The organism is Streptomyces sp. NPDC090741 (assembly GCF_044769045.1).
Taxonomy (GTDB): Bacteria; Actinomycetota; Actinomycetes; order Streptomycetales; family Streptomycetaceae; genus Streptomyces.
Genome location: NZ_JBIVXF010000004.1, coordinates 1 through 110,775, shown reverse-complemented (window position 1 = coordinate 110,775; position 110,775 = coordinate 1). Strand labels below are relative to the sequence as shown.

At 72.1% G+C, this 110,775-nt stretch carries 91 protein-coding genes, 1 tRNA gene and 1 riboswitch; of the genes, 59 read left to right on the top strand and 33 right to left on the bottom strand.

Annotated features, from left to right (window positions below; translation table 11 throughout):
* Both ACIQU4_RS12600 and ACIQU4_RS12595 read left to right on the top strand, forming a co-directional pair.
* Positions 1 to 1,242: SUKH-4 family immunity protein (locus tag ACIQU4_RS12600; protein WP_403728687.1), on the top strand; the 1,242-nt coding region annotated here is incomplete at its 5' end.
* Positions 1,243 to 1,378: 136 nt separating this feature from the next.
* A complete protein-coding gene (locus ACIQU4_RS12595) occupies positions 1,379 to 2,260 on the top strand; it encodes a cellulose-binding protein (RefSeq protein WP_403728686.1) in 882 nt (293 codons plus the stop codon).
* 159 nt (positions 2,261 to 2,419) lie between these two features.
* Here ACIQU4_RS12595 and ACIQU4_RS12590 read toward each other — a convergent pair whose 3' ends face one another.
* Entirely contained in the window at positions 2,420 to 2,980 is a 561-nt protein-coding gene (locus ACIQU4_RS12590) for a CGNR zinc finger domain-containing protein (protein ID WP_403728684.1), read from the bottom strand.
* An 81-nt stretch (positions 2,981 to 3,061) separates the two neighbouring features.
* Here ACIQU4_RS12590 and ACIQU4_RS12585 point away from each other — a divergent pair, with 81 nt between their 5' ends.
* On the top strand, positions 3,062 to 3,919 hold the full coding sequence (locus ACIQU4_RS12585; protein ID WP_403728682.1) for an alpha/beta fold hydrolase: 858 nt from the start codon (positions 3,062 to 3,064) through the stop codon (positions 3,917 to 3,919).
* 1 nt (position 3,920) lies between these two features.
* On the opposite strand, the gene ACIQU4_RS12580 is transcribed toward ACIQU4_RS12585, so the two are convergent.
* Together ACIQU4_RS12580 and ACIQU4_RS12575 are read right to left on the bottom strand one after the other, a co-directional pair.
* Positions 3,921 to 4,772 (bottom strand): hypothetical protein, encoded by an 852-nt coding sequence (locus ACIQU4_RS12580; protein ID WP_403728680.1) that lies wholly within the window; start codon positions 4,770 to 4,772, stop codon positions 3,921 to 3,923.
* 90 nt (positions 4,773 to 4,862) lie between these two features.
* Positions 4,863 to 6,452 (bottom strand): MFS transporter, encoded by a 1,590-nt coding sequence (locus ACIQU4_RS12575; protein ID WP_403728678.1) that lies wholly within the window; start codon positions 6,450 to 6,452, stop codon positions 4,863 to 4,865.
* Between the two features lie 361 nt (positions 6,453 to 6,813).
* Here ACIQU4_RS12575 and ACIQU4_RS12570 point away from each other — a divergent pair, with 361 nt between their 5' ends.
* From ACIQU4_RS12570 to mfd, 3 genes are all read left to right on the top strand, one after another.
* A complete protein-coding gene (locus ACIQU4_RS12570; RefSeq protein ID WP_403728677.1) occupies positions 6,814 to 7,590 on the top strand; it encodes an ABC transporter ATP-binding protein in 777 nt (258 codons plus the stop codon).
* Positions 7,591 to 7,646: 56 nt separating this feature from the next.
* Positions 7,647 to 10,172: an FtsX-like permease family protein gene (locus tag ACIQU4_RS12565; protein WP_403729582.1), complete on the top strand. Its 2,526-nt coding sequence runs from the start codon at positions 7,647 to 7,649 to the stop codon at positions 10,170 to 10,172.
* Between the two features lie 208 nt (positions 10,173 to 10,380).
* Complete coding sequence (mfd, locus tag ACIQU4_RS12560) at positions 10,381 to 13,914, top strand: transcription-repair coupling factor (RefSeq protein ID WP_403728675.1); 3,534 nt, start codon at positions 10,381 to 10,383, stop codon at positions 13,912 to 13,914.
* Positions 13,915 to 13,966: 52 nt separating this feature from the next.
* Here mfd and ACIQU4_RS12555 read toward each other — a convergent pair whose 3' ends face one another.
* On the bottom strand, positions 13,967 to 14,833 hold the full coding sequence (locus ACIQU4_RS12555) for a hypothetical protein (RefSeq protein ID WP_403728674.1): 867 nt from the start codon (positions 14,831 to 14,833) through the stop codon (positions 13,967 to 13,969).
* Between the two features lie 213 nt (positions 14,834 to 15,046).
* Here ACIQU4_RS12555 and ACIQU4_RS12550 point away from each other — a divergent pair, with 213 nt between their 5' ends.
* Complete coding sequence (locus ACIQU4_RS12550; RefSeq protein ID WP_403728672.1) at positions 15,047 to 15,682, top strand: hypothetical protein; 636 nt, start codon at positions 15,047 to 15,049, stop codon at positions 15,680 to 15,682.
* Positions 15,679 to 17,205: a protein kinase gene (locus ACIQU4_RS12545; RefSeq protein WP_403728670.1), complete on the top strand. Its 1,527-nt coding sequence runs from the start codon at positions 15,679 to 15,681 to the stop codon at positions 17,203 to 17,205. Before ACIQU4_RS12550 ends, ACIQU4_RS12545 begins: the two co-directional genes overlap by 4 nt.
* 6 nt (positions 17,206 to 17,211) lie before the next feature.
* Here ACIQU4_RS12545 and ACIQU4_RS12540 read toward each other — a convergent pair whose 3' ends face one another.
* Positions 17,212 to 19,641, bottom strand: a complete 2,430-nt coding sequence (locus ACIQU4_RS12540) for a YfhO family protein (protein ID WP_403728669.1) — start codon at positions 19,639 to 19,641, stop codon at positions 17,212 to 17,214.
* Between the two features lie 192 nt (positions 19,642 to 19,833).
* On the opposite strand from ACIQU4_RS12540, the gene ACIQU4_RS12535 reads away from it, so the two are divergent.
* Both ACIQU4_RS12535 and ACIQU4_RS12530 read left to right on the top strand, forming a co-directional pair.
* Entirely contained in the window at positions 19,834 to 20,460 is a 627-nt protein-coding gene (locus ACIQU4_RS12535; RefSeq protein ID WP_385588021.1) for a SurA N-terminal domain-containing protein, read from the top strand.
* Positions 20,461 to 20,521: 61 nt separating this feature from the next.
* Positions 20,522 to 21,508, top strand: a complete 987-nt coding sequence (locus ACIQU4_RS12530; protein ID WP_403729580.1) for a nucleoside triphosphate pyrophosphohydrolase — start codon at positions 20,522 to 20,524, stop codon at positions 21,506 to 21,508.
* Positions 21,509 to 21,520: 12 nt separating this feature from the next.
* Here the strand turns inward: ACIQU4_RS12530 and ACIQU4_RS12525 are convergent, their stop codons facing one another.
* Complete coding sequence (locus ACIQU4_RS12525) at positions 21,521 to 22,726, bottom strand: globin domain-containing protein (RefSeq protein ID WP_403728666.1); 1,206 nt, start codon at positions 22,724 to 22,726, stop codon at positions 21,521 to 21,523.
* A 121-nt stretch (positions 22,727 to 22,847) separates the two neighbouring features.
* On the opposite strand from ACIQU4_RS12525, the gene ACIQU4_RS12520 reads away from it, so the two are divergent.
* The 7 genes from ACIQU4_RS12520 (at position 22,848) to ACIQU4_RS12490 (ending at position 30,182) form a co-directional block, all read left to right on the top strand.
* The gene (locus ACIQU4_RS12520; RefSeq protein WP_403728665.1) at positions 22,848 to 24,131 is read left to right on the top strand and encodes a cytochrome P450; all 1,284 of its coding nucleotides are present in this window, start codon (positions 22,848 to 22,850) and stop codon (positions 24,129 to 24,131) included.
* Between the two features lie 102 nt (positions 24,132 to 24,233).
* Positions 24,234 to 25,274, top strand: a complete 1,041-nt coding sequence (locus ACIQU4_RS12515) for a transglycosylase family protein (RefSeq protein ID WP_403728663.1) — start codon at positions 24,234 to 24,236, stop codon at positions 25,272 to 25,274.
* A gap of 282 nt (positions 25,275 to 25,556) precedes the next feature.
* Positions 25,557 to 25,727: riboswitch (cyclic di-AMP (ydaO/yuaA leader) on the top strand.
* Positions 25,728 to 25,729: 2 nt separating this feature from the next.
* Positions 25,730 to 26,425 (top strand): transglycosylase family protein, encoded by a 696-nt coding sequence (locus ACIQU4_RS12510; RefSeq protein WP_403728661.1) that lies wholly within the window; start codon positions 25,730 to 25,732, stop codon positions 26,423 to 26,425.
* A 321-nt stretch (positions 26,426 to 26,746) separates the two neighbouring features.
* A complete protein-coding gene (eno, locus tag ACIQU4_RS12505) occupies positions 26,747 to 28,033 on the top strand; it encodes a phosphopyruvate hydratase (RefSeq protein ID WP_403728659.1) in 1,287 nt (428 codons plus the stop codon).
* A gap of 91 nt (positions 28,034 to 28,124) precedes the next feature.
* A complete protein-coding gene (locus tag ACIQU4_RS12500; RefSeq protein WP_403728657.1) occupies positions 28,125 to 28,619 on the top strand; it encodes a septum formation initiator family protein in 495 nt (164 codons plus the stop codon).
* 73 nt (positions 28,620 to 28,692) lie between these two features.
* Positions 28,693 to 29,244 carry a DUF501 domain-containing protein gene (locus ACIQU4_RS12495; protein WP_403728655.1) on the top strand — a complete coding sequence of 184 codons (552 nt, stop codon included), beginning with the start codon at positions 28,693 to 28,695 and terminating at the stop codon, positions 29,242 to 29,244.
* Complete coding sequence (locus tag ACIQU4_RS12490) at positions 29,241 to 30,182, top strand: exopolyphosphatase (protein ID WP_403728653.1); 942 nt, start codon at positions 29,241 to 29,243, stop codon at positions 30,180 to 30,182. The genes ACIQU4_RS12495 and ACIQU4_RS12490 overlap by 4 nt, the downstream gene beginning before the upstream one ends.
* A 51-nt stretch (positions 30,183 to 30,233) precedes the next feature.
* On the opposite strand, the gene ACIQU4_RS12485 is transcribed toward ACIQU4_RS12490, so the two are convergent.
* Both ACIQU4_RS12485 and ACIQU4_RS12480 read right to left on the bottom strand, forming a co-directional pair.
* A complete protein-coding gene (locus ACIQU4_RS12485; protein WP_403728651.1) occupies positions 30,234 to 30,503 on the bottom strand; it encodes a type II toxin-antitoxin system RelE/ParE family toxin in 270 nt (89 codons plus the stop codon).
* Entirely contained in the window at positions 30,500 to 30,772 is a 273-nt protein-coding gene (locus ACIQU4_RS12480; RefSeq protein WP_403728649.1) for a type II toxin-antitoxin system Phd/YefM family antitoxin, read from the bottom strand. Before ACIQU4_RS12480 ends, ACIQU4_RS12485 begins: the two co-directional genes overlap by 4 nt.
* Positions 30,773 to 31,227: 455 nt before the next feature.
* On the opposite strand from ACIQU4_RS12480, the gene ACIQU4_RS12475 reads away from it, so the two are divergent.
* Together ACIQU4_RS12475 and ACIQU4_RS12470 are read left to right on the top strand one after the other, a co-directional pair.
* Positions 31,228 to 32,613 (top strand): NAD(P)/FAD-dependent oxidoreductase, encoded by a 1,386-nt coding sequence (locus ACIQU4_RS12475; protein ID WP_389018820.1) that lies wholly within the window; start codon positions 31,228 to 31,230, stop codon positions 32,611 to 32,613.
* A 172-nt stretch (positions 32,614 to 32,785) separates the two neighbouring features.
* Complete coding sequence (locus ACIQU4_RS12470; RefSeq protein WP_403728647.1) at positions 32,786 to 34,168, top strand: class I SAM-dependent methyltransferase; 1,383 nt, start codon at positions 32,786 to 32,788, stop codon at positions 34,166 to 34,168.
* Positions 34,169 to 34,261: 93 nt separating this feature from the next.
* Here ACIQU4_RS12470 and ACIQU4_RS12465 read toward each other — a convergent pair whose 3' ends face one another.
* Together ACIQU4_RS12465 and ACIQU4_RS12460 are read right to left on the bottom strand one after the other, a co-directional pair.
* Positions 34,262 to 36,814, bottom strand: a complete 2,553-nt coding sequence (locus ACIQU4_RS12465; protein WP_403728645.1) for an ABC transporter permease — start codon at positions 36,812 to 36,814, stop codon at positions 34,262 to 34,264.
* Positions 36,815 to 36,867: 53 nt separating this feature from the next.
* A complete protein-coding gene (locus tag ACIQU4_RS12460) occupies positions 36,868 to 37,632 on the bottom strand; it encodes an ABC transporter ATP-binding protein (protein ID WP_106977278.1) in 765 nt (254 codons plus the stop codon).
* A 464-nt stretch (positions 37,633 to 38,096) separates the two neighbouring features.
* Here ACIQU4_RS12460 and ACIQU4_RS12455 point away from each other — a divergent pair.
* A tRNA-Leu gene (locus ACIQU4_RS12455) sits at positions 38,097 to 38,176 on the top strand.
* Positions 38,177 to 38,261: 85 nt separating this feature from the next.
* On the opposite strand, the gene ACIQU4_RS12450 is transcribed toward ACIQU4_RS12455, so the two are convergent.
* Entirely contained in the window at positions 38,262 to 38,855 is a 594-nt protein-coding gene (locus tag ACIQU4_RS12450) for a hypothetical protein (RefSeq protein ID WP_403728643.1), read from the bottom strand.
* A gap of 311 nt (positions 38,856 to 39,166) precedes the next feature.
* Here ACIQU4_RS12450 and ACIQU4_RS12445 point away from each other — a divergent pair, with 311 nt between their 5' ends.
* Positions 39,167 to 40,015, top strand: a complete 849-nt coding sequence (locus ACIQU4_RS12445; RefSeq protein WP_403728641.1) for a Bax inhibitor-1/YccA family protein — start codon at positions 39,167 to 39,169, stop codon at positions 40,013 to 40,015.
* A gap of 122 nt (positions 40,016 to 40,137) precedes the next feature.
* Here the strand turns inward: ACIQU4_RS12445 and ACIQU4_RS12440 are convergent, their stop codons facing one another.
* Positions 40,138 to 40,377 (bottom strand): DUF4287 domain-containing protein, encoded by a 240-nt coding sequence (locus tag ACIQU4_RS12440; RefSeq protein ID WP_403728639.1) that lies wholly within the window; start codon positions 40,375 to 40,377, stop codon positions 40,138 to 40,140.
* Positions 40,378 to 40,483: 106 nt separating this feature from the next.
* Here ACIQU4_RS12440 and ACIQU4_RS12435 point away from each other — a divergent pair, with 106 nt between their 5' ends.
* Positions 40,484 to 40,870, top strand: coding sequence for a hypothetical protein (locus ACIQU4_RS12435; RefSeq protein WP_403728638.1), 387 nt, complete (start codon positions 40,484 to 40,486; stop codon positions 40,868 to 40,870).
* An 18-nt stretch (positions 40,871 to 40,888) separates the two neighbouring features.
* Here ACIQU4_RS12435 and ACIQU4_RS12430 read toward each other — a convergent pair whose 3' ends face one another.
* The 3 genes from ACIQU4_RS12430 to ACIQU4_RS12420 all read right to left on the bottom strand — a co-directional run bounded on the left by ACIQU4_RS12430 (position 40,889) and on the right by ACIQU4_RS12420 (position 44,665).
* Positions 40,889 to 41,734 (bottom strand): hypothetical protein, encoded by an 846-nt coding sequence (locus ACIQU4_RS12430; RefSeq protein WP_403729577.1) that lies wholly within the window; start codon positions 41,732 to 41,734, stop codon positions 40,889 to 40,891.
* A gap of 294 nt (positions 41,735 to 42,028) precedes the next feature.
* The gene (locus ACIQU4_RS12425) at positions 42,029 to 43,249 is read right to left on the bottom strand and encodes an acetyl-CoA C-acetyltransferase (RefSeq protein WP_403728636.1); all 1,221 of its coding nucleotides are present in this window, start codon (positions 43,247 to 43,249) and stop codon (positions 42,029 to 42,031) included.
* A gap of 351 nt (positions 43,250 to 43,600) precedes the next feature.
* Positions 43,601 to 44,665 carry an SGNH/GDSL hydrolase family protein gene (locus ACIQU4_RS12420; RefSeq protein WP_403728634.1) on the bottom strand — a complete coding sequence of 355 codons (1,065 nt, stop codon included), beginning with the start codon at positions 44,663 to 44,665 and terminating at the stop codon, positions 43,601 to 43,603.
* Between the two features lie 134 nt (positions 44,666 to 44,799).
* On the opposite strand from ACIQU4_RS12420, the gene ACIQU4_RS12415 reads away from it, so the two are divergent.
* Entirely contained in the window at positions 44,800 to 46,185 is a 1,386-nt protein-coding gene (locus tag ACIQU4_RS12415) for a cystathionine beta-synthase (RefSeq protein ID WP_403729575.1), read from the top strand.
* A gap of 336 nt (positions 46,186 to 46,521) precedes the next feature.
* Here the strand turns inward: ACIQU4_RS12415 and ACIQU4_RS12410 are convergent, their stop codons facing one another.
* Positions 46,522 to 46,893 (bottom strand): hypothetical protein, encoded by a 372-nt coding sequence (locus ACIQU4_RS12410; protein ID WP_403728632.1) that lies wholly within the window; start codon positions 46,891 to 46,893, stop codon positions 46,522 to 46,524.
* A 204-nt stretch (positions 46,894 to 47,097) separates the two neighbouring features.
* Here ACIQU4_RS12410 and ACIQU4_RS12405 point away from each other — a divergent pair, with 204 nt between their 5' ends.
* Positions 47,098 to 47,943, top strand: a complete 846-nt coding sequence (locus tag ACIQU4_RS12405) for a MurR/RpiR family transcriptional regulator (protein ID WP_403728630.1) — start codon at positions 47,098 to 47,100, stop codon at positions 47,941 to 47,943.
* 38 nt (positions 47,944 to 47,981) lie between these two features.
* On the opposite strand, the gene ACIQU4_RS12400 is transcribed toward ACIQU4_RS12405, so the two are convergent.
* The gene (locus tag ACIQU4_RS12400) at positions 47,982 to 49,334 is read right to left on the bottom strand and encodes a diaminopimelate decarboxylase (protein WP_403728628.1); all 1,353 of its coding nucleotides are present in this window, start codon (positions 49,332 to 49,334) and stop codon (positions 47,982 to 47,984) included.
* 104 nt (positions 49,335 to 49,438) lie between these two features.
* On the opposite strand from ACIQU4_RS12400, the gene hutU reads away from it, so the two are divergent.
* The 8 genes from hutU to ACIQU4_RS12360 all read left to right on the top strand — a co-directional run bounded on the left by hutU (position 49,439) and on the right by ACIQU4_RS12360 (position 59,147).
* A complete protein-coding gene (gene hutU / locus ACIQU4_RS12395) occupies positions 49,439 to 51,103 on the top strand; it encodes a urocanate hydratase (protein ID WP_403728627.1) in 1,665 nt (554 codons plus the stop codon).
* A 35-nt stretch (positions 51,104 to 51,138) separates the two neighbouring features.
* Complete coding sequence (locus tag ACIQU4_RS12390; RefSeq protein WP_403729573.1) at positions 51,139 to 52,344, top strand: allantoate amidohydrolase; 1,206 nt, start codon at positions 51,139 to 51,141, stop codon at positions 52,342 to 52,344.
* On the top strand, positions 52,335 to 53,675 hold the full coding sequence (locus tag ACIQU4_RS12385) for a formimidoylglutamate deiminase (protein WP_403729570.1): 1,341 nt from the start codon (positions 52,335 to 52,337) through the stop codon (positions 53,673 to 53,675). Before ACIQU4_RS12390 ends, ACIQU4_RS12385 begins: the two co-directional genes overlap by 10 nt.
* A gap of 31 nt (positions 53,676 to 53,706) precedes the next feature.
* Positions 53,707 to 54,885, top strand: coding sequence for an imidazolonepropionase (hutI, locus tag ACIQU4_RS12380; protein WP_403728625.1), 1,179 nt, complete (start codon positions 53,707 to 53,709; stop codon positions 54,883 to 54,885).
* Between the two features lie 113 nt (positions 54,886 to 54,998).
* Positions 54,999 to 55,667, top strand: a complete 669-nt coding sequence (locus tag ACIQU4_RS12375) for an LPXTG cell wall anchor domain-containing protein (protein ID WP_403728623.1) — start codon at positions 54,999 to 55,001, stop codon at positions 55,665 to 55,667.
* A gap of 17 nt (positions 55,668 to 55,684) precedes the next feature.
* Positions 55,685 to 56,758, top strand: a complete 1,074-nt coding sequence (locus ACIQU4_RS12370; RefSeq protein ID WP_403728622.1) for a hypothetical protein — start codon at positions 55,685 to 55,687, stop codon at positions 56,756 to 56,758.
* 23 nt (positions 56,759 to 56,781) lie between these two features.
* Entirely contained in the window at positions 56,782 to 57,843 is a 1,062-nt protein-coding gene (locus tag ACIQU4_RS12365) for a hypothetical protein (protein ID WP_403729568.1), read from the top strand.
* Positions 57,844 to 57,857: 14 nt separating this feature from the next.
* Positions 57,858 to 59,147, top strand: coding sequence for a hypothetical protein (locus ACIQU4_RS12360; protein WP_403728621.1), 1,290 nt, complete (start codon positions 57,858 to 57,860; stop codon positions 59,145 to 59,147).
* A 101-nt stretch (positions 59,148 to 59,248) separates the two neighbouring features.
* On the opposite strand, the gene ACIQU4_RS12355 is transcribed toward ACIQU4_RS12360, so the two are convergent.
* Positions 59,249 to 60,766 (bottom strand): peptide MFS transporter, encoded by a 1,518-nt coding sequence (locus ACIQU4_RS12355; RefSeq protein WP_403728620.1) that lies wholly within the window; start codon positions 60,764 to 60,766, stop codon positions 59,249 to 59,251.
* Between the two features lie 496 nt (positions 60,767 to 61,262).
* Here ACIQU4_RS12355 and ACIQU4_RS12350 point away from each other — a divergent pair, with 496 nt between their 5' ends.
* Together ACIQU4_RS12350 and ACIQU4_RS12345 are read left to right on the top strand one after the other, a co-directional pair.
* Positions 61,263 to 61,940 carry a response regulator transcription factor gene (locus tag ACIQU4_RS12350; RefSeq protein ID WP_099891841.1) on the top strand — a complete coding sequence of 226 codons (678 nt, stop codon included), beginning with the start codon at positions 61,263 to 61,265 and terminating at the stop codon, positions 61,938 to 61,940.
* A 15-nt stretch (positions 61,941 to 61,955) separates the two neighbouring features.
* Positions 61,956 to 63,221 carry an ATP-binding protein gene (locus ACIQU4_RS12345; protein WP_403728618.1) on the top strand — a complete coding sequence of 422 codons (1,266 nt, stop codon included), beginning with the start codon at positions 61,956 to 61,958 and terminating at the stop codon, positions 63,219 to 63,221.
* A gap of 33 nt (positions 63,222 to 63,254) precedes the next feature.
* Here the strand turns inward: ACIQU4_RS12345 and ACIQU4_RS12340 are convergent, their stop codons facing one another.
* A complete protein-coding gene (locus ACIQU4_RS12340) occupies positions 63,255 to 63,791 on the bottom strand; it encodes a GtrA family protein (protein ID WP_403728617.1) in 537 nt (178 codons plus the stop codon).
* A 234-nt stretch (positions 63,792 to 64,025) separates the two neighbouring features.
* On the opposite strand from ACIQU4_RS12340, the gene ACIQU4_RS12335 reads away from it, so the two are divergent.
* From ACIQU4_RS12335 to ACIQU4_RS12320, 4 genes are all read left to right on the top strand, one after another.
* Positions 64,026 to 65,165: a 5-(carboxyamino)imidazole ribonucleotide synthase gene (locus ACIQU4_RS12335; protein ID WP_403728615.1), complete on the top strand. Its 1,140-nt coding sequence runs from the start codon at positions 64,026 to 64,028 to the stop codon at positions 65,163 to 65,165.
* Positions 65,162 to 65,698 carry a 5-(carboxyamino)imidazole ribonucleotide mutase gene (purE, locus tag ACIQU4_RS12330; RefSeq protein ID WP_403728613.1) on the top strand — a complete coding sequence of 179 codons (537 nt, stop codon included), beginning with the start codon at positions 65,162 to 65,164 and terminating at the stop codon, positions 65,696 to 65,698. Before ACIQU4_RS12335 ends, purE begins: the two co-directional genes overlap by 4 nt.
* On the top strand, positions 65,695 to 66,873 hold the full coding sequence (locus ACIQU4_RS12325; protein ID WP_403728611.1) for a dipeptidase: 1,179 nt from the start codon (positions 65,695 to 65,697) through the stop codon (positions 66,871 to 66,873). Before purE ends, ACIQU4_RS12325 begins: the two co-directional genes overlap by 4 nt.
* A gap of 111 nt (positions 66,874 to 66,984) precedes the next feature.
* A complete protein-coding gene (locus ACIQU4_RS12320; protein WP_403728609.1) occupies positions 66,985 to 68,136 on the top strand; it encodes a dipeptidase in 1,152 nt (383 codons plus the stop codon).
* 69 nt (positions 68,137 to 68,205) lie between these two features.
* Here the strand turns inward: ACIQU4_RS12320 and ACIQU4_RS12315 are convergent, their stop codons facing one another.
* The gene (locus tag ACIQU4_RS12315) at positions 68,206 to 69,549 is read right to left on the bottom strand and encodes a UDP-glucose dehydrogenase family protein (protein WP_403728607.1); all 1,344 of its coding nucleotides are present in this window, start codon (positions 69,547 to 69,549) and stop codon (positions 68,206 to 68,208) included.
* Positions 69,550 to 69,743: 194 nt separating this feature from the next.
* On the opposite strand from ACIQU4_RS12315, the gene ACIQU4_RS12310 reads away from it, so the two are divergent.
* Positions 69,744 to 70,901 (top strand): acyl-CoA dehydrogenase family protein, encoded by a 1,158-nt coding sequence (locus ACIQU4_RS12310; RefSeq protein WP_030156437.1) that lies wholly within the window; start codon positions 69,744 to 69,746, stop codon positions 70,899 to 70,901.
* Between the two features lie 235 nt (positions 70,902 to 71,136).
* Here ACIQU4_RS12310 and ACIQU4_RS12305 read toward each other — a convergent pair whose 3' ends face one another.
* Both ACIQU4_RS12305 and ACIQU4_RS12300 read right to left on the bottom strand, forming a co-directional pair.
* Positions 71,137 to 71,850 (bottom strand): class I SAM-dependent methyltransferase, encoded by a 714-nt coding sequence (locus ACIQU4_RS12305; RefSeq protein WP_403728605.1) that lies wholly within the window; start codon positions 71,848 to 71,850, stop codon positions 71,137 to 71,139.
* 69 nt (positions 71,851 to 71,919) lie between these two features.
* Positions 71,920 to 72,381 (bottom strand): glycine-rich domain-containing protein, encoded by a 462-nt coding sequence (locus tag ACIQU4_RS12300; RefSeq protein ID WP_403728603.1) that lies wholly within the window; start codon positions 72,379 to 72,381, stop codon positions 71,920 to 71,922.
* A 260-nt stretch (positions 72,382 to 72,641) separates the two neighbouring features.
* On the opposite strand from ACIQU4_RS12300, the gene ACIQU4_RS12295 reads away from it, so the two are divergent.
* The 4 genes from ACIQU4_RS12295 (at position 72,642) to ACIQU4_RS12280 (ending at position 78,607) form a co-directional block, all read left to right on the top strand.
* Complete coding sequence (locus ACIQU4_RS12295) at positions 72,642 to 73,421, top strand: helix-turn-helix domain-containing protein (protein ID WP_403728601.1); 780 nt, start codon at positions 72,642 to 72,644, stop codon at positions 73,419 to 73,421.
* Positions 73,422 to 73,640: 219 nt separating this feature from the next.
* Positions 73,641 to 74,849: an LCP family protein gene (locus ACIQU4_RS12290; protein WP_403728599.1), complete on the top strand. Its 1,209-nt coding sequence runs from the start codon at positions 73,641 to 73,643 to the stop codon at positions 74,847 to 74,849.
* A 224-nt stretch (positions 74,850 to 75,073) separates the two neighbouring features.
* On the top strand, positions 75,074 to 76,831 hold the full coding sequence (locus ACIQU4_RS12285; protein WP_403728598.1) for an LCP family protein: 1,758 nt from the start codon (positions 75,074 to 75,076) through the stop codon (positions 76,829 to 76,831).
* Between the two features lie 123 nt (positions 76,832 to 76,954).
* A complete protein-coding gene (locus tag ACIQU4_RS12280; protein WP_403729565.1) occupies positions 76,955 to 78,607 on the top strand; it encodes an LCP family protein in 1,653 nt (550 codons plus the stop codon).
* Positions 78,608 to 78,699: 92 nt separating this feature from the next.
* Here ACIQU4_RS12280 and ACIQU4_RS12275 read toward each other — a convergent pair whose 3' ends face one another.
* Positions 78,700 to 79,728, bottom strand: coding sequence for a glycosyltransferase family 2 protein (locus ACIQU4_RS12275; RefSeq protein ID WP_403728596.1), 1,029 nt, complete (start codon positions 79,726 to 79,728; stop codon positions 78,700 to 78,702).
* A 204-nt stretch (positions 79,729 to 79,932) separates the two neighbouring features.
* Between ACIQU4_RS12275 and ACIQU4_RS12270 the strand changes: the two genes are divergently transcribed.
* Positions 79,933 to 81,435 (top strand): LCP family protein, encoded by a 1,503-nt coding sequence (locus ACIQU4_RS12270; protein ID WP_403728594.1) that lies wholly within the window; start codon positions 79,933 to 79,935, stop codon positions 81,433 to 81,435.
* 34 nt (positions 81,436 to 81,469) lie between these two features.
* Here ACIQU4_RS12270 and ACIQU4_RS12265 read toward each other — a convergent pair whose 3' ends face one another.
* Positions 81,470 to 82,021, bottom strand: coding sequence for an acyl-CoA thioesterase (locus ACIQU4_RS12265; protein WP_053693655.1), 552 nt, complete (start codon positions 82,019 to 82,021; stop codon positions 81,470 to 81,472).
* A gap of 118 nt (positions 82,022 to 82,139) precedes the next feature.
* On the opposite strand from ACIQU4_RS12265, the gene ACIQU4_RS12260 reads away from it, so the two are divergent.
* Positions 82,140 to 83,495 (top strand): LCP family protein, encoded by a 1,356-nt coding sequence (locus tag ACIQU4_RS12260; RefSeq protein WP_403728592.1) that lies wholly within the window; start codon positions 82,140 to 82,142, stop codon positions 83,493 to 83,495.
* Positions 83,496 to 83,554: 59 nt separating this feature from the next.
* Here ACIQU4_RS12260 and ACIQU4_RS12255 read toward each other — a convergent pair whose 3' ends face one another.
* Positions 83,555 to 84,637 carry a sugar phosphate nucleotidyltransferase gene (locus ACIQU4_RS12255; RefSeq protein ID WP_403729562.1) on the bottom strand — a complete coding sequence of 361 codons (1,083 nt, stop codon included), beginning with the start codon at positions 84,635 to 84,637 and terminating at the stop codon, positions 83,555 to 83,557.
* A 120-nt stretch (positions 84,638 to 84,757) separates the two neighbouring features.
* Positions 84,758 to 85,510, bottom strand: coding sequence for a TIGR03089 family protein (locus ACIQU4_RS12250; RefSeq protein ID WP_403728591.1), 753 nt, complete (start codon positions 85,508 to 85,510; stop codon positions 84,758 to 84,760).
* A 139-nt stretch (positions 85,511 to 85,649) separates the two neighbouring features.
* On the opposite strand from ACIQU4_RS12250, the gene ACIQU4_RS12245 reads away from it, so the two are divergent.
* Complete coding sequence (locus tag ACIQU4_RS12245; RefSeq protein WP_403728590.1) at positions 85,650 to 87,092, top strand: peptidoglycan recognition protein; 1,443 nt, start codon at positions 85,650 to 85,652, stop codon at positions 87,090 to 87,092.
* A 29-nt stretch (positions 87,093 to 87,121) separates the two neighbouring features.
* The gene (locus ACIQU4_RS12240) at positions 87,122 to 88,138 is read left to right on the top strand and encodes a DNA-3-methyladenine glycosylase family protein (protein ID WP_403728589.1); all 1,017 of its coding nucleotides are present in this window, start codon (positions 87,122 to 87,124) and stop codon (positions 88,136 to 88,138) included.
* Between the two features lie 21 nt (positions 88,139 to 88,159).
* Here the strand turns inward: ACIQU4_RS12240 and ACIQU4_RS12235 are convergent, their stop codons facing one another.
* From ACIQU4_RS12235 to ACIQU4_RS12225, 3 genes are read right to left on the bottom strand one after another with little or no spacing between them, the layout of a single operon-like run.
* A complete protein-coding gene (locus ACIQU4_RS12235) occupies positions 88,160 to 89,473 on the bottom strand; it encodes a coenzyme F420-0:L-glutamate ligase (protein WP_403728587.1) in 1,314 nt (437 codons plus the stop codon).
* Positions 89,470 to 90,429 (bottom strand): 2-phospho-L-lactate transferase, encoded by a 960-nt coding sequence (cofD, locus tag ACIQU4_RS12230; RefSeq protein WP_403728586.1) that lies wholly within the window; start codon positions 90,427 to 90,429, stop codon positions 89,470 to 89,472. Before cofD ends, ACIQU4_RS12235 begins: the two co-directional genes overlap by 4 nt.
* Before the next feature lie 30 nt (positions 90,430 to 90,459).
* Entirely contained in the window at positions 90,460 to 91,044 is a 585-nt protein-coding gene (locus ACIQU4_RS12225) for a cysteine dioxygenase (RefSeq protein WP_403728584.1), read from the bottom strand.
* Between the two features lie 651 nt (positions 91,045 to 91,695).
* Between ACIQU4_RS12225 and ACIQU4_RS12220 the strand changes: the two genes are divergently transcribed.
* From ACIQU4_RS12220 to ACIQU4_RS12210, 3 genes are all read left to right on the top strand, one after another.
* A complete protein-coding gene (locus ACIQU4_RS12220; protein WP_003983763.1) occupies positions 91,696 to 91,959 on the top strand; it encodes a WhiB family transcriptional regulator in 264 nt (87 codons plus the stop codon).
* Positions 91,960 to 92,248: 289 nt separating this feature from the next.
* Positions 92,249 to 95,911: a glycosyltransferase family 2 protein gene (locus ACIQU4_RS12215; RefSeq protein WP_403728582.1), complete on the top strand. Its 3,663-nt coding sequence runs from the start codon at positions 92,249 to 92,251 to the stop codon at positions 95,909 to 95,911.
* The gene (locus ACIQU4_RS12210) at positions 95,908 to 97,389 is read left to right on the top strand and encodes a DUF5719 family protein (protein ID WP_403728580.1); all 1,482 of its coding nucleotides are present in this window, start codon (positions 95,908 to 95,910) and stop codon (positions 97,387 to 97,389) included. Before ACIQU4_RS12215 ends, ACIQU4_RS12210 begins: the two co-directional genes overlap by 4 nt.
* A gap of 33 nt (positions 97,390 to 97,422) precedes the next feature.
* Here ACIQU4_RS12210 and ACIQU4_RS12205 read toward each other — a convergent pair whose 3' ends face one another.
* Complete coding sequence (locus ACIQU4_RS12205) at positions 97,423 to 97,902, bottom strand: metallopeptidase family protein (protein WP_403728578.1); 480 nt, start codon at positions 97,900 to 97,902, stop codon at positions 97,423 to 97,425.
* Between the two features lie 138 nt (positions 97,903 to 98,040).
* Here ACIQU4_RS12205 and ACIQU4_RS12200 point away from each other — a divergent pair, with 138 nt between their 5' ends.
* The 6 genes from ACIQU4_RS12200 (at position 98,041) to ACIQU4_RS12175 (ending at position 103,611) form a co-directional block, all read left to right on the top strand.
* A complete protein-coding gene (locus tag ACIQU4_RS12200) occupies positions 98,041 to 98,418 on the top strand; it encodes a DUF3499 domain-containing protein (RefSeq protein ID WP_403728576.1) in 378 nt (125 codons plus the stop codon).
* Between the two features lie 75 nt (positions 98,419 to 98,493).
* Entirely contained in the window at positions 98,494 to 99,864 is a 1,371-nt protein-coding gene (locus tag ACIQU4_RS12195) for a phosphomannomutase/phosphoglucomutase (RefSeq protein ID WP_403728575.1), read from the top strand.
* An 86-nt stretch (positions 99,865 to 99,950) separates the two neighbouring features.
* Positions 99,951 to 100,136, top strand: a complete 186-nt coding sequence (locus ACIQU4_RS12190; RefSeq protein WP_030156407.1) for a Trm112 family protein — start codon at positions 99,951 to 99,953, stop codon at positions 100,134 to 100,136.
* A gap of 117 nt (positions 100,137 to 100,253) precedes the next feature.
* A complete protein-coding gene (locus ACIQU4_RS12185) occupies positions 100,254 to 101,387 on the top strand; it encodes an SIS domain-containing protein (protein WP_403728573.1) in 1,134 nt (377 codons plus the stop codon).
* Between the two features lie 43 nt (positions 101,388 to 101,430).
* Complete coding sequence (gene manA, locus ACIQU4_RS12180) at positions 101,431 to 102,588, top strand: mannose-6-phosphate isomerase, class I (protein ID WP_403728572.1); 1,158 nt, start codon at positions 101,431 to 101,433, stop codon at positions 102,586 to 102,588.
* Between the two features lie 93 nt (positions 102,589 to 102,681).
* The gene (locus tag ACIQU4_RS12175; protein WP_403728571.1) at positions 102,682 to 103,611 is read left to right on the top strand and encodes a cation diffusion facilitator family transporter; all 930 of its coding nucleotides are present in this window, start codon (positions 102,682 to 102,684) and stop codon (positions 103,609 to 103,611) included.
* Positions 103,612 to 103,694: 83 nt separating this feature from the next.
* On the opposite strand, the gene ACIQU4_RS12170 is transcribed toward ACIQU4_RS12175, so the two are convergent.
* Complete coding sequence (locus tag ACIQU4_RS12170; RefSeq protein WP_403728569.1) at positions 103,695 to 105,749, bottom strand: fructose-specific PTS transporter subunit EIIC; 2,055 nt, start codon at positions 105,747 to 105,749, stop codon at positions 103,695 to 103,697.
* Positions 105,750 to 106,077: 328 nt separating this feature from the next.
* On the opposite strand from ACIQU4_RS12170, the gene ahcY reads away from it, so the two are divergent.
* Positions 106,078 to 107,514, top strand: a complete 1,437-nt coding sequence (gene ahcY / locus ACIQU4_RS12165; RefSeq protein ID WP_403728567.1) for an adenosylhomocysteinase — start codon at positions 106,078 to 106,080, stop codon at positions 107,512 to 107,514.
* A gap of 119 nt (positions 107,515 to 107,633) precedes the next feature.
* Entirely contained in the window at positions 107,634 to 108,260 is a 627-nt protein-coding gene (locus tag ACIQU4_RS12160; RefSeq protein WP_403728565.1) for a hypothetical protein, read from the top strand.
* Here ACIQU4_RS12160 and ACIQU4_RS12155 read toward each other — a convergent pair.
* On the bottom strand, positions 108,257 to 109,195 hold the full coding sequence (locus tag ACIQU4_RS12155) for an RDD family protein (RefSeq protein WP_403728564.1): 939 nt from the start codon (positions 109,193 to 109,195) through the stop codon (positions 108,257 to 108,259). The genes ACIQU4_RS12160 and ACIQU4_RS12155 overlap by 4 nt on opposite strands.
* A gap of 122 nt (positions 109,196 to 109,317) precedes the next feature.
* On the opposite strand from ACIQU4_RS12155, the gene ACIQU4_RS12150 reads away from it, so the two are divergent.
* Complete coding sequence (locus ACIQU4_RS12150; RefSeq protein WP_403728562.1) at positions 109,318 to 110,325, top strand: stage II sporulation protein M; 1,008 nt, start codon at positions 109,318 to 109,320, stop codon at positions 110,323 to 110,325.
* A gap of 179 nt (positions 110,326 to 110,504) precedes the next feature.
* Here ACIQU4_RS12150 and ACIQU4_RS12145 read toward each other — a convergent pair.
* Positions 110,505 to 110,775: hypothetical protein (locus ACIQU4_RS12145; RefSeq protein ID WP_403728560.1), on the bottom strand; the 271-nt coding region annotated here is incomplete at its 5' end.

Below are 110,775 nucleotides of genomic sequence, written 5' to 3'. Positions count from 1 at the left end.
CCTGGTCCGCCGGGTGCTCCGGGTTCGCTGGGGCGTGGGTTGGATCATGCTGCGACGATGTTGGCGGGTCCGGCCGTGACGGGTCAGCCGCCCGCGCCCCCCGGTCCGCCGGGGGCTCCCGGTGCTCCCGGGGGCGGGCTCGACCATGCCGCGACGATGCTGGCCGGTCCGGCCGTCACGGGTCAGCCGCCCGCGCCTCCCGGCCCGCCCGGGCAGCCGCAGGCCGGTCCCGGTCCCGCGGCGCAGCCTCCGGCGCCCACCGGTGCGCCCACCGTCGGCCCGGGCTACCAGGCCGTACTGCGCTACCGCGCGCCCGACGGCTCCGAGCAGCAGCTCATCCGCCGTTCCGCGCCCGGCACCCCGCACCCCGAGTGGCAGATCCTGTACGAGCTGCGCGCGATGAACGTGCCGCCGCAGCAGGTGCTGGAGCTGCACACCGAGCTGGAGTCCTGTGAGCTGCCGGGCGGTTACTGCGCGCGGATGATCCGGGAGACCTGGCCGCAGGTGCGGATCACGAGCGTGGCCCCGTACGGCAAGGACCACGCGGGCCGTCAGCAGGGCATGCGGCATCTGCTGACCCATCAGGGTGAGCTGCACCAGGTGGCGGACGGTCCCGCGCGCCCCGCGCCGGTACGGGTTCCGGTGCAGCAGGTGCCGCTCCAGCCGGCCATTCCGCTGGATGCCATCGGTGCGGAGCTGGCCGGGGCGTTCGGCCCGCAGGGCGTGTTCCGCTTCGATCAGCGTGCGGTGTCGCGCCAGGGTGTGCCGGAGATCGTGGCGCAGACCCTGATGTGGGCGGGTCTGCCGACGGACTTCGGACCGTTCTTCTGGGCGCAGGCGGTACCGGGCCAGCCGGTGCCGACGCTGGCGGAACTGGCGGCGCAGCGACAGGTGCAGCCGGCGTCCGACGCGGGCTCGTACCTGGTGGTGGGCAGTGACTTCGGCAAGGCGCTGTGCGTGCAGTACGGGACGGCGCACATAGTGGCGGTCCCGGTGGAGGCCGGTCCGGGCGGTGCGCCGGTGCCGCCGCAGTTCGTGAATTCGAGCCTGCCGCAGTTCGCGAGGTCGCTGGCGATGCTGGGTCACATGTGGCGGCTGCGGCAGCATCTGACGCCGGAGCAGGCGGGGCGCTGGACCGTCGATTTCCAGACGAATCTGGCGGGGCTCGACAGTGCGGCGCTGGCGTCGCCGGAGAGCTGGTGGTCGGTGCTGCTGGAGCAGATGTGGGACGGGCTGCTCTGATCGGACGATCGGGCGGAATGGCCGGGCCGGGACCCTCGTAAGGGGTCCCGGCCCGGCCATTCCGGCTTCTGGCCGCAAATGGCGCATCCTTGACAGGAATCCCCCCGAGAGAGGCGCTTCCAGGATGACTGCACCCATGTCACCTCACGGACCGGGCTTCGCGACCGTACGAGGTCGCGGCTACCGCGTGGAAGAGGTCGACCGGTATCTGGCCCGGCTCTCCGGCAGCCGGGACGAGGCGTGGGAGCGGGTGGCGCGGCTGACGGTCCTCGCGAAGCGGATGGAGGCGGAGGCGGAGCGGCTGCGCGAGGCGGTGGCCGCGCTGGCTCCGCAGACGTACGACGAGCTGAGCGAGCGGGCACGGCGGATCCTGCTGCTGGTGGAGGAGGAGGCGGACACCGTACGGCGGGACGCGCGGGCGGACGCGGTGGACGCGATGGGTGCGGCCGAGGCGTACGCGGACCGGGTGGCGGAGCTGGCGCGGCAGGACGCGGAGGCGGTGCGCGGGCAGACGGAGGTCCGGGCGCGGCAGGGGCTGCTGCGGGCGGGCCGGGAGGCCGACGCGGTCCGGGCGGAGGCCAGGGACGACGCGGCGGAGTGGCGGTCGCAGGCGCAGGCGGCGCTGACGGAGATGCGGCGCCGGTCGGACGCGCTGCTCGCGGACCTCGAGCAGGAGCACGTGGAGCGGTGGGACGCGGCGGAGCGGGAGCTGGCCGCCCGGGAGGCCGATCTGGAGGCCCGGCACGCGGAGCTGGAGCGGTACGCGGAGGTCCGGTTGGCGGAGGCGCGGCGCGGGTACGCGGAGGCGGAGGAGGCGGCGCGGCACGGGCAGGAGGACGCGGAGGCGCGGGCCGCGGAGCAGCTGGCGCAGGCGCGGGTGCAGGAGGAGCGGACCGGCCGGGAGACGGAGCGGATCCTGCGGGAGCACGCGGAGGCGCAGGACGAGATGCGGGCGCACATGAACCACGTCCGCTCCAGCCTGGCCGCCCTGACGGGCCGGGCCCCGGCCGAGGGCTGACCCGGCGGCAGACCGCCGCGAGCCACGGCCGGATCCGGGTCCGGCCGTGGCGGCGACGGCCGGTCCGGCGACAAGCGGCCCGTCGGCAACCTGCGGCCGGCCTCGGCTGAGCCGGCCCGAGACCCGCAGCCGAGACCCGCAGCCGAGACCCGAGGCCGGTCAGGGTTTGTGACGGGCGTAGTAGCGGGCCACGCGGGCGCGGTTGCCGCAGGCCGCGGCCACGCACCAGCGGCGCCTGGGGTGCGCCGGGAGGAACAGCAGGACGCAGTCCGCCCCCTCGCACTCCCGTACGTCCCGCACCCGGGGGTCCGTCAGGAGCTCGGCCGCGGCGTCCGCCAGCTCCGCCGCGAGCCGCCGCGCCGGGGTGCCCGTACGGTGCGGGGCCGCCGCCAGGCCGGTTTCCGCGGTCCAGACGAGCTCACGGTGGGCCGGGGCGCCGGCCGAGGCCTCGTTCAGCACGCGCAGGGCGCCGGCCGCGGGCCGTTCGCCGCGCCGCGCGGCCGCGAGCGCCGCGCCGGCCGCCTCCCGTACGGCGTGCACGGCCGCCACCTCCGCCGGGCCCACCTTCCCGACCGGCCCGAGCCGGCCCTCTTGGACGGTCAGCCAGGCCGCGAGCCCCGCCGGACCGGCGATCAGATCGCCCGTGTCGGCGGGCCGGGTGTTCAGCAGGTCCAGGGCGAGGGGCTCGCCCGTGAGCGGGAACGGCGGCGTCGACGTCATGCCACTAATGCTACGGGAAGCACTTGACCCGTTAGAAGTCCGGGGTGAGACTAATGGGAACTAGGCCATTGGAGGCATGTGATGCTGCTCGTTCACCACCGCACCGCCGACGTGCACGGGGTCCGCGTCGCCTACCGCGAGAGCGGCCCGGCCGACGGACCGGTCCTGCTGCTCCTGCACGGATTCCCCACCTCCTCCCACCAGTTCGCCCGGCTGATGGACGCCCTCGGTGACACCCGGTACCGGCTGATCGCCCCCGACCACCCCGGCTTCGGCCGCACCGAGGCCCCGGCCGGGTTCACGTACACCTTCGACCGGCTCGCGGACGTCGTGGAGGGCTTCACCGACGCCCTCGGGCTGGACCGCTACGCGATGTACGTCTTCGACTACGGCGCCCCCGTCGGGCTGCGGCTCGCCGTGCGCCGGCCCGACCGGGTGACCGGCCTGATCGTGCAGAACGGCAACGCGTACGAGGAGGGGCTCTCCGACGCGGCCCGCGAGTTCGCCGGACACCGGCGGGAGGTGCCGGGCGACGAGGAGAAGGTGCGCGGGCTGTTCAGCCCGGAGGGCATCCGCTTCCAGTACGAGGCCGGAGTCGCCGACCCCGGCCTGGTCTCCCCGGACGGGCGGACGCTCGACGTGCACTACGTCGGGCTGCCGGGGCGCGCCGAGGCCCAGGCCGACCTGGCCTTCGACTACTCCTCGAACTTCGCCGAGTACCCGGCCTGGCAGGCCTGGCTGCGGGCCTCCGGGGTGCCCGTCCTGGTCGTCTGGGGCGCCGGGGACCCGTTCTTCATCCCGGCGGGGGCGAAGGCGTACCTGCGGGACGCGCCGGAGGCCGAGGTGCACCTCCTTCAGGGGGCGGGGCACTTCGCGCTGGAGACGCACCTCGGGGAGATCGTCCCGCTGATCGAGGAGTTCCTCGCGAAGCTGCCGTGACCTACTGGCCCGCAGCCGGTGCCGGTGCCGGTGCGGCGGCCGTCGGCGCGTGGCGGTACGGGTCGCTGCGCAGGCCGCGGGCGGTGACCACCACCGTGAAGGCGGCGGGTGCGGCGGCCGGCAGCGAAGCGGTCAGGGTCCCCGTCGCCGGGTCGTACTCGGTCGCCAGGGCGGTGGAGTCGCGCTCCACCCGGGCCTCCGGGCCGAAGCCGCCGCCCTCGACGAGCAGCGCGGCGCCCGTCACCGTCACGCCCGTGATCACCGGGTTCGCGCGCGTGGCCATCTTGTTCACCAGGTACGCCCCGGCCGGGGCACCCGTCAGTGCCCAGATCTCGGCGGGGAGGCGGGGGAGTCCGCCGCCCACGTCGGAGAGGAAGAACAGCACCACGTACAGCATGGTGACCGCGCTGAGCGCCACGTACTGGAGGTCGACGAGGTCGGTGCGTCCGCTGTCGTTCGCGATCAGCTCGCGCAGCGGCCGCTGCCCGGAGCCGGTCGGTTTCGGGGCGGGCTTGGCCATGCTGCCGTTCTCGACGCGGATCCCGACGACCGTCTTCGCCGCGATCAGGGCCACGTACGGGCCCCCGAGCAGCGGCAGGTACACCGTGGTCAGGGAGGACAGCGGGCCGTGCTCCCCGGTGAACCAGCCGATGCCGCCGCCCGCCGTGAGCCCGTACGCGAGGATCGTGAGCAGGAGCCAGACCAGGATCACCGTCCAGGCCAGGGCCAGGGTGGTGGAGGTGGAGAGGCGGCCGTCGCGGCCGGTGACGAAGCCCGGACGGCGGCGCAGCCGCAGGCCGATGGGCCCGGCGAGGGCGGCCAGTAAGACCAGTGCGAAGAGTGCGGAAGCCATGTCGTCCCCCCGGAACGGATCTCGGATGCAGGACTCCGAGGTCTACTCCGTTGACCGGGGTCATGACAAGCGGGACCCGGGCGCGGCCCGCTAATTCTCGCCCCGCTCCTTCTCCTGGTGCTCCTCCAGGATCGGGAACCGCCGCGGCGCCACCAGCAGCAGGACGAGCAGCGCCGCCACGGCCGCGGCGGTCGCGCCGACGAAGACGTGGTCCACGGCGGCGGCCACCGCCTGGCGCAGGTAGTCGGCGGCGGCCCGCGGGAGCAGGTCCGGCCGGTCGAGGGCCTTGGACACGTCGTCGAGGTGGTCCGGCAGCCCGGACATCGGGGCGTGCGCCAGCCGGGAGGCGATGGTGGCGTTGGCGACGGCCCCGAGCAGCGCGGCCCCGAGACTCTGGCCGACCTGGCGGCAGAACAGCACCGAGGCCGTCGTCGTACCCCGCTCCGACCAGCCCACGGTGGACTGGACCCCGACGATCAGCGGCAGTTGGAAGAGGCCGAGGGCCGCGCCCAGCAGCAGCATGATCAGCGTGGGCTGCCAGGGCCGGGCGGGATAGGGGAGCAGCGTGAACGAGAACAGGATCACGGCGGCGAGCGAGCTCCCGACGGCCGCGGAGTTGCGGAAGCCTATGCGCCGGTAGACGTGCTGGCTGAAGGCGGCGGACACCGGCCAGGTGAGGGTCATGGCGGACATGACGAGTCCGGCGCTGACGGCCCCGAGGCCGAGCACGGACTGGGCGTACGTGGGGACGAAGACCATCGGGGCGATCATGAGCACGCCGAGTGCGCCGAGGGCGAGGTTCACGGCGGCGATGGTGCGCCGGCGCCAGACCCATCCCGGAATGATCGGCTCCGCCGCGCGGCGTTCGATCCGGACGACGACGGCCGCCAGCAGCGCGCTCGCGCCCAGCAGTCCGAGGGAGGGCGCGGACAGCCAGGGCCAGGCGACCCCGCCCTGCACGAGGGCGAAGAGCAGCAGTCCGCCGCAGGCGAAGACGCCGAGGGCGCCCGCCCAGTCGATCGGCCCGCGGCGCCCGGGGGACCGTACGGGCTCGACGAGGTGGCGGGCGAGCATCCACAGGGCCAGACCGCCGAGCGGCAGGTTGATCAGGAAGATCCAGCGCCAGTCGGCGTACGAGGCGATGAGCCCGCCGAGCGCCGGGCCGGCCACGGCGGAGGCGGCCCAGACGGAGGACATCCGCGCCTGTATCCGCGGGCGGTCCTTGAGCGGGTAGAGGTCGGCGGCCAGGGTCTGCACGGTGCCCTGGAGGGCGCCGCCGCCCAGCCCCTGGACGAGACGGAAGGCGATGAGGGCGGCCATGTTCCAGGCGAGCGCGCACAGCAGCGAGCCGACGATGAACAGGGCTATGCCGAAGAGCAGTACGGGCTTGCGGCCGAGGGTGTCGGAGAGCTTCCCGTAGACGGGGAGCGTGACGGTGACGGCGAGCAGGTAGCCCGCGAAGAGCCAGGAGAAGACGGAGAAGCCGCCGAGGTCGCCGACGATCTGGGGGACGGCGGTGGAGACGATCGAGCTGTCGAGGGCGACGAGGGCCATCGCCAGCATGAGGGCGCTGACCAGGGCGGTACGAGGCCTCCCCCCGCCGGGAGCCGCCGCTTCTGCGGCTGCTCCGGCCGCCGGTCCGGCCCCGGTGCGCTCGCCCGTGCTCTCCTCTGCGCCCACCAAGATCCTTTCACCGTGCACGTATCCGCGGGGAACACCTTCTCATCACGGGGTATCCGGCGGTATCCCCCCGGTATCCCCCAGAGCTGATCCGCCAAAGGATGCAGAACCCCTAGGGGTTGCTCCTCACAAGGGCCCAGGGGTCATTCGTCCCGGCGGAGGAGGAGGACGGCCCGGCGAGGTCCTTAACTGGTTCCTACGGGCAGGGGTGGGGTTAACCCCCCGGTGGATACGGCGATGGGCACCAGCGCGCCGGCCGCCTCCGCCCCGCAAACTTCACGACGGCAAGACAGCCGAATCCGGCCACATGCGCGGCAGCGCGAGCAACGCATCAACGAGGGGAAGCACCGTGACAACGGCTATGACCGAAACCAGGCACGGGGGTACTGGAGGGCATGAAGCCGTCGCCGCCCGGGCGCGCAAGGTCGTCAAGGCCTACGGCGCCGGGGAGACGCGCGTGGTCGCCCTCGACGAGGTGGACGTGGACATCGAGCGCGGCCAGTTCACGGCGATCATGGGCCCCTCCGGCTCCGGCAAGTCCACGCTGATGCACTGCCTCGCCGGTCTCGACACCGTGACCAGCGGGCAGATCCACCTGGACGACACCGAGATCACCGGGCTGAAGGACAAGAAGCTCACCCAGCTGCGCCGCGACCGGATCGGCTTCATCTTCCAGGCGTTCAACCTGCTGCCCACGCTCAACGCCCTGGAGAACATCACGCTCCCCATGGACATAGCGGGCCGCAAGCCCGACGCGGAATGGCTGAATCGCGTCGTCGAGACCGTCGGCCTCGCGGGGCGCCTCAAGCACCGCCCGACCGAACTCTCCGGCGGCCAGCAGCAGCGCGTGGCCGTCGCCCGAGCCCTCGCGGCCCGTCCGCAGATCATCTTCGGCGACGAGCCCACCGGAAACCTGGACTCCCGGGCCGGCGCCGAGGTCCTCGGCTTCCTGCGCCGCTCGGTGGACGAGCTCGGCCAGACCATCGTGATGGTCACGCACGACCCGGTGGCCGCCTCGTACGCGGACCGGGTGATCTTCCTGGCCGACGGCCGGATCGTGGACGAGATGTACGCGCCCACCGCCGACCAGGTGCTGGACCGCATGAAGGACTTCGACGCGCGCGGGCGGACCTCGTGAGCGCGGGCACCGTACTGAAGACCTCGCGGCGCAACTTCGTCGCGCACAAGGGGCGGATGGCGCTCTCCGCCGTCGCCGTCCTGCTCTCCGTCGCCTTCGTCTGCGGAACCCTGGTGTTCACGGACACCATGAACACCACCTTCGACAAGCTGTTCGGCGTCACCAGCGCCAACGTCACGGTCACCCCGAAGGCGGCCGAGGGCGGCGAGGACAACCCGAACCGCGGCAGGCCCGAGGTGCTGTCCGCCTCCGCCGTCGAGCAGGTGGGGAAGGCCGAGGGCGTCAAGAGCGCCGAGGGCGCCGTCGTCTCGATGTCCGTCACGGTCGTCAACGCCAAGAACGAGAACATGGGCTCGACCACCGGCGCCCCGACCATCGCGGGCAACTGGAACGACAACGAGCTCAAGTCCATGAAGATCACCTCCGGCCAGGCCCCGCGCGGCCCGACCGAGATGATGGTCGACGCGGACACCGCGAAGAAGCACCACCTGCGGCTCGGCGACGAACTGCGCACCATCGCCATCACCGGCGACATCCGCGCCAAGATCAGCGGTATCGCCACCTTCACCGTGACCAACCCGGGTGCGGCGATCGTCTACTTCGACACCGCCACCGCGCAGGAGAAGCTGCTCGGCGGCCCCGGCCTCTTCACGCACGTCAACGTCACCGCGAAGGACGGGGTCAGCGACACCCGGCTGAAGACGAACGTCGCCGAGGCCGTCGGCGCGGACACGTACAAGCTCCAGACCGCCAAGGAGTCCGCGGACGCCAACCGCAAGGACGTCGGCTCCTTCCTCGATGTCATGAAGTACGTGATGCTCGGCTTCGCCGGGATCGCCTTCCTCGTCGGCATCTTCCTCATCTTCAACACCTTCTCGATGCTGGTCGCCCAGCGCACCCGCGAGATCGGCCTGATGCGCGCCATCGGCGCCGACAGCGGCCAGGTGCTCAAGTCAGTGATCGTCGAGGCCTTCCTGCTCGGCCTGGTCGGCTCGATCCTCGGGGTCGGCGCCGGTGTGGGCCTGGCCGTCGGCCTGATGCAGCTCATGGGCCAGATGGGCATGCACCTGTCCACCGACGACCTGACCATCGCCTGGACCACCCCGGTCGTCGGCCTGGTGCTCGGCATCGTCGTCACCGTCGTCTCGGCCTTCATCCCGGCCCGCCGGGCCGGCAAGGTCTCCCCGATGGCCGCCCTGCGCGAGGCCGGCACCCCCGGCGACAAGAAGGCCGGCCGCATCCGTGCCGCCGTGGGCCTGGTCCTCACCGGCATCGGCGGCGCGGGCCTGTTCCTCGCCGCGGCAGCCGACAAGGCCGCCGCCGGCTCGCTCTGGCTGTCCCTGGGCGTGCTGTTCACCCTCATCGGCTTCATCGTGATCGGCCCGCTGCTCGCCGGCCTCGTGGTCCGGCTGCTCTCCGGCATCGTCCTGCGGCCCTTCGGGTCCGTCGGCCGCCTCGCCGAGCGCAACGCGCTGCGCAACCCGCGGCGTACCGGCGCCACCGCCGCCGCGCTGATGATCGGACTGGCGCTGGTCGCCTGCCTGTCGGTGGTCGGCTCCTCGATGGTGGCCTCCGCCACCGACGAGCTCGACAAGTCGGTCGGCGCGGACTACATCGTCCAGTCCCAGACCGGCCAGCCGATCATGCCGCAGGCCGAGCAGGCGCTGCGCGCCACCAAGGGCCTCGACCACGTCACCGCGTACCGGGAGGTGGAGGCGAAGGTCACCGCCCCCGACGGCTTCGTCAAGGAAGGCGGCGTGAGCGTCAACGACCCCACGTACGCCCAGGACGTCCGGCGCAAGATGATCGCCGGCGAGCACGCGGCGGCGTACGGCAAGGGCGCGATGTCGGTCGGCTCGCTCTTCGCGGACGAGCACCACGTCAAGGTCGGAGACGAGCTGACGGTCGCCTTCACCGGGGGCCAGAGCACCAGGCTGAAGGTCGCCGCGATCACCTCCGACGAGGGCAACCTCGACAAGGGCGTGATGTACATCAGCACCGCGACCGCCGAGCAGTTCCTGCCGGCCGACCGGATGCCGCGGCCGTTCATGCTGCTGGCCAAGGCCGCCGACGGGAAGGCGGACGCCGCGTACACCGCCGTCAAGGGCGCGCTCGCCGAGTACCCCCAGTACCAGGTGCAGAACCAGACCGACTACAAGAAGTCCCTCAAGGACCAGGTCGGCCAGCTGCTGAACATGGTCTACGGGCTCCTCGGCCTCGCGATCATCGTCGCGGTCCTGGGTGTCGTGAACACCCTGGCCCTCTCGGTGGTCGAGCGGACCCGCGAGATCGGCCTGATGCGCGCCATCGGCCTCTCCCGCCGCCAGCTGCGCCGCATGATCCGCCTGGAGTCGGTGGTCATCGCCCTCTTCGGCGCCCTGCTGGGCCTCGGCCTGGGCATGGGCTGGGGAGCCACCGCACAGCAGCTGCTCGCCCTGGAGGGCCTGAAGGTGCTGGAGATCCCCTGGCCGACGATCATCGGCGTGTTCGCCGGGTCGGCCTTCGTGGGCCTGTTCGCCGCACTGGTGCCGGCCTTCCGGGCAGGGCGGATGAACGTACTGAACGCGATCGCGAGCGAGTAGCCGGCTCAGCGTTCGTTCGGGGGACCGCCGGTCCCGGTCAGCACTTCGGGGCCGGCCGGGACCGACGGCGTTCCCGGGCCGGCGCTCCTCGCGGTGGCCGCAATCCCTCGCGCGGGGGACCGGGGGGCGTCGTAGGGTGGGAAGCCCCGGCCCGTGAGACGTGTCGGGTCCTTCGCGTTGCCCCTCCACCGGACGGAAGCCTCCTTTCATGAGCCTGCACGGACTGCTCGACGCCGTCACCCGGGACCCGGCCCTCGCCGAGGCGGTCACCGCGGCCGGGGACGGCAACCGCATGCACGTGGACCTCGTCGGACCCCCGGCCGCACGGCCCTTCGTCATCGCCGCGCTGGCCGCCCGGACCGAGCGGACCGTGCTCGCGGTCACCGCGACCGGGCGGGAGGCCGAGGACCTGGCCGCCGCGCTGCGCTCCTTCCTGCCGCCCGACGAGGTCGCCGAGTACCCGTCCTGGGAGACCCTTCCGCACGAGCGGCTCTCCCCGCGCAGCGACACCGTGGGCCGGCGGCTCGCCGTACTGCGCCGGCTCGTGCACCCGAGCAAGGACGACCCGGCCGCGGGGCCCGTCTCCGTGGTCGTCGCGCCGATCCGGTCCGTGCTCCAGCCACAGGTCAAGGGGCTCGGGAACCTGGTCCCGGTGAGCCTGCGGCACGGCGACAGCGCCGATCTGGGCGAGCTCACCGAGGCGCTCGCCGCAGCCGCGTACGCCCGCGTCGAGCTCGTCGAGAAGCGCGGCGAGTTCGCCGTGCGCGGCGGCATCCTCGACGTGTTCCCGCCCACCGAGGAGCACCCGCTGCGCGTGGAGTTCTGGGGCGACGAGGTCGAGGAGATCCGCTACTTCAAGGTCGCCGACCAGCGCTCTCTGGAGGTGGCCGAGCACGGACTGTGGGCCCCGCCCTGCCGGGAGCTGCTGCTGACCGACGAGGTACGGGAGCGCGCCGCGGCCCTCGCCGAGGCCCACCCCGAGCTCGGCGAACTGCTGAACAAGATCGCCGAAGGGATCGCGGTGGAGGGCATGGAATCCCTCGCGCCGGTCCTCGTCGACGACATGGAACTCCTGATCGACGTCCTGCCGGCCGGGTCCATGGCCGTCGTGTGCGACCCGGAGCGGGTCCGCACCCGGGCCGCCGACCTCGTCGCGACCTCGCAGGAGTTCCTCATGGCCTCCTGGGCCGCGACCGCCGGCGGCGGCGAGGCCCCCATCGACGTCGGCGCGGCCTCGCTGCGCGGGATCGCGGACGTACGGGAACACGCGCGCGAGCTCGGCATGATGTGGTGGTCGGTGTCCCCCTTCGCGGCGGACGACGCCGCCTCGGCCGCCGACACCCTGGGGCTCGGCATGCACGCCCCCGAGGCATACCGCGGCGACACCGCCCGGGCGCTCGCCGACACCAAGGGCTGGATCGCCGACGGCTGGCACACCGTCTACCTCACCGAGGGCCACGGCCCGGCCGTCCGCACCGTCGAGGTGCTCGGCGGCGAGGGCATCGCGGCCCGCCTGGAGTCGGACCTGCGCACCCTGGAACCGTCGATCGTCCACGTGGCGTGCGGCTCCCTCGACAACGGGTTCATCGACACCGCCCTCAAGCTCGCCGTCCTCACCGAGACCGACCTGACCGGCCAGCGCACCGCCACCAAGGACCTCGGCCGGATGCCGACCCGGCGCCGCAAGGTCATCGACCCCCTCACCCTGGAGATCGGCGACTACATCGTCCACGAGCAGCACGGCGTCGGCCGCTACATCGAGATGGTGCAGCGCACCGTCCAGGGCGCCACCCGCGAGTACCTCCTCGTCGAGTACGCCCCCGCCAAGCGCGGCCAGCCCGGCGACCGGCTCTACATCCCCACCGACCAGCTGGAGCAGGTCACCAAGTACGTCGGCGGCGAGGCCCCGACCCTGCACCGGCTCGGCGGCGCCGACTGGACCAAGACCAAGGCGCGCGCGAAGAAGGCGGTCAAGGAGATCGCCGCCGACCTCATCAAGCTCTACAGCGCCCGCATGGCGGCCCCCGGCCACACCTTCGGCCCCGACACCCCCTGGCAGCGCGAGCTGGAGGACGCCTTCCCGTACGCGGAGACGCCCGACCAGCTCACCACCATCGCCGAGGTCAAGGAGGACATGGAGAAGTCCGTCCCCATGGACCGCCTGATCTGCGGAGACGTCGGCTACGGCAAGACCGAGATCGCGGTCCGCGCGGCCTTCAAGGCGGTCCAGGACGGCAAGCAGGTCGCCGTCCTCGTCCCCACCACCCTGCTCGTGCAGCAGCACTTCGGGACCTTCTCCGAGCGCTACAGCCAGTTCCCGGTCAACGTGAAGGCGCTGTCCCGCTTCCAGAGCGACACCGAGTCCAAGGCCACCCTGGAGGGGCTGAGGGAGGGCGCGGTCGACATCGTCATCGGTACGCACCGGTTGTTCTCGCAGGAGACCAAGTTCAAGGACCTGGGCCTGGTCATCGTCGACGAGGAGCAGCGCTTCGGCGTCGAGCACAAGGAGCAGCTGAAGAAGCTGCGCGCCAACGTGGACGTGCTGACGATGTCCGCGACCCCGATCCCGCGCACCCTGGAGATGGCGGTGACCGGCATCCGCGAGATGTCGACGATCACCACTCCGCCGGAGGAGCGCCACCCGGTGCTCACCTTCGTCGGCCCGTACGAGGAGAAGCAGATCGGCGCGGCCATCCGGCGCGAACTGCTGCGCGAGGGCCAGTGCTTCTACATCCACAACCGGGTCGAGTCCATCGACCGGGCGGCCGCCAAGCTGCGCGAGATCGTGCCCGAGGCGCGGATCGCGACCGCGCACGGGCAGATGTCCGAACAGGCCCTGGAACAGGTCGTCGTGGACTTCTGGGAGAAGAAGTTCGACGTGCTCGTCTCGACGACGATCGTCGAGTCCGGCATCGACATCTCCAACGCCAACACCCTCATCGTGGAGCGCGGAGACAACTTCGGTCTCTCCCAGCTCCACCAGCTGCGCGGCCGTGTGGGCCGAGGGCGCGAGCGCGGGTACGCGTACTTCCTCTACCCGCCGGAGAAGCCGCTGACCGAGACCGCGCACGAGCGGCTCGCGACGATCGCCCAGCACACCGAGATGGGTGCCGGCATGTACGTGGCGATGAAGGACCTGGAGATCCGCGGCGCGGGCAACCTGCTCGGCGGCGAGCAGTCCGGCCACATCGCGGGCGTCGGCTTCGACCTGTACATCCGCATGGTCGGCGAGGCCGTCGCGGACTACCGGGCGGCCATCGAGGGCGGGGTGGAGGAGGAGCCGCCGCTGGAGGTCAAGATCGAGCTGCCGGTCGACGCGCACGTCCCGCACGACTACGCGCCGGGCGAGCGGCTGCGCCTGCAGGCGTACCGGTCCATCGCGTCGGCGAACTCCGAGGCGGACATCAAGGCCGTACGGGAGGAGCTCCACGACCGCTACGGCAAGCTGCCCGAGCCGGTGGAGAACCTGCTGCTGGTGGCGGGGCTGCGGATGCTGGCGCGGGCCTGCGGGGTCGGTGACATCACCCTCCAGGGCGTCAACATCCGCTTCGGCCCCGTGGAGTTGCGGGAATCGCAGGAGCTGCGGCTCAAGCGGCTCTACCCGGGCTCGGTGCTCAAGCCGGCCACCTCGCAGGTGCTGATCCCGCGGCCGAAGACGGCCCGGGTGGGCGGCAAGCCGCTGGTCGGGCGGGAACTGCTCGCCTGGACCGGGGAGTTCCTCACCACGATCCTCGGGTCGTGACGCGTGCGGCCGGGGACCTCACGGTCCCCGGCCGCACGGGTGGGCCGTCGGCTCAGACCGACTCGGCGGGGACCTCGCCGCCCAGCTTCGAGAGGTCCAGGACGTCCGCGCCCTCCGGCAGGGCCGTGTCGACCGGGGTCCCGAAGTCCGAGAAGAGGACCTCTCCGGTCTCGTCCCCCGAGACGGTGGACTTGAGCACGTACGACGTGCCCTGGGTGGCGACGTAGTCGGTCTCCGTGCCGTTCTTGGCGGCCGTGATGACCGCCAGCGCCTGCTTGCCGTCGATGGTGACCGTCTCGCCCTTGCGGGCCAGCGGGTTGGGCCGGCCGCCGCCGTCCGTCAGCTTGTCCAGATCGCAGAGGTGCTTCATCGCGGAAGCCTTGGCGTCGGAGACCGGCATCTTCAGCCAGCGGTCGGCGAGCATCGTGACCATCGCCTCCGCCTGCTTCTTGGGGGCGTGCTCCTTCGTGGCCGTACTCCGCCAGTAGTCGGCGTCGCCCTTGAAGTGGATCAGGTCCGTGGACTTGATCAGGTCCACCTTGCCCATCCCGTCGTACCGGACCGCCCCCTTGCAGCTGCCCTTCCTGTCGAGGGTGAGGTCGAACTCGACCGGGCTGCCCTCCTCGTGCATCTTCGCGACGACACGGGCCGATTCGACCTTGCGCATGGCCTCGTGCGCCTGGCTCAGGATCTGGGCGCCCGACAGGTCCGCGAGCATGCCGGTGCCCTTGCCCGCCCCCTTGCCCTTCGCGGCCGGCGGGGGCGTGGCCCCGGCCGAGGCCGGCGCGGCGGCCCGGGCCGCCCGGGCCGCCCGGCCGATGTCGGCGGCCTTGCTCCCGCCGACCGGCGCACAGGCCGTCGTCAGTCCGAACAAGGCCGTCGTGGTCAGCACCGACACGCCGATGGTCCGGCTTCGCATGTGGATTCCCCCCTGGAACAACAACTCGACTGTCGAGGGTAGTCGCCGCCGGTCAGGGGGCGTCCACGATTTCCGCGCGCCCCCCGCGGCCCGCGCCCGCCGGGAGCTGTGCGGCGACCCTGCAACGGTTGCGCGCATCCCCTCACTGGCGGCCGGAAACGCTGTATACGCTCAGACCCGAAACTTCGTCGACACGGTCCGTCAGGAGCAGCGATGCACGGCCCCGGCCTCCCGCCGCAGCAAGGCCCCCAGCCCAGCACCGGGGGAGTCGTGGCACTGCGCGTGCTGTTCGCCCTCCTGCCCGTCCTGAGCTGCGGCTTCCTGGGCTGGGGCACGATGCTGCGGCTCGCGGTCGTCACCCGCAGGCCCCGGGACTGGTGGCTGCTGGCCGTCAACTGCGTGCTCACCGTCGGCTGGGTCGCGCTGATCGGCGCCGACCCGACGCCCGAGACCAACGGCTGGCAGGGCAATACGGGCGCCTTCGGCGTCATCATCACCGGGTTCCTGACCTGCGTGTACTTCCTCGTCGCCGACATCCAGCACTACTCGGCGGCGCGGGCGGCGGCCATCACCGCCCCCTGGTACCCGGCGCAGCCCGCGCCGTACGTACCGCAGCAGCAGCCGCAGCGCCCGGCGTACGGATATCCGCCGGTGCAGCAGCAGACGCCCACGCCCACGCCGGCCCCGGCCCCCGCCCCCGGCCCGGCCACCCCGCCGCGGATCGGGCAGGTCCGCGCCGAGCTCGACGAGCTGAGCGAACTGCTGCGCAAGCAGACACCGCACCCGCACCCGAACCCCAACCCCCACCCGCACAGCCCCGGCAACGACGGTGAGGGCCCGGCCCGGTGACCGAGGGAGACCGGATCATCGGCGAGCGCTACCGGCTCGCCTCCGTCCTGGGACAGGGCGGCATGGGCCAGGTCTGGACGGCGTACGACCAGCGGCTGGACCGCCGCGTCGCCGTCAAGCTGCTGCGCCCCGACAAGGTGGCCGGCCCCGGCTCCGTCGCCGACGAGCTGCGCCGCCGCTTCGTGCGCGAATGCCGGGTCACGGCGCAGGTGGACCACCCGGGCCTGGTCACGGTCCACGACGCGGGCAACGACGGCGACGAGCTGTTCCTCGTCATGGGCTACGTCGAGGGCACCGACCTCGCCGACCACCTCGCGCAGCACGACCCCTACCCCTGGCCGTGGGCGGTCGCCGTGATCGCGCAGCTGTGCGGGGTGCTGTCGGCCGTGCACGCGGTGCCGATCGTGCACCGCGACCTGAAGCCGCGCAACGTGATGGTCCGCCCGGACGGCACCGTGCTGGTCCTGGACCTCGGCGTCGCCTCGGTGATGGACACCGACACCACCCGCCTCACCAGCACCGGCACCCCGATCGGCAGCCCGGCGTACATGGCACCCGAGCAGGCGATGGGCGGTGCCGTCGGCCCGTACACCGACCTCTACGCCCTCGGCGTGCTGCTGTACGAACTCCTCAGCGGCAACGTCCCGTTCGCCGGGTCCACCGCGCTCGGCGTCCTGCACCGCCACCTGTACGAGCCGCCCGTCCCGGTGCGCCGGCTGCGCCCGGAGGTCCCGCACCAGCTGGAGGCGGTCCTGCTGCACCTCCTGGCGAAGGACCCGCAGGACCGGCCGGCCTCCGCGCAAGCCGTGTACGAGTCCCTCACGTCGCTGCTGCCCAAGCAGGGCGCCCCGGCGGGCGCGCTCGACCCGACCCGCCCGTTCCTGCGCCCGCAGGCCCCCTGGCCGGACCGCGCCTCCACCATCCCGCCGCAGCCGACGTCACCGCCCACGCCGCAGACGCCGCAGGCGCCGCCCAAGCCGGACATCCCCGCCGCGGTGGACGAGGCCCGCAGCCTCCTGGAGCAGGGCCGCCTCACCCAGGCCGTGGACATCCTCGGCGGGATCCTGCCGGCCGCGGCGGCCGAGCACGGCGAGCACTCCACGGTGGTCCGCTCGCTGCGCAAGCAGTACGCCGCCACGCTGATGGACGACGGCCAGTACCGCCGCGCCCTGCCCGAACTGCGCCGCCTCGCCGACGAGTTCCCGGCGGGGGACCCGCAGTCCCTGCGCTTCCGCTACGACGCGGCGCAGTGCCTGGAACAGCTCGACGCGCCGGGGGCGGCCCTGACCGAATACCGCTCGCTGCTCCCGCTGTTCGAGAACCACTACGCCAACCCGGACCCCGGCCTCCCGCTGGAGGTCCGCCGCCGGATAGCCCAGCTGCTGCTCTCCCTGGGGGACCGGCCGGCGGCCCACGACGCCCTGGTCCGGCTGCTGTTCGACGCGGACCGCATCCACGGCCCGAACCACCCCTTCTCCACGGAGGTCCGCCGCACCCTCCACTGGCTCAGCCAGGTCCGCTGACCCGGCCTAGGCCCTGGCCTCGGCGAGCTCCGCGGGTGCGCCGGCCTCCGGACCGGCGGGACCGGCGATCCGGCCGGTCCGGGGCCTGCGGCGGCGCTCCGCCACCAGCAGTCCGGCCAGGACCAGCAGGGACGTGGCCGCGACCGCCGTGCCCGGGACGAGGCCCGGGGGGCGGAAGGAGCAGGAGACGGTGGTCGTGGCGGGGGTCAGCGGGACGGAGACCAGACCCAGGTAGGGCGTGGCGGGCCGGCCGTTGCAGGTCCAGCCCGCGATCGCCGGGGAGGAGAGGACCGCCGTTCCCGTGGTGCCCGCCGGGACGGTGGCGCCGACGGTCGAGGAGCCGACCCGCAGCGCCGTCGGCGCCGACGCCCGCAGGGCGGCCACCGCCGGGTCCAGGCGGGCGCGGTCCAGGCAGGACAGGGCCCAGCGCGGCGGCGCGGGAGCGTCGAAGACCAGCACCGAGGAGGCTCCCCGGGAGGCGCCCAGCGGCTGGAGGGCCGCCCGGTTGCGCGGGGCGTTGCCGTTCAGCCGGAAGGCGCGGCCGTCCGCGAGGCGGGCCGTCGCGTTGTACTCCGGGGCCCACAGGTAGGCCTCGGTGCCCGCGCGGCACACCCCGGGTGCGACGGGGTCCTCGTACACCTTGGCGCCCAGCAGCAGCTCCTGGTTGGCGAACGGGGGCCCGTCGGCCGCGCCGTACGAGGGCACGGGCCCGGGCTGGCGGAGCGTGACCAGCGGCGGGACGTCCTGCGCGCGGCCGATCGTGCCGTCGGGCTGCAGGCGGGCGCCGACCGCGAAGACCGCGTCCGTCACCGGGTTGTCGATGCTCTGCACGTTGCGCCCGCGCGAGGTCCAGCCCGCACCGAGGGCCACCATCGTCCGCGTGAACACGTCCGGGGTGTGGCTGCTGTAGTACGCGCCGCCCTCCCCGCCCAGCAGCAGCGGATCGTTGCCCGTCAGCGCCGGCCGGCTCGGGTCCGTGCGGTACGCGGGCCAGCCCTGGGCGCCGGCCAGCGCCTCGGAGCGGGCCGTGTGCGCCGTGCCCCACGAGGGGTAGTCGTCCAGCCCGCCCAGCTTGCCCTTGTGTCCGAACGCCGTCGTCGCGGCCGCCTGCCCGATCAGTACGAGCGCCAGCACCCCGGCCGCCGGGAGGACCAGCCGGCGGTGGCGCAGGGACCACCAGGCCCCCGCCGCCAGCGCCAGGCCGCCGCAGAACAGCCCGAAGCCCCACGCCGTCGCCAGCGTGCTGCCGCCGGCCGCCACGGCCGCCGCGGCCAGCACCGCCGCCCCCGCCGCCAGCGCCCGCGGCTTCGGCAGCCCGGCCGCCAGCCCGGTCCACGCGGCGATCACGGCCACCCCGGCCAGCACGAACGTCTGCCGGTACGGGCTCCCGTTCGGGGTCGCGAAGACGTGCCAGGCCAGATGCGTGGGCGTCCACTGGAAGGAGACCAGCACGGCCGCGGTCAGCCCCGCCCACCACAGGCGGGTGCGCAGCGGCACGGCCCCGTGGAACGGCAGGGCCGCCACCAGCAGCAGTGTCCCCGTGCCCACGAACAGCGCCGGCGAGGAGAAGGAGTACGTCGCGGGCAGGATCCGCGCGAACAGGTCCGGCCAGGACACCGGGTCGAACTGCCGCGTCCACCCCGGGTACGCCTGCTTCGAGCTCAGGAAGAGCGGCACCAGCACCGGCGCGGACACCGCGATGCCCAGCAGGGTCGTTCCGGCACCGCGTACGAGGACCGGCAGCCGCCCCCGTACGCCCTCGCGCGTCAGCACCACCCGTACCAGGAGCACCAGCGCCGCGCCCAGCGTCGCCATGTACGCCGTGTAGAAGTTCGCCGTCCAGCAGAGCGCCACCACGAGGACGGCGGCGGCGAGCCGGCGCCCCCGCAGCGCCCATTCACCCGTCAGACACAGGAGCGGGAACGCGATCAGCCCGTCCAGCCACATCGGGTTGTACGAGGCCTCGATCACCGACCAGCCGCACAGCGCGTACGAGGCCCCCAGCAGGCCCGCCGCCCACCAAGGCCCGCTGCGCTGCGTGCGCAGCAGCCAGGCCATCGCCGCCGCGGCCGCGGCCATCTTCAGCACGGTGACCACGTACACCGCGAGGTCGATGTCCTCGCGCGGGAAGAGGCCGACGAGCACCGCGAAGGGGCTGGAGAGGTACGTGCCGAAGTCGGGCAGGAAACTCGTGCCGAAGCCGGACTGCCAGTTGAACAGCAGCCCGCCCTCCGCCCGCCCGTGCAGGAGGTCCCACAGGTGTGCGTGGAAGGGGACGAACTGGTTGCCGAGGTCGTTGATGCTGCGGTGGCGGTGTCCGTACGGGAACACGCGGGCGACCGCGTCCCCGGCACAGACGGCCACCACCGTGATCAGGGCGGCGAGGGCCGAGCCGCGCAGGCTCAGGCGGCGCGGCGAGCGGTGCGGTGTCGACATGGTGGGCCGACCTTGGCACCGCCGGTCGACCACAGGGTGGACACGGAATGACGGTGACATCAACAGACGCGTACCCCAACACCCCGGGAATCGTTGGTCGAAGCAGTGGCTCGGATCGGCTCGACTGCATACCATCGATCACCGCACGGCCCTTGTGCACCGACGCACAATCTCCCGGCCCTGGAGGCTCCTTTGCACCGTCGCACTGCGCTCTCCGTCTCCGCCGCCCTGCTCGTGGCGGCCCCCCTGCTGACCGCCTGTTCGGGCCAGGCCCGGCCCGGCACCGCGGCCGTCGTCGGCGGCGAACGCATCACCACCTCCGCGCTCCAGGCCCAGGTGAACGATGTCCGCGCGGCGCAGAACGAAGCCGGGTCCACCGCCGCCCAGCTGATCCAGTCCTCGCCCGGCCTGGAGCGCGTCAAGCTCAACAAGATGATCCAGACCGTCGTGCTGGAGCGCGCCGCCGAGGACGCGGGCGTGAGCGTCGGCGAGAAGGAGGTCCAGGACTTCCGCAAGGCCCAGCTGGAGAAGGCGGGCGGAACGGAGAAGCTGGCCGCGGCGGCCCTGGAGCAGGCCCAGCTGGCGCCCGGGCAGCTCGACGCCGACGCCCGCTTCAAGCTGCTGCGCGACAAGCTCTTCGACCACTACGGCAGCCAGGACAAGGCCGTCGGGAAGCTCGCGTCCGCCGCGAAGACCCTGCACATCGAGGTGAACCCGCGCTACGGCGTCTGGGACGCGCAGCAGATCGTGCTCGGCGACCAGGACACCCCCTGGATCGTCCAGCGCACCCGGCCCGAGCAGGCCCCCGCCGGAGCCTGAGCCGCCCGTGCGGAGGTAGGTTCGGAGGGTGACCGACCACTCCGCCGAACCCGCCCCCGCCGTGCCCGCCCCGGCCGGACCCGCCGACGCCACGGCCGCCGGCCGGATCGTCCTGCTGACCGCGAGCCACCGGGTCGCCCCCGGCCTGCTGTCCTGGCCGGCCTGGCAGACCCTGCGCGCCGCGGACCGGGTGCTGTGCGCCGACCCGGGCCACCCGCAGCTGCCGTACCTGCGCGAGGCGGGCGTCGAGGTCGCGCACGAGGCCCCGGACGCGCACGCACTGGTCGAGGCCTGTGCCGGCGGCCGCACGGTCGTGGTGATCCCGTCCGGCGAAGGCGACCGGCGGCTCACCGACGGACTGGCCCGGCTGGCCGGCTCCGGCCGCGTCGACATGCCCGACCTCGAACTGCTGCCCGGCTCGTACGACCTGCCCGGCGCCCGCCTGCTCGACCTCGTGCAGGTGATGGACCGGGTCCGCCGCGAATGTCCCTGGACCTCGCGCCAGACCCACGAGGCGCTGGTCAAGTACGCCACGGAGGAGGCGTACGAACTCGTCGAGGCCATCGAGGACGGGGACCGGGAGGCGCTGCGCGAGGAGCTCGGCGACGTACTGCTGCAGGTGGTCTTCCACGCACGGATCGCCGAGGAGCATCCCGACGAGCCGTTCTCCATCGACGACGTGGCCGGCGGCCTCGTCGAGAAGCTGATCCACCGGCACCCGCACGTCTTCGGGGACGCGGACGCGCAGACCCCGGAGGACGTCAGCGCGCACTGGCAGCGCACCAAGGCGGTCGAGAAGCAGCGGGAGTCGGTCACCGACGGGATCCCGCTGGGCCAGCCCGGACTCGCGCTCGCGGCCAAGCTCGCCGGCCGGGTCCGCGCGGGCGGCCTGGCCGTGGAACTGCCCCGCGGCGAGGGCATCGGGTACGAGCTGCTGGAACTGGCCGCGCGCGCCGAGGCGGCGGGCATCGACCCCGAGACCGCGCTGCGCGCGGCGGCCCGCACCTACCGGGACGCGATCCGGGCCGCCGAGGGCGTCGGCGCGTAACCCGCGGCGGGACTACCGGGGGGCGCGGCCCGACGGGTTGTGCCAGTGCGGCTCGGGGCGGCCGAGGAACCACTCGCCGAAGCCCAGGGGCCGGCCGCCCGGACCGTGGCCGGTGCCGGCGGCGGGCACGGTGTCGTGGAAGATCCGGCCCGGCGGGGCGCCGAGCTCCTTCAGCACGTGCACGGTCTGCTCGACGAACGGCGCCGGCCCGCTGAGGTAGACGTCCTGCTCGGGCCACATGGCCCGGTGGCCGAGCGCGGTCGCCAGCCGCCCGGTGGCCTGGTTGCGGTGCTGCCCGGGGGCGGGCGTGATGTAGGTGACGCCGAGCCAGCCGAAGGCGGCGGCGTACTCGTCGATCAGCGGGCGGTCGTACAGGTACGCGGCGTCCCGGGCGACGACGAAGAGCCGTACGTCCTGATCGGGAGGCTGCCCGGCGAGCTCCTCCACCATGGCCCGGATCGGCGCCCAGCCGGTGCCCGCGGCGATCAGGCTGACCGGCCGGTCGGCGCGGCGCAGCGTCAGCTGCCCGCCGGCCGCGCCGAGCCGCAGCATCTCGCCGGGCCGGGCCTCGCGGACCAGGGCGCTGCTGAGCCGGCCGTCCTCGATACGGCTGACGTGCAGGTCGAGGGTGCCGTCCGGGCGCGGGGCGTTTCCGATGGAGTACGTGCGCCAGGTCCTCGGGATCCGTTCGCTGCTCACGCTCGCGTACTGGCCGGGGAGGTGGGGGAAGGGGGCGTGCGGGCGCAGGGTCAGTACCCCTATGTCCTGCCCGTACTGGAGGTGGCGCACGATCTCGGCCTCCCACCACGGCGGGTCCTCGCTCGCGGCGGCCCCGGCCATCATGGCGTCGGCGATCACCTGGTACGCCTCGGACCAGGCCTTCTCCACGGTCGGCGTCCAGGACTCGCCACAGGTCCGGGCGAGCGCGGCGAGCAGGCTGGCGCCGAGGGCCGCGTAGTGCTCGGGGCCGGCGAGGAACTTGCGGTGGTCGCGGCCGAGGTCGTGGAGATAGGGGAGCAGGCTGTCGTCGTCGAGGTGGGCGATCACGTGGGTCAGCGCGGCGAAGATCCGGTCGCGCTGGCGTTCCATGTCCTCGGCGGAGGCCGGGAAGAGCTCACGGATCCCGGGGTTGTGCCAGAAGAGGTGGGAGTAGAAGTACTTGACCGCGTGCTCGGCCCTTCTCTCCACCACCGCGAAGCTGCTCTTCAAGATCCTCACATCCACAAAACCGAAAGTAGGAACGCCGGGGAACGGGAGGTCAAGCGATGGCGGATCTACGGACAGCCGCGGCGAACCACCCATATGGGATGGCGGCGGGCCCGCGGGATACGGTCAGCGGGTGCATGAGCCGACCTCCGCAGCCTCCGCAGCCCCCGAAGACAGCACTCCTCCCCAGGGTCCGACCCTGTTCGACTGGGAGTTCGCGACCGATCCGTACCCGGCGTACGCCTGGCTGCGCGAGCACTCCCCGGTGCACCGCACCAAGCTCCCGAGCGGGGTCGAGGCCTGGCTGGTCACCCGGTACGCCGACGCCCGCCAGGCCCTCGCCGACCAGCGGCTCAGCAAGAACCCGGCACACCACGCGGAGCCGGCGCACGCCAAGGGCAAGACCGGGATCCCGGGGGAGCGCAAGGCGGAGCTGATGACGCACCTGCTCAACATCGACCCGCCGGACCACACACGGCTGCGGCGGCTGGTGTCGAAGGCGTTCACCCCGCGCAGGGTGGCCGAGTTCACCCCGCGGGTGCAGGAGCTGACCGACCACCTCATCGAGCAGTTCGCGAGCAGGGGGGAAGCGGACCTCATCCACGAGTTCGCCTTCCCGCTCCCCATCTACGCCATCTGCGAGATGCTCGGCGTACCGCGCGAGGACCAGGACGACTTCCGCGACTGGGCCGGGATGATGATCCGGCACGGCGGCGGCCCGCGCGGCGGGGTCGCCCGCTCCGTGAAGCAGATGCGGACCTATCTCGGTGAACTCATCCACCGTAAACGGGATGATCTGGGCAATGACCTGATTTCGGACCTGATCCGCGCGAGCGACCACGGTGATCACCTGGCCGAGGCCGAGGCCACGGCGATGGCCTTTATCTTGCTGTTCGCCGGATTTGAGACGACCGTCAACCTCATCGGCAACGGCGTCCACTCCCTCTTCATGAACCCCGGTCAGCGCGCCCGCCTCCAGGACTCCCTCGCCGCCGGCGAGAGCGGCCTGCTGGAGACCGGCATCGAGGAACTGCTGCGCTACGACGGGCCCGTGGAGCTGGCCACCTGGCGGTTCGCCACCGAGCCGCTGACCCTCGGCGGCCAGGACGTCGCCGCCGGCGATCCGGTGCTCGTCGTCCTCGCCGCGGCCGACCGGGACCCCGAGCGGTTCGCCGATCCGGACACCCTCGACCTCTCCCGCACAGACAACCAGCACCTCGGATACGGGCACGGCATCCACTACTGCCTGGGTGCTCCGCTCGCGCGACTTGAGGGACAGACGGCGCTTGCGACTTTGCTGACGCGTCTGCCGGATCTGGAACTCGCTGTTCCGCCCAACGACCTTCGCTGGCGCGGGGGTCTGATCATGCGTGGCCTGCGCACTCTTCCCGTCAAGTTCACACCCCGAAACCCCTGAACGCGCCCTGACCGTAAGTCAGCCCCCGTCAAGAGTTGTTACTCGCGTGCTAAGACGGCTAGGTTCTGCCGTTACCCAGCCGTTATGCGAAAGGTGCAGCTCATGCGTTCCGGGAACGGCCGCCACAGACGCCCCCGCCAGGTACCCGCGATAGTCGTCACCGCCGGGGTCACCGGTTCCGCGTTGGCCCTGCCGCTGTTCGCCGCCACCGGCGCGAGCGCAGCAGACACCTCCACGTGGGACAAGGTCGCCGAGTGCGAGAGTGGCGGCTCCTGGAGCGCCAACTCCGGCAGCGGGTCCTACGGCGGACTTTCGTTCACGCAGGAACAGTGGAGCGCCTCGGGCGGCCTCGAGTTCGCCGAGCGCCCCGACCTCGCGAGCCGCTCACAGCAGATCGCCGTCGCCGAGCGCGTGCTGGGCACCCAGGGCGCCAAGGCCTTCGGGCACTGCTCGGACTCGGCCGGACTGACCCAGCAGGGCCCCGCGGCGGCCGTGGACCCGGGCCTGCCCGGCACGCTCGGCCCGATCACCCCGAGCGCCTCGCGCCCCGACCACTCGGTCCCGGCCGGCGGCTCCGGTGCGAAGGCGCGGGACTTCGGGGCCCCGACCCCGGCTCCGGCCCCGGACTTCACGCTTCCGCCGGCGCCGCTCGCGCCGAACAGCGGACTGCCCGTCATGCCCGACCCGGACGCGCCGTCCACCTCGCCGAGCGCCCCGGTGCTCCCGGGCGACCCGACGGCGACCCCGGGCACCCCGACGGCGCCCGCCGACCCGACGGCCCCGGGGAGCCCCACCACGCCCGGGAGCCCGACGGACCCGACCGCTCCGGTCAACCCGGCCGACCCGACCGCCCCTGCCGCCCCCTCGGCCCCGGGCCTCCCGGGCGCCACCACCGACCCGGCCGGCATCCCGGACCCCTCCGGCACCGGCAAGCACCGCGGTACGCCCGCTCTTGAGGTGCCCGTCAAGTCTGACGCGGCGTCGGACCCCTCGTACACGGTCCAGGCGGGCGACAGTCTGGCCACCATCGCGTCTGCCAAGGGGGTCAAGGGCGGCTGGAACGCGCTCTACCAGGCCAACGAGCAGGTCATCGGCAAGGACGCCAACCTGATCAAGCCCGGTCAGAATCTGGATCTAAGCTAGAAATAGCGGCACTTCGGACACCCGGAAAAGGGTGAATGTCCGTTATCTGCAAGTGAGACATGTGTCTCTTCCGGTCAACTGGCGTGTCCCGCCTGGAGCCTTCCGCAAACCCCGTCCTCACCTGCGCAAACGCCCGTGAGGGGGGCGCAAGTAGGGGCCCTTTCTCCCCGGTGTTCCTCGTTGAACATCGGGGAGAGACCTGTCTACCTTCTGAGTCGCCCGCCACCGCGGGCTCCTTCGACCGCATCGCCGAATCCTGCCGGCGGACGGGGGGAACAGTCGTCGCGTCAAGCGCCGAAGGCAGGAGCGGGGGAACCAAGGTAGGCGCCGGGAGCGGCCGTTGAGAGACGGCCGGGGAACCGGCTAGGGGTTAAGTCGTGCGCCAGTCGCACGGCCGGGCACTCATCAGCCCGAACCCGACAGCTCACCTCGTAGGCGTCGGTGAGGAGAACTCCATGCTGATTTCCGGCAAGGGCAAGCACCGCCGCGCCTCCAAGGCCGCTCGCATCGTCACGCTCGCCGGTGTCGCCGGTGTCGCCGTCGCCGCCCCCCTGATGGCGGCCGGCTCGGCCTCCGCCGCCACCGCCGGCGAGTGGGACCGCGTCGCGCAGTGCGAGGCCGGCGGCAACTGGTCCATCAACACGGGCAACGGCTACTACGGCGGCCTGCAGTTCTCGTCCTCCACGTGGGCCGCGTACGGCGGCAAGGCGTACGCCGCGCAGGCCAACCAGGCCTCCAAGTCGCAGCAGATAGCCATCGCGGAGAAGGTCCTCAAGGGCCAGGGCAAGGGCGCGTGGCCGTCCTGCGGCGTCGGCCTCTCCAACTCCTCTTACACCGGTGGTGGTACGACCGACACCCCGAAGAAGACGGAGACGAAGACCGAGACCAAGAAGACCCAGCCGAAGAAGACCGAGCCGAAGAAGGAGACGAAGCGCGAGACCCCCGCCCCGGTCACCCGCTCCGAGCGCTCCGAGACCCCGGCGCCGAAGACCGGCAACGGCTCGTACGAGGTCAAGTCCGGCGACACCCTGGGCACCATCGCCGAGGCCAACGGCGTCAAGGGCGGCTGGGAGAAGCTCTTCGAGCTCAACAAGGACATCGTCTCGGACGCCGACCTGATCTTCCCGGGTCAGATGCTGAAGCTCAGCTGAATCCTGCAGTAACAACCGCGGCCGCCCGTGCGGCGCCGCGGCAGCCCGACCGCCCGGCGCGTCTTCCCCTCACGCGCCGGGCGGCGGCGTTTCCCGGGTCCCGGACCGGCCCAGGACCGGCTCATGACCGGCCCCGGCCTGCTCCGATGTGCCGGTGAGTGAGAGCCCTATGTCCCGGAAGGCGGGTATTCGGGCCCTTTTTCGTCCCAGGAGGCGGGCGGTCGGCCGGCCGAGTGCCCGGAGCCGGTTAGGCTCTAGTCGGCGGGGCCGTCCCACGGCCCGACATGCCACCGCACACCCAGCGTCACATCCCAGAAGGAGATGCTCGTGCCGTCCATCGACGTCGTCGTAGCCCGGGAAATCCTGGACTCCCGAGGCAACCCCACGGTCGAGGTCGAGGTGGGCCTCGACGATGGCAGCACCGGCCGTGCTGCAGTTCCGTCCGGCGCCTCCACCGGTGCCTTCGAGGCCATTGAGCTCCGCGACGGTGACCCCAACCGCTACATGGGCAAGGGTGTCGAGAAGGCCGTCCTCGCGGTCATCGAGCAGATCGGCCCGGAGCTCGTCGGCTACGACGCCACCGAGCAGCGCCTGATCGACCAGGCCATGTTCGACCTGGACGCCACCGACAACAAGGGCTCGCTCGGCGCCAACGCCATCCTCGGCGTGTCCCTCGCCGTCGCGCACGCCGCGGCCGAGGCCTCGGACCTCCCGCTCTTCCGCTACCTCGGCGGCCCGAACGCGCACCTGCTGCCCGTTCCGATGATGAACATCCTGAACGGCGGGTCGCACGCCGACTCCAACGTGGACATCCAGGAGTTCATGATCGCCCCGATCGGCGCGGAGTCCTTCTCCGAGGCGCTGCGCTGGGGTGCCGAGGTCTACCACACCCTCAAGAAGGTCCTGCACACCAAGGGCCTCTCCACCGGCCTGGGCGACGAGGGCGGCTTCGCCCCGAACCTGGAGTCCAACCGCGCCGCGCTCGACCTCATCGTCGAGGCCATCAAGCAGGCCGGCTACACCCCGGGCAAGGACATCGCGCTCGCGCTCGACGTCGCCGCGTCCGAGTTCTACAAGGACGGCAAGTACGAGTTCGAGGGCCAGTCCCGCTCGGCCGCCGAGATGACCGAGTACTACGAGGAGCTCGTCTCCGCGTACCCGCTCGTCTCCATCGAGGACCCGCTGTACGAGGACGACTGGGCCGGCTGGAAGGTCATCACCGACCGCCTCGGCGCCAAGGTCCAGATCGTCGGCGACGACCTCTTCGTCACCAACCCGGAGCGCCTGGCCCGCGGTATCGAGGAGGGCTCCGCGAACGCCCTGCTCGTGAAGGTGAACCAGATCGGTTCGCTGACCGAGACCCTCGACGCCGTCGAGATGGCCCAGCGCAACGGCTTCAAGTGCATGATGTCGCACCGCTCCGGTGAGACCGAGGACGTCACCATCGCCGACCTCGCCGTCGCCGTGAACTGCGGCCAGATCAAGACCGGCGCCCCGGCCCGCTCGGACCGCGTCGCCAAGTACAACCAGCTGCTGCGCATCGAGGAGATCCTCGACGACGCCGCCGTGTACGCGGGCCGCAGCGCGTTCCCGCGCTTCAAGGGCTAATCACGCTCTTGCTTCCGTACGTCCCCGCACTCGGTCCCGTACCGTGTGCGGGGACGTATTGCGTAGCGCGTACATAGGGGAGGCGGGATCAATGGCCGGGAACCGGGATCGGTTCTCCACCTTCTCCACCGCGACCAGGCTCAAGCAGCTCGGTGAGCGGACCGCCGCCCACGTCTACCGCTCGCAGACGCGCCGTCAGGTCCGCCGCAGCCGGCTCACCGGCCGCGCCGCGCTCCTGGTGCTCGTCCTCTGTACGCTGGTCGTCGCCCTCGCGTATCCGATGCGCCAGTACGTCTCCCAGCGCTCGGAGATCGCGGAGCAGCGGCGGGCCGCCGAGGCCGCGGGCCGGCGCCTCGAACGCCTCCGCGACGAGAAGGCCCGCTGGCAGGACAACGCGTACGCGGAGCAGCAGGCGCGCAAGCACCTGCACTTCGTCCGCCCGGGCGAGATCAGCTACATCATGACCGACCCCGGGGCCGGGTCCGGGGCCGCAGAGCGGCACCGCACCGGAACGGCCGGATCCGACCGGCCCTGGTACTCGAACGTCTGGGACGGCGTGGACAAGGCCGACCGACCCGGCGAGTGACGAGTACGCGTACGAGCACCGCTGAACCGCAGCACCGCACCCATCCACGAGAACGAAGAGACTTCCTCCAGGCATGCAGACGCCCCCGCCCCAGACCGACCGGACCGAGCCGACCGACGCGGACATCGACGCGTTCCAGCAGCAGCTCGGCCGCCCGCCGCGCGGGCTGCGCGCCATCGCCCACCGCTGCCCCTGCGGCCAGCCGGACGTGGTGGAGACCGCCCCGCGCCTCCCCGACGGCACCCCCTTCCCGACGCTGTACTACCTCACCTGCCCGCGCGCGGCCTCCGCGATCGGCACGCTGGAGGCCAACGGCGTCATGAAGGAGATGCAGGCCCGGCTCGCCGAGGACCCCGAGCTCGCCGCCGCCTACCAGGCCGCGCACGAGGACTACATCCGGCGCCGCGACGCCATCGAGGTGCTCCAGGGCTTCCCGAGCGCCGGCGGGATGCCGGACCGGGTGAAGTGCCTGCACGTGCTGGTCGGCCACTCGCTGGCCGCCGGGCCCGGGGTGAACCCGTTCGGCGACGAGGCGCTGGCGATGCTGCCCGAGTGGTGGGCCAAGGGCGCGTGCGTCACGCCGTGCGCGGAGAAGTGCGCGGAGAAGAAGGAGTCGGACGGGTGACCCGCGTCGCCGGAATCGACTGCGGTACGAACTCCATCCGCCTGCTCGTCGCGGACTGCGACCCGCAGACCGGCGAGCTGGTCGAGCTGGACCGGCGGATGACGATCGTCCGCCTGGGCCAGGGCGTGGACAAGACGGGCCGGCTGGCCCCGGAGGCGCTGGAGCGCACCTTCGCGGCCTGCCGCGAGTACGCGGCGGTGATCAAGGAGCTGGGCGCGGAGCGCCTGCGCTTCGTGGCGACCTCGGCCTCCCGCGACGCCGAGAACCGCGAGGAGTTCGTCCAGGGCGTCCTCGGCATCCTGGGCGTCGAGCCCGAGGTGATCTCCGGCGACCAGGAGGCGGAGTTCTCCTTCATCGGCGCCACGAAGGAACTGGTCGGCCACGAGCACCTGGAACGGCCGTTCCTGGTGGTGGACATCGGCGGCGGCTCGACCGAGTTCGTGGTCGGCGAGGAGCACGTACGGGCGGCCCGCTCGGTCGACGTGGGCTGCGTCCGGATGACCGAGCGCCACCTGGTGGTGGACGGGGCGGTCACCGACCCGCCGACCGCGGAGCAGATCGCGGCCATACGGGCCGACATCGAGGCGGCGCTGGACCTGGTCGAGCAGACGGTCCCGCTGACCGAGGCGCGCACGCTGGTGGGCCTGGCCGGCTCGGTGACCACGGTCGCCGGGATCGCCCTCGGGCTGCCGGAGTACATCTCCTCCGCGATCCACCACGCCCGGATCCCGTACGAGCAGGTCCGCGAGATCACCGATCGCATGCTGACCTCGGTGCACGCCGAGCGCGCGGCGATCCCGGTCCTCCACCCGGGCCGCGTGGACGTGATCGGCGCGGGCACCCTGGTCCTCCTCGCCGTCATGGAGCGCACCGGAGCCACCGAGGTCGTGGTCTCGGAGCACGACATCCTCGACGGCATCGCCTGGTCCATCGCCTGACCTGTGGTGCTCCGGTGAGCTCACCGGAGCACCACCGCCGCGTTCAGCCGCTCAGATGTCGCGGTACACGTCGCGGCGGTCGCCGACTTTGACGACGAGGATGACGAGCTCGCCGTCAAGGACTTGGTAAGCGATCCGGTAGCTACCGACCCGCAGTTGGTAGAGGCCCGACGGGCCGCTGAGTTTCTTGACGTCGGCGTCCTCACGGTACGGATCGTCACCGAGTGCGGTCAGCGCGGCCAAGATGCGCATCGCCGCAGGCCGGTCGATGGCTCGAAGCTGTCGCTGTGCCGCTGCGGTGAAGCGGAACGCGTACTTCACGCCGCCCCTTCGCCGCGCTCGGTGAACAGGTCGGCCAAGAGCTCGGCCATCGTCACGGTCGGGCCGCCCTCGGCCAGAACGGCTTCGGCTTCGCGCGAGAGCAGTTCGTCGGCCGCTTCCTCCAGCGCGTTGAAATCGGCGATGGGTACGAGAGCGGCCACCGGGGCACCGTTGCGGGTGATTATGGTCGAGGCGCCCTGCTCGGCACGGTTGATGTGGTCCGCGAGGTGGGCGCGGGCTTCGCGCACGGTCACAGCGTTCTCACTCATGTCAGCAGTGTACGCGTGGCCGTGTACACGTGCGTTGAGCCTCGCGCGAGGGGTCGTGGGGCTTCGGGGGACCTTCGGAGGGCTTTACGGAGGTCTTAGATCCCCTCGTCGCAGAAAGTTCGTGAAGTTCTTCACAAGGAAAAGAGGCCTGATGGGCCGCGGGAAGGGTCCTTCGGGGCGCTCCGGGGGCCATCAGGCCTCTTTCGTCCGAGCGTTCGTGCGAAATGAGGGCGCGGTCCGGCCTCGTCGGTAGGTATCCACCAACCCGGTGGTCTACTCCGCTTATGGGCCTGGAGGCCAGTTCAGGACGGGTGAACAACGAATCCTGTTACACCCTGGTTCCCGTTTCGCGCCATGACCTCCGTCACGTGGGCCGCGCAGTGTAACAGAGGGCCTCCATCACCTTGTGAAGGGGCTCACGAGCGTCACCCCTTGGGGTGCTGGATACTCGTTCCATGAGCACCACGGAGCGTCCCAGGATCCTCGTTGTAGGAGGTGGGTACGTAGGCCTGTACGCGGCCAAGCGGATCATGAAGAAGATGCGCTATGGCGAGGCGACCGTCACGGTCGTCGACCCGCGGTCGTACATGACCTACCAGCCCTTCCTCCCCGAAGTGGCCGCAGGCAGCATCTCGCCTCGGCACGTCGTCGTCCCGCTGCGACGCGTGCTGCCCAAGGCAGAGGTTCTCACCGGCCGGGTCACCAGCATCGACCAGGACCGCAAGGTCGCCGTCGTCACGCCGCTCGTCGGCGAGGCGTACGAGCTGCCTTTCGACTACCTGGTGATCGCGCTCGGCGCCGTCTCCCGCACCTTCCCGATCCCCGGCCTCGCCGAACAGGGCATCGGTATGAAGGGTGTCGAAGAGGGCATCGGCCTGCGCAACCACGTCCTTGAGCAGCTCGACAAGGCCGAGTCCACGACGGACGAGAACGTCCGCCGCAAGGCCCTCACCTTCGTCTTCGTCGGCGGCGGCTTCGCCGGTGCCGAGACGATCGGCGAGGTCGAGGACATGGCCCGCGACGCCGCGAAGTACTACACCACCATCAAGCGCGAGGACATGCGCTTCATCCTGGTGGACGCGGCCGACAAGATCCTCCCCGAGGTCGGGCCCAAGCTCGGCACCTGGGGCAAGGAGCACCTCGAGTCCCGCGGCATCGAGATCTACCTCAACACCTCCATGGACTCCTGCGTGGACGGCCACGTGGTGCTGAAGAACGGCCTTGAGGTCGACTCCGACACCCTCGTGTGGACCGCCGGCGTCAAGCCCAACCCGGTGCTGGCCCGCTACGGCCTGCCGCTGGGCCCGCGCGGCCACGTCGACACCGCCCCGACCCTCCAGGTCCAGGGCACCGACTACATCTGGGCCGCGGGCGACAACGCCCAGGTCCCGGACATCGCCGCCCGCAAGGCCGGCGTCGAGAACGCCTGGTGCCCGCCGAACGCCCAGCACGCGCTGCGCCAGGCCAAGGTCCTCGGCGACAACGTCATCTCGGGCATGCGGGGCTTCCCGCAGGCCGAGTACTCGCACTCCAACAAGGGTGCGGTGGCGGGCCTCGGCCTCCACAAGGGCGTCGCGATGATCGTCATGGGCAAGACGAAGATCAAGCTCAAGGGCCGGCTCGCCTGGTACATGCACCGTGGCTACCACGGCATGGCCATGCCGACCTGGAACCGCAAGATCCGCGTCTTCGCCGACTGGACCCTCGCCATGTTCCTCAAGCGCGAGGTCGTCTCCCTCGGTGCGCTGGAGACCCCGCGCGAGGAGTTCTACGAGGCCGCCAAGCCGGCGCCGGCTCCGGCCGCCGCCGCTGCCCCGGCCGCGAAGGCCAAGGCCTCCTGACCCGGGCCTGACCGGCAACTCCTCCAGCACGTCCCCGAAGGGGCCGTCCGCCATCCGTGGTGCGGGCGGCCCCTTCGGCGTGTCCCCGTAGGCCTGTTCGGAGTGTCGTCCGATTGAGGGCCGCCCGAAGTGGGTAGGCCGTTCGGTCGGATCATTACTGGAGGTGCCTACGATGACCGAAGCCGCGCCGCGGCTGGCCGCTCTCGCCGAAACCCTGCTGGGCGCCCCCCTGCCCGTCCGGATTCGTGCCTGGGACGGCAGCGAGGCCGGGCCGCCCGCCGGACCCACCCTGGTGCTGGCCAACCGGCGCGCCCTGCGCCGCGTGCTGTGGCGGCCGGGTGAACTGGGCCTGGCCCGGGCCTGGGTGGCCGGGGACCTGACCGTGGAGGGTGACCTCTTCGAACTCCTGGACCGGGTGGCCGGGCTGCTCTGGGAGCGCGGGCCCGCCGTCGTCCCCGAGACCCCGCCGGAAGTCCGCCGCTCCGGCCTCGGCAAGCTCTCCGCCCTGCGCCCCCAGCTGCTGGAGCGGGCCGCGGGCGCCGCCGGGACCGCCGCGCTGCTGCGCGATCCGGACGCCCGGGCCGCCCTGCGTGACCTCGTCACCCTGGCCCGGCCGTGGCCGGCGCCCGCGCCGCCGCCGGAGGAAGCCCCCCGCCGCGGCGGCCCGACGCACACCAGGGGCCGGGACCGGCAGGCGATCAGCCACCACTACGACGTCGGCAACGAGTTCTACGAGCACGTCCTGGGTCCCTCGATGGTGTACTCCTGCGCCTACTGGAGCCCCGGCTCCACCCTGGAGGAGGCCCAGCGGGACAAACTCGACCTGGTCTGCCGGAAGCTGGGCCTCCAGCCCGGCCTGCGGCTCCTCGACGTCGGCTGCGGCTGGGGCTCCATGGCCCTGCACGCCGCCCGCGAGTACGGGGTCCGGGTCACCGGCATCACCCTCTCGCGCGAGCAGGCCGTGTACGCCCGCAAGAGGGCCGCGGAGGAGGGTCTGGCCGACCTGCTCGACATCCGGATCCAGGACTACCGGGACGTCAAGGACGGCCCGTACGACGCCATTTCGTCCATCGGCATGGCCGAGCACGTCGGCGCGGAGCGCTACCGCGAGTACGCCCGCACCCTGCACGCCCTGCTGGCGCCCGGCGGCCGGCTGCTGAACCACCAGATCGCGCGCCCGCCGGAGCCGGACGAAGAGGCGTACCGGATCGACGAGTTCATCGACGCGTACGTCTTCCCCGACGGCGAACTCTCCCCGCTGGGCACGACGGTGGGCGAGCTGGAGCGGGCCGGGTTCGAGGTCCGCGACGTGGAGGCGCTGCGCGAGCACTACGCGCTGACCCTGCGGGCCTGGGTGGCGCGGCTGGAGGAGCACTGGGAGGAGGCCGTACGGCTGACCTCGCCGGGGCGGGCCCGGGTCTGGCGGCTGTACATGGCGGCCTCGGCGCTGGGCTTCGAGCACGGCCGGCTCGGCGTCAACCAGGTCCTCGCCGTGAAGCCCGCGGCGGCCGGGCGCTCGCGGCTGCCGCTGCGGCTGCGCACCTGGGGCGCGTGACCCGTACGACAGCGGGAAGGGCCCCGGGGCGTGCCCCGGGGCCCTTCCGTGTCCCTGCGGACCGCTCGTGCGCTACTCGCTTCTCGCCACTCGCTACTCGGTCTTGATGGCGGTCAGCATGTTCAGCCGGGCGGCGCTGCGGGCGGGCCACATGGCCGCCAGGACGCCGACCACGGCGGCCAGCAGGAGGAAGACGCCGATCCGGTCCCAGGGGAGGACCAGGGCGTAGTTCGGGACCCCCTTGGCGACGGTGGTGCCCACCGCCCAGGCGAGGAAGACGCCGATGGCGACACCGAGGACCGCGCCGAAGAGCGAGATGACCACGGCCTCCAGGCGGATCATGTTCTTGACCCGGCTGCGGTCGAGGCCGATCGCCCGCAGCATGCCGATCTCCTGGGTCCGCTCGAAGACGGACATCGCGAGGGTGTTGACCACACCGAGCACCGAGATGATCAGCGCCATGCCGAGCAGTCCGTACATGATGTTCAGCATCGTGTTGATGATGCCGCCCATCTCGTTGCGCACGTCCTGCTGGGTGGCGACCTTGATAGCCGGGTTCTTGCCGAGGGCGTCGACGACGGTCTGCTGCGCGGCCTTCGAGCCGCCGTCGGTGGTGTTGACGTACACCTCGCGGATGTACTGCTCCTCGCTGTGCGAGCTGAGGATCTTGTTGTCGAGCACGTACGGGGAGAGCAGGCCCTCCAGGTCCTTGTAGACGGCTCCGACCTTGAGCGTGCCCTTCTCGCCGTCGTCGTACTGGACCTGGAGCGCGGAGCCGACGGAGACGTTCTGCTTCTTCGCGGTGGTCTCGGCGACGGCCACCTCACCCCGGGTGAGGCTGTCCAGCGAGCCGCTGAGGGTCTCGATGTTCAGCATCTGGCCGATGGCGGCCGGGGCGACGCCGGACGCCGAGCGGAACTCGCCGTCGATCTTCAGGTAGCCGTCCGCCTGGGGGGAGACCGCCTTGATGCCGGGGGCCTTGGCCAGGGTCTCGGCGACCGACTTGTCCAGGCTCATGCCCTCGGCGGCCATGGAGACCTTGTAGTCGGCCTTCAGCTTGTCCGTGCTCATCCGGTCGATGGCCTGGCCCATGGTGATGCCGAGCACCGACAGGGTGGTCACCAGGGTCAGGCCGATCGCCAGGGAGGCGGCGGTGACCGCGGTGCGGCGCGGGTTGCGCACGGCGTTCTGCGCGGCCAGCTTGCCGGGGATGCCGAAGACCTTCTGCAGTGCGGGGCGGAGCGCCCCGATCACCGGCTTGGAGAGCAGCGGGAGCACCACGATCAGGCCGATGAGCATGAAGAACGCGCCGGCGCCGAGGATCAGGCGGCCGTTCGAGCCGCCCTGGGACACGCCGAGCAGGACCAGGCCGATACCGGCGAGGCTGATGACCGAGCCGAGGATGTTCCGTACGACCAGGGACTTCGCGGTGGCCGGCAGGTGGGCGCTGCCCATGGCGGCGACCGGGGCGATCCGGCCGGTGCGCCAGGCGGGCAGCAGGGCGGCGAGGGTGGTGACGAGGACGCCGATGACCACGGCCGCGATGACGGTGCCCGGGGCGATCACGAGGTCGCCTGCCGGGAGCTTGGCGCCGAAGGCCTCGATCGCGGAGCGCATGGCGACCGCCAGGCCGGTGCCGGCGAGCAGGCCGACGACGGCGGAGACGACGCCGACGACCAGCGCCTCGGTGAGGACCGAGCGCATGACCTGGCCGCGGTTGGCGCCGACGGCGCGCAGCAGGGCCAGCTCCTTGGTGCGCTGGGTGACCAGCATGGTGAAGGTGTTGTAGATCAGGAAGATGCCGACGAAGAGTGCGATGCCGGCGAACGCGAGCAGCATCTGGTTCATGTTGGCCATGCCCCGCTCGACGTCCTTCGCCTGCTCGGCGGCGAGGGCGGCGCCGGTCTGGGCCTTGGTGCGCTTGGAGTCGAGCAGCGGCTTGATGTCGGTGAGCAACTGGTCGGCGGAGGTTCCGGCCTTGGCGGCGACCGACAGCTCCTCGTAGAAGCCGGGCTTGAGGTACAGCTCCTGGGCGACCGCGGTGTCGAAGAGGACCAGGCTGCCGCCCGCGCTGACCTCGCCGTCCTCGGTGGTGAAGACGCCGGAGAGGGCGTACTCCTTCACCGGGCCGTTGGTGGCGACGCGGACCTTGTCGCCGACCTTGTACTTGCCGGTGTCGGCGGTCGCCCTGTCGAGGGCGATCTGGTCGGCCTTGGCCGGGCCGGTGCCCTCGGTGAAGGCGTAGCGCGGGTCCTTGCCGTCCTTGACGGGGGCGTAGTTGGAGCCCTTGTTGGACCAGCCGGAGCCGATCAGCTCGCCCTTCTCGTCACCGACGCCGGCGAAGCCGGAGACGCGGCCGGAGACGGATTCGACGCCGTTGAGGGCCTTGACCTTGTCGAGGGTCTGCTGGCTGAGGCCGACCTCGCCCTCGCGCCGGCCGTCTTCGCCCCGGCCCTGGCCGTACGAGGTCACGGAGACGGCGACGCCGTCGTAGCTCTTGGCGGACTGGCTGGAGAGGGCCTTGCTGAGGGTGTCGGTGAAGACGAGGGTGCCGGAGACGAAGGCGACGCCGAGGACGACGGCGAGCACCGTCATCAGCAGCCTGGCCTTGTGCGCGAGCACGTTGCGCAGCGCGGTACGGAACATGGTGGAGGAGTCCAGGTGGTAAGGGGTCAGCGGGGACGGGGAGGGAACGTCCCTCAGCTGGTACGGCCCTTGGCGTCGAAGGCCTTCATACGGTCGAGCACCCCGTCCGCGGTGGGGCTGAGCACCTCGTCGACTATGCGGCCGTCGGCGAGGAAGATGACGCGGTCCGCGTAGGAGGCGGCGACCGGGTCGTGGGTGACCATGACGACGGTCTGGCCGAGCTCGCGGACGGAGTTGCGCAGGAAGCCGAGGACCTCGGCGCCGGAGCGGGAGTCCAGGTTTCCGGTGGGCTCGTCACCGAAGATGATCTCGGGGCGGGAGGCCAGGGCGCGGGCCACGGCCACGCGCTGCTGCTGGCCGCCGGAGAGCTGGGTGGGGCGGTGGCCGAGGCGGCCGGAGAGGCCGACCATCTCGATGACGGTGTCCAGCCACTGCTTGTCGGGCTTGCGGCCCGCGATGTCCATCGGCAGGGTGATGTTCTCCAGTGCCGTCAGCGTCGGCAGCAGGTTGAACGCCTGGAAGATGAAGCCGATCTTGTCCCGGCGCAGCTGGGTCAGCTGCTTGTCCTTGAGGGTGCCGAGCTCGGTCTCGCCGATGCGGACGGAGCCGGCGGAGAAGGTGTCCAGACCGGCGACGCAGTGCATCAGGGTGGACTTGCCGGAGCCCGAGGGGCCCATGATCGCGGTGAACTGGCCCTGGCCGAAGTCCACGGAGACGTTGTCCAGGGCGACCACCTGGGTCTCGCCCTGGCCGTACACCTTGGAGAGGCCGGTGGCCCGGGCGGCCACGGCCTGGGTGGTGTGCGGGGCGTAGTTCATGGTGGTCACGGAAGCGACTCCTCGGGCTGCGGACCGGGGTGCGGTCTGCGGTTCGGCGGGACGCTTCCATCCTCGCCGTGCGCACCCCTGCGGGGGATCAGCCGAGGTGCCCGTTCCCTGGCCCACTGGAGTCTGATCACGGGGCGGGCCGCCTCCTCCTCTGGTATGACAGCCGCCCCTGGGAGGCGTCCGGGGCGGCTTGCGGAGGCCGGGGTGGCCCGGGGTGGCGGGGAGGGTGGCGCACGGGGTGGCGGGCGGGTGGCGGAGGCCATCGAAATCCCGTCAATCCCGTATCCCGGGTGATCGCCGCCCGTAACGGGCCCACCGCGTGTTCTGGGCCCTGACGCCCCCTCAAGCGCCAATAAAATCAGACAACATCGGATAGACGGCCCACTGGCGACCAGGGTGATCCGGATAGGCTCGGCACAGCGTTCAGTGCTTTTGTACGGGAGCCGCTACGCCCTGCCCGGATGGTGGAATGCAGACACGGCGAGCTTAAACCTCGCTGGCCTAGGCCGTGCCGGTTCAAGTCCGGCTCCGGGCACGAGTACGTTCCGCACGTACCGGAACACACGAACGGCGGGGGCGCCCCTTGGGCACCCCCGCCGTCCTGTTTCCTTCCCTCTCGGCTACGTGAAGTGGAGCCGCTCCTGCTTCTGCTGTCCGCCGACGTCGAGTGTCACGTCGAGGTCGCCCTTGGGCGCGTCAGGCAGCTGCACGTAGTAGAGGTCCCGTCCGGTCAGAGCGGGCGACAGGGTGTCGAAACCGCCGGAGAGGGCCGTCTGCGCCAGGCAGAGGTGGCCCTTCGTCGATTCCCAGAGGAAGCTCGCGCGGTCAGGCTCCCGAGCCGGCTCGGAGACGCCCGCCTCGGTGGGCGCTTCACCCGCGGCCGCCGCCTTGGCCAGCGCGGCCGCCTTCAGGTCGACCGCAGTCGGTGTCGTCGCAGCCGCCGTCGGCTCCGCCGCGGTCGCCGGCAGGCCCGGCACCGGAGTGTCCGATGCCGTGTGTGCGGACGGACCGGCTCCGTGGGTCCCGCATCCGGTGAGGAGCGCGCAGGTTGCCGCGACCGCTACCCACCGGCCGAGGCGCGCATGTGAGGTGCCGGCCTTGGCCAGGCCGTCCGTACGGTTCACGGACAGCGGGACGCCCTCGACGCCGGCCTTGCGGTCCGCGGCTGTGGTGGAAATGGCCGCCGCGAGTGGGCGCGCGTAGGGAATCGGCACACCTGCCCCTTCGCTTCATGATCTCTACACGTGGGATGGACGTCGCAGGCCAGCAACCAGCACCCGCTCGAACGAGGGGGATTGAGCTGGGTCTGAGGAGGTAGGAGCCTGTCGCCGGGGCATTTCGGGCGCGCGCGGAGGCGGCACATGTCCGGCCGCGGCCTCGGCGTCGCCGCCCATCGGCAGGCCCGGAGGGATCGCCCGGCGCCGGCGGGTGCTGGGCAAAGATCCTCCCTGAGCAGTAGGGTCAGATTTTTGCTAACGCATTACTCTTGTCGCAAGGCCGCGCACGGTGGCCATGGAGGAGTGAGATGAGGAGCAGCAACCCGGTCTTCTCGCGACGGGGGTTCAGCCGCGACAGCGGGGGCTACGCGGGTTTTGACGCGCAGCACCAGCAGGCCGGGGCCAACCCGTACGCGACGAATCCTTACGCCACGGACACGACCACCGGCATGCCGCAGGCGCCCGCGCGCGCCGACGTGATGACCATGGACGACGTCGTGAGCCGTACGGCCATGACGCTCGGCACGGTCATCCTCACGGCGACGATCGCGTGGATCGCCATGCCCGTCGACGCGGCGAACGTCAACAAGTCGTACGGCATCGCTGTCGGCGCCGCGCTCATCGCGCTCGTCCTCGGGCTCGTCCAGTCCTTCAAGCGCAAGGCCTCCCCGCCGATCATCCTCGGCTACGCGGCCTTCGAGGGCTTCTTCCTCGGTGTCATCAGCTCGGCCACCAGCACCATGCTCGGCGCCGGCGTGGTCATCCAGGCCGTGCTCGGCACGATGTGCGTCTTCGCCTCCGTGCTGTTCGCGTACAAGATGCGCTGGATCCGCGTCACCCGCCGCTTCTACGGCTTCGTGATGGCGGCCGCCATGGGCTTCATGCTGCTCATGGTCGCGAACCTGCTGTTCTCGGTCTTCGCGGGCGGTGACGGCCTCGGCTTCCGCAGCGGCGGCCTCGGCATCCTGTTCGGCGTCATCGGCGTCATCCTCGGCGCCTGCTTCCTCGCCATGGACTTCAAGCAGGTCGAGGACGGCATCACCTACGGCGCCCCGCGCGACGAGGCCTGGCTGGCGGCCTTCGGCCTCACGCTGACCCTGGTGTGGATCTACCTGGAGCTGCTGCGCCTGTTCCAGATCCTCTCCGGCGACGACTAGTCGTACCGGCCGTCGTACCGGCGCAGAAGGCAGGGGGAAGGCCCCGCGAGCTCACCGCTCGCGGGGCCTTCCCGCGTCTCGGAGGGGGTACGGGGTCGGGGACGGAGGGGTCGGGGGAGGGGTCAGCCGGGGCAGCCGAATTTGCGGGCCGCCCTGCGCAGGTCGTACTCGTGGATGATCGCCTTGGCCTGGCCGTACGAGAGTTCGTGCGCGCCGCGCAGCCAGCTGACCTTCTCCTCGAACCGGACGAGGGAGGGGCCGTCGTCCACGGTGCGGAGCCAGTCGGACACTTCACGACCGGTGGTCAAGGGGATTCTGTCGATCATGTTGCGGTGGGTCTGCTCGGAGAACTCTACGGACATGGGCGCCTCCGGAGGTATCGCCGTGCTGTGCTGTTCTCTTCACGCCACCGTGCCGGAGAGTTCGCCCGTTGGCAATGGCGCCGCGGCGGCGCGTAAGGTCGGCCGGGTGCTTGATACTTCGCCTCTGACCGCCGCCGTGGAACGTTTCGCCGACCGGTTGCGGGCCATGCCGCAGAGCCGTCTCCAACAGGGGGCGGCCGCCGAGGCGCTGGAGCTGGCCCGGGAGCTCTCCGTAAGGGCCCAGGCGCTGGAGGCGGCGCGGCAGGGTGCGGGGGCGGCTCCGGCGCGGGAGATGCCCGACGCGGGGGTGTTCGTGGTCGGGGACCAGGTGGCGGTGGCCGGGCTGGACCTCGCGGAGGCGCTGCGCGCCGCCGCCGAAGGACCGGCCGCCGAAGGGCCGCTGGGGTTCCCGGAAACCGCGAAGGCCCCGTCCGGGATGGCGGACGAGGCCGTACGGCTGGTGGAGCAGGCGGAAGCCAGAGCGACGCGGTGAATCAGCGCGACGCGGCGATCAGAGAGACGCGATGACGCGGTCCGCGAGGATGTAGACGTTGTTGTCCGGGTCCTGGGTGTCACCGCAGGAGAAGGTCAGGGCGTAGGCGCCCGAGATGCCGGAGCCGCCCAGCAGGACCGGCGCGGTGCCCGAGCGCAGTGCCTCGGCGAGGCGCTCCGCCGTCTCCCGGTGGCCCGGGGTCATGCACAGCGTGGTGCCGTCGGTGAAGACGTACACGTCGAGCGTGCCCAGCGGGCCCGGGCGGACGTCCGCGAGGGCCGTACGGGCCTCCGCGAGCTCCTCCAGGCGCGAGACGGTGCGCTCGTGGTCGGCGCCGGGGGCCGGGGCCTGGACCGGTACGAAGTCGGGGTGCGAGGGGTGGCGCCGGCGGGCGGCGGCCAGCGCGGCCGAATCCTCGGGGTAGTCGTCGGCGGCTTCGTCGCCGAGCACCGGCTCCAGACCCACCAGGTCGGCCTGGCGGGGCAGGAAGACGGCGGGGCCGTCCTCACCGAGGCCGGGCAGGAAGACGGCGGGGCCGTCCTCACCGAGGCCGGGCAGGCCGCCCAGCAGCGAAGGCGCGTCGGCGGCGTCACGGGCCTCCTGCGCGGCCCAGAAGGCCCGCGCCTCGGCGAGCTCGCGCTCGCGCTCCTCGGCCAGGGCCTCGGCCACGGCGGCTCGTATCTCGGCGGCAGGGGAATGCACGGCACTGCGGGCGTGCGGGACGGTCGTGCCGCGGGTGTGGGCGGGCGTCGCCAGCTCACCGCGGAGGGCCGTCACCTGCTTGCGCAGGCCGTGTACGGCGTGCAGCGCAGCAGCGCCCACGGTCGCGGCGGCGGCCGTGGTCAGCAGCAGGGCAAGAGACATGGCGCTCACTGACTAACTCCTGATTGATTCGATCCCCCGACTTCCTACATCAGAGTGTCCTGACCTGGGAATGGCGTGCAGTGCATTACGTCACGAATTGGACAGGGCTTTGGTCACATACAGACCCTGTAAAAGTGCCCTGACCTGCGTAAATGCCAAACCCCCAGGACAAAGGTCACATCCTGGGGGAGATTCGGTCACAGGTCGGCCGCGACGGGATTAGATTCGGCGTCAGTACGCCGCAAGGGATCAAGCGGATCCCTTGCGGCGTCTGGACGAAGTCTCCGTAAAGACTTAGCTCAGGCGCTCGATGACCATCGCCATGCCCTGGCCGCCCCCGACACACATCGTTTCGAGACCGAACTGCTTGTCGTGGAACTGGAGGCTGTTGATCAGCGTGCCGGTGATGCGGGCGCCGGTCATCCCGAACGGGTGACCGACGGCGATGGCGCCACCGTTGACGTTCAGCTTCTCCAGCGGGATCTCCAGGTCCCGGTACGACGGGATGACCTGGGCCGCGAAGGCCTCGTTGATCTCGAACAGGTCGATGTCGCCGACGGTCAGGCCGGCGCGCTTCAGGGCCTGCTTCGACGCCTCGACCGGGCCGAGGCCCATGATCTCGGGGGAGAGGCCGGTGACGCCGGTGGAGACGATCCGGGCCAGCGGGGTCAGGCCCAGCTCCCGCGCCTTGGTGTCGCTCATGATGACCAGCGCGGCGGCGCCGTCGTTGAGCGGGCAGCAGTTGGCGGCCGTGATCAGGCCGTCGGGGCGGAAGACGGGCTTGAGGCCCTGGACGCCCTCCAGGGTGACGCCGGCGCGCGGGCCGTCGTCCGCGGAGACGACGGTGCCGTCCGGGGTGGTGACCGGGGTGATCTCCCGCTCCCAGAAGCCGTTCTTGATGGCGGCCTCGGCGAGGTTCTGCGAGCGGACGCCGAACTCGTCCATGTCCTGGCGGGTCACGCCCTTGATCCGGGCCAGGTTCTCGGCGGTCTGCCCCATCGCGATGTAGGCGTCGGGGACGAGGCCGTCCTCGCGCGGGTCCTGCCACGAGGAGCCCTCGCTCTGCGCGACGGCGGCCGTACGGGCCTCCGCGTCGGCGAAGAACGGGTTGTGGGTGTCGGGCCAGGAGTCGGAGTTGCCCTTGGCGAAGCGCGAGACCATCTCGACACCGGCCGAGATGAAGACGTCGCCCTCGCCCGCCTTGATGGCGTGCAGCGCCATGCGGGAGGTCTGGAGGGAGGAGGAGCAGTAGCGCGTGATCGTGGTGCCGGGCAGGAAGTCCATGCCCATCTGCACGGCGACGATCCGGCCGAGGTTGTTGCCCTGCTCGCCGCCCGGGAGGCCGCAGCCCAGCATCAGGTCGTCGATCTGGCGCGGGTCCAGCTCGGGGACCTTGGCGAGGGCGGCCTGGATGATCGTGGCGGTCAGGTCGTCCGGGCGCACGTCCTTGAGGGACCCCTTGAAGGCGCGCCCGATGGGGGAGCGGGCGGTGGAAACGATGACTGCTTCGGGCATCGGGGCTCCAAGGGGGGTGAGTTGCGGCTCGTTGCGGGACCGCAAGCGAAGTTACCGGCCCGTACGGTCGAGGTCACCGACTTGGGCATGTGATGCCGGTCGCTCCGCGGGTGGAACGCGTGGGGACCGTGCTTCTGTTCCGGGCCCTCGGACCCCGGGTGCCGGGCTCCGCCCGGACCCGCGCCTCGAACGCCGGCGGTGCTGGACGCGCCCGGCGACGCGGAACGGCGCACGGGCCGCGCCAGGCGCCCCGCCGGGCGGCTGGACGGCGCGATCCGGGCACCCGGTCCCGGCGTGCGCGGGTCCGGGCAGCGGGGACGGCCCCGGGCGCCGGGGCCGCCGCCGCGCGTCTCAGCTCGCGGACGGGGAGTCGGCTCGGGGCGGCAGGGCCGTGCCCGACGGCTGGGGGGTCGAGGGGGCCGCCAGGTCCTCCGCCGGGACCCGCCTGCGGCGGCGGTGCTTGAGCAGGGCCCACGGGCCGCGGGCCTGGGTGACCTCGGTGCCCGCCTGCCCGGCGGCGGCCGACGCGGCCTTCGCCACCGGCAGCATGTCCTCGTTCCGCGCCACCTCCAGGCGGTCCGACTCCGGCCACAGCGACAGGGTCGCGCACATCGTGGGCAGCACGGCCATGGCCGCCGTCGCGTAGCCCTCCGCCGACGGGTGGTACGAGTCCGGGCCGAACATCTCGCGCGGGTTCGCCGCGAATTCCGGGCCCAGCAGGTCCCCCATGGAGACCGTACGGGCTCCCAGGGCGACGACCCCTATCGTCTGGGCGGCGGCCAGCTGGCGCGAGACGCGCCGGGCCAGCCAGCGCAGCGGCTGGTACACCGGCTCGATGGTGCCCAGGTCGGGGCAGGTGCCGACCACCACTTCGGAGCCCGCGAGCCGCAGCCGGCGTACGGCCGAGGTCAGGTGGCGCACCGACTGCGTCGGCGGCATGCGCCGCGTGACGTCGTTCGCGCCGATCATGATCACGCACACGTCCGGCGGCGGCAGCTCCCCGTCCAGGAGCAGCTCCGCCTGGCGGTCGAGGTCGTCGGACATGGCCCCGGAGACGGCCACGTTGCGCAGCTCCACCGGCCGCTCGGCCACCGCCGCCAGCCCCGAGGCCAGCAGCGCGGCCGGGGTCTGTCTGGCCCGGCGCACGCCGAGCCCGGCGGCCGTGGAGTCGCCCATCATGCCGAGCCGCAGCGGCGCCTGGCCCGGTTCCGCACCGGCGGCGGCCGACCCCGCGAACTCGCTCCCGTACAGCCCGTCCGCCCGCGGCGGATCGCCGAGCCCGGTGCCCACCGTCCGCTTCGCGAACTGGACCTCCGCCAGCACCAGCCCCACGGCGGCGGCTCCGACCAGCCCGAGCCCGCCTCCGCCGTACGCCGCGCCCGCCGCGATCCGGCGGGCCGTCCTCGCTCTGGACACCCCTCGAGCCACCTCCCTTTCCCGTCCGGTCTCGATGACCTTCCTGCCCCGTAGTGCCGGTCGGCCAATCCCTTTCCGCTTAGTCTGGCGGGACCTCCCGGAGAACCCGTGGAGTCCCCTCCCTGGAGAACATGGTGCAATTCCACGACTCGATGATCAGCCTCGTCGGCAACACCCCGCTGGTGAAGCTCAACCGTGTGACCGAAGGCCTGCAGGCCACCGTCCTTGCCAAGGTCGAGTACTTCAATCCCGGTGGATCCGTGAAGGACCGGATCGCCGTCCGGATGATCGAGGCCGCCGAGCAGAGCGGTGCCCTTGAGCCCGGCGGCACCATCGTGGAGCCCACCAGCGGCAACACCGGTGTAGGACTCGCCATCGTGGCCCAGCAGAAGGGCTACAAGTGCATCTTCGTCTGCCCTGACAAGGTGTCCATGGACAAGATCAACGTGCTGCGCGCGTACGGCGCCGACGTGGTGGTCTGCCCGACGGCCGTCGACCCGGAGCACCCGGACTCGTACTACAACGTCTCCGACCGCCTCGTCCGCGAGACCCCGGGCGCCTGGAAGCCGGACCAGTACAGCAACCCGAACAACCCCCGTTCGCACTACGAGACCACCGGTCCCGAGCTGTGGGAGCAGACGGACGGGAAGATCACCCACTTCGTCGCGGGCGTCGGCACGGGCGGCACGATCTCGGGTACGGGCAACTACCTCAAGGAGGTGTCCGGCGGCAAGGTCAAGGTCATCGGCGCCGACCCCGAGGGCTCGGTCTACTCCGGCGGCTCGGGCCGCCCGTACCTGGTCGAGGGCGTCGGCGAGGACTTCTGGCCGACCGCGTACGACCCGAACGTGACGGACGAGATCATCGCGGTGTCCGACAAGGACTCCTTCCAGATGACCCGCCGCCTCGCCAAGGAGGAGGGCCTGCTCGTCGGCGGCTCCTGCGGCATGGCGGTCGTCGCGGCGCTGAAGGCCGCCGAGGGGCTCGGTCCGGACGACGTGGTCGTCGTCCTGCTGCCGGACAGCGGCCGCGGCTACATGAGCAAGATCTTCAGCGACGAGTGGATGGCGGGACACGGCTTCCTGGAGGAGGCCGGCCCCGCCGCGCGCATCGGCGACGTGCTCAGCGACAAGGAGGGCGGCATCCCCTCCCTGGTCCACATGCACCCCGAGGAGACCGTGGGCGAGGCCATCGAGGTGCTGCGCGAGTACGGCGTCTCCCAGATGCCGATCGTCAAGCCCGGCGCCGGCCACCCGGACGTCATGGCCGCCGAGGTCATCGGCTCGGTCGTGGAGAAGGAGCTGCTGGCGGCGCTGTTCGCGAAGCAGGCCTCGCTGTCGGACCCGCTGGAGAAGCACATGAGCCGGCCGCTGCCGCAGGTCGGTTCGGGCGAGCCCGTGTCGGAGCTGATGTCCGTACTGGGCGAGGCGGACGCGGCGATCGTGCTGGTCGAGGGCAAGCCGACCGGTGTGGTGAGCCGTCAGGACCTGCTGGCGTTCCTCGCGAAGGGCGCGAAGTAGCCGAAGTACCGCAAGGAATGGCCGAAGTGCCTGTCGCACAAAAGGTACGGGCCCGTCATGTGACGGCAGCACCGGCTTAACACGCCTCCGGCACAGTGGTGGTTGTCGGCAGGGAACGGAAACGTCCCGGCCGGCACCACCGAACGGCGTTGGCGTACTTCCGGAGCGGCTCCCGGACCGCGCGAACGCCACGGACGCGGACGGCCCTGACCCGGCCCGTGTCCTTCGCGGGGACCGCCGTCGTCCCGCCCCTCGCACTCGCGAGGGTGCGGCGGTCCCCGCGCACACTTCTTCCGGCGTTACTCGGCGCTGGTCGCACTACTCGGCGTCATGGCGCTACTCGGCCCGCTCGCGGGGACGCAGGCGCTTCGTCGCGTGGACGAAGTTCACGCCGAGCACGCCCGCCCAGGCGACCAGCAGGCCGCTGAACCCCGCCTGCGTTGCGCCGATGGCCGACAGCGGGATCGCCAGGACCAGCGTGATGATGGCGAAGCCGAAGCGTTGGCCGAAGCCGCCCTCCATCAAGTACGGCCCGGTGGCGTGGCCCGCGCGGGCGGCGGCCAGGCGTTCCTCGGCCAGCCGGCGCCGGATCTGCGTGTCGACCTTCTCCACGAAGGAGTCCACGAGCGCGGCCTCGTAGTCCGGCCCCAGCTCGCGCCGGGCGTCCAATGTCGCGTCGAGATCCTTCTTCAGCTCCTGGGACTCCATGCGCCCAGCGTAGGAACGGCCGGCGGCCGCGACACTGGGGTTAGCCCCCGTATCCGCCCTATCCCCTGTATCCGCCCTATCCCCCGTATCCGCGCCGCCGTCCCGCCCCGGGGCGTCTCGCGGAGCGGTCCGCGGCTTGCCGTGCTGCATAACCGCATGCAGAGTGCTCGATGACTGAATAATCACGGGGACGGAGGGGTCGGGATGAGTGACAGCCCGGCAGCGCGGCTGCAGAAGCTGTTCGAGGGGCACCGGCTGACGCCCACCCAGCGCAGGATCGCCCACTGCATGGTGCGCGGGGCGGCGGACGTGCCGTTCCTGTCGAGCGTGGAGCTCGCCGAGCTGGCCGGGGTGAGCCAGCCCTCGGTGACCCGGTTCGCGGTGGCGCTCGGCTTCGACGGTTATCCGGCGCTGCGCCGGCACCTGCGCGAGGTGGCGCCCGCCGAGCGCGCCGCCGCGGCCGCGCAGGAGGACGCGTACAACGAGTACCAGCAGGCCGTCCAGGGCGAGATCGAGAACCTGCGGCAGCTGTCGGCCATGCTCGCCGACCCGTCGCCGGTCGAGGAGGCGGGGCGGGTGCTGGCCGCCTCCAGCCCGCTGCCCGTACTGGGGCTGCGGGCGGCGTCCTCGCAGGCGCGCGGGTTCGCGTACTTCGCCGCCAAGGTGCATCCGGACGTACGGCTCTTCGACGAGGGCGGCTCGATGCTCGCCGACCGGATCGACGCGGCCGCGGGGGCGGGCGCTTCGGCGCTGCTGTGCTTCGCGCTGCCGCGGTATCCGCGGGAGGTGGCGGAGGCGCTGGACCACGCGCGGGAGGCGGGGCTGAAGGTGGTGACGGTCGCCGACTCGGCCTTCGCGCCCGTGGCCCGCTCCTCGGACCTGCTGATCCCGGCGCCGGTCGGCACGGGCCTGGCCTTCGACACGGCGTGCGCGCCGATGCTGCTGGGCCGGGTCCTCCTGGAGGCGATGGCGGACGCCCTCCCCGACGCCCAGGCCCGCCTGGAAGCCTTCGACGCCCGCGCGGCGTCCCGCGGCCTGTTCGTGGAGTGACGGCCGGCGTCCGCGGCTCTTGAGGCGCGGGCTCGCGGCTACAGCAGGGCGTCGCGGAGGGGGCCGCCGGATTCGGCGACGATCTCCGTGAGGGACTGGGCGGGGCGGACCTCCGCGAAGCGGACCCGGGCCTGCGGGGTGACCGTGAAGCCGTGCACCGCCGGGCGCGGGAGGCTGTTGTAGCCGTAGTGGGCGGTGAAGAAGTACGCGCCGGTGTCCGGGACGCCGATCAGGTCGCCCGGGGCCAGCGGCGGCAGCTCCCTGGCCGTCGCCAGGAGGTCACCCGCGAAGCAGGCCGGCCCGGCCACGTCCTGGGGGACCGGGTCGCCGTCCTTCGGGGCCCCCTTCGCGTCGTACGGCAGGATCCGCAGCGGCCACTCCGCCGGGGCGTACACCGTGCGGGTCGCCAACTGCACCCCCGCGTGGGTGAGCGCGATCGGCCGGGCCCCCGTGGTCTTGGTGTACTCGACCCGAGCCAGCACCAGCCCGTGCTTGGCCAGCAGCGACCGGCCGAACTCCGTCACCAGCCCGTACCCGCCGTCGAAGAGCGCGGGCACCGCCTCGCGCAGCGCGCCGACGTACTGCGCGTACGTCGGACTCTCCTCGTCCGAGGCGAAGTTCACCGGCAGGCCGCCCCCGATGTCGAGAGTGTCGACCTGGCGGCGCCCCACCGCCGCGTTGATCTCCTCGGCCAGCGCGTGGAGGTCGCGGACCCCCTCCGCGATCAGGGAGAGGGGGACGCCCTGGGAGCCCGAGTGGATGTGCAGCCGGGTCAGCCACGGGCGGTCCGCGTAGGCCCGCACCAGCCGGGCACGGGCTCCCGGGTCGCGCAGGGCGATGCCGAACTTCGAGGTCGCCGTGGCCGTGGACAGGGCGTCGATGGCGCCCGCCCCGGTCTGGGGGTTGATCCGTACGCCGATCGGGGAGCGGGTCGGGCCGGCGCCGGCCAGCGCGTCGAGCCGTTCCAGTTCCTGGAGGTTGTCGGCGTTGACGGCGACGCCCAGCGCCAGGGCCTCGCGCAGCTCGGCCGCCGTCTTGGCGGGGGAGTCCAGCACGGTCCGCCCGGCCGGCACCCCGGCCGCGCGGGCCAGCGCCAGCTCCCCGGGGCCGGCCACCTCGCAGCCGATCCCGGCGTCCGCCAGCAGCCGCAGCACCGGCACGAGCGGGCAGGCCTTCACCGCGAAGGCGTGCAGAACGGGGGTGCCGGGCGGCAGGGCGGCCGCGAAGGCGTCGGTCAGGGCGGCGGCGGAGGCCCGGATCCCGGCCGTGTCCAGCAGACAGACCAGCGGCGGCACGTCGTCGGCCCCGCCGACGAGTCCCTGCTCCACGGCGGCCCGTACGGCCAGGTCCCGGCGCCCGGCGGCGCCCTGCGCGTGCATCTCGGCAGCCATGTCCGCCAGCCAATCATCCGGCGGGTCGGCCCGCAGCTGTTGACTGAATCTATTCAGGAAGTCAGGATGTGAATAGATTTCCCAACATCGGAGGAGGCACCGCCATGTCAGGACCCCGCCCCGTACGTGCTGCGCGAGGCACCGAGCTCAGCACCCTGGGATGGCAGCAGGAAGCCGCCCTCCGGATGCTCCAGAACAACCTCGACCCCGAGGTCGCCGAGCACCCCGACAAGCTCGTCGTCTACGGCGGCACCGGCAAGGCGGCCCGCGACTGGCGCTCCTTCGACGCGATGGTCCGCACCCTGCGCACCCTCAAGCAGGACGAGACGATGCTCGTCCAGTCCGGCCGCCCGGTCGGCGTGATGCAGACCCACGAGTGGGCGCCGCGCGTCCTGCTCGCCAACTCCAACCTGGTCGGCGACTGGGCCAACTGGGAGGAGTTCCGCCGCCTGGAGGCCCTCGGCCTGACCATGTACGGCCAGATGACCGCCGGTTCCTGGATCTACATCGGCACCCAGGGCATCCTCCAGGGCACGTACGAGACCTTCGCGGCCGTCGCGGCCAAGAAGTTCGACGGGACCCTCGCCGGCACCATCACCCTCACCGCCGGCCTCGGCGGCATGGGCGGCGCCCAGCCCCTCGCCGTGACGATGAACGACGGCGTCGCGATCTGCATCGACGTCGACCCGCGCGCCATCGAGCGCCGCATCGAGCACCGCTACCTCGACGTCAAGGCCGACAACCTCCGCCACGCCCTCCAGCTGGCCGTCGAGGCCCGCGACGCCCGCAAGCCGCTCTCCATCGGCCTCCTCGGCAACGCCGCCGAGCTGCTCCCGCAGATGCTCGCCGAGGGCGCCCCGATCGACATCGTCACGGACCAGACGAGCGCCCACGACCCGCTCGCGTACCTCCCCGTAGGCGTCGACCTCGACGACATGGCGGCGTTCGCGGCCAAGGACCCGGCCGGGTTCACCACCCGCGCCCGCGAGTCCATGGCGAAGCACGTCGAGGCCATGGTCGGTTTCATGGACGCGGGCGCCGAGGTCTTCGACTACGGCAACTCCATCCGCGGCGAGGCCCAGATCGCCGGCTACGACCGCGCGTTCGCCTTCCCCGGCTTCGTCCCGGCGTACATCCGCCCCCTCTTCTGCGAGGGCAAGGGCCCCTTCCGCTGGGCGGCCCTGTCCGGCGAGGCCTCGGACATCCACAAGACCGACAAGGCGATGCTGGAGCTCTTCCCCGAGAACGAGTCCCTCCACCGCTGGATCAAGATGGCCGGCGAGCGCGTCCACTTCCAGGGCCTGCCGGCGCGCATCTGCTGGCTCGGCTACGGCGAGCGCGACAAGGCCGGCGAGCGCTTCAACGAGATGGTGGCCGACGGCACCCTCGCCGCCCCGCTGGCCATCGGCCGCGACCACCTCGACTGCGGCTCCGTCGCCTCCCCGTACCGCGAGACCGAGGCCATGCTCGACGGCTCCGACGCGATCGCCGACTGGCCGCTGCTCAACGCCATGGTCAACGTCGCCTCCGGCGCCTCCTGGGTCTCGATCCACCACGGCGGCGGCGTCGGCATGGGCCGCTCGATCCACGCGGGCCAGGTCACCGTCGCCGACGGCACCAAGCTCGCGGGCGAGAAGATCCGCCGCGTGCTCACCAACGACCCCGGCATGGGCGTCATCCGCCACGTCGACGCGGGCTACGACATCGCCGAGTCGGTGGCGGACGAGCGCGGCGTCCGCGTCCCCATGCGCGAGGGCGACGACGCGTGAGCGACAACCCCGCCGGGGCGGCCTCGTTCCACAGCATGTGGAACGAGCTCGCCCCCATCGGTCGCAACGCCGAATCGGGCGGCTACCGCCGCTACGCATGGACCGGGGCCGACGCCGACTGCCGGACCTGGTTCCAGGCCCAGGCCGAGGCCCGCGGCCTCGCGTACGAGACCGACCGCAACGGCAACCAGTGGGCCTGGCTCGGCGCCGACACGTATGAAGACGTCCTCCCCGGTGACGCCGTCGTCACCGGCTCCCACCTGGACTCCGTGCCCGACGGCGGCGCCTTCGACGGCCCCCTCGGCGTGGTGTCCTCCTTCGCGGCCCTGGACGAACTCCGCAGGAGGGGCGCGGAGCTCGCCAGGCCGATCGCCATCACCAACTTCGGCGACGAGGAAGGGGCCCGCTTCGGCCTCGCCTGCGTCGGCTCCCGGCTCGCCGCCGGGCAGCTGACGAAGGAGAAGGCGTACGAGCTCCGCGACGCCGACGGGATCAGCCTGCCCCAGGCCATGGAGGCCGCCGGGTACGACCCCCAGGCCATCGGGGCCGACCCCGAGCGCCTCGCCCGCATCGGCGCCTTCGTCGAGCTCCACGTCGAGCAGGGCCGGGCCCTGGACCTGTCCGGCGACGCCGTCGGCATCGCGTCCGCGATCTGGCCGCACGGCCGCTGGCGCTTCGACTTCCGCGGCGAGGCCAACCACGCCGGCACCACCCGTCTCGTGGACCGCCGCGACCCGATGCTCACGTACGCGTCGACCGTCCTGGCCGCCCGTACCGAGGCGGCCCTCGCCGGAGCCGTCGCGACCTTCGGCAAGATCTCGGTCGAGCCGAACGGCGTCAACGCCATCCCCTCGCTGGTGCGCGGCTGGCTCGACTCCCGCGCCGCCGACCAGGCGACGCTGGACACCGTGGTCACCGCCATCGAGAAGGCCGCCCGCGAGCGCGCCGACCAGGACGGCATCGACCTGGCCGTCGTACGGGAGTCCTTCACCCCGGTCGTCGAGTTCGAGCACGCACTGCGCGACGAGATGAACCGCATCCTCGGCGGCTGCGTCCCCGTCCTGGGCACCGGGGCGGGACACGACGCCGGAATCCTCTCCGCCGCCGTCCCGACCGCGATGCTGTTCGTACGGAACCCCACCGGGGTCTCCCACTCCCCGCGGGAGTTCGCCCCCGAGGACGACTGCGTGGCCGGTGTCCTCGCGCTGGCCGACGTACTGGAAGGACTGGCCTGCCGGTGAAGACGTACTGGTTGGAACACGCCTGGCTCGGCACGCACGTCGAGCCGGGCGTCGCCCTCGAAGTGGGCGCGGACGGCCGGATCGGCGCCCTGCGGACCGGGGTCGAGACCCCGCCGCCGGGGGCCGAGGTACTGCGCGGCCTGACCGTCCCGGGGCTCGCCAACGCGCACTCCCACGCCTTCCACCGGGCGCTGCGCTCGCTGGTGCAGGTGGGTTCCGGGACCTTCTGGACCTGGCGCGAGTTCATGTACCAGGTCGCCCAGAACCTCACCCCCGAGACGTACTTCGCGCTCGCGCGCGCGGTGTACGCGGAGATGGCGCTGGCCGGCATCACCAACGTCGGCGAGTTCCACTACGTGCACCACGCGCGTGGCGGCGCTCCGTACGCCGACCCCAACGCCATGGGCGAGGCGCTGATCGAGGCGGCCGCGGCGGCCGGCATCCGGATCACGCTGCTGGACACGGCGTACCTGTCGTCGGGCTTCGGCGAGGCTCCGAACCCGCACCAGCTGCGCTTCTCGGACGGGACGGCCGACGCCTGGGCCGAGCGGGTCTCGGCCCTCAAGCCGCGCGGGCACGCGCTGATCGGGGCGGCGATCCACTCCGTACGCGCCGTGCCGGCGGACCAGCTGGCCACCGTCGCCCGCTGGGCGCAGGAGCGGCAGGCCCCGCTGCACGTCCACCTCTCCGAGCAGACCGCCGAGAACGAGGCCTGCCAGGCCGCGCACGGGCGCACCCCGACGCAGCTGCTGGCCGACCACGGGGTGCTCGGCCCGCGGACCACCGGGGTCCACAACACGCACCTGACGGACGGGGACATCGCGCTGCTGGGCGGTACGACGACCGGTACGTGCATGTGCCCCACGACGGAGCGGGACCTCGCCGACGGCATCGGCCCGGCCGGGCGGCTCCAGCACGCGGGCAGCCCGCTCTCGCTGGGCAGCGACAGCCATGCGGTGATCGACCTCCTGGAGGAGGCCCGCGCGATGGAGCTCGACGAGCGGCTGCGGAGCCGGACCCGGGGGCACTGGACGGCGAACGCGCTGCTGACGGCGGCGACGGCCGATGGCCATGCCGCCCTTGGCCTCGCCGACGCGGGGCGCCTGGAGGCGGGTGCGCTCGCGGACTTCACCACGATCGCGCTGGACTCCGTCCGTACGGCGGGGCCGCTGCCGCGACTCGGTGCCGAGACCGCGGTCTTCGCCGCCACCGCATCGGACGTCCGCCACACGGTGGTCGGCGGCCGCCACATCGTCCGCGACGGCGCCCACACCCTGGTCCCCGACGTCCCGTCGGCCCTGGCCGAATCGATCGCAGCCCTCCGCGGCTGACGCTGTCGTCGGAACGAACCCGAAGGGAACCATGAGCACCACCCTCGTCACCAACATCGGCAGTCTCGTCACCAACGACCCCGCCCTCGGCGACGGCAGCCCCCTCGGGCTCATCCGGGACGCGGCCGTCGTCATCGACGGTGAGACCATCGCCTGGGTCGGCCCGGCCGACAGCGCCCCCGCCACGGACACGGCATTCGATGCGAACGGCCGCGCCCTCATCCCCGGCTTCGTCGACTCCCACTCCCACCTCGTCTTCGCCGGCGACCGCACCGCCGAGTTCAACGCCCGCATGTCCGGGCGGAGCTACTCCGCGGGCGGCATCCGGACCACCGTCGCCGCCACCCGCGCCGCCACCGACGCGGAGCTGGAGGCCAACCTCGTCCGGCATCTCGACGAGGCCCGCCGCCAGGGCACCACCACCTTCGAGACCAAGTCCGGCTACGGCCTCACCGTCGAGGACGAGGCCCGCGCCCTGCGCATCGCGGCCGCGCACACCGAGGAGGTCACCTACCTCGGCGCCCACATCGTGTCCCCCGACTACGCCGAGGACCCGGCCGGCTACGTCGACCTCGTCACCGGCGAGATGCTGGCGGCCTGCGCCCCGTACGCCCGCTGGGTGGACGTGTTCTGCGAGAAGGGCGCCTTCGACGGCGACCAGGCCCGCGCGATCCTCACCGCCGGCGCCGCCGCCGGGCTGATCCCGCGCGTCCACGCCAACCAGCTGTCCTACGGGCCCGGCGTGCAGCTCGCCGTGGAGCTGGAGGCCGCCTCCGCCGACCACTGCACCCACCTCACCGACGCCGACGTCGACGCCCTCGTCCAGGCCGCGGACACCACCGTCGCCACCCTGCTGCCCGGCGCCGAGTTCTCCACCCGCGCCCAGTGGCCCGACGCCCGCCGCCTGATCGACGCGGGCGCCACCGTCGCGCTGTCCACGGACTGCAACCCGGGCTCCTCGTACACCAGCTCCATGCCCTTCTGCATCGCCCTCGCCGTACGCGACATGCGGATGACCCCGGACGAGGCGCTCTGGTCCGCCACCGCCGGCGGGGCCCGCGCCCTGCGCCGCACCGACATCGGCCGGATCGCCCCCGGGGCCCGCGCCGACCTGGCCCTCCTGGAGGCCCCGAGCCACGTCCACCTGGCCTACCGGCCGGGCGTTCCGCTGGTTTCGGCGGTCTGGCAGAAGGGCCTGCGCACGCACTGACGAACGGTCAATCCGGGCCTGTCCTTTGTCTTCCCTCCGTAAGGCCCCGGGCGTACCTTGAGCCACCGATCTGATGTGCCGTCAGAAATCCGTGGCCCGAGGGGAAGACGAAGGTGTCCGACCGGAAACGCTCCACCGCGCTTGCGCTGGCCTCCGCGCTGGCCGCAGCGGCGGTCCTGCTGGCAGCCCCCGCAGCCCATGCCGACGTCGTCGACGTCGCGTACGACTGCAAGACCCCCATCGGGGACAAGTCGGCGGTCTCGCCCATCGACATCAAGGCCGTCAAGGAGGGCGACGGGTACAAGCTGACGATGTCCTTCCAGAAGGGCGTCTCGTCCAGCCCCGTCGAACTCGGCAAGGGCGCCATGAGCCCCAGCGCCGTCATCCTCGTCGGCGGCGCCGAGAAGGCGTCCGTGCCGGTCTCGGGATCGCCCAACCCCGAGGCCGTGCCGGCCAACACCCCCATCAAGATCACCGACCTCTCGGGCACCTACACCCCCAAGAAGAGCGGCAAGGTCACCTTCACCGCAGGCGTGCTCACCATCAAGGCGCTGGGGACCACCACCACCTGTACCCCCGGCAACAGCCCCAAGCCCTCCCTGGAGCTGGACGTGACCGGCAGCGCGCCGTCCGGGGGCTCCGGCGGTACGGAAGACACCCTCCCGCAGACCGGACCCACCGACTCCGCCCTCGCCCTCGGCACCCTCGGCGGCACGGTGCTGCTCACCGGCGCCGCCGGCGTGCTCTGGCTGACCCGGCGCGGCCGGCGGGCCCGGTCCTGAACGGAGCACACCCGGCCATGCCCGTGCTCCACACCCCCACACCCACCCCGGTCCAGCGCCTGTGCACCGCGTTGCTCGCCGCGGCCCTGCTGCTCGGGGCCGCGGGCGCCGCCACCGCCACGCCCGCCGCCACCGCCACGCCTGTCACCGCCGCCACGCCCGCCGCCACCGCCGACGAGCCCGGCTGGACCGCCGAGCCCGCCGCGGGAGGCGCCGCGCCGACCCGCCCGTACTTCTACCTCGCGGGCCCCGCCGGCACCGTCCTGGAGGACCGGCTGGCCCTGACCAACACCTCCGACCGGGAGCGCACCGTCACCCTGCGCGGGGCCGACGCCTACAACACGGCCGACGGGGCCCTCGCCGTACGCCCGCCCACCCCCGCGGCCGGAGGCCGCCAGAACGGCGCAGCACCCGGCGCCGGCTCCTGGATCAGCTTCGGGGCCGCCGCCACCGTGAAGATCCCGCCCCGCACCCGCGCGGTGGTCCCCTTCACGGTCACCCTGCCGCCCGCCGCCCTCCCCGGCGACCACCCGGCCGCCGTGATCGCCGCCGCGGACGGCCGCGAGGCGGGCGTACGGGTCCACCTGCGCGTCGGCGGCCCGACGCTGGCCGCCCTCACGGTCGAGGACGTCTCCGTACGCGGCAAGGGCGCCCGCGCGGTCGTCGCGTACACCCTGGTCAACCGCGGCAACGTGGCCCTCGCCCCCGAACTGTCCCTGCGCGCCGAGGGGCTCTTCGGCGAGGTCCCGGGCCGCACCTCCCGCGTCCTGCCCGTGGAACTGCTCCCCGGCCAGCGGGTGTCGCTGACCGAGCCCTGGCCCGGAGCCCCGGTCCTCGACGAGGTCGCCCTCGCCCTCACGGTCACCGCCCCCGGCGCGGCCCCGGCCACCGCCACCGCCTCGGCGTGGTTCGTGCCCTGGGGGATCGCGGCCGGGGTCGGCGCCGGGCTGCTCGGCCTCGGCGGGGTCGTCCTGGCCGCGCTGCTCCTCGTACGCGGCAGGCGGGCCCGCGGCGGACCACCGGCGGACGAGGAGCCCGTACCCGCCGGGAACCGGGCACCGGAACACGAGCTGACGGGAGCATCCAGGTGAGCGCAACGGTCGGCGGCAAGGCCATGGCCCTCATCGCGACGGGGCTGGCGCTGTGCGCTCTGATGCTGTTCCCGGCCCCCGCCCCGGCGGCCGTCGCCGACGAGGGCAAGCCCGCCGTGGCGCTCTCGCTCCAGGAGGCCGCGAAGGGCACCGAGATCACCGTCACCGGCACCGGCTGGCGCGCCAAGACCCTGGTGATGCTGCTGGTCTGCGGGCAGAACATGATCGGCGGCACCAACAGCTGCGCCAACGCCGACGGGGCCGCGGTCTCGGTCGGCGACGACGGGCACTTCGCCGCCCGACTCGCCGTGGTGGCACCCCCCAAGCCCTGTCCCTGCGTAGTCAACGTGACCTCCGTCAACGGGGACCAGTCCACCGTCGCCGCCCCGCTGAAGATCACCGACCATCCGGTGGCCGAGCTGCCGGCGGAGTCCGGCACGGCGCGCCTCGCGATGCTCACCGGGGTCCGGCTGGAGGGCGAGGACGGGGTGCTGACCTGGTTCGGCGCCCCGCCCGGCCGGAAGTTCACGGTCACCGTCGGCAACCTCGGCTCGGCCCCGGTCAAGGACCCGGTCTTCCAGCTCGGGACCGCCCACGGGGTGTTCGCGCCGCTGTGGGACGAGGTCCGGTGGAAGGGCACGATCCCGCCGGGCGGCAAGGCGGAGGTCCGGCTGAACGTCAGCCTCGCGGCGGGGGCGCACGGGGACTACACCGTCTCCCTCAAGTACGGCGACACGGTCGTGGCCACCCAGCCCTGGGGCGTGGACCGCCCGTACGGGGTGCTGCTGTTCTGGGGCCTGCTCCTGCTGGTGATCCCGGCCGCGGTCTTCCGTATCGGCATGGCCGTCGTCGACAAGGTCCGCCCGCGCGGCCCGGTGCCGGGCGGCGGTCGCCACCGGGGCGCGAGCGCCCCGGAGCCGGGCGCTTTCGAGGCCGGGCCGGAAGCCGTGCCGGACTCCCCCCAGACCACCACGGCGGTCCTGCCGTGGTTCACCCCGGACAGCGCGCCGGGGCCGATATCCCCACACGCACCACAGGCGTCCGCACCGTCTGAGAACAGTCCGACGACGAAAGGACCTTTGTGAAGACCCAACGGAGGGTGAGCGCGGCCGTGATCGCGCTGCTGCTCGGCGGCGCCGGTATAGCCATCGGGGCCACTCCCGCCCAGGCGGCGGAGACCAAGTTCAACGTCAAGTGCGTGCCGCCGGCGGGCGGCGGCGACCCGGTGGAGGGCGAGACCACCGCCAAGGTCAGCGCTCCGGCCTCGGCGAAGGTCGGCGACGAGGTCGACGTGTCCTGGGAGACCGTGAAGCCGGCCTCGAACAACACGGACCTGATGGACATCCCGCAGGACTCGGTCCAGCCCACCGGCTGGATCACGGTGGGTGGCGGGGGCGGCGAGCTGAAGGTCGTCGGGGAGAAGAAGAACCCGCCGATCCCCAAGAAGGCCCCCATGCAGATGTCCACGATGAAGGGGAAGCTGAAGCTCACCAAAGCGGGCAAGATCACGCTGACCCCCGGCAAGTACGACGTCGCGGTCACCTTCTCCTTCGGCACCTTCGTCACCAAGTGCGCACCCACGGGTGCCGTGGGCGTCGGGGCCACCATCGACGTGGCGGCCGGCACCAGCGGCGGCACGACGAACGGCGGTGCCACGAACGGCGGTGCCACCAACGGCGGTGCTACCAACGGCGGAGCTACCAACGGCGGGGCGACCAACGGCGGCACCACCGCCGGTGGCGGCGGCCAGACCGACTTCCCCGGCAAGCCCGTCGAGGTCGCCTTCGACTGCGGCCCGGTCGTCCCCGGCGGCATCAAGACCCCGGTCACGATCAACGCCAAGAAGAACGGCGGCAGCTACGACCTGACCGTCAAGACCGCCAAGGGCGCGATGGCCAGCCCGATGGCCCTGCCGGCGGGCGCCCTCAAGCCCTCGATGAACATCAAGCTCGGCGGCGCCGACAGCGGCATGGTCAAGGTCTCCGGCCCGGCCAACGCCGAGCCGATCCCGGACAAGGCCCCGGTCAGCCTCAGCGACATGACCGGCACCTACAAGCCCGGCAAGACCGGCAAGGTCACGCTGAGCCCGGACCAGCTGACGATCGACGTCACGATGGCCCCGGGGGCCACGCCGATCAACGTGCCCTGCAAGGCGGCCAGCAGCGGCGTCTCGCTGGAGCTCGACACCACCGCCCAGGAGGGCGGCTCCGGCTCGCCGGCCACCACCGGCTCCACCGGCTCCACCAGCGCCTCGGGCGGTCTCGCCGAGACGGGCGCCGGGGACGAGGGCGGGATCAAGGCCCTGGCCCTGGTCGCCGGCACGGTGATCCTGCTCGGTGGCGCGGTCTTCACGTTCACCCCCTGGCGCCGCCTGCGCGGCACGCGGTAACCCGTACGAGGGAATGACGGAGGGCGCGACGGAGGCGACAACACGGCGGCCCGGCACACCAGGAGGTGTGCCGGGCCGCTGCGCGCTTCAGAGGGGGTGCGTCAGTGCACGTCGCCCATCAGAACCTGGACCTTCTTGCGGTACGCGTACACCGCGAAGCCGGCCAGGGCCGCGGCGAGCGCCTGGAAGGCGATCACCCAGGTGCCGTTGAGGTCGACACCGCCGATGGACAGGAGGCTGGTGATGCAGTCACCGGCGGTGACCGCGAGGAACCAGACACCCATCATCTGGGAGGCGTACTTCTGCGGGGCCATCTTCGTGGTGACGGAGAGGCCGACCGGGGAGACGCACAGCTCGCCGATGGTCTGGATCATGTAGATCGAGACCAGCCACATCGGGGAGACCTTCGTGCCGTCGCCGGCCATGCCCATCGGGACGATGAAGACGAAGAACGAGGCGCCGATCAGGACCAGGCCCATCGCGAACTTCACGATGGTGTTCGGCTCCTGGTTCTTGCGCGCCAGCCACACCCACAGCCAGGCGAAGACCGGGGCCAGGGCCATCACGAACAGCGGGTTCAGCGACTGGTACCAGGTGGCCGAGAAGTCGAAGCCGAAGACGGTGCCGGCGGTCTTGTCGTCCGCGAACAGGGACAGCGTGGAGCCACCCTGGTCGTAGATCATCCAGAAGACGGCGGCGGCGATGAAGAACCAGATGTACGCGGTCATCTTCGACTGCTCGGCGCCCGACAGGTCCTTGTCGCGCTTGATGCGCGTCAGGACGGCGATCGGGATGAACAGGCCGGCCAGGGTCAGCGGGACCAGGGCCCAGTTCAGGGTGTACGCGCCGAGGGCGACCACGGCACCGTAGAAGACGGCGATCCCCAGGGCCGCGAACGCGACCTTGGTGAGGACGGCCTTGCGCTCCTGCGGGGACAGCGGGTTCGGGACCACGCTGCTCTTCGGGCTCAGGTGCTTGGTGCCGAGCAGGAACTGGGTCAGACCCAGGCCCATGCCGACGGCGGCGAGGGCGAAGCCCAGGTGCCAGTTGTGCTCCTTGCCGACGGTGCCGACGACGAGCGGGGCCACGAAGGCACCGAGGTTGATGCCGATGTAGAAGAGCGTGAAGCCACCGTCACGGCGCGGGTCGTCCGGGCCGTTGTACAGGTGGCCGACCATCGTGGAGATGTTGGCCTTCAGCAGACCGGAGCCCGCTGCGACGAGGATCAGACCGACGAAGAACATCGCCTGGCCGGGGAGGGCCAGCGAGAGGTGGCCCGCCATGATCACGAAGCCGGCGATGGCGACCGTCTTGCGGGCGCCCCAGACACGGTCACCGAACCAGCCGCCCGGCATGGCCATCAGGTAGACCATGGAGACGTACACGGAGTAGATGGCCGTGGTGGTGGCCGCGGTCATGGCCAGACCGCCACCCTGGCTGCCCGTGGCGGCGTCGGCGCCGCCCGAGACCAGGTAGTACACCAGGAGTGCACGCATGCCGTAGTAGGAGAAGCGCTCCCACATCTCGGTCATGAACAGAGTGGCCAGGCCACGGGGGTGGCCGAAGAAGGTCTTCTCGGTGGACGGGTCCGCCGAGCCCCTCGTCAGGCTGGAAGCCATGGTCGATCCTTGCTTGCTCGGGACGCTTCGCTTCGTGAGCGGAACAGCGCCCGGGTGGGGGGTGGCCGGCACCGGCGACGGGTTGTCCCACCCCACGCCCAGGGGTCTGCCCCCGTCCTTGAGGAGGGGGGCAGGGGACATCCGTAACCGGGATCCACGCCCCGTCGCGCATCCTTCGCACGCGGGGCCCGGCCCACAGGTCATTCACGGTCACCGAATGCGATGAGGCAGGTCGTCAAGACCCCCTGATCGATCCGGACAGAATCGAGACCTTCGGCGCGCTTTTCGGCACAAAGGTCTCAGAGGTAGTGCATAAGGCGTCTCGCCACCATACGACACGACACTGTGGCGTATGAAAGGACTTGAGAGATGGATCACAAGGCGAGCCGGGAACCGTTTCGCCACATTCGAAGGCCCCCCTCCTTCATAAGACCAGATCGGCAGGGGTGTGCAGGCACGCCCCTGCACGCACCCGCCGCGGACTACCATCACCCACATGACGCGTGTACTGCTCGCCGAGGACGACGCATCCATCTCGGAGCCCCTGGCCCGCGCCCTGCGCCGGGAGGGGTACGAGGTCGAGGTCCGGGAGGACGGCCCCACCGCCCTGGACGCGGGACTTCAGGGCGGCGTCGACCTCGTCGTCCTGGATCTGGGCCTGCCGGGCATGGACGGCCTCGAAGTCGCCCGCCGGCTGCGCGCCGAGGGCCACGGCTTCCCCATTCTTGTGCTCACCGCCCGTGCGGACGAGGTCGACACGGTCGTCGGCCTGGACGCCGGCGCCGACGACTACGTGACCAAGCCCTTCCGCCTCGCCGAACTGCTGGCCCGGGTCCGGGCCCTGCTGCGGCGCGGCGCCAACGAGGCGACCCAGGCCCCCGCCACCCACGGCGTGCGGATCGACGTCGAATCGCACCGCGCGTGGATGGGGGAGGAGGAGCTCCAGCTGACGGCCAAGGAGTTCGACCTGCTGCGGGTCCTGGTCCGCGACGCCGGCCGGGTCGTCACCCGGGACCAGCTGATGCGCGAGGTCTGGGACACCACCTGGTGGTCCTCCACCAAGACCCTCGACATGCACATCTCCTGGCTGCGCAAGAAGCTCGGCGACGACGCCGCGAACCCCCGCTACATCGCCACCGTCCGCGGGGTCGGCTTCCGCTTCGAGAAGAGCTGAGCGGCCTCCCGGACCATGCGCCGCCGCCTGATCAACTCCACGCTCGCCGTGGTGCTCGTCGTCATCGCCGTCTTCGGGGTCTCCCTGGTGATCGTGGAGACCCGGACGATCACCAGCAGCGCCCAGGACCGCATCGAGTCCGAGGCGCTGCGCCTGGTGGGCATCGTCGAGTCGAGCGTCCTGGAGCACAAGCCCATCGACGGCCAGGCCCTCGCCGAGCAGCTGGACATCGGCAGCCACGCCCGGATCACCGTCCCCGGGCAGCCGCCCGTGGAGGTCGGCGACCGGATCCCCGACAGCGTCATCCGCGGCACCGCCAAGGGTGAGCAGGGCGAGACCGTGGTCGTCGAGCAGTCCCGCTCCACGGTGACCCGGGAGGTCGGGCGGACCCTGGCCGTGGTGGGCGCGGTGGCGCTGCTCGCCGTCGTGGCGGCCGTACTGCTCGCCGTACGGCAGGCCAACCGGCTGGCCTCCCCGCTCACCGACCTGGCCGAGACCGCCGAGCGGCTGGGATCGGGCGACCCGCGGCCCCGGCACAAGCGGTACGGGGTCCCCGAGCTGGACCGGGTCGCGGACGTACTGGACTCCAGCGCGGAGCGGATCGCCCGGATGCTGACCGCCGAGCGGCGCCTCGCCGCGGACGCCTCGCACCAGCTGCGCACGCCGCTCACGGCGCTGTCGATGCGGCTGGAGGAGATCACGGTCACCGACGACCTGGAGACCGTACGGGAAGAGGCGACCATCGCCCTGACCCAGGTGGAGCGGCTCACGGACGTGGTCGAGCGGCTGCTGACGAACTCGCGGGACCCGCGGACGGGCTCGGCGGTCCCCTTCGACCTGGACGAGGTCGTCAAGCAGCAGGTGGAGGAGTGGCGGCCGGCCTACCGCAGTGCGGGGCGGGCCATCGTGCGCTCCGGCAAGACGGGCATGCGGGCCGTCGGCACCCCCGGCGCGGTCTCGCAGGTGCTGGCGACCCTCGTGGAGAACGCGCTGATGCACGGTGGCGGTACGGTCGCGCTGCGTACCCGGGTGATCGGGAACCAGGCGGTGCTGGAGGTCACGGACGAGGGACCGGGGGTTCCGCCGGACCTCGGCAACCGGATCTTCGAGCGGGCGATCAGCGGGCGCAATTCCACCGGGATCGGTCTGGCGGTGGCCCGGGACCTCGCCGAGGCCGACGGCGGGCGCCTGGAGCTGCTGCAGACACAGCCGCCGGTGTTCGCGCTGTTCCTGAGCCGGACGGCGCCGGAGCGGCCGGCCCTGGAGCAGACGGTCCGCTGAGGGCCTCGGGCCTCGGGCCTCGCGCAGGACGCCCTACTTGCGGGCGGGCTCGGGGGCGCGGGTGCCGGCCGCCCCGCCGCGCGGCGAGGCGACCACGGAGGCGGGGGCGGGGGCCTGGACGGGCTCCGCTTCCGGCAGGGCCTTGAAGACCCAGGTCCGGTACGACCAGAAGCGGAACACGGTGGCCGTGCCGATGCCGATGAACTTGAACACGTTCGTGGCGAGCGGTCCGTCCCAGCCGAACCCGTAGGTGGCGGTGTACAGCACGCCGTTCTCGATCACCAGGCCGATCACGCTGAAGGCCACGAACAGCGGCAGCTCGCGGGAGCCGCCGGTGCGGGCGCGGTCGCGGTAGGTGAAGTACCGGAAGCCCAGGTAGTTGGTGACGATGGCCACGACGGTGGCTATGACGCTCGCCCGGACGACCTGGAGGTCGGTCGTGTGGCGGATCAGGTTGAAGACGCCCAGGTTGACGAGCACACCCACGCCGCCGACGGCCCCGAACTTCGCGACCTCGCGGGCGAGGCCGCGTACGCGTTCGAGCGCGGAACCCTGCTGCGGCGTGCTCATGTGATCGATCAGTCCTGTCGTCACCGCCCCGGTCGGGGGCGTCCGTGGAGGCGTCTGCCGCCTTCGGTCAACCCGCCCATGCTAAGTGTCGCCCCAGGGGCCCGTCTGTGCCTTCGCACACCGTGCGACGCACGGCACACAGCACGGCACGCAGGGCGCGAATGCTACGCGCGTCGACCAGAACGGGCCAGGGTCAGGTCCGGATGGCGGAATACCGGCGGATACCCTGGAGACGTGACGTTCCCGGTAGTCGGCATGGTCGGCGGCGGTCAGCTCGCCCGCATGACCCACGAGGCGGGTATCCCCCTCGGCATCAGATTCAAGCTCCTCAGTGACACCCCACAGGACTCGGCGGCCCAGGTCGTGAGCGATGTCGTCGTCGGCGACTATCGCGATCTGGAGACGCTGCGCGCCTTCGCGCGCGGCTGCGATGTGATCACTTTCGACCACGAGCACGTGCCCATCGAACACCTTCGGGCCCTGGAAGCGGACGGCATCCCCGTCCGCCCGGGGCCCGACGCGTTGATGCACGCCGCCGACAAGGGGGTGATGCGCGCGAAGCTCGACGAGATCGGCGCCCCGAGTCCCCGCCACCGGATCGTGAGCGATCCGGCGGACGCGGCGGCCTTCGCGGCCGAGGTGGGCGGCTTCCCGGTCATCCTCAAGACCGTGCGCGGCGGCTACGACGGCAAGGGCGTGTGGTTCGTCCGCAGCGAGGAGGACGCGGAGGCGCCCTTCAGGGCGGGCGTGCCGGTCCTGGCGGAGGAGAAGGTCGACTACGTCCGCGAGCTCGCGGCCAACATCGTCCGCTCCCCGCACGGCCAGGCCGTGGCCTACCCCGTGGTCGAGTCCATCCAGGTCGACGGCGTGTGCGACACGGTGATCGCCCCCGCCCCGAACCTCTCCGAGGCCCTCGCGGGCGAGGCCCAGGCCCTCGCCCTGCGGATCGCCAAGGAGCTCGGCGTGACCGGCCACCTGGCCGTGGAGCTGTTCGAGACCACCGACGGCCGGATCCTCGTCAACGAGCTGGCGATGCGCCCGCACAACAGCGGCCACTGGACCCAGGACGGCGCGATCACCTCCCAGTTCGCCAACCACGTACGGGCGGTCCTGGACCTCCCCCTGGGCGACCCGCGCCCCCGGGCCCGCTGGACGGTCATGGCGAACGTGCTCGGCGGGGACTACCCCGACATGTACGCGGCGTACCTGCACTGCATGGCCCACGACCCGCAGCTCAAGATCCACATGTACGGCAAGGACGTGAAACACGGCCGCAAGGTCGGCCACGTCAACACCTACGGCGACGACCTGGACGATGTGCTGGAACGCGCACGCCACGCAGCCGGCTACCTCAGGGGAACGATCACCGCATGAGCACCTCCACCGCAGGTCCCGTCATCGGCATCGTCATGGGCTCGGACTCCGACTGGCCCGTCATGGAGGCCGCCGCGCAGGCCCTGGACGAGTTCGAGATCCCCTACGAGGTCGACGTGGTCTCGGCGCACCGGATGCCGCGCGAGATGGTCGCGTACGGGGAGCAGGCCGCCGGGCGCGGTCTCAAGGCGATCATCGCCGGGGCCGGCGGCGCCGCCCACCTGCCCGGCATGCTCGCCTCCGTCACCCCGCTGCCGGTCATCGGCGTCCCGGTCCCGCTGAAGTACCTCGACGGCATGGACTCCCTGCTGTCGATCGTCCAGATGCCCGCAGGGGTTCCCGTCGCCACCGTCTCCGTCGCCGGGGGGCGCAACGCCGGGCTGCTGGCCGTACGGATGCTGGCCGCCCACGACCCGGAGCTGCTCGTCCGCATGAAGGACTTCCAGCAGGAGCTGAACGACCAGGCCACCGAGAAGGGCAAGCGGCTGCGGGCCAAGGTCGCGGGCGCGGACTCCTTCGGATTCGGCAAGTGAGCGCCGCGCAGCGCCTGAGCGAGGCGCGGGAGCTGCTCGCCGAGCACCCGGTGGTCGACGGGCACAACGACCTGCCGTGGGCGCTGCGCGAGCAGGTCCGCTACGACCTGGCACAGCGCGACATCGCCGGCGACCAGCGCGGCCGGCTGCACACCGACCTCCCCCGGCTGCGCTCCGGCGGGGTCGGCGCGCAGTTCTGGTCGGTGTACGTGCGCTCCGACTACGCGGGCGACACGGCGGTCAGCGCCACCCTGGAGCAGATCGACGCCGTCGCCCAGCTGATCGAGCGTTACCCGGCGGACCTCGTACGGGCGCTGACGGCCGACGACATGGAGGCGGCCCGCGCCGACGGCCGGATCGCCTCGCTGATGGGCGCCGAGGGCGGCCACTCCATCAACAACTCGCTCGCCACGCTGCGCGCCCTGCACCAGCTGGGCGTGCGGTACATGACGCTCACGCACAACGACACGATCGACTGGGCGGACTCGGCGACCGACGAGCCGCGCCACGGCGGCCTCAGCGACTTCGGCCGCGAGGTCGTCCGCGAGATGAACCGCGTCGGCATGCTCGTCGACCTCTCGCACGTCGCCGCGACGACGATGCGCGACGCCCTCGCCGTCTCGGCCGCGCCGGTGATCTTCTCGCACTCGTCCTCGCTGGCGGTCTGCAACCACCCGCGCAACATCCCGGACGACGTGCTGGAGCTGCTGCCGGCCAACGGCGGCGTGGCGATGGCCACGTTCGTACCGAAGTTCATCCTCCCGGCGGCCGTCGAGTGGACCCTGGCCGCCGACGAGAACCTGCGCGCGCACGGCTTCCACCACCTCGACACCACGCCCGAGGCGATGGCCCTGCACCGGGCCTTCGAGGCCGAGCGCCCGCGCCCGGTGGCCACGGCCGCCACGGTCGCCGACCACCTGGACCACATGCGCGAGGTGGCCGGCGTCGACCACATCGGCATCGGCGGGGACTACGACGGCACGGCCTTCACCCCGGCCGGGCTGGACGACGTGGCCGGCTATCCGAACCTGATCGCGGAGCTGCTCACGCGCGGCTGGTCCCGGGCCGACCTGGCCAAGCTGACCTGGTCCAACGCCGTACGGGCGCTGCGCGACGCGGAGGCGGTGGCGCGCGAGCTCTCGGCGTCCCGCGGCCCCTCGAACGCGGTGCTGTAGCAGCCGGCGACACGGCGGCGGGCCTGCCCGGCGGCTGCGGCGAGGGTGTGACCTGCGGGTGACACCCGAACGCCACATCCGCCGGGCGATCCGGCCGCCTGGCGTGTCACGGTGGCAGCATCTCTCTCCCTGCTGCCGCCGAGACCGGAGCCGAACGCCATGGCCGACCTGCAGGATGAACCCAACGCCGCCTATGCGGCGCACACCGCGTACGCCGCCGAAACGGTCCCCGTGGGCCCCGGCTCGGCAGGAGCCGAGGACACGCCCGCCCCGGTGGCGGGCAGCGCCCTGGAACGGGCCGTCGCGCTGCTGTCCGTACATCCCGTCGCCGACGGGTACAACACCCTCGTATGGACCCTGCGCCAGAGCCCGTACCACGACATCGACACCCCCGACAGCGGTGTCGACACCGACATCCCGCGGCTGCGCGCCGGCGGGGTCGGCGCCCAGTTCTGGTCGCTGCTGCTGCCGCGCGAGGCCGCGGCCGCCGACCAGGTGGTGTCCGACACCCTCGACCAGATCGACATGGCGCTGGCCCTGATGCGCCGTTATCCGGACGGCCTGTGCCTCGCGCTGACCGCGGACGACATGGCCGATGCCCGCAACCGCGGCCGGATCGCCTCGTTCCTGGGCCCCGTACCCGGACGTACGCTGACCGATTCACTGGGCGCGCTGCGCGCCTTCCACGCACTGGGCGTACGGATCCTCGCGCCCGCGGGAGCGCCCTGGGCCCGGGAGGAGCTGTCGCCCTTCGGCCACGAGGTGGTCAAGGAGATGAACCGGCTGGCGATGCTGGTGGACCTGACCGGCTGCACGCCGGAGGTGGCCTGCCAGCTCGCGGGGGCCTCCAAGGCCCCGGTGGTCGTCTCGCACACCGCGGCCGCGGCGCTGAACCCGCATCCGGGGAACGTGACCGACGAGGTGCTGCTGGCCCTGCGGGCCGCGCAGGGCCTGGCGATGGTCACCTTCGACGCCGCGCAGACCGGGGACTCCCTGCACGCGGTGGCCGACCACGTGGAACACGTACGGGCCGTCGCCGGCCCGGACTGCGTCGGCCTCGGCGCCACCTTCGGCACCGAGCCGGGCGTCCCCAGGCCGACGGGCCTGACCGATCCCTCCGGCTATCCGCGGCTGGTTGCGGAACTGCTGGAGCGGGGCTGGTCGGAAACCGACCTGGCGCTGCTGACCTGGGGCAACGCGCAGCGGGTGCTGCGCGACGCGGAATTCACGGCCCGCGCCGCCCAGCACCGCAGACCGGCGTGATCCAGGTCTCCGGTCCAGGTCCAGGTCCAGGTCCAAGTCCCGGTCCTGGTCCCGGTCCCCGGCCGGGGCTCAGGCCCGCGGGCGGCCCATCGCGCGGTACGTCCAGCCGGCCGCGCGCCAGCGGTCGGTGTCCAGGGCGTTGCGGCCGTCGAGGATCAGGCGGTCGGTGACGACCGCGCCCAGCTCCACCGGGTCGAGGTCGCGGAACTCGCGCCACTCGGTGAGGTGCAGGACGACCTCCGCGCCGCGGGCCGCCTCCAGCGCCGAGTCCGCGTACCCGAGCGTCGGGAAGACGCGGCGGGCGTTGTCCATGCCCTTCGGGTCGTAGACGGTGACCTGGCCGCCCTGGAGGTGGATCTGCCCGGCCACGTTCAGCGCGGGGGAGTCGCGGACGTCGTCGGAGTCCGGCTTGAAGGTGGCGCCGAGCACCGCGACGCGCTTGCCGAGGAAGGATCCGCCCACGGCCTCGCGGGCCAGCTCGACCATGTGGCCGCGGCGGCGCATGTTGATGGAGTCGACCTCGCGCAGGAAGGTCAGCGCCTGGTCCGCGCCGAGCTCGCCCGCGCGCGCCATGAAGGCCCGGATGTCCTTGGGCAGGCAGCCGCCGCCGAAGCCGATGCCGGCGCGCAGGAACTTCTTGCCGATGCGGTCGTCGTGGCCGATGGCCTCGGCCAGCTTGACCACGTCGCCGCCGGCGGCCTCGCAGACCTCCGCCATCGCGTTGATGAAGGAGATCTTGGTGGCGAGGAAGGAATTGGCGGCGGTCTTGACGAGCTCGGCGGTCGGGAAGTCGGTCACCACCAGCGGGGTGCCCTCCGCCATGGGCGTCCCGTACACCTCGCGCAGCAGCTTCTCGCCGCGGTCGCCCTGGACGCCGATCACGATCCGGTCGGGGTGCAGGGTGTCCTGTACGGCGAAGCCCTCCCGCAGGAACTCCGGGTTCCACGCCAGCTCGACCTCGTCGCCGGCCGGGGCCAGCCCCGTCAGCTTCGCGGCGAGCCGCTCCGCCGAGCCCACCGGCACGGTGGACTTGCCGACGACCAGGACCGGCCGGGTCAGGTGCGGGGCGAGGGACTCGATCGCGGAGTCGACGTAACTCATGTCGCACGCGTACTCGCCGTGCTTCTGCGGGGTGTTCACGCAGACGAAGTGGACGTCGCCGAAGGCGCCGACCTCCTCCCAGGACTGCGTGAAGCGCAGCCGCCCGGTGGAGCCCGGCAGGCCCTCGACGTGCGCGGCGAGGAGTTCCTCCAGCCCGGGCTCGTACATCGGCACCCGGCCCGCGGACAGCATCTCGATCTTCTCCGGCACCACGTCCAGCCCGAGCACCTCGAAGCCCAGCTCCGCCATCGCCGCGGCGTGGGTGGCGCCGAGGTAGCCGGTGCCGATCACAGTGATCCTGAGGGGGGCCATGGGTGCTCCAGAGGTGCGGGGCCGTTTGCGGCCACTGAGCATAGTCGGGCCGGTCCGGGGGGACGTTCCCCAGGAGACCCGGCTGTCACGCAGCTCACGTACCCCGTACATATCGCTGGCGGGACGCCGGACACTAAGATTTGGGTTACTTAACGGTAGTTAGCATCACGCATCACACTTGGGGAGTGAGAGTCTTGGCGGGTTCTGCCGACTTCGACCTGTACCGCCCGGCCGAGGAGCACGACATGCTCCGCGAGTCCGTCCGCTCGCTCGCCGAGGCGAAGATCCTGCCGTTCGCCGCCGCGGTCGACGAGGAGGCACGCTTCCCGCAGGAGGCCCACGACGCGCTCGTCGCCAACGACCTGCACGCCGTCCACGTCCCCGAGATCTACGGCGGCGCCGGCGCGGACGCGCTGGCCACCGTGATCGTGATCGAGGAGGTGGCCCGCGTCTGCGCGTCCTCCTCCCTGATCCCGGCCGTGAACAAGCTCGGCTCGCTCCCGGTGATCCTCTCCGGCTCCGAGGACCTGAAGAAGAAGTACCTCGGCCCGCTGGCCAAGGGCGACGGCATGTTCTCATACTGCCTCTCCGAGCCCGACGCGGGCTCGGACGCCGCCGGCATGAAGACCCGCGCCGTGCGCGACGGGGACTTCTGGGTCCTCAACGGCGTCAAGCGCTGGATCACCAACGCGGGCGTCTCCGAGTACTACACGGTCATGGCCGTGACGGACCCGGAGAAGCGCTCGAAGGGCATCAGCGCCTTCGTCGTCGAGAAGTCGGACGAGGGCGTCTCCTTCGGCGCCCCGGAGAAGAAGCTCGGCATCAAGGGCTCCCCGACCCGCGAGGTCTACCTCGACAACGTGCGGATCCCGGCCGACCGCATGATCGGCGCCGAGGGCACCGGCTTCGCCACGGCGATGAAGACCCTCGACCACACCCGCATCACCATCGCCGCCCAGGCGCTCGGCATCGCCCAGGGCGCCCTGGACTACGCCAAGGGCTACGTCCAGGAGCGCAAGCAGTTCGGCAAGCCGATCGGCGACTTCCAGGGCGTGCAGTTCATGCTCGCGGACATGGCCATGAAGGTCTCGGCCGCCCGCGCCCTGACCTACCAGGCCGCCGCCGCCTCCGAGCGCGGTGACGCCGACCTGACGTACCTGGGCGCGGCGGCCAAGTGCTTCGCCTCCGACATCGCCATGGAGGTCACCACGGACGCCGTCCAGCTCCTCGGCGGCTACGGCTACACCCGCGACTACCCGGTCGAGCGCATGATGCGCGACGCGAAGATCACCCAGATCTACGAGGGCACGAACCAGGTCCAGCGCATCGTCATGGCCCGCAACCTGCCGTAGCAAGGTTTTCGCAGGTCAGCCGCCCTCTCGGGTGATCGGGGAGCGGCGATCGGCTTCGGTCCGTTCGGGCGTTCCGGGCATGAACGGCAAGGCCCCCGGCGTGATGCCGGGGGCCTTCCGTATGGGCCGGGCCAGGCGACTTCGTCCCGCTCGGTGGGGTCGTCCGAGCGGGGGCCGACATGGTCCATTGCGGGCATGGCCCCGCGGCGACTCGGGGCTTTCTCATATGCGGAGTTCATGTCGGTGAAGCTGTTGACGGTGGCTGGGCTTGGTCTCCCCTTACGGCGCGGACCAGGAGCGTGCCTGTGGTGCGCTTGTCCTCCTCAGGGGCCGGGAGCACAGCAGCGGTCACTTCGGGGAACCCGTACTCCTTGAGGAGCGAACACCAGACATCGGGCTGGTAGTCCCACCGCTTCACGATGGCGGGGTCTTCCTCGGGGCCGCGAGGGATGTACGACGCTTGGCACCCGTAGCAGCCTTCGACAGGCGGCCGCTGAGAGAAGGCGAACACGCCGCCCGGCTTGAGGGCGGCGTGAACGATGGGGAGCAGTAGGCCGGGGTCGGTGAACCAGGCGACGCCGAAGACGCTGAACATGGCGTCGAAAATGGTGGAGGTCTCGCCGAGGTGGGCCAGGGCCTCGCCCTGGTGCAGTTCCATGCCGCCCACGTCCGGCCACCGCTCTCGGGCCTTGTCGAGCTGCTTCGCGGAGATGTCCACGCCGATGGCCTTGATACCGAGGGTGGCAAGGTGGGCGAGGTTTCCACCGGACCCGCAACCGAGGTCGAGTGCGGTGTCACCCGGGTTGAGCGCCAGCACTTCGGAGCCGGGGCCGTGGTCGGGGTATTGAGTCCAGTTGAACCAGGTGGTTTCACCCTTGGCGTTGGTCTGCCTTCGCTGGGGCTTGCTCTGCGAATAGGTGTCCCATGCGGCACGGCGAGCGTCAGTCATCGGTGTCCGTTCTCGGTCATGGCGGCAGCCGCCCGGCACGATACCGGGCGGCTGACGCGGAGTGACCGGCTACTTGCTGACGGGGCTGTCAGAGCACCCGGCGTAGGACTGGGTGCAGTCGGCCGCGCCGTCGAGGGGCCAGAACTCGGGGTCGGTCCGGTATCCGGCCTCGCGGATCAGGCCGACCGTCCGGCGCATCGCGGCCCGGCCCTCTTCGGGGTTGTGGCCGCTGTTGCGGTCCGGGAAGTGGTGGATGAACCCGCCGCCGAGCGCATCGCAGAAGTCGGCGTACGGCTTGGTGTGCAGCACGAACACGTGCCAGAACAGATCCACGCGGAGGCTGGGGGTCACCTTCTCCGTGGTGGTCGCGGCGACGGCGAGGAACGCGGCGAGCTGCTCCACGCCCCGGTTGCCCTGGGCGTCGGTGATCTCCGGCCAGTAGTCCTCGCGGACCATGGTGATGAGGTCGGCCCCGAGGCTGGGGCCGATCAGGTTCAGGGTGCTGGTGGTGTCGTGCCGGGTGATCGTCACTGTTGTGCCTTCCTTGTCGTTACGGAACCTCGGGGGCACTTGCAGGGGGGCAGGCGCCGGACGCCATGGGGGTGAGCGGCTTCTCGGCGCTGTTGCTCGGGTAGGTCACCGCGTTCGTGAGGTAGATGTTCCCGCCACCGGAAGGGCAGAGCGACGACACTTCGGGCGTCAGCTCGGCGTCACTCGGCAGGGCGTCATTGACGCCCCCAGGGGCGTCAAACCGGTGTCATTACAGGGGGGTTGGGTCTAGCTTTGACCTCGTGACGACGACCGCCGTGGTGCCCAATGATGTGCTGCGGGCCGTGCGTATCGGCTTGCGCTTGAGCCAAGACGACTTTGCCAAGGCCCTGCGCCGGGCAGGGGAAGAGCTGGGAGAACCCAACGAAGCGTCGAAGCGTCTGGTGCAGCGCTGGGAGTCAGGTACGAGCAAGACACCCCGAGGCGTGTACGCGAGGGCGTTGGAGCGGGTCACAGGCCGACCCGTCGAGGCCCTGGGGTTCTCCCTGCCCGTGCCGATGGCGAGAGTCCACGCAGACGGGACAGGAGGGCACGACATGGATACAGGGGCAGAGGGTGTCACCTCCGCCGCCGTGGGGGCTCAGTCGGCTGCACCGAGCGTCGCGGAGACGTTCGCGGGGGTATGGCTCAGCCGGTACGAGTTCTACTCGTCCAGCCGGGGAGACACGTACGAGGGCAAGCACTACGTTGTGATCGTCCAGCACGGCAACCGGCTGACCGCTCAGAGCCTGCCGGGGGCATCGTCGAACCCGGACAGCCCGCTCACGCTAGACCTGACCGTTGACCGCAACGTGGTGACCGGGTCATGGGTGGAGCAGACCGCGTCGGACGGCTACTACAACGGGGCCCGCTACCACGGGGCCGTTCAGCTCCTGGTCGAGCCGACCGGCCGACGGATGGCCGGGAAGTGGGTCGGCTTCGGGAAGGACTTTGACGTGAACACAGGGCCGTGGGAACTGCGGCTTGTGGACAAGTCCACATCGAAGGCGACGTTGGAGCGATACAGCCGCGCCCCCGAGTAGTCCGCAACCTGCCGTAAGCCCGACTGACCTGCGGTCCCGTGAGCGGCCCCCGGCATTGTGCCGGGGGCCGTTCGTGTTGCCGCGATTTGTCACCCACATGGGTCTAGACAGGGGGCTGTCCCCGGGCCGGGGCGGTGGGGTGGGGGCACGATCGGCTGGGGTCGTGGTTTCAGTCGTACGGCCCGCACGTGTGTGGTGAGGTGAGGGGACGGAACGCCAGTGACGGACAGCGCAGGCATACCGGGCGGCACCGAAGCGGCCGGAGGCTCCTCGAAGCCTCCGCGCGGCCGCCGGCGCCGCCTGCTGCGCTGGATCGCGCTCGGGCTGGCCCTGCTGGTCCTGTGCGGGGCCGCGGCCGGCTGGTGGCTCTACCGCAAGCTCGACGGGAACATCACCGAGGACACCTCCGCGGCGGCCGAGCTGGAGCGCTACGAGCGCGAGCGCCCCACGCACGCCGTGGGCGGTTCGCAGAACATCCTGCTGATCGGCTCGGACTCGCGCTCCGGCAAGGAGAACGCCCGCTACGGGCAGGACCGCGGCACCGAGCGCTCGGACACCGCGATCCTGCTGCACCTGCCCGCGGACCGCAGGAGCGCGACCGCGGTCTCGATACCCCGGGACCTGATGACCAGGATCCCGGCCTGCCTGACGGCGGACGGGAGCCGCAGCGCCGAGCGGCTCGCGCAGTTCAACTGGGCGTACGAGTGGGGCGGGGCCGCCTGCACGATCCGTACGGTCGAGAAACTCACCGGAATCCGGATCGACCACCACATGGTGGTCGATTTCGTCGGGTTCAAGAAGATGGTCGACGCGGTCGGCGGGGTGGAGATCTGCCTCAAGCAGCCGATGGACGACTCAGAGGCGAAGCTGAAGCTCCCGGCCGGCCGGCAGACCCTGCACGGCGAGCAGGCCCTCGGCTTCGTCCGCGCCCGCTACAGCCTGGGCAACGGCAGCGACACCGAACGGATGGAGCGCCAGCAGCAGTTCCTCGGCTCGCTGGTCAAGAAGGTGCAGAGCACCGGGGTGCTGCTGAACCCGGGCCGGCTGTACCCGCTGCTGGACGCGGCCACCTCCTCGGTGACCACGGACCCGGGACTGGCCTCGCTGCGCGGCCTGTACGAACTGGTACGGGGCGTCCGGGACATACCGGCCGAACAGGTCAAGTTCCTGACGGTGCCCCGCCGCCCGTACGCCGCCGACCCGAACCGGGACGAGCTGGTGCAGCCGGGCGCGGCCCAACTCTTCGAGCAGTTGCGGACGGACAGGCCGCTCACGGTGACCCCGCCGACGGCCGAAACCGAACGGGCCCCGGACACCGCCCGCGCCGCCGAAGGCGAGGCCTCGGCGACCCCGAAGGGAACCGGATCCGCCCCCGCGCCCGTCCCCACCTTCACGGGAACCACGGCCGGCACGGACGACTGCCGGTAAAGCAATCCCCAAAGCCGGTGTCCCAACCGAAGGTCTTGAGGGGTTTGCCCCGTTATAAGGGGAGTGGAATTTGTCACCACCATGGTTTGCAGTTGACCAGGGCGGATATGGTGAGCGATCCGGTGCCCAGGCCAGAAAAGAGGCCGTGCACCAGCAGCCGGATCGTTGACCGGGCGTCTTGGGGGAGGCGCGTCGCGAGGCACCGACGGAGGATTCGAGCAACCGTGGATGCGCAAAGCCGTGGGCGGGCAGACGAGATCGACCCCGCAGACCAGTGGGTGCTCAACCCCCGCACTGGCAACTACGAACTGCGACTGGACCGTTCCGCTGCGCAGCAGCAGCCCTCCGTCGCCGCACCTCGCAGACCGTCTTCGGCCCGCGCCGGTGCGCCGGGCGCGCCGGCGGCCCCCAAGACCCCGAAGGCCCCGTCCCCGGCGGTGCCCGGGCCGCGGCGTGGCGAGGGTCCGCCCGGGCGGCGCGGCGGCCGGCCGCGCAAGGGCGGCGGAGGCGGCGGCGGCCGGCGCAAGAGGATCCTGGTCGTCACCGGCGGCACGCTGGCCTTCCTGCTGGTCGGCGGTTCGGTGGGCGCGTACCTCTACTACGACCACCTGAACAACAACCTCAACGTCACCGACGTCGGCGACGCGGGCACGGGCGGGTTCAAGAAGGACCAGCCCATCAACATCCTGGTCATCGGCACCGACAAGCGCAGCGGCGCCGGCAACGAGGGCTACGGGGACGCGGACAGCGTCGGCCACGCCGACACCACGATCCTCTTCCACGTCTCCAAGGACCGCAGCAACGCCACCGCGCTGTCGATCCCGCGCGACCTGATCACGAACATCCCGGCCTGCCCGACGAAGCAGCCGGACGGTTCGTCGAAGACCATCCCCGGCGAGAAGGGGATCCGGTTCAACATCAGCCTCGGCCAGGAGGGCCGCGACCCGGGCTGCACCATGCGTACGGTGAAGGAGATCACCGGGATCACCGTCGACAACTTCATGATGGTCGACTTCAACGCGGTGAAGGTGCTGAGCACGGCGGTCGGCGGCGTTCCGGTCTGCCTCGCGAAGCCCGTGGACGACAAGGACTCCAAGCTGAAGCTGGACGCCGGCGAGCACCGGCTGCAGGGCGAGCAGGCCCTGGCCTTCGTACGGACCCGGCACTCGTTCGGCAACCACGGCGACCTCGACCGGATCAAGACCCAGCAGCAGTTCCTGGGCTCGATGATGCGCGAGATGAAGTCGAAGGAGACGCTGACCAGTCCGAAGAAGTTCTTCTCACTCGCGGAGGCGGCCACCAAGTCGCTGACCGTCGACTCCGGCATAGGGTCCATCGACAAACTCACCAGCCTCGCCGGTGAGTTGAAGGACATGGACCTGAAGAACATCACCTTCACCACGCTCCCGGTGCTCGATAACCCGGCCGAGCCCGAGGGCAAGAAGGCGACCGTCGTCGTCGACCAGCGCGTGGCCGACCCCCTGCTGAAGATGATCCAGGGCGACGTCTCGCTGACGGAGGTCGAGAAGAAGGAGCAGGCGGCGAAGGACGCGGCCGACGCGGAGGCCAAGAGCAAGGCGGACGCCCTGCTCCAGGGCAACCGCGCGCCCGCCGGCGACGTACGGGTGGACATCTACAACGGCGGCGGCCCCGGGGGAGCGGCCTCCGCCACCGTGAACTGGCTGCAGAACGGCAAGGGCGTCAACAAGTCCAGCAACCGCGGCAACGCGCCCGCCAAGGTCGACGCGACGCAGCTGGAGTACGCGCCCAACCAGGCCGACCAGGCCCGGGCGCTGGCCGACATCATGGGGCTGCCGGCCACGGCACTGAAGATGGGCTCGGCGGACGCCGCGCCCAAGACTCCGATGAAGCTGACGCTCGGCGCCGACTTCAAGGGGGCGGGGATCTCGCTGACGGCGCCGCAGAAGGCGCCGGAAGAGATTCAGCGGGTCGAGGCCGACAAGGCGATCTGCGCCAAGTAGGCCTGGCAGGGCAAGCCGAGCACGACCGAGCAAGGCAAGCAGGCCGGCCCGTGCCGGTGGAACCTGCACCGGCACACCACGACACGAAGTGAATCTTGAGGGGGACGTGTGAGGCACAGCAGCGTGCGAGGGGAGGGGGCGCCCGCCCGGTCCGGTGAGATATCCGGCGGCGGGTCCGGCGCGTCCGCCGCCGTCCCCGGACCGAGAGGCGGGGCCGGCGATGGCGCCCCCCAGCGCCGCGGCCGGCGGCGGGTGCTGCGCTGGGTGTCCTCCGTACTGTCGCTCCTCATACTCGCGACGGCGGCGGGCGGCTACCTCTACTACCGCCACCTCAACGGCAGCATCAAGACGGACGTCCTGAACCTCGGCGAGAACAAGCTGGGCGGCTCCAAGCCCAACGCCTTCGGCCAGACCCCGCTGAACATCCTCCTCATCGGCTCCGACGCCCGTGACGACGCGGCCAACCAGGCCCTCGGCGGGGCCAAGGACACCTTCGGCGGCCCGCCCCTCGCGGACGTGCAGATGCTGCTGCACCTGTCGGCCGACCGCAGCAACATGTCGGTCGTCTCCATGCCGCGCGACACGATGCTGATGATGCCGAAGTGCACCGAGCCGGGCGGCCAGGTCCACCAGGCCAGCCGGGGCCTCGTGCAGACCAACGAGTCCCTCAGCCGGGGCGGGCCGGGTTGCACGGTCGCCGCCTGGACGGAGCTCACGCACATACCGATCGACCACTTCATGATGATCGACTTCAAGGGCGTGGTGACGATGGCGGACGCCATCGGCGGCGTCCCGGTCTGCGTCCAGCAGAACGTGGAGTCGCGCACCCGCGAAGGCAAGGGCTCCGGCCTGAAGCTGCCCGCCGGTACGAACACCATCCAGGGCGAGCAGGCCCTCCAGTGGCTGCGCACCCGCTACGGCTTCGAGGACGGCACCGACCTCGGCCGCACCCACGCCCAGCACATGTACATGAACTCGATGGCCCGTGAGTTCCGCAAGAACGCCAAGCTCAGCAACCCGATGAAGCTCAACAGCCTGGCGCAGGCGGCCATCAAGGCCATGGTCGTGGACCCCGGCCTGGACAAGATCGACAAGCTGTACGACCTCAGCGTGGAGCTCAAGAAGGTCCCCACCGGGCGGATCACCATGACCACCATGCCGTGGGTGTACAGCACCCGCGAGGAGGGCCGGGTCGAGCCCAAGCCGGTCGAGGCCGAGGCCCTGTTCCGGATGGTCCGCGAGGACATCGCGCTCGACGGCAAGGGCTCCGGGAACCCGAACCCGGACGGCACCCCGTCCTCGCCGGCCGCCTCCCCCTCGACCGCGCCCCCGTCCCAGCCGGCCGCCGATCCGGCCGCGCCCCCGGCGAAGATCGCGATCAGCGTGCGCAACGCGACCGGCGGCAAGGACGGCGCCCAGACCCGGGTCAAGGGCCGGGCCGACGATGTCGCCGGCCTCCTGGTCGGCAAGGGCTTCACCAAGGCCCTCTCCACCACGCAGACCGGGGCCGAGGACACCACCGTGGTCCGTTTCTCCAGCCCCGGCCAGGCGGGTGACGCGGCGGCCGTGGCCACCGCGCTCGGCCTGCCGGCGAGCGCCGTGGAGAAGACCGAGGACGTCACCGGGATCGTGCTGTTCGTCGGCAAGGACTGGCGGACCGGCAACGCGCCGACCCCGCCGCCGCCCGCCCCGACCAAGGCCCCGGACTCCGCCCGTCCGCTCAACGGCGACGACGACAAGGAGTGCATGGCGATCCAGCCGGGCTTCACCTGGTAGGACCCGTACACCCTGGCAGGACCCGTACACAACGAAGGGGCCCGGTGGCGCTGTCGCCACCGGGCCCCTTCACATGTACGTACGCGGCCTGCTCAGACCCCGCTGGCCAGGTCCCGGCGCACCGCCGGGCGGCGGCTCGCGATGACCTTGGCCGCGAGCGAGCGCGGGCTGGTCAGGAAGCCGAAGCCCCAGGACATGTGCATGGTGGCCATGGCCACCGGGATCTGCGCCCGCGCCTTCAGGGAGAGCCCCTTGCCGGCCGGTATCGAGCCCACGGTGACCGCCGCGAGGTAGCCGGCCGGGACCACGAACCCCCACGGGCTGACGGCCGCGCCGACCACGACACCGGCGGCGATCGCGCACAGGGCGGTCGGCGAGGCGAGGTAGCGAAGGTTGATCGAGCCCGAGTGGTAGCGGGCCACCACGTGACGCCAGCGGCCGTAGTCCTTGTACTGCTTGGCGAGCGCCCGTACGGAGGGCCGCGGCCGGTACTGCACCTTCAGCTCGGGCGAGAACCAGATGAGCCCGCCGGCCTCGCGGATGCGGAAGTTCAGCTCCCAGTCCTGGGCGCGGATGAACTCCTCGTTGTAGCCGCCCGCCCGCTCCAGCGCCTCGCGGCGGAAGACACCCAGGTAGACGGTGTCGGCCGGGCCGGCCTTGCCTCCGGTGTGGAAGGCGGCGTTGCCGACGCCGATCTTGGAGGTCATCGCCGCGGCGACGGCGTCCTCCCAGGCGTTCTCGCCCTCGGCGTGCATGATGCCGCCGACGTTCTGCGCACCGGTCTCCTCCAGGAGGCGGACCGCGGTGGCGATGTAGTTCGGCGAGAGCATGCCGTGGCCGTCGACGCGTACCACGATCGGGTGACGCGAGGCCTTGATGGCGGCGTTGAGGGCGGCCGGGGTGCGGCCGGAGGGGTTCGGAACGGTGACGACGCGGGGGTCCTCGCGTACGAGCTCGGCGGCGATCTCGTCGGTGCGGTCCTTGGACGGCCCCAGCGCGATCACCACCTCCATCTCACCGGCGTACTCCTGTCCGAGGATGTGGCGGACGGAGTCACGCAGATGGCGCTCCTCGTTGAGCACCGGCATGATCACCGAGACTGCGGGCTGCTGGGCGGGCATGTGGTCCTTCAAGGTCGGGTATCGGTGTCACGTTACCGCGTACGGGGGAAACGGGTGCGCGCCGCATGATCGGTAGGGACAGCAGCTGATCGTATGGGCCTACTGTTCTGACGATCTGCCCGATGTGTTCGGCTCTGATGCGCCTGGCCCTGATGTATCCGGTTCGTTCCTGTCGGCCCTGCTGCCCCCGCGGAGGTGTCCCCCGTGCCCCAGCCGCACCGTCCCACCCGACCCGCCCGGCCCCCGCGGCCGCAGCGCGCGCGGCGCGGCGGTGCTCCGGACCGGCGCCGGGGGGACGACCGGCCCCGGTGGGGGGTACGGCTGGCGGCCGGGCTGGCGGTGGTGGTACTGGGCTCCGGGGCGATCGGGCACGCGGTGATGACCGGCCTGGACACCGGGATCGAGCGGGTGGACCCGTTCAAGGACATGAAGAACCGGCCGCAGGCCGGACACGGACTGAACTTCCTGCTGGTCGGCACCGACGGACGGGACAAGATCACCCCCGCGGACAAGCGCGAGTACCGCCTCGGCGGCGCCCCCTGCCACTGCACCGACACCGTCATGCTGGTGCACCTCTCCGCCGACCGGGAGCGGGCCAGCGTGGTCAGCCTGCCCCGCGACAGCTACGCCGAGCTGCCCGCGCACCGCGACGAGTCCAGCGGGGAGCAGCACGGGCCGCACCCCGTGAAGTTGAACGCGGCGTACGCGGAGGGCGGGCCGCAGCTGACCGTGCGGACCGTCGAGAGCATGACCCGGGTGAAGATCGACCACTACCTGGAGGTCGACTTCACCAGCTTCATGAAGACGGTCGACGCGATGGGCGGCGTGGAGATCTGCACCGCCAAGGCCCTGCACGACCAGAACACCGGCCTGGACCTGGTGCCGGGCAGCCACCGGCTCAGCGGCGGACAGGCCCTGCAGTACGTGCGCTCGCGCCATGTGGACGGAGCCGCCGACCTCGGCCGGATGCAGCGCCAGCAGCGGTTCGTCGCGGCCCTGATCAAGCAGGCCGCCGGCGGCGGGGTGCTGCTGAACCCGGTGAAGTTCAAGGAGGTCAGCTCCACGCTGCTGGGCTCGGTCCGGGCCGACCGGGGCTTCGGCTCGGAGCAGATGCTGGCCCTGGGGCAGGCCCTGCGCGATTTCACCCCGGCGTCGTCGGAGTTCGCCTCGGTCCCGATCGGGAACCCCTCGTACCCCGTCAAGGGCATCGGCTCGACGGTGAAGTGGGACGAGCCGAAGGCCGCGAAGCTCTTCGAGGCGCTGCGCCTGGACCGGCCGCTGGCCCCCGCCGTGCCGGGGCGGCAGCCCGCGCGCCGGCCGCAGCGGCAGCCCGCGGTGCCGGTGGACGTACCGCCGCAGCAGATCCGGGTGCAGGTGGAGAACGGCACCCGGATCGACGGGCTCGGCGGGCGGGTGGACACGGCGCTGCGCGCCACCGGCTTCGACACCACCCGGGCCCCGGGCAACGGCGCGAGCCGCGACGTCAAGCGCACGGTGGTCGCGTACGACCCGCGCTGGGACCGCTCGGCCCGTACGGTGTCCACCGCGCTGCCCGGCAGCGAGCTGCGGGCGGTGGCGGGCCAGGGGCGGACGGTGCTGGTGATCGCCGGGGCGGACTACCGGAAGGTGGTGCCGGTCCGGCCCGAGGACCCGTACCAGGGCCAGTACGGGGTGGTCACGGGCGACCAGGTGATCTGCGGGCAGTGACGGGGGTGACGGGTGTCACGGGCAGTGACGGATCTCAGTCGTCGTCGAAGCCCTGGGCCGCGCGCTCCTCGCGCAGCGCCATGATCGCCCGGCGCCGGGCCAGCCGGTGCGTGCGGCGGATCTGGGCCTCCTGGTTGCGTCGCCGGTCCTGGTCGGTCTCGGGGAGCACCGGCGGGACCGTGCGCGGCTTGCCCTCGGCGTCCACGGCGGTGAAGACGAGGTAGGCACTGCCGACCTGGGTGGCGGGGGTGGACTCGTTCCACCGCTCCGCCAGGACCCGTACGCCGATCTCCATGGAGGAGCGGCCGGTCCAGTTGCACTGGGCCTTCACGTGGACGAGGTCGCCCACGCGGACCGGGGCGAGGAAGGCCATCTCGTCCATGGACGCGGTGACGGCGGGGCCGCCGGAGTGGCGCCCGGCGACGGCGCCCGCCGCGTCGTCCACCAGCTTCATGATCACGCCGCCGTGCACCGTGCCGAGGAGGTTGGTGTCGTTGGCCGTCATGATGTGGCTCAGCGTGGTCCGCGAGGCCGAGATCGGCTTGCCCTGGGGTTCGCCGGCCGTCGCGCCCGGTATCTCTGTCATGCGCCCACCTTAAAGCCGGCGCGAAAGCCGACGCGCAGGCATCAGCTCTGCAACAGCACCGGAACGAAGCTCCGCCCGGACTGTCGGGCACCGTATCCGGCCAGGCATCCTAGGCGGCATGAGTGAGTGGCCCGAGGGGCGCAACGACAGCGGCGACGACCGGTACGGACACGGCAGCGCGCAGGCGCAGCCCGAGGGTGCCCGGCGCATGCCGCACGTCCAGCGTCGGCAGCAGCGGCCGGTGCCGCCGCAGCAGCAACCGCAGCGACCGGCGCAGCCGCCGGCCCGGCCCGGGCAGCCGCCCGCGTACGGGGTACCTCCGCAGCAGGCCCCGAGCCACGACACGTACGGCGGCTACGACAGCGGCTACAACACCGGCCATGTCTACGGGCGGCCGCAGAGCACCCCGGCGGGTCCGGGCGGCCCGGGTGCGCCCACCGGTCCCGGAGGCCCGGGGGGTCCCGGCGGGCGGCCGGGGCGGCCGGCGGGACCGGCCCCGGACTGGCGCAAGCGGATCAAGATCGGCTCCATCGTGCTCGTCACGGCGCTGCTCGCGACCACCATCGGCACGTACTTCTGGGCCGACTCCAAGGTGCGCCGCGAGGTCGACCTCTCCAAGGTCATCGAGCGCCCGAAGGAGGGCGACTGCACGACGTACCTGGTCGTGGGCTCCGACAGCCGCGAGGGCCTGTCCGACGAGGACAAGAAGAAGCTCCACACGGGCTCGGCCGAGGGCAAGCGCACCGACTCGATGATGATCCTGGCGGCCTGCTCCAGCGGGAACACGATGATCTCGCTGCCGCGCGACTCGGACGTGGAGATCCCGTCCTTCGTCGGCTCCGAGTCCGGGAAGAAGTACCCGGGCACGGGCAAGCACACCAAGCTCAACGCGGCGTACGCGGACGACGGCCCGGAGCTGCTGGTGCGCACCGTGGAGCACAACACGGGCCTGCGCATCGACCACTACGCGGAGATCGGCTTCGCCGGGTTCGCGAACATCGTGGACGCCCTCGGCGGTGTCGACATGAACATCGAGAAGGGCTTCAAGGACGAGAAGTCGGGCGCCGACTTCAAGGCCGGCGAGCAGACCCTCAACGGCAGCCAGGCGCTGGCCTTCGTCCGGACCCGGTACGCGTTCGCCGAGTCGGACCTGGCGCGTACGAAGAACCAGCAGAAGTTCCTGTCGACGCTGGCCAACCAGGCGGCGACGCCGGGCACGATCCTCAACCCGTTCAAGCTGTACCCGGTGTTGGGCGCGGGCCTGGACACGCTGGTCGTGGACAAGGACATGTCCCTGTGGGACCTGGCCGACATGTTCTTCGCGATGAAGGGCATCAGCGGTGGCGAGGGCGTGTCGATGAACATGCCGATCGCGGGCGAGCGCGGCGGCAACCTGCTCTGGGACAAGGCGAAGGTGCAGCAGCTCGTCAAGCAGATCCAGAACGACGAGAAGGTCACGGTCACGGCCAACTAGCCGGATACGACGGTGCCGCCGACCCCGTGGGGCCGGCGGCACCGTCGTGTCGTACGCCGTTACCGGTCGGAGGAGAAGCGGACGGCGGCGGAGGGCAGTTCGGCCCCGCACCACACCCGCGCACCCGCGCGCAGTTCGTTGTCCGAGCCGACGACGGCCCCGTCGCCGAGGACCGCGCCGTCCAGTACGGTCCGCATGCCCACCGATGCGCCGACGCCGATCAGGCTGGCGCGTACCTGGGTGTCCGCGGCGATGACCGCGCCGTCGAGCACGATGGAGCCGTCGACGACCGCGCCCGCCCCGATACGGGCTCCGGCGCCCACGACGGTGCCCCCGGACAGCTTGGCTCCGGCCGCCACCTCGGCGCCCGGGAGCACCAGGGATTCGCCGCGCGGGCCCGGGACGGCCGGGGAGGGGACGACTCCGCGCACGAGGTCGGCGGAGGCCTGGACGAAGGACTCGGGCTTGCCGAGGTCCAGCCAGTACGTGTTCTCGGTGACGCCGTGGAGCCGGGCCCCGGAGGCGAGCAGACCGGGGAAGGTCTCGCGTTCGACGGAGACGGGGCGCCCGGCCGGGATGGAGTCGATCACGCTGCGGCGGAAGACGTAGCAGCCGGCGTTGATCTGGTCCGTGATGATCTCCTCGGGGGTCTGCGGCTTCTCGGTGAAGGCCAGCACCCGCCCCTCGGAGTCGGTGGGGACCAGGCCGAACGCGCGCGGGTCCTCGACCCGCACCAGGTGCAGGGAGACGTCGGCGGCGGCCGCCCGGTGGGAGTCGACGAGTCCGGCGATGTCGAGGCCCGTGAGGATGTCGCCGTTGAAGACGAGGACGGGCGAGTCCGGCCCGCCGGTCAGCCGCTGCGCCGCGTTGCGGATGGCTCCGCCGGTCCCCAGCGGCTCGTCCTCGACGACGTACTCCAGCGAGACGCCGAAGGCTGAGCCGTCGCCGAAGTACGGCTCGAAGACCTCGGCGAGGTAGCAGGTGGCCATCACGATGTGCGTGACACCGGCGGCGGCTGCCCTGGCTATCTGGTGGGCGAGGAACGGAACACCGGCCGCGCGCACCATCGGCTTGGGGGTGTTGACCGTGACGGGGCGCAGCCGCGTCCCCTGCCCCCCGACCAGCAGGATGGCTTCCAAAATTGTTTCTCCCCACCCGGTTCGGGCCCTATGAGGGTCCCAAGTTAGCCCATCCGCGTCAGCACCCGCCCGACGCCCGAACGAGACGAGACCCACACCACTCGGCTCCTCCCGGGCGCCGTCCTACTCGGCGGTGTGGGTGACGCGTTCGGATTCGACGCGCTGGGTCAGGGCTTCCGCGGGGAGGCGGTCCAGGTTGCGGCACAGGACCACGGAGCCGCCCGTGGCCAGGGAGGCGAACAGGCCGGCCGAGAGGCCGTCCCACGTGTCGTAGCCCAGGCCGGACAGCAGCCGGGAGCCCGCGGTGAGGCCGCGCTTCGCCGCGTCCTCGCGGGCGCGGTCGACGAGCTGCGCGTGCGTGAACTCCTCGCCGCCGACGATCAGCGCCGGACCGTCGGCTTCCACCGGGACGAAGGGGGCGAAGCGGTCGCCCTGGCCCGGTACTTCCACCGCGTAGTCCGCGAACCCGGCGGGCGGCTGCGGGAAACGCCCGCCCAGCGGCCGCAGCGCGAGCGCCACGCGCTCGCCGTCGCACGCCAGGGCCTCCTCCAGCGTGTCCGGCCCGCTGACGACGAGATCGGCGTCGTCCGGGCGTCCGCCCACCGAGGCCACGACCCCGACCGAGTCACAGGCGAGCAGCCACACGGCGCTCTGCCAGTGCGCGGGGAGCAGCAGGGCGAGCCGGTCGCCGGGCTCGGCGCCCAGGTCGCCCTGGAGCAGATTGGCGGTCTTGGCCACCCAATTGGCGAAGGTGGCGACGGACAATTCGACGCGTTCGCCCGTGGCGTCGTCGTAGAACGTGACGAGCGGGCGGCCCGGATCGGCGGCGAGCGCGGATCGCAGCAGGTCGGCAGGGGTGCGGTCAGTGGCGTTCACCCGCCCCAGCCTACGCGGGCCCCTCGCCCGTACGGCGGGCATCGGCTCCTCCGTACGGGCGAGGGGCGCGCGGGCCGGATCGGACGGGCCGTCAGTTCTCCGATGGCGCTTCGTGGTGACTGTGCACAGCATCGCTTTCATGCGTGGATTCCTTGCTTCCTCGATCGGTGTCGCGACGGCTGCCGCCCTGACGGCCCTGCCGCTCGCGCTCTCCACTCCGGCCCTGGCCGCGCCTTCGCAGGGCGCGGCCGCCGCCCCAGTCGCCCCCGCCGGGTCCACCCAGTCGCTGCCGCTCGCCCCCCTGGGTCCCGCGGCCGACCGGTCGCCCGGCGTCCCCGGCATGAGCACCTCGCCACGGCTGCCCGAGACCCGGGGGCTGCCGCCGCGCGAGGTCAAGAGGTTCTCGCTGGTCGGCGTCGTCTGGGACGACGCGAGCACCCAGTTGTCCGGCCGGGTCCAGGTCCGCACCCGCGCGGTGGCGACCGGGACCTGGTCCGGCTGGCAGGACATCGAGACCCACAACAGCGAACACGCCCCCGACCTCGACACCCGGGAGAGCGGCTCCGGCCGGGTCCGCGGCAGCACCGCCCCGCTGTGGGTCGGCGACTCCGACGGCATCGAGGTCCGCGTCCAGGCGGAACCCGGAGCCGGAGCCCCGGCCCCGGCCACCCGCGCGGGCGCCCGGCTCCCGTCGGGCATGCGGATCGAACTCGTCGACCCGGGCGCGACGGACCCGGTGACGGTGGTCGACGCCAAGAACGGCGCGACAGGCACCGCCGACGAGCCCGAGGGCGACGACAAGGGCGACGTGGTGGCCCTGCCGGGCATGACCATGGAGACGGCGGAGTCCTCGTCCGCCAACGTCCCGCTGGCCGAGCTCGGCGCGAAGGAGATCACCGCGCTCGACAAGGCCGACTCCACCGCCGACGCCGTCCTCGCCAGCGAGGGCACCCTCAGCGCGGCGGCCCGCCCGTACATCGGCCCGCGACCGCGGATCGTGACGCGGCTGGGCTGGGGTGCGGACGAGTCCCTGCGCGAGCCGGGCTTCGTCTACACGAGCACGGTCAAGGCGGCCTTCGTCCACCACACCGCCTCCGGGAACAACTACGCCTGCAAGGACGCCCCGGCGGTGCTGCGCAGCCTGTACCGCTACCACGTGGTCAGCAGCGGCTGGCGCGACCTCGGCTACAACTTCGCCGTCGACAAGTGCGGCACGGTGTACGAGGGCCGGGCGGGCGGAGTCGCCAAGGCGGTGCTCGGCGCGCACACCATGGGGTTCAACACGGACAGCATGGGCGTCGCGGTGCTCGGCACGTACACGAGCACCAACCCGCCGGCGTCCGCGGTGAAGGCGGTGGCGCAGCTCACGGCGTGGAAGCTGGGGCTGTTCAACAGGGACCCGCGGGCGAAGACCACCCTGAAGTCGGGCGGCGGCAACCGCTTCAAGAAGGGCACGAGCGTCAAGCTGAACGTGATCTCGGGCCACCGCGACGGCTTCGCCACGGAATGCCCGGGCAAGCTCCTCTACGCGCAGCTCCCGCCCACCCGCACTTCGTCGGCGAAGCTCCAGGGCCGCCCTTAGGAGGTGTCCCGCAGGGCTACGCTCAAGGCATGGCCGGCCGCTTCGACCCCCTCACCCGCACCGCCGTCCGCGGCGGCCGCACCAGCGTGCCCGCACCCACCGCAGCCGGTGCGGTCACCACAGGCGCCCGGGCCCGGGAGTGGGCTCCCGGCCGGGGGGTCGATCTCGGGCTCACGCTCGGGCCCCTGCGGCGCGGCCCCGGCGACCCGACGTTCCGCACCACCCCCGACGGCTCCGTCTGGAAGACCAGCCGGACCCCCCAGGGCCCGGCCACCCTCCGCGTGGCCCTGAGCCCCCGTACCGGCACCGCCCACGCCGAGGCCTGGGGCCCCGGCGCCGAGTGGATGCTCGACGGCCTGCCCGCCCTCCTCGGCGAAGGCGACGACCCCGCCGCCTTCGTCCCCCGCCACCGCCTCGTGCACGCCAGCCACCGCCGCCGCCCCGGGCTGCGCCTCACCCGTACCGGCCTGGTCCTGGAGTCCCTGATCCCGACCGTCCTGGAGCAGAAGGTCACCACCGACGAGGCGTACCGCGCCTGGCGCCGCCTGGTGTGCCAGTACGGGGAGCCCGCCCCCGGCCCGGGCAACGGCCTCCCGCAGGGCCTGTACGTGATGCCCGACGCCCGGACCTGGGCGCTGATCCCCTCCTGGGACTGGCACAAGGCCGGCGTCGATGCCAAGCGCTCCGCCGCGATCATCCGGAGCGCCCGCGTCGCGAACCGCCTGGAGGAGGCCGCCGCGATGGAGCTCCCGCAGGCCGCCGCCCGGCTGGAGGCCGTCCCCGGCATCGGCCCGTGGACCTCCGCCGAGACGCTCCAGCGCAGCAACGGCGCCGCCGATGCCGTCACCACCGGCGACCTGCACCTGCCCGGCATCATCGGCTACGCCCTCGCCGGGAACCGGGACGCCGACGACGCCGAGATGCTGGAGCTGCTCGCCCCGTACGCCGGCCAGCGCCACCGTGCGGCCCGACTCGTCCTGCTCGCGGGCCACGTACCGCCTCGCCGTGCCCCGAAGATGCGCAAGACGGACATCGGAAAGCTCTGAACCGACCGGCGGACGGGCCGGTCAGCGGAGCTCGATGAAATCCTCCGCCGACCGGGCCGGCCGCTCCGCCGGAGCCGCCGCGGCATGGCCCACCGCCACCGCCCCCATCGGATCCCAGCCCTCCGGCAGCCCGAGCACCTTGCGCACCACGTCCCGGCAGAACATCGTCGAGGACACCCACGCCGAGCCCAGCCGCTCCCCGGCCAGCGCGACCAGGAAGTTCTGCACGCCCGCGCCCATCGCGACCACGAACATCTCCCGCTCCGCCGCATCGCGCCGGGCGTGCCCGTAGTCGTGCGCCCCGTCCGTCACCATGCACGGGACGACCAGGTACGGGGCGGCTCGCAGCACGTCACCCCGCCGGACCCGCTTCGCGATGGACTCCTCGGACTTGCCGTCCCGCCGCAGGTCCTCGACCCAGGCGTCACGCATCGCGTCCAGCAGCTCCAGCCGCGCCCCGGCCGACTCCAGCAGGACGAACCGCCACGGCGTCGTGTGGTGCGGAGCCGGGGCCGTCACCGCCGCGGCCACCGCGCGGCGGACCGCGCCCGCGTCCACCGGCTCGTCCGTGAAGGCCCGTACGGTACGCCGCTGCGTCACGGCTTCCCGTACCGCCTCCGAGGTGCCCAGCCGGAACATGTCGTCGGCCGGCGCGCGCACCAGGTCGGCCGCCGTCGATCCCTCGCCGAGTACGTGCCCCAGCCCGCGTACGACGGCCACCGGCAGCCCGGTCGCCTTGCCCTTGACCAGGTCCCCGGCCGCGGCCAGCTCGTCCGCCGTCGCCACTATCGTCGCGCTCAGCGGATTGCCGTGGGCGTCCGTACCGCCGCGCAGGTCGTCCAGGACCCGCACCCCGGCCGAGCCGATCGCCATGTCCGTGAGCCCGGAGCGCCAGGGCCGTCCGAAGGTGTCGGTCACGATGACGCCGACGTCTACGGACAGCAGCTCCCGCAGCCCGGCGCGGATCGCGGCGGCCGAGGCGTCGGGGTCCTCGGGCAGCAGCAGCACGGTGCCCGGCTCGGTGTTCGAGGCGTCGACGCCGGCCGCCGCCATGACGAGCCCCTGCCGGTTCTCGACGATCCGCAGGGCGCCCCGGCGCGCGACGACCCGTACGGTCTCGGCGTCGATGGCGTCCTCGCGGGACTCGGCGTGGACGACCCGGCCCTCGGCCTTGGAGACGATCTTCGAAGTGACCAGCAGGACGTCCCCGTCCCGCAGTGCGGGACCGGCCGCCGCGATCAGCCGCGCGAGGTCGTCGCCGGGGCGGACCTCCGGGATCCCGGCGACGGCGCGCACCTCGTACGAGGGAACGGCGGGTGCGGCGGGGACTCTCACCGGGAGGCCTCCGCCAGCGCCAGCGCGGCCCGGGCCATCTCGGTGGTGGCGGCCAGGTCGGTCATCATCAGCGGCACCGCGCGGCAGGCGATCCCGGCGGCCTCCACCTCGGCGACCGCGTCGGCGTCGGCGGTGTCCACGAGCCAGCCGTCGAGCAGTTCGGCGCCGTAGTGCCGGGCGACGGCCGCGGCGGTGGATTCGACGCCGACGGCGGCGAGCACCTTGTCGGCCATCCCGCGCACGGGCGCGCCCCCGACGATGGGGGAGAGGCCGACGACGGGCGCCTCGGCGGCGGCCACGGCCTCGCGGATGCCGGGCACGGCGAGGATGGTGCCGATCGAGACGACCGGGTTGGACGGGGGGAAGACGATCAGGTCGGCGGCCGCGATGGCCTCCAGTACGCCGGGCGCGGGCTTGGCCTGCTCGGCGCCGACGGGTACGACGGCCTCGGCGTCGAGCGAGGCGCGCAGCCGGACCCAGTACTCCTGGAAGTGGATGACGCGGCGCTCGCCGGACTCGGGGTCGGTCACCGCGACGTGCGTCTCGACGCGGTCGTCGGACATGGGGAGCAGCCGGACCCCGGGCTGCCAGCGGTCGCAGAGCGCTTCGGTGACGGCGCTCAGCGGGTAGCCCGCGCCGAGCATCTGCGTACGGACGATGTGGGTGGCGAAGTCGCGGTCGCCGAGGCCGAACCATTCCGGTCCGACCCCGTACGCCGCGAGCTCCTCCTTGACGGTGAAGGACTCGTCGGTGCGGCCCCAGCCCTGGTCCTCGTTGATGCCACCGCCGAGGGTGTACATCACCGTGTCCAGATCGGGGCACACCTTCAGCCCGAACAGGTGAATGTCGTCACCGGTGTTGCCGATGACCGTGATGTCCGCGTCGGGGACGGCGGCCGCCAGGCCGCGCAGGAAACGGGCGCCGCCGATGCCGCCGGCCAGAACAACAATGCGCATGCGGACAGTCTGTCAGTCAGCCGCGCGGGATCAGACGGAGAGGGCCTCGGACCGGGCCGGGGAGCAGCTGTGCATCGGCATCTCGGTCAGGCCCGGGAAGTAGACGTGGAGGCTGACGGCTCCGTCGAGGGTGTCGTTGACGACCTCGTGGGCGTAGCCGGGGGCGAAGACGCGCTGGGCGCCGGAGGCGAGGGTGAGCGGTCCGCGCGGGCCGTGCTCGGTGAGCTCGCCGTCGAGGACGGTCATGACGCCGGAGGAGGCGCCGTGGTCGTGGCGGCCGCTGCCCTGGCCGGGGACCCAGCTGAGCAGCCAGACCTCGTAGCCGATGGGGGTACCCCCTGTTCGAGCGGAGTCGAGACCTTGGGGGACTGTGCGCAGCCGGTGGTACCAGCGGGTGGTGGCGTCGTACTCGACCAGGTGTTCCCACTCGGCGCGGTTCGCGGCGATGGAGCGGGCGAGGCCGACGAACTCGGCGACGGTGGCCGGGTGTTCGCGGGCGGGCTGGAGGAGGTGCTGGACGGAGAGGATGTCGCCGGCGATCTGGAGGTCGCTCTCGACGGTGACGGGAGCGGTGCGGGGGGCGGTGAGGGGGGTGCTGAGCGGCGTGCTGTTCATCGTGGGGGTGTCCTCGACGGATGTCAGTCGTGCTGGCGGTCGCTGTGGGGGTGGCCGGAGCTCAAGGGAGCCGAAGCTCCGAGGGCATCAACAGCTGCAACAGCAACAGCGAACCTGGACAGCACTCAGAAACCCACGAATGGGGGTCCGGGTGGCGGCCGAGGTCACTGACATGGGGACAAGGAGACCGGGTCGAGGGCCCGACTGTCAACCCAATGCCACGTATGGCCGCAAAAGTTTCATCTGATCCGGTTGCCGTGCTGGGAGAAAGGTTTGTGCAAACCGATGGAGGGGAGGTGGCGCTCCACATCCCGCCGTTGCCACACCGGCCCGGCCCAAACCCGACGCGCCGCTCCGTGATCGAAATGTGATCTGCGCCGCTTCTTTGGCTTGATCGCAACCGCACTGCGGAGTGACACGTCGATTGCGGGTGAACACGAGGCCTGTGGGGCACCCGTTGCATGTGTCACGATTTTTGGCGATATGAACACTTTCTGCATACGCTTGGTTCCGCAGAGTGAATAAGGGGCCCAATAGCAGACCTCGGCTTGACTGCCCGGGAGCGGCCCACTTGTAATTTCACTCGTGTCGTTACGTAGCGATGAGTAACGGCAACACCACGGGGACGCACAGACAGAGCGAGGGGCGCACATGACCGAGCTGTTTCAGGAACTGCTGGTCGAGGAGGCGGACGAAGAGCTCGGATGGCAGGAGCGCGCTCTGTGCGCCCAGACCGACCCCGAGTCCTTCTTTCCCGAGAAGGGCGGCTCCACCCGCGAGGCCAAGAAGGTCTGCCTCGCCTGCGAAGTCCGCTCCGAATGCCTTGAGTACGCACTCGCCAACGACGAGCGATTCGGCATCTGGGGCGGCCTCTCCGAGCGCGAACGCCGACGGCTGAAAAAAGCCGCCGTCTGAGCACGCAGCGCAACACGGCGCAACGCACGGCAACGCACGGCAACGCACGGCGGCACACAGAACAACGCGCGGCACGCAGTACAGAACACCGCGCCGAACATCGCGCAGAACAGAGCAACGAGCAGAGCAAACGGTCCGCCTCCTGCACCTTCCCCGCAGGAGGCGGACCGCTGTGTTTCAAGCCGTTAGTGTGGGGCGCTGTCCAGCAGCCTCCGGGAGCACACCACCCCCGGATCCACTCCCCGGACCGCGTCCGGGGGGACCCCCAGGCCGGAGGGCCAGTAGAGCGATGTCCCTGCACAGCCAGTCGACGGCCTCCCACCAGGCTGCCGCCACACCCGAGTTCCCCCGGCACGTCGTCACCGCGGTCCTCGTCGCCCACGACGGCGCCCGCTGGCTGCCCAAAACGCTCGCCGGCCTCCTCGGCCAGGAACGCCCCGCCCAGAACCACATCGCCGCCGACACCGGCAGCGCCGACGACTCCGCGCGCCTGCTCGGCGAGGCCCTCGGCGAGGACCGCGTCCTCCACCTCGCCCGCCGCACCGGCTTCGGCGCCGCCGTCGACGAAGCCACCCGCAGCGCCGGCACCCTGACACCCGAGGACCTCCCGTACCTCAAGCGCCCCAGCGGCTGGGACCCCGTCAGCCGCACCTGGCGCGACGACGCCTACGACCTCCCCGACCTCCCCCACGGCGAACCCGTCCAGTGGCTCTGGCTGCTCCACGACGACAGCGCCCCCGAGCCCGACGCCCTCACCGAACTGCTCCGCGTCGCCGACGAGAACCCCGACGCCGCCGTCATCGGCCCCAAGCTGCGCGGCTGGTACGACAAGAAGCAGCTCCTCGAAGCCGGCGTCACCATCGCCCGCAGCGGCCGCCGCTGGACCGGCCTCGACCGCCGCGAACAGGACCAGGGCCAGCACGACCAGGTCCGCCCCGTCCTGTCCGTCTCCACCGCCGGCATGCTCGTACGCCGCGACGTGTACGAAGCCCTCGGCGGCTTCGACCGCCGCCTGCCGCTCATGCGCGACGACGTCGACCTCTGCTGGCGCGCCCAGAGCGCCGGCCACACCGTCCTCGTCGCCCCCGACGCCGTCCTGCGCCACGCCGAGGCCGCCGCCCGCGAGCGCCGCACCGTCGACTGCGCCGGACGTACGAGCTCCAGCCCGCACCGCGTCGACAAGGCCGGAGCCGTCTACACGGTCCTCGCCAACAGCTCCGGCCGCGCCCTGCCGTACGTCCTGCTGCGCCTGCTCGTCGGCACCGTGCTCCGCACCCTCGCCTACCTCATCGGCAAGGCCCCCGGCCAGGCCGTCGACGAGATCACCGGCCTCCTCGCCACCCTGCTGCGCCCCGGCCGGATCCTCGGCGCCCGCCGCAGACGCGGCCGCCCCGCCGTCCCCGCCAAGGAACTGCGCCCCCTGTTCCCGCCCCCGGGCGCGAGTGTGCGGGCCAACGCCGAACAGCTCGCCGGCTACTTCGGCGCCGACCGCGACACCGACACGGCCGCCGTCGGCCGGCACGGCGGAGCCGTCGAATCCGGCCCCGGCGGCGACGACGCCGACTACCTGGAGATCGAACAGTTCGCGCGCCTCAAGCGGATCGCCCGCAACCCCGCGCCCGTCCTCTTCGCCCTCCTCCTGCTCGTCTCCGTCATCGCCTGCCGCGCCCTGCTCGGCGGCGGCTCCCTCATGGGCGGCGCCCTCCTGCCCGCCCCCGACAGCGGACTCGCCCTCTGGCGGGCCTACACCGACGACTGGCAGCCCGTCGCCGCCGGCTCCACCGCCGGAGCGCCCCCCTACCTCGCCGTCCTCGGCGCCTTCGCCACCCTGCTGTTCGGATCCACCAGCGCCGCGCTGACCCTGCTGCTCGTCTGCTCGGTCCCGCTCGCCGGGCTCACCGCGTACTTCGCCTCCCGGCCGCTCGTCGAATCCCGGCTGCTGCGCGCCTGGGCCGCCGTCGCCTACGCCTTCCTGCCCGCCGTCACCGGCGCCCTGGCCGGCGGCCGCCTCGGCACCGCCGTCCTCGCGATCCTGCTACCGCTCATCGCCCGCTCGGCCGTCGCCGCCTTCGCCTTCGGCGGAGCCGAAGGCGAGCGGGCCGGCTGGCGCCCGGTGTGGACGTACACCCTCCTGCTGACCCTGGCCACCGCCTTCACCCCCGTCGTCTGGCCCCTCGCCGCCGCCCTCGGGACCGCCGCCCTGGTCCTGCGCCGCGCCGAGTGGAAGGCGTACGGCCTGCGGCTGCTCGCCACCCTCGCCGTCCCGCTCCTCGTGCTCGCCCCCTGGTCGCTGAGCCTGCTCACGCACCCCGCCCGGCTCCTTCGCGAGGCCGGCCTGCCGTACGGATCGGGCTCGGCCACCGCCCTTGACCTGCTCGGCATCAGCCCCGGCGGCCCCCGGACCGCCGGCGGCCTGCTGCTCATCGGCGTCGTGCTCGCCGCCCTGGCGGCCCTGCTGCGCGGCGAGCGGCAGTTCGCCGTACGCACCGCCTGGGCCGCCGCCCTCGCCGCGCTGCTGCTGGCCGTCGTCGTCAACCGCACCGGCTGGGCCGGGCCCGCCACCCTCGTCTACGGACTGGCCCTGCTCGCCGCCGCCGTCGTCGGCGCCGACGGCGCCAAGGAGCGGGTCGCCGCCAGCAGCTTCGGCTGGCGCCAGCCGCTCGCCGCGCTGATCGCGCTCGCCGCGGCCGCCGGCCCGCTGCTCGGCGCGGCCGGCTGGATGATCAGCGGCGCCGACGGCCCGCTGGAGCGGCGCGACCCCGTCCAGGTCCCCGCGTTCGTCGCCGAGGAGAGCGGCACCCGCGACCAGGCCCGCACCCTCGTCCTCGGCGGCACCTCGCCCGCCACCGTCTCCTACACCCTGGTCCGCGGCTCCGGCGGCCGCCTCGGCGACGCCGAACTCGCCGCCGCGGCCGGCAGCAGCCCCCAGCTCGACAAGGTCGTCTCCAGCCTCGTCGCGGGCTCCGGGGCCGACCAGAGCGACCAGCTCAGCGGGTTCGCGATCCGCTACATCCTGGTCCGCGACGGCGCCCCGCAGCAGATGCGCAAGGTCCTCGACGCCACCCCGGGCCTCAGCCGCCTCAGCCAGCTCGACGGCAGCGCCCTGTGGCGGGTGGACCGCCAGGTCGCCCGCGCCGCCATCGTCTCCGGCAAGCCGGGCGAGGCGCCGATCCCGGTCGCCTCCGGCCCCGTCGAGGTCCACACCAAGATCCCGGCGGCCGAGGCGGGCGGTGCCGGTCGCGTGCTGCGCATCGCCGACCGGGCGGCCCCCGGCTGGCAGGCCACCCTCGACGGCAAGCCCCTCAAGCCCAAGACCCTCGACGGCTGGGCCCAGGGCTTCGAACTGCCCGCCGCCGGCGGCCGCCTCGACCTCGTCCACGCGGACGCGTTCACCAGGACCGCCTGGCACTGGGCCCAGGGCCTGCTCGCGCTCGTCCTGCTCGTGATGGCCCTGCCGGGCCGCCGGGCGCGCCTGGACGACGACCTGCCGGAGGAGGAGGCCGAGGCCGCCGAGCGCTCCGCCGCGGGCGAGGCCGGCGAGGGCCGCCGGGCCCGCCGGCTGCGCGCGGAGGCGCAGCCGGCGCCGGCCGCGCCGGCCGCCGCGGAGGAGCCCTCGGGCGCGGTCGCCGACCCGTACGCGCAGATCCCGGCGCAGCCGGTGTACGGGGAGGACGCCTACGCGTACCAGGCGTACGGCGACCAGGGCTACGCGTACGAGCAGCAGCCCCAGCAGCCCCAGCAGCCGTACGTCCCGGCGCCCGCCCAGGCCCCCGGGTACGAGCAGTACCCGTACCCGCAGCAGGGCTACGAAGACCCTCAGCAGGGCTACGAAGACCCGCAGGCGTACCCGCAGCAGCAGCCCCAGCAGCCGTACCCCTACCCGCCGTACGAGCAGCCGTACGACACCTACGGACAGCACGAGCCGCGTCCGGACGGGAGCCCCCAGCAGTGAAGCAGCGCGCACCCCTGACGCTGGCGGCGGTGGCCGCGGCCCTGGCGGCCGTCACCGGCGTCGGCTACCTCACCGCCCCCGCCGCCCCGGCCGCCGACGCCAAGCCGGCGGCCGCCGCCCGGATGCCGGTGGAGCGCTCCGCGCTGGTCTGCCCGGCGCCCAGCTCCTCGGACATCGCGGAGACCACGTACACGGCGGTCACCCCCGGCGCGGCCGGCGCAGCGGGCAAGGGCGCGGCCCGCCTCCTCGGCGCGACCAAGGAGGCCAAGCCGGTGCTGGAGCTCAAGGAGCGCGGCAAGCCCGCCGGGGCGAGCGCCTCCGGCGCCGGGGCGCCCGCTCTGACGGGCGTCGCCGACGGGATCCTGGCCCCCGGCTGGACCGCGCAGCAGACCACGAAGGTCACGGTCGGCCGGGCGCGCGGAGTCCTGGGCCTCGGCTGCACCACGCCCGGCACCGACTTCTGGTTCCCCGGCGCGAGCACGGCCAAGGGGCGCGAGGACTACGTGCACCTCACCAACCCGGACGACACCGCGGCCGTGATCGACATCAAGATGTTCGGCCCGGACGGGGCGGTCAAGTCCGACGGCGGCACCGGCGAGAACATCCGGATCGACCCCAAGTCCACCAAGGCCGTCTCGCTGGCCTCCCTGGCCCCCGGCATGCAGCTCGCGGACGTCACCGCCCATGTGACGACCCGTGCGGGCCGCGTCGGCGCCTCCGTGCAGGTCGGCGAGGAGGGGGTGGGCGCCGACTGGCTGCCGGCCTCCGCCGATCCGGCGGGCTCGCTGGTGCTGCCCGGGATCCCGGCGGACGCCACCTCCGTACGGCTGGTGGCCTTCGCGCCGGGCGAGGAGGACGCGGACCTCACCCTCAAGCTGGCCGGGCCGAACGGCTCGATCAGCCCGGCGGACAACGAGCAGCTGCACCTCAAGGGCGGTATGACCGTGGGCGTCGACCTCAAGGACGTGACCCGCGGCGAGGCGGGCTCGCTGGTGCTGGTCCCGGCGAACGCCAAGAAGGCCGTACCGGTGGTGGCCGCCGTACGCGTGGTCCGCGGCAGCGGCGCCAAGCAGGAGCTGGGCTTCGTCCCGGCGACCGGGCCGGTCGGGACGCGGGCCACGGCCGCCGACAACCGGGCCGACGAGAACGCGACGGTGCTCTCGCTGACGGTGGCGGGAGGCACGGACGCGAAGGTCAAGGTGACGGCCTCGGCGGGCACGGAGGCCGGGGAGCCTGCCTCGAAGGAGTTCACGGTCAAGGCGGGCACGACGCAGGCGGTGTCGCTGGCCCCGGCGGGGGCCAAGGGCGCCTACGCGCTGACGATCGAGACGGTCTCCGGCGGGCCCGTGTACGCGGCCCGGACGCTGACCCTGCCGCACGAGGGGATCTCGATGTTCACGATCCAGCCGCTGTCGGACGACCACGCGATGGTCTCGGTCCCCAAGGCCGCCCAGGACCTCACGGTCCTGACCGACTAGCGACCCGTACGAGAGGTACGGCCGGACCGCCCGTCAGTCCTGGCCGTACCGCGGGTCCACCGTCTCCGGGGACAGCCCCAGCAGCTCCGCCACCTGCTCCACCACGATCTCGTGCACCAGCAGCGCCCGCTCGTCCCGGCTCTTCGTCCGGATCTCCACCGGCCGCCGGAACACCACGACCCGCGGCGGCCGCCCCTGGCCGTCCGCCTCCGACAGCGCCCCGAGCGGCACCGCCTCGTCGTTCCAGCCGGCGTCCGGACCGCCGGGCGGCCCCGGCACGTCCGCGACCACGAACTCCACCTCCGCCAGCTGAGGGAAGCGCCGCTCCAGCCGCTCGACCGAATCCCGTACGAGGTCCCCGAACAGCTCCGCCCGGCTCGCCGACAACGGCACCTGCGGCGGGGCCAGCGGCCCCCGCATCCCCCGCCCGTGCCGGTCGCGGCGGCGCGGCCGCGGCTCGGCGGGAGGCTCGGCGGAGCGGGGCGGACTGGGGGGCAGGGGGCTGTCGGTCACCCCCGCAGCGTAGCCCTCGCGGTCCCTCCCACCCGGGCGTTTCCGGACCCGCCGCGCCCCTCCGCAGGCACGACACGGGGGAGTGGGCCGGGGGAGAGTCGTCGCGGCCCGGTCAAGAGTGCGGTACCGTCCAACGTCGTGAGCCTTGTACGTCGCTGTTCGCGCACCGCGTGCGGCCGCCCTGCCGTCGCGACACTGACGTACGTCTACGCCGATTCGACCGCAGTCCTCGGCCCGCTCGCCACCTACGCGGAACCCCACTGCTACGACCTGTGCGCCGAGCACTCCGAGCGCCTGACCGCCCCGCGCGGCTGGGACGTCGTGCGCCTGACCGACGGGTCCGCGCCCTCCCGCCCGAGCGGCGACGACCTCGAAGCGCTGGCCAACGCCGTCCGCGAGGCGGCCCGTCCGCACGACCGCGCCGCCCAGGCCGGCGGATCCGGCCCGGGCAGCGGCAGCGGCACCGGGGAGACGCGCCGCGGACACCTGCGCGTCCTTCGTTCGCCCGACTCCTGACATCACATGGTCTGAAAAGCCACTCCGCGTGCAGGTAGGTTTGCTCCACCGCACAGCACCTCAGGAGGGCAGGCAGTGGCCGCAGATCTTTCGAACATCGTCAAGGCGTACGACGTACGTGGTGTCGTGCCCGACGAGTGGGACGAGTCACTGGCCGAACTGTTCGGGGCTGCCTTCGTCGAGGTCACCGGCGCGACGGCGATCGTCGTCGGCCACGACATGCGGCCCTCCTCGCCGGCCCTGTCCGACGCCTTCGCGCGCGGCGCCGCCGCCTGCGGAGTGGACGTCACCCTGATCGGGCTGTGCTCCACCGACCAGCTGTACTACGCCTCCGGCACGCTGGACCTGCCCGGCGCGATGTTCACGGCCTCGCACAACCCGGCCCGCTACAACGGCATCAAGCTCTGCCGGGCCGGCGCCGCCCCGGTCGGCCAGGACTCCGGCCTCGCCACCGTCCGCGAGCTCGTCGAGCAGTGGTCCGAGCAGGGCGCCCCGACCGTCGCCGAAGGCACCGCCCCCGGCACGATCACCGAGCAGGACACCCTCGCCGGCTACGCCGACCACCTCAAGGGCCTGGTCGACCTCAGTGCCATCCGCCCGCTCAAGGTCGTCGTCGACGCGGGCAACGGCATGGGCGGCCACACCGTCCCGACCGTGTTCGAGGGGCTGCCGCTGGACGTCGTCCCGATGTACTTCGAGCTCGACGGCACCTTCCCCAACCACGAGGCCAACCCCCTCGACCCGAAGAACATCGTCGACCTCCAGGCCCGCGTGAAGGCCGAGGGCGCCGACCTCGGCCTCGCCTTCGACGGCGACGCCGACCGCTGCTTCGTCGTCGACGAGCGCGGCGAGGGCGTCTCCCCGTCCGCAGTCACCGCCCTCGTCGCGGCCCGCGAGCTGGCCCGCAACGGCGGTACCGGCACGGTGATCCACAACCTGATCACCTCCTGGTCCGTCCCCGAGGTCGTCCGCGAGCACGGCGGCACCCCCGTCCGCACCCGCGTCGGCCACTCCTTCATCAAGGAGCAGATGGCCAGGTCCGGCGCCATCTTCGGCGGCGAGCACTCGGCGCACTACTACTTCAAGGACTTCTGGAACGCGGACACCGGCATGCTCGCCGCGCTCCACGTCCTCGCGGCCCTCGGCGGCCAGGACGGCCCGCTCTCCGAGCTGGTCTCCTCGTACGACCGCTACGCGGGCTCCGGCGAGATCAACTCCACCGTCGCCGACCAGGCAGGCCGGCTCGCCGCCGTCAAGGCCGCGTACGGCTCCGCCGAGGGCATCACCCTCGACGAGCTCGACGGCCTGACCGCGAGCTCCGCCGACTGGTGGTTCAACCTGCGCGCCTCCAACACCGAGCCGCTGCTGCGCCTCAACGTCGAGGCCCGTGACCCCGAGACCCTCGCCAAGGTCCGCGACGAGGTCCTCGCCCTCGTCCGGGCATGAACGCCCTGTCACGGCCGGGCCGCGCGACGTGCGGCCCGGCGGTACGCTGACCTCGCCCAATCCGCATGTTCGAAGGGAACCGCCCCATGCCGCTCGAAGCCGGCCTTCTGGAGATCCTCGCCTGCCCCGCCTGCCACTCGCCCCTTGAGGACAAGTCGGCCGACGAAGCGGCTCCCGAGCTGATCTGCACCGGCCAGGACTGCGGCCTCGCCTACCCGGTCCGCGACGGCATCCCGGTCCTCCTCGTCGACGAGGCCCGCCGCCCCGCCTGAGGCCGCCACCCCGGGCCGTGGGTCCCGGGCCGCACAGGCATCAAGGGGCGCCCGTCGCAGCGCCGGGCGCCCGAGCAACCGAGTCGCCCGCCCTTCTGATATCAGCCGGAGGCCGCAATGCTCGACGAGTCGCTCCTCGACGCACCGGACGAGCTCGCCCGCGCCGACCGCCGCGGCCTGCTCCGAGGCGCCGCCGAGGTCGGCGCCAGAGTCCGCACCGCGGCCCGGCACGCGACCGAGGCGGGCCTCGCCGACCTGCGCCCCGACGGCCGGCCCCGCGCCGTCCTCATCGCCGGGTCCGGTACCGCCGCCACCGGAGTCGCCGACCTGCTCGGCGCCCTCGCCGGAGCCTCCGCACCCGTCACCCGACTGCACCCCACCGGCGTCGCCCACGCCGCGGGCGCCCTGCGCTGGGCGCTGCCCGGCTGGGCCGGCTCCGTCGACCTGCTGCTCCTCGCCACCACCGACGGCTCCGAGCCCGGGCTCGCCCTCCTCGCCGAGCAGGCCTACCGGCGCGGCTGCACCGTCGTCGCCGTCGCGCCCGAGCGGTCCCCGCTGAGCGAGGCCGTGGACGGCGCGCACGGGCTCCTCGTACCGATGGCCAAGGCCCCGTACCAGGAGTACGACGAGTCGGCCGCGGCCGGACCCGGCGCCCTGTGGGCCCTGCTGACCCCGCTGCTCGTGCTCCTCGACAGGGTCGGGCTGATCACCGCCGCCCCCGAGACCCTGCAGCGCGTCGCCGACCGGCTCGACCGCACCGCCGAGCGCTGCGGACCGGCCATCGCCACGTACTCCAACCCGGCCAAGACCCTCGCCGCCGAGCTCGCCGACACCCTCCCGCTCATCTGGAGCGAGGGCGTCGGCGCCGGACCCGCCGGCCGCCGCTTCGCCGCCACCCTCGCCGAACTCGCCGGCCGCCCCGCACTGGCCGCCGACCTGCCGGAAGCACTGCCCGCCCACGGGGTCCTGCTCGCCGGCTCCTTCGCCGCCGGCGCCGACCCCGAAGACTTCTTCCGTGACCGGGTGGAGGAGCCCCAGGCCCTCCGTGCCCGCATCGTCCTGCTGCGCGACCGGCCCACGGGCGGCCTCACCGCCGCCCCGGCCGCGCGCGAGCTCGCCCTCAGCCACGACACGGCCATCAGCGAGCTCGAACCAGAGGAAGGCAGCGAACTGGAACAGCTCGCCGAACTCCTCGCCGTCACGGACTTCGCCACCGCCTACCTGGCGCTGGCGACCAGGGGACACGGCTGAGCACACCACCGTGCCGGCCCTTCATCCAGGAAGACGGACGAAGATGGACCGCCTGACGAACACGATCCGCCCCTACGCCTGGGGATCGACCACCGCGATCCCAGGGCTCCTCGGCGTCGAACCCACCGGGGAGCCCCAGGCCGAGATGTGGATGGGAGCCCACCCCGGCGCCCCCTCCCGCCTCGACCGCGGCGCCGGCGAGACCACCCTCGCGGACGTCATCGACGCCGACCCCGAGCGCGAGCTCGGCGCGGCCGCCGTCACCAAGTTCGGCCCCCGGCTGCCCTTCCTCCTCAAACTCCTCGCGGCCGGCGCCCCGCTGTCCCTCCAGGTCCACCCCGACCTGGAGCAGGCCGAGGCGGGCTACGCCGACGAGGAGGACCGCGGGATCCCGGCCGGCGCGGCCCACCGCAACTACAAGGACCCCAACCACAAGCCCGAGCTGATCTGCGCGCTCACCCCCTTCGACGGCCTGTGCGGGTTCCGCCCGCCGCTGGAGGCCGCCGAACTGCTCGAAGGCCTCGGGGTGGACTCGCTCAAGCCGTACGCCGACCTGCTGCGGGCCCACCCCGAGGAGGCGGCCCTGCGCGAGATGCTCACGGCCGTACTGACCGCGGACCGCACCGAGATGGCCCGTACGGTCGCCGAGGCGGGCGCCGCGATCGAGCGGCTCGGGGGCCCGTACGCGCCGTACGCCCCGCTCGTCCACCACTACCCGGGCGACCCGGGCGTGATCGCGGCCATGCTCCTCAACCACGTACGACTCCAGCCCGGCGAGGCGATGTTCCTCGGCGCCGGCGTCCCGCACGCCTACCTCGACGGCCTCGGTGTGGAGCTGCTGGCCAACTCCGACAACGTGCTGCGCGCCGGACTCACCCCCAAACACGTGGACGTGCCCGAACTCCTGAAGATCGTGCGGTTCGAGCCCGGCGACCCGGCCGTACAGCGCCCCGAGGGCAACGGCGAGGAGGTCTACGAGACCCCCATCGACGAATTCCGGCTCTCCCGCTTCGCCCTGGCCCCCGGCGCCGCCCCCCACCTCCTGCCGGACACCGCCCCGCAGATCCTGCTCTGCACGGCGGGCCGCCCGAAGGCCGGGGAAGTGACGCTGTCGCCCGGGGAGTCGGTCTTCGTCCCGGCCGGCGAAAAGGTCGAACTGTCCGGTATCGGCACTGTTTTCCGTGCCACCGTGTCGGTCTGACGTGGCGTCCGCCGCTACGGCTGCAACAATGTGCCGCCGTAGCGCGGCGCCCCGGGCAGGGGCGCCGTACCGAGGAAGGGACTCCGGAAACCCATGAGCGCGTCGGGCGGTACCAGGGCGATCGTGGCGGCACTCGCCGCCAACCTCGCCATCGCTGTAGCCAAGTTCGTGGCCTTCGTCTTCAGCGGCTCGTCGTCGATGCTCGCGGAAAGCGTCCACTCGCTGGCCGACTCCGGGAACCAGGGGCTGCTGCTGCTCGGCGGGAAGAAGGCCCAGCGCGAGGCGACGCCGCAACACCCCTTCGGATACGGGCGCGAGCGCTACATCTACGCCTTCCTCGTCTCCATCGTGCTCTTCACCGTCGGCGGCATGTTCGCCATCTACGAGGGCATCGAGAAGGTCAACCACCCGCACCCCATCGAGGCCTGGTACTGGCCGATCGGCGTGCTCGTCTTCGCCGTCATCGCCGAGAGCTTCTCCTTCCGCACAGCGATCAAGGAGTCGAACGAGATCCGCGGCAGCCTCACGTGGACCCAGTTCATCAGGCGCGCCAAGGCCCCCGAGCTGCCGGTGGTCCTGCTGGAGGACTTCGGCGCACTCGTCGGCCTGGTCCTCGCCCTCGGCGGCGTCGGCCTCGCGATCGCGACCGGCGACGGCGTCTGGGACGGCATCGGCACCCTCTGCATCGGCACCCTGCTGCTCGTCATCGCGGTCGTGCTGGCCGCGGAGACCAAGTCCCTGCTGCTCGGCGAGGCCGCGGGCACGGAGGACATCGAGAAGATCAAGGCCGCGCTCGTCGACGGCGACGTCGTCACCCGCGTCATCCACATGCGCACCCTGCACCTCGGCCCGGAGGAGCTCCTGGTCGCCGCGAAGATCGCCGTCGAGGGCGACGACACCGCGACGCAGGTGGCGGACGCGATCAACGCCGCCGAGGCCCGGATCCGCGAGGCGGTCCCGATCGCCCGCGTGATCTACCTGGAGCCGGACATCTACAAGGCGGAAGCCGCCGCGAAGGGCTGACGCGGTACCCGCACACGTACGAAGGCCCCCGCCGCGCGCAGACCGCGCCCGGCGGGGGCCTTTCTCCGTACGGGGTGGGCCGGCTACCGGATCTCGCGGAGCACGTCCAAGGCCGCCGGGCCGTCCGGGGCCGACTGCAGCCGCTCCCGGAAGTCCGCGTCCATGAGCCCCCGCGACAGCAGCGCCAGGATCCGCAGGTGTTCGTCACCGGCCGCCGCCTCCGGCACCGAGATCATGAAGACCAGCCGGGCCCTCGTCCCGTCCAGCGAGCCCCATTCGATGCCCGCCTCGGACCGGGCGAAGCCCACCGTCGGCCGGGACACCGCGTCCGTCTTGGCGTGCGGGATGGCGATGGACTCGCCGAGACCCGTCGTGCCCTGAGCCTCGCGGGCGAGGGCGACCCGTACGAGCTCGTCCACGTCCCGTACGTTGCCGGTCGTGGCCAGCATCTCGGCCATCTCGCGGATGGCCGCCTCCTTCGAGCCGGAGGCCAGCTCGGTCTTCACGGTCTGCGCGGTGAGGTACCCGGAGAGCACCTCGGGCGCACCGGCGGGAGCGGCGGCAGGGGCGCCAGGGGCGCCGGCGACTGCCGTCGCGGTACGGGTACCCGCGCCCGCGCCCGCACCGACCCCCACGAGCACCTGCTCCGGGACACCGACGGCCACGGGCGCCACGGCGGCGGCCCCGCCCCGGCGCGCCTTGAGGTCGATGAGGGCGTTGGTGGTCAGCGCGGTGACGACGGTGCCGGCCGCGATGGCGATCAGGAACCCGGCCCAGCCGCTGACGGCGCCCAGCGCGGCCACGACCGGACCGCCGTGCGGCACGTGGTCGCCCACGCCCGCCACACCGGCGATCGCACCGGCCACCGCGCCACCGAGCATGTTCGCCGGGATGACGATCGCCGGCCGCGCCGCCGCGAACGGGATCGCGCCCTCCGAGATGCCGAACATCCCCATGAACAGCGCCGCCATGCCGGTCTCGCGCTCCTGGTCGGAGTACAGCTTGCGGCGCAGCAGCGTCGCCAGGCCCTGGCCCAGCGGCATGACCGGAATGGCCGCCGCGCACATGCCCATGACCGCGTAGTTCCCGGAGGCGATGAGCCCCGTACCGAAGAGGAACGCCGTCTTGTTGACCGGGCCGCCCATGTCGAAGGCGATCATCAGGCCGAGGATCGCGCCGAGCAGGATCGCGCTGCTCCCCGTCATGCCGGACAGCCAGCTCGTCAGGTTTTCGAACACCCAGGAGATCGGCTTGCCGATGACGTAGACGAAGAACAGGCCCAGCGTCGTCGTCGCGACGATCGGGATCACGATGATCGGCATGATCGGCTGAACGACCTTGGGGACCTTGACCTTCTTGATCCACAGGACCAGGCAACCGGCCAGGAAACCCGTCACGATGGCGCCGATGAACCCCGCGCCCGCCTTCGAGTCGTACAGCGACCCGGTGTTCGCGATGAAACCACCGATCATGCCGGGCACGAGGGCCGGCCGGTCGCCGATGGCGTACGCGATGTAGCCGGACAGAATCGGGATCATCAGCTGGAAGCCGATGCCGCCGATGGCGTTCACATGGGCCCAGAAGGTGCCTTCGGGGATCACGTACCCCTCGGCCGTCGCGTGCCCGCCGAGTGCGAGCGAGATGGCGATCAGCAGACCGCCGACGACGACGAACGGGATCATGTACGAGACGCCGTTCATCAGCGCCTTGTACGCGAGGCTGCGTTCTCCGCCGCCGCCGCCGCCACTACCACCGCCCGCACCCGCCGCGGTCCCGCTCTGCACCGGCGCGCTCTGCACGCGCTCGATCAGCTCCTCCGGCCGGTGGACGCCGTCGGCGACTCCGGTGGACAGCACCCGCTTGCCGGCGAACCGCTCGCGGTCGACCTCCTTGTCGGCGGCGATGATGATGCCGTCCGCCTCTCTGACATCGTTGTCAGTGAGCACGTTCTCGGCCCCGATGGAGCCCTGGGTCTCCACCTTCATGTCGACGCCGAGGCGGGCGGCGGCCTGCTGGAGCTTCTCCGCGGCCATGTACGTGTGCGCGATCCCGGTGGGGCACGCGGTGACGGCGAGCAGCTTCAGGCGCCCGCGCCCGTTCGCGGTCCCGCCACCGGGAGAGTCGGCCGGAGTGGTCACTGCAATCTCCTTCACGCGCGTACGAACGATCCTCCGGCATCGTCCAACACGTAAGGGTCCGATCAAAAGACCGAAAGGCCTGGATCCAGTCGGCCGGACGGCCCCGGTTTCGCGGTGGGATCTTCCCCGGCCCACTGGGGCGAGCTCGGCCGATCGGTGTAGATTCGTCATCAGTGTCAGGCGTCGCTGCTGATGGCGGTCGGGCGGTCCTCGCGACCGGCCGAGGGGAGAGAGGACCCCCGACGGACTGAGCGCCCGGTGCACCGCCCCCACAGGCGATGCGCGGCTCAGCCGTACCCACCCTCTCGACCCATGAGGAGCAGCACCCATGGACTTCAAGGTCGCCGACCTTTCCCTCGCCGCCTTCGGCCGCAAGGAGATCACCCTCGCCGAGCACGAGATGCCCGGCCTGATGTCGATCCGCGGCGAGTACGCCGCGGCCCAGCCGCTGGCCGGCGCCCGCATCACCGGCTCGCTGCACATGACGGTGCAGACGGCCGTCCTGATCGAGACGCTGGTCGCCCTCGGCGCCGACGTCCGCTGGGCCTCCTGCAACATCTTCTCCACCCAGGACCACGCGGCCGCCGCCATCGCAGTCGGCCCGAACGGCACCCCGGAGAACCCGCAGGGCGTCCCCGTCTTCGCCTGGAAGGGCGAGACGCTGGAGGAGTACTGGTGGTGCACGGAGCAGGCGCTGACCTGGCCGAACACCCCCACCGGCGGCCCGAACATGATCCTCGACGACGGTGGTGACGCCACCCTCCTCGTCCACAAGGGCGTCGAGTTCGAGAAGGCCGGCTCCGCCCCGGACCCGTCCACGGCGGACTCCGAGGAGTACGGCTACATCCTCACGCTGCTGAACCGCACCCTCGGCGAGACCCCGCAGAAGTGGACGCAGCTCGCGTCCGAGATCCGCGGCGTCACCGAGGAGACCACCACCGGTGTCCACCGCCTGTACGAGATGATGGCCGAGGGCACCCTGCTCTTCCCGGCGATCAACGTCAACGACGCCGTCACGAAGTCGAAGTTCGACAACAAGTACGGCTGCCGCCACTCCCTCATCGACGGCATCAACCGCGCCACCGACGTCCTCATCGGCGGCAAGGTCGCGGTCGTCTTCGGCTACGGCGACGTCGGCAAGGGCTGCGCCGAGTCGCTGCGCGGCCAGGGCGCCCGCGTCATCGTCACCGAGATCGACCCGATCTGCGCGCTCCAGGCGGCCATGGACGGCTTCCAGGTCGCGACGCTGGACGACGTCGTCGAGACGGCCGACATCTTCATCACGACCACGGGCAACAAGGACATCATCATGGCCGGGGACATGGCCAAGATGAAGCACCAGGCGATCGTGGGCAACATCGGTCACTTCGACAACGAGATCGACATGGCCGGCCTGGCCAAGGTCGAGGGCATCGTCAAGGACGAGGTCAAGCCGCAGGTCCACACCTGGAAGTTCCCCGACGGAAAGGTCCTGATCGTCCTCTCCGAGGGCCGTCTGCTGAACCTGGGCAACGCGACCGGCCACCCGTCGTTCGTGATGTCGAACTCCTTCGCGGACCAGACCCTGGCCCAGATCGAGCTCTTCACCAAGCCCTCGGAGTACCCGACCGACGTCTACGTGCTGCCCAAGCACCTCGACGAAAAGGTCGCCCGCCTCCACCTCGACGCCCTGGGCGTCAGGCTCACGACGCTCCGCCCGGAGCAGGCCGACTACATCGGCGTCAAGGTCGAGGGCCCGTACAAGCCGGACCACTACCGCTACTGATCCCCGGCTGATCCCCGCGGATCCACAGCACCGAGCAGGCCCCCGGCACGTACGCCGGGGGCCTGCCCCATGAGCACGACCCGTACGACCCCGTACGACGTACGCAAGGACGGCACCCCATGCCCCGCGGCCGCTACTCGCTCCACGACCCGCACGACCACACGCCCCTCGGCGAGGAGCACTTCCACTGCGCGCCCGGCCCCTCCGGCTGGCGCTACGTCTCCCAGCTCACCGGCCCGGACGGCGACCACCGCGGCTCGGTCGACCTCGCCATCGACGAACTCGGCCGCCCGATCCGCCTCGAAGCGAACGCTTCGAGCTGGCAAGTCCGCGGCGCCGCCATCGACGGGGTCACCTGGGTACGCTCCGACCCCGCCGGAACCGAGGCCACCGAGGGCAACGTCCCCGCCGCGGGCTTCACCGGCACCTCGCCCGCCTTCCTCGTCGCGACGGCCCGCCTGCTGCGGCTGACCCCCGGCGCCCCCGCGACCCGGGTCCGGCTCGTCGCGCTCACCGACCCGGTGCTGGCGCCCCGTACGGTCGACCAGGCCTGGGCGCTGCGGGGGCGGGCCGAGCACGCGACGGACAGCGGACCGCTCGTGGTGGACGAATACCAGGTCACCGCCCTGGACACGGGCGAGGTCCACACGGTCCACATCGCCGGGGACGTCGTCCTGGCCGCCCCGGGCATCGAGCTGGAGCACCTGGAGACCCCGCCCTCGACCTTCGAGGACGAGCAGGCTTAGGCCGGCGGAACGAACCCGGTCCGCCGTACGGGCTCCACGGGCGCGACAGGCGCAACAGGCGCGGCCGGAGCGGTGGGAGCGGTCGGCGGGACGACGGCAGGCGCAGCCGCCGGCACGACGGGCATCACCGGCATGACGGGCGGGACGGGCGCGAAGGGCGCGACGGGCGGAGCGTACGAAGGCGCGCCCGGACCGAAGGCGCGGGCCGCATCCCGGGCCTGCCGTTCGTGCACCACCGCCATCAGGAACGCGGCGGCGGGCACCCCCACCGGCGCCGGCGCTCCCGTACGCGCCACCAGATCGTCGGCGAGCCGCACCGCCATGGCGGCGCCCACCTGCGGGTCCAACTGGTTCATCCGCGTCAGGTACTGCCTTATCGCCAGCCACAGCCCGTCCGGTACGGCCGACAGGTCCAGCCCGGAGAACCGCCCGGCCAGCCACGGCGGCGGCGCGGGCACCGGCATCACCCGCGCCCCCGGCACCCGCTCCCGTATGACCAGCGCCCCCGCGAACACGTCCCCCAGCCGCCGACCCCGCGCCGAGACGAGCGAAGCGATGCAGGCGACGGCCCCGAAGGTCCCCAGCAGTTCCACGACCCCCATCGCCCCGCGCACCAGCGCGTGCCGGAACCGGATCGGCCCGCCGTCGTCGCGCACGACGCGCAGCCCGCAGGCGAGCTTGCCGAGCGAACGCCCGTGGGACAGCGTCTCCACCGAGATCGGCACGCCGACCAGCACCAGGACGAAGCTCGCCACCGCCACCGCGGCCTGCGCGGCCGGATCCAGCGAGGCGGTCGCGAGCGTCAGCCCGATCGAGATGAGCAGGTACCCGGTGAGGTACACGAGCAGGTCGAGGAAGATCGCCAGCGCCCGGCTCGGCAGCCTCGCCGGCCGCAACCCCAGGACGACCGCGTCCCCCGTCACCAGATCGCTCACCCTGCACACCTTTCCCGTGACCGGACCCGCCCCTTGGTCATCCAGTCTGCCAAGCTGACCACGGTAGAAGTAAGCAGAAGCAGAAGCAGATCAGGGTCCTGGGGCAGGGGAGCGGTAACCGGATGGATCTCGACGTCTTCGTGACGGCCCACCGGGCCGAATGGGACCGCCTGGAACAGCTGCTCGGCCGCGGCCGCAGGCTGACCGGCGCCGAGGCGGACGAACTGGTCGCGCTCTACCAGCGGGCCTCCACACACCTCTCGCTGATCCAGTCCAGCACCCCGGACCCGATGCTCACGGGCCGCCTGACCCAGCTCGTCGCCCGCGCCCGCGCCACCGTGACGGGCGCCCGCCGCGCAGGCTGGCGCGACGCGGCCCGCTTCTTCACCGCGGGCTTCCCGGCCGCCGTGTACCGCAGCCGCCGCTGGTGGATACCGACGGCGCTGATCTCCACGGCGGTCGGCATCCTCCTCGGCTGGTGGATAGCCACGCACCCGGAGGTCCAGGGCGCCATCGCGGCACCGGAGGACCTGAAGGCGCTCACGAAGCCGGGTGGCGGGTACGAGACGTACTACTTCAGCAACCCGGCGGGCTCCTTCGCCGCCCAGGTCTGGACGAACAACGCCCAGGCGGCCGCGATCTGCCTGGTCCTGGGCGCGTTCCTGGGGATACCGGTGCTCTGGATCCTCTTCGTGAACATGCTCAACCTCGGCACGGGCATCGGCCTGATGGCCTCGGCGGGCCGCCTCGACGTCTTCCTCGGCCTGATCCTGCCGCACGGCCTGCTCGAACTGACCGCCGTCTTCGTGGCGGCGGGCACCGGCCTGCGCCTCGGCTGGACGGTCATCGACCCGGGCCCGCGCACCCGCCGCGCCGCCCTCGCCGAGCAGGGCCGGGCCGCGCTGGGCATGGCGATCGGCCTGGCGGTGGTCCTGTTCGTATCGGGCCTGATCGAGGGCTTCGTGACCCCGTCCGGCCTCCCGACCTGGGCCCGCATCACGATCGGCGTCGCCGCCGAGGCCCTGTTCCTGGCGTACGTCTACGTCCTGGGCGGCCGGGCCGCGCGCGCCGGCGAGGTGGGGGACGTGGAAGCCGCAGACCAGACGGCCACGCTGCCGACGGCGGCCTGATGTGCATCGGACCCCGTTCAGCTGCTAGTCTCCTGGTCGTCCCGCAGCGACTGTTGACACCGTCGCCGTGGGGAGGTAGATTCGAACGGTTGCCTCGAACTGGACAAGTTCGGCAGCGATGGTTTAAAGTCTCTCTCGCCCCCGACGGAATTGAATTCCTGTGGGGCACAGTCGACTCCTCATTCAGGAATCCGAAGCCGGGAAATCCGGTGGAAAACTTCTGATAGAGTCGGAATCGCCGGAAAGGGAAAACGCGAAAGCGAAGACCCCGGAAAGCAAGCGGAAAAGCGGAACTGACTCTGATAGAGTCGGAAACGCAAGAACGAAGAACGAAAGCCCGGAGGAAAGCCCGAGAGGGTGAGTACAAAGGAAGCGTCCGTTCCTTGAGAACTCAACAGCGTGCCAAAAATCAACGCCAAAAGTTGATACCCCGTCCACTTCGGTGGATGA

Excerpts from the sequence above, each read along its gene's own strand:
- ACIQU4_RS12305 (WP_403728605.1), bottom strand. The coding sequence starts at position 71,850 with ATGACTGACGCTCGCCGTGCCGCATGGGACACCTATTCGCAGAGCAAG.
- ACIQU4_RS12585 (WP_403728682.1), top strand. The coding sequence starts at position 3,062 with ATGCTGCTCGTTCACCACCGCACCGCCGACGTGCACGGGGTCCGCGTC.
- ACIQU4_RS12215 (WP_403728582.1), top strand. The coding sequence starts at position 92,249 with ATGTCCCTGCACAGCCAGTCGACGGCCTCCCACCAGGCTGCCGCCACA.
- ACIQU4_RS12570 (WP_403728677.1), top strand. The coding sequence starts at position 6,814 with ATGACCGAAACCAGGCACGGGGGTACTGGAGGGCATGAAGCCGTCGCC.
- ACIQU4_RS12405 (WP_403728630.1), top strand. The coding sequence starts at position 47,098 with ATGAGTGACAGCCCGGCAGCGCGGCTGCAGAAGCTGTTCGAGGGGCAC.
- hutI (WP_403728625.1), top strand. The coding sequence starts at position 53,707 with ATGAGCACCACCCTCGTCACCAACATCGGCAGTCTCGTCACCAACGAC.
- ACIQU4_RS12500 (WP_403728657.1), top strand. The coding sequence starts at position 28,125 with ATGGCCGGGAACCGGGATCGGTTCTCCACCTTCTCCACCGCGACCAGG.
- ACIQU4_RS12445 (WP_403728641.1), top strand. The coding sequence starts at position 39,167 with ATGAGGAGCAGCAACCCGGTCTTCTCGCGACGGGGGTTCAGCCGCGAC.
- purE (WP_403728613.1), top strand. The coding sequence starts at position 65,162 with ATGAGCACCTCCACCGCAGGTCCCGTCATCGGCATCGTCATGGGCTCG.
- ACIQU4_RS12185 (WP_403728573.1), top strand. The coding sequence starts at position 100,254 with ATGCTCGACGAGTCGCTCCTCGACGCACCGGACGAGCTCGCCCGCGCC.
- ACIQU4_RS12565 (WP_403729582.1), top strand. The coding sequence starts at position 7,647 with ATGGCGCTCTCCGCCGTCGCCGTCCTGCTCTCCGTCGCCTTCGTCTGC.
- ACIQU4_RS12595 (WP_403728686.1), top strand. The coding sequence starts at position 1,379 with ATGTCACCTCACGGACCGGGCTTCGCGACCGTACGAGGTCGCGGCTAC.
- ACIQU4_RS12190 (WP_030156407.1), top strand. The coding sequence starts at position 99,951 with ATGCCGCTCGAAGCCGGCCTTCTGGAGATCCTCGCCTGCCCCGCCTGC.
- ACIQU4_RS12470 (WP_403728647.1), top strand. The coding sequence starts at position 32,786 with ATGACCGAAGCCGCGCCGCGGCTGGCCGCTCTCGCCGAAACCCTGCTG.
- ahcY (WP_403728567.1), top strand. The coding sequence starts at position 106,078 with ATGGACTTCAAGGTCGCCGACCTTTCCCTCGCCGCCTTCGGCCGCAAG.
- ACIQU4_RS12460 (WP_106977278.1), bottom strand. The coding sequence starts at position 37,632 with ATGAACTACGCCCCGCACACCACCCAGGCCGTGGCCGCCCGGGCCACC.
- ACIQU4_RS12240 (WP_403728589.1), top strand. The coding sequence starts at position 87,122 with ATGGCCGGCCGCTTCGACCCCCTCACCCGCACCGCCGTCCGCGGCGGC.
- ACIQU4_RS12480 (WP_403728649.1), bottom strand. The coding sequence starts at position 30,772 with ATGAGTGAGAACGCTGTGACCGTGCGCGAAGCCCGCGCCCACCTCGCG.
- eno (WP_403728659.1), top strand. The coding sequence starts at position 26,747 with ATGCTCGTGCCGTCCATCGACGTCGTCGTAGCCCGGGAAATCCTGGAC.
- cofD (WP_403728586.1), bottom strand. The coding sequence starts at position 90,429 with ATGCGCATTGTTGTTCTGGCCGGCGGCATCGGCGGCGCCCGTTTCCTG.
- ACIQU4_RS12465 (WP_403728645.1), bottom strand. The coding sequence starts at position 36,814 with ATGTTCCGTACCGCGCTGCGCAACGTGCTCGCGCACAAGGCCAGGCTG.
- ACIQU4_RS12365 (WP_403729568.1), top strand. The coding sequence starts at position 56,782 with ATGGCCCTCATCGCGACGGGGCTGGCGCTGTGCGCTCTGATGCTGTTC.
- ACIQU4_RS12495 (WP_403728655.1), top strand. The coding sequence starts at position 28,693 with ATGCAGACGCCCCCGCCCCAGACCGACCGGACCGAGCCGACCGACGCG.
- ACIQU4_RS12440 (WP_403728639.1), bottom strand. The coding sequence starts at position 40,377 with ATGTCCGTAGAGTTCTCCGAGCAGACCCACCGCAACATGATCGACAGA.
- ACIQU4_RS12425 (WP_403728636.1), bottom strand. The coding sequence starts at position 43,249 with ATGCCCGAAGCAGTCATCGTTTCCACCGCCCGCTCCCCCATCGGGCGC.
- manA (WP_403728572.1), top strand. The coding sequence starts at position 101,431 with ATGGACCGCCTGACGAACACGATCCGCCCCTACGCCTGGGGATCGACC.
- ACIQU4_RS12430 (WP_403729577.1), bottom strand. The coding sequence starts at position 41,734 with ATGTCTCTTGCCCTGCTGCTGACCACGGCCGCCGCCGCGACCGTGGGC.
- ACIQU4_RS12275 (WP_403728596.1), bottom strand. The coding sequence starts at position 79,728 with ATGCCCGCCCAGCAGCCCGCAGTCTCGGTGATCATGCCGGTGCTCAAC.
- ACIQU4_RS12390 (WP_403729573.1), top strand. The coding sequence starts at position 51,139 with ATGTGGAACGAGCTCGCCCCCATCGGTCGCAACGCCGAATCGGGCGGC.
- ACIQU4_RS12245 (WP_403728590.1), top strand. The coding sequence starts at position 85,650 with ATGCGTGGATTCCTTGCTTCCTCGATCGGTGTCGCGACGGCTGCCGCC.
- ACIQU4_RS12315 (WP_403728607.1), bottom strand. The coding sequence starts at position 69,549 with ATGGCCCCCCTCAGGATCACTGTGATCGGCACCGGCTACCTCGGCGCC.
- ACIQU4_RS12175 (WP_403728571.1), top strand. The coding sequence starts at position 102,682 with ATGAGCGCGTCGGGCGGTACCAGGGCGATCGTGGCGGCACTCGCCGCC.
- ACIQU4_RS12220 (WP_003983763.1), top strand. The coding sequence starts at position 91,696 with ATGACCGAGCTGTTTCAGGAACTGCTGGTCGAGGAGGCGGACGAAGAG.
- hutU (WP_403728627.1), top strand. The coding sequence starts at position 49,439 with ATGTCAGGACCCCGCCCCGTACGTGCTGCGCGAGGCACCGAGCTCAGC.
- ACIQU4_RS12350 (WP_099891841.1), top strand. The coding sequence starts at position 61,263 with ATGACGCGTGTACTGCTCGCCGAGGACGACGCATCCATCTCGGAGCCC.
- ACIQU4_RS12370 (WP_403728622.1), top strand. The coding sequence starts at position 55,685 with ATGCCCGTGCTCCACACCCCCACACCCACCCCGGTCCAGCGCCTGTGC.
- ACIQU4_RS12410 (WP_403728632.1), bottom strand. The coding sequence starts at position 46,893 with ATGGAGTCCCAGGAGCTGAAGAAGGATCTCGACGCGACATTGGACGCC.
- mfd (WP_403728675.1), top strand. The coding sequence starts at position 10,381 with ATGAGCCTGCACGGACTGCTCGACGCCGTCACCCGGGACCCGGCCCTC.
- ACIQU4_RS12540 (WP_403728669.1), bottom strand. The coding sequence starts at position 19,641 with ATGTCGACACCGCACCGCTCGCCGCGCCGCCTGAGCCTGCGCGGCTCG.
- ACIQU4_RS12150 (WP_403728562.1), top strand. The coding sequence starts at position 109,318 with ATGGATCTCGACGTCTTCGTGACGGCCCACCGGGCCGAATGGGACCGC.
- ACIQU4_RS12265 (WP_053693655.1), bottom strand. The coding sequence starts at position 82,021 with ATGACAGAGATACCGGGCGCGACGGCCGGCGAACCCCAGGGCAAGCCG.
- ACIQU4_RS12225 (WP_403728584.1), bottom strand. The coding sequence starts at position 91,044 with ATGAACAGCACGCCGCTCAGCACCCCCCTCACCGCCCCCCGCACCGCT.
- ACIQU4_RS12515 (WP_403728663.1), top strand. The coding sequence starts at position 24,234 with ATGCGTTCCGGGAACGGCCGCCACAGACGCCCCCGCCAGGTACCCGCG.
- ACIQU4_RS12160 (WP_403728565.1), top strand. The coding sequence starts at position 107,634 with ATGCCCCGCGGCCGCTACTCGCTCCACGACCCGCACGACCACACGCCC.
- ACIQU4_RS12555 (WP_403728674.1), bottom strand. The coding sequence starts at position 14,833 with ATGCGAAGCCGGACCATCGGCGTGTCGGTGCTGACCACGACGGCCTTG.
- ACIQU4_RS12345 (WP_403728618.1), top strand. The coding sequence starts at position 61,956 with ATGCGCCGCCGCCTGATCAACTCCACGCTCGCCGTGGTGCTCGTCGTC.
- ACIQU4_RS12580 (WP_403728680.1), bottom strand. The coding sequence starts at position 4,772 with ATGGCTTCCGCACTCTTCGCACTGGTCTTACTGGCCGCCCTCGCCGGG.
- ACIQU4_RS12355 (WP_403728620.1), bottom strand. The coding sequence starts at position 60,766 with ATGGCTTCCAGCCTGACGAGGGGCTCGGCGGACCCGTCCACCGAGAAG.
- ACIQU4_RS12550 (WP_403728672.1), top strand. The coding sequence starts at position 15,047 with ATGCACGGCCCCGGCCTCCCGCCGCAGCAAGGCCCCCAGCCCAGCACC.
- ACIQU4_RS12340 (WP_403728617.1), bottom strand. The coding sequence starts at position 63,791 with ATGAGCACGCCGCAGCAGGGTTCCGCGCTCGAACGCGTACGCGGCCTC.
- ACIQU4_RS12475 (WP_389018820.1), top strand. The coding sequence starts at position 31,228 with ATGAGCACCACGGAGCGTCCCAGGATCCTCGTTGTAGGAGGTGGGTAC.
- ACIQU4_RS12260 (WP_403728592.1), top strand. The coding sequence starts at position 82,140 with ATGAGTGAGTGGCCCGAGGGGCGCAACGACAGCGGCGACGACCGGTAC.
- ACIQU4_RS12400 (WP_403728628.1), bottom strand. The coding sequence starts at position 49,334 with ATGGCTGCCGAGATGCACGCGCAGGGCGCCGCCGGGCGCCGGGACCTG.
- ACIQU4_RS12510 (WP_403728661.1), top strand. The coding sequence starts at position 25,730 with ATGCTGATTTCCGGCAAGGGCAAGCACCGCCGCGCCTCCAAGGCCGCT.
- ACIQU4_RS12590 (WP_403728684.1), bottom strand. The coding sequence starts at position 2,980 with ATGACGTCGACGCCGCCGTTCCCGCTCACGGGCGAGCCCCTCGCCCTG.